The following is a 115,343-nucleotide window of genomic DNA, read 5'->3' on the forward strand; positions in this document are numbered from 1 at the left end:
TTCGAACTCGACGGGTTCAGACTCAGATGTGACGCACCTGAGCCCGCACCACCCGTCGACGCAGCGGCGCTGGGTCCGAAGGCGGTCGAACTCGTCGGACGCTTCGCCGACGGCTGGCACGCGGTCAACTACACCAGAGACGGTATCGAAGAACGACTTGAGGACTTAGCGCGTGGTGCGGACCTCGGCGGTCGCGACGTCGACGACCTTCGTGTTACCCTGTCAGTCGGGTGCTGTGCCCTCGAAGACGAAGAGCGTGCGAACGATCTCGTCGCCCAACATATCGCCTTCTACATTGGCGGGATGGGAACGTTTTATCGAGACAATCTCGCGCGACAAGGGTACGATGACCTCGCGAACGAGATCTACGACGCCTGGCAGGAAGACGAACGCGACCACGCGATCGACTTAGTCAAGTCCGAGCTTCGCGACCAGATGGGCGCCGCCGGCACGCCCGAAGACGCTCGAGAGGAACTGGAACAATTCGAGACCATCGACGACGTCGACGCCGTCTACATCTCGTTCCCACGCGGGGCGACGCCGGAGGAAATCCACGAAACGATGACCGCCCTCGCGCCGTAGATGCTCGGCGGTCGCCAACCGATCAATTTTTTTATATTAAACAGTGGTCTTTATATGGGTATTTCGACAATACTGTAACTGATAATGGCGCAATCAGTAGACGGTAATCCAAGCGTCTCTTTCGGTGTCGATCAGGAAACGGAACTCATCTTGCAGAGTATCGACGAGTTCATCGAGCAGGAAGTGAAACCGATCGCCGACGAACTCGGCGAGACGTTGACTAATCCGCGACTCGGTCACGAACCGAACGGCAGATTGACCGACGAAGTCGTCGAGGCCCAACAGGAGATCCGGCGCAAGAGTGCGGAGGCGGGATTCTACGCGATGAATATGCCCGAGGAAGCCGGCGGGCAAGACGTCTCGGCTATCACCTGGTACCGAGCGAACAAACACGTCGCGAAGTCCGACGTCCCGCTGGCGACGAACGTTCTTGCCGGCCCCGAAGGACCGAAGCCCCTGCTCGCACAGGCGGAGGGCGAACAGGTCGAGAAGTACCTCGAGCCGGCGGTTCGCGGGGAGAAGTCGACCGCGTTCGGACAGACTGAACCCGGCGTCGGATCGGACTCGCCGAACATGGAGACTCGCGCGGAGAAAGACGGCGACGAGTGGGTGCTCAACGGACAGAAGCAGTGGATCACGAACGCCCCCTACGCCGACTTCATTCAGGTGTTCGCGCGGACGACCTCACAGGAGGAAGCCGGCAGACACGGTGGCATTACCTGTTTCATCGTCGAACCCGACGAGTACGAAATCGGCTCGCTGAACAACGCCGTCGGCGCGGAAGGCGTACAGGCCGAAGTCCACTTCGACGACGTCCGACTCGGTGAAGACCGCGTACTCGGAAGCGTCGATACCGCGTTCTACGAAGCGATGTCGTTCCTGGGACTCGGTCGGGTCGAGATCGGGGCGACAGCGGTCGGTCACGCCGAGTGGCTCCTCGACAAGGCGACGGAGTACGCCAACAGTCGGGAAGCCTTCGGCCAAGCGATCGGTAAAAATCAGGCGGTCTCCCACAAAATCGCCCGTGGCCGTGCGAACGTGTTCGCGGCCGATACCGTCGGTCTCAAATGTGCGTGGCTGCTCGATCAGGGCGAGCAAGCGATCGCCGAATCGTCGATCCTGAAATGGTTCGCGACCAATACCGTCTGGGACATCGCCGATGACGTTGTTCAGATTCACGGGGCCAACGGACTGGCCGAGGAGAATCCTTACATGGATCACCTCCACCGCGCCCGTATCCAGCGGATCGTCGAGGGGACCGACGAAATTCAGCTCAACACGATCGCAAAACAGTACGGCGTCGAAACTTAATCAGGATTCCCAGCCGAGAATCTCTCCCTCTTCGCCCTCGAGGGGCTCTTTGAGCACTTTTCCGGTCGGGTTCCGCGGCAGCGACTCGAGGAAGACGAACTCCCTCGGTTTCTTGTAATCCGCAAGTCGGTCGCCGACATAGGTCTGTAGCTCTTCGGCCGAGGGGTCCTGTCCGTCAACCGGTACAATTGCCGCTTTGATGCGTTCGCCCCAGGTATCGTCGGGTACGCCGACGATCGCTACTTCGTCGACGGCCGGATGTTCGTGGAGCGTCTCCTCTATTTCGGCCGGGTAGACGTTCTCGCCGCCGGTGATTATCATATTGTCGGCGCGGCCGATGAATTCGACGAACCCGTCTTCGTCTTGGCGGACCAGATCGCCCGACACGAAAAATCCCTCGTCGTCGAAGACTTCCTCAGTTCGGTCGGGCATCCCGTAGTAGCCGTTGAACATCGTCGGCCCGCGGTAACAGACCTGTCCGATTTCCCCGGGTTCGACCTCTTCGCGGGTTTTAGGGTCGATAACCTTGAACAGAACGTTGATAACCGGTTTTCCGACGCTGTCCGGATGGTCAAGCGCTTGGCTCGGCTGGAGGAGCGTCGTCGTCGGCGACATCTCGGTCTGTCCGAACGCCTCCTGCAAGTCGGCGTCGAACGCTTCCGAGACCGTCTCTTTGAGTTCTCTTCCCGACGGTGCAGCGCCGATTCCGAACTCCTCGAACGCCGAAAGATCGTAGTCCTCAAAGTCGTCTACTGCCAACAGCGCTCGAGCCATCATCGGAACGAAGAAACCGGAGGTCACTGCCTCCTCCTCGATCACGTCCATGACTCGGTTCGGTTCGAACCCGTCCATCAGGACGGTCGTCGCACCCGCGTAGTAGTTGTTGACAAACATCCCGAACGCGGCGATGTGAAACAGCGGCGTCACGATCAGTCCGCGTCCGTCGACGTTGACGTCGCGTCCCTCGAAGGCTTTCTCGACGATCCCGTTGACTGTCATCTGGATGATGTTGTCGTGGGTGAGCAGACAACCCTTCGGATCGCCGGTCGTCCCCGAGGTGTACATCAGCATCGCCTCGTCGACTCGGGAAGAGACGATTTCGACGGGGGCCGTCGCAGACTGTTCGCGGAAGTCGACGTAGTCGTCGGCGTAGTCGGGTCGGCCTTTCCCGTAGAACAGCATCTCGTCAGGCGTAGCCGGTTCGTCGTGGATTTTGTCGACAATCTCCGCGGCGTGATCGTCGAACAGGAGCAGGTCCGCGTCGGAGTCCTCGAGGACGTATCGCACCTCATCGGCTTCGAACCGGTGGTTGACCGGCACCGGCAACGCGCCGATTCGCATCGCGCCGAGGTACATTTCGAGCGTCGGAATCGAGTTCGTCGTGTAGACGGCGACTTTGTCGCCTTGTTCGATGTCTCGATTCCGCAATCCGTTCGCGACCTGATTGATCCTTTCGTCGAAGGTGGCGTTCGTGACGGCGGTTCGTCCCCCGTCGACGGGGGTCATAACGATCGCTTCCTTTTCGGGGAACTTGTACGCGTTCCGCTCTGCAAGCCAGCTAAGAGTCAAACCTTGCATGGTAATCGCAAACACTCGTTCCGACATAGGTATTACGGTCGACACGATGCGTCCGACTTGACGACCGGTGGGGTTCTATAGGAATCAGTGAAAATCCATTGACGGACGGTCTAAGAACCCATCACCGGAGATAGGTTTATGTACCATCATGTGGTGAACCCACTCATGTCCAATGTTGACAAGCAACAATCAATAACACGGCGACAGCTGTTGAATACCGGTATAGTTGCGGGCGGTCTCGCGATAACCGGTTGCGTAGGTGGCAGTAGTGACTCAATCGCATATATCAGCCGTGGTGGTGCCACACACAATGCCGAACGCGAGGTAATGGCCGAATGGTCGGACGAATCCGGTGTCGACGTAACGCATCAGGAGGTCGCAGACGACACCGAGATGCTCGAGCTCATTTCGGCGAATCCCGAGGAGTTCGACTTCACGAACCCCGTCCCCGCGGCGTTCGCCCAGCACCGACTGTTGTACGACGAAGAACTGTTCACCGAAATCGACTACGGCGAGATTCCGAACTACGACAATATCAAGGATTCCTGGCAGGAGGCGCCGTTTCTCCAGGGCCACGACTACGGGACGTTTTACTACAACAACTCGCAGGGAATCGCCTACAACACCGAGCACGCGGAGCCAACGTCGTGGGAGGACGTCAAAGATCCGGACCACGAAGGCTCACTCACGCTCCACGACAACGCCATCGCGAGGTTCGCGAACACGTGTGCGCAACTCGATATCGATCCGGGTGAAGCGGCCAACGACGACGCGTTGCTTGACGAGGTGTACAACGAAATGGAGGAGTTACACCAGAACGTCTTCACGTACTGGGCGGCCGGTGACGAGTGGATGCGACTACTACGGGAAGAGCAAGCGCACGTCGTGGAAGGGTGGGGTGGCCGAACTGAAACGCTCGAGGAAGACGGCAATCCGGTAAGCTACGTCATTCCTGAGGAGGGGTGTCTCACCTACGCAACCGCATTCGCCGTCGTCGAGGAGAGCGACATGAAAGAGGAGGTGTACGATCTGCTCAACTTCCTCTACGAACGGGAGAACGCCGCCAGCCTGTCACTCGGACACAACTATCCAGTGCAACTCGAGGATCCGCCCGAAGAGATTACCAATCGGTACGATTACGTCGAAGATCCGGACGATGTCGTCTGGTTCGATTGGGAACAGATTCTTCCGATACAGGACGAACTCGAGCAACGGTTTAACCAAGTCAAGTCGCAGTAAGTCCATCCGTGCGCCCCTGTGTGGTGTGTACCTCGAAAGTTGTCGGCGCTCGTCTCGGACGAGAGCGCGAGTATTTCTGAGTGCCCACGGTGATTAAATAGTCAGAAGAGTCCATCGTATTATGAGTTTGTTTTATGGTATAGCCTGCTAAGGAACTAATATGCCTACGCTCGAGACAGATGTCCACGAACTGATTCGCGATTCGGTACAGGACCTCGCTGCCGACTTCGATTCGACGTATTGGCGCGAACACGTCGAGGAGAAACGCTTCCCCGAGGAGTACTGGGAGGCGCTCGCAGACAACGGATGGCTCGGTGTCGCCATCGACGAGGAGTACGGCGGCGAGGGAATGGGGATGCACGAGATGGCGATGGTCATCGAGGAGTTAGCACGCGGCGGCGGACAGGGCGGGATCATCTTCATCCTGACGCCGGTTTTCGGCGGGATCAGCATTCAACGCCACGGAACGGACGAACAGAAGGAAGCGTACCTGCCACAGATCGTCGACGGCAACCTCAAGTTCTGTATGGGGCTTACGGAACCGAACGCGGGAACGAACACGCTCTCGATAGAGACGACTGCCGAGCGAGACGGCGACGAGTTCGTTATAGATGGCGAGAAGACCTTCATTAGTAGCGTCGAAACCGCTGACGAAATGTTGTTGGTCGCTCGAACGTCACCGTTCGATCCGTCGAATCCCGTCCACGGCGGCACGCTCTTTCTCGTCTCCGAACCGGCCGAGCGCGACGCGATTTCGCTGTCGAAGCTCGACACGGCGGTACCGTGGTTCGAACACCAGTACCAGGTCACCATCGACGGACTCCGCGTCCACGAGGACGACATCCTGGGAACGGTCGATAACGGATTCAAACTCATGTTCGACACCCTCAATACCGAACGCATCGCCGGCGCAGCCAGCGCGCTCGGTGGCGGACTGCGCGCGATCGACCTAGCGGTCGACTACGCGAACGATCGCGACGTCTTCGGACAGCCCATCGGCTCCCATCAATCGATCCAGCATCCCCTCGCCGAGTCCTACGCCAAACTACTGGCCGCTCGAGAGATCACGTACAGTGCGGCCTCGAAGTGGGATTCCGGCGAGGACTGCAGTATGGAGACCAACGCCGCGAAGTTACTGACGAGCGAATTCAGTACCGAAGCGGCGTCTCGAGCGATCCAGACCCACGGTGGGAACGGGTTCACGAAAGAGTACGAAGTCTACCAGATCTGGCAGAATTCGCGTCTCACGCAGACGGTACCGGTCTCGAACGAAATGGCGAAAAACCACATCGCAGAGCATCACCTCGGACTCCCGCGATCATACTGAGTCGGTACCGGATCAGAGAGAAAGATATCTTCGCCACGTACCGAGTTGGCCGCTACCGTACACCACAGATAGCATTACTCGCCGGCGTCCTCGAGACAGGATTACGGCACGACACTCGAGTACGAGATCGGCGGTCGCAGTAACCAGTGTTTCAAATCGTGTCGAGCGAAAAACCTATACCGGATACAGTAATCTGGTAACACGTGCCATACAACGACGCATACGAGGCCGTAGCCGATCTGTACGACGAGGAAGCGGGCTGGGAAGAACACGCCCACGTCGGCGACAAAGAGTCGTTCAACGTGGCTACGGAAGCGCTCGGCCGCCACGGTAATTCGGACGAGACGGGTCTGCGAATCCGCGACTTCGGGAGCGGCGAGACGGAAACGTACACGTTCGCCGAACTCGACGCCGCCGCAAATCGGGTCGCCAACTATCTGAGCGAACACACCGACCGCGGCGCCCGTATCGGTGCGAAATTGCCCACGCAGTTCGAACTGTACGCCGTCGTCTTCGGAACGATCAAAGCCGGACGAATCTACCTTCCGCTAGCTCCCGTCTTCGGACCGGACGCGCTGAACTATCGACTCGAGGACTCACGAGCGTCGGTACTGTTTACGACCGAGAGCGGCTGTGAGATCGTCGACGCGGACCTGCCAGCCCTCGATCGGATCGTCACGGTCGACGGTGGGTCCGTCGACGGATCGACGATCGTCGACGACTACGACGCCGTTCGAGAACACGACGACGCCTTCGACGCCGTCGAGACGCATCCGAACGATCCGTTCACCCTCACGTACACCTCGGGGACGACGGGGTCGCCGAAGGGCGTACTGAGTCCGCACCGCGGCCCGGTCGAACTGCACGCGTACACCGAGTACGTAGTCGACTTGCGTCCCGACGACGTTTACCTGGTCGCCGCGTCGCCCTCGTGGTCCTACGGCCTCAACATGGGCACGATTATGTCGGGCGTCCGCGGGACAGCGATCGGCTGCTACCGCGGTCAGTTCGACCCCCTCACGTTCTTCGAAACCCTCGAAGAGTGGGATGTCGACAACGCGATGATTCCGCCGACGGCCCTTCGCCAGTCCCGAGCCGCCGGCATCGACTTGAGCGAGTACGATATCGATCTCCGGGTGCTGATTTCGGCGGGTGAAGCGCTCGATCAAGACACCGTCGACTGGTGCGAGGAGGGGCTCGGCGCACCGCCACAGGACTCCTACGGCCTCACGGAAGGTGGTATGGTCGTCTGCAACTACGCGTTCGACGACTGGGAGGTCAAACCCGGAAGCATGGGACGGACGATTCCCGGCACCGAGGTCGCACTGCTTGACGAAGACGGAAACGAAGTCGAGCAGGGCGAGGTCGGCGAGATCGCGATCAAACGCGACGACACCTCGACCGGAACCTACTGGGGCCGCCCGGAGAAGACCCTCGAGACGTTCACCGGCCTCTGGCTGCGGACCGGCGACCTCGCACGACAGGACGAGGACGGCTACTTCTGGTACGTGAGCCGCGCCGACAACGTCATCATTTCTTCGGGCTACCGAATCGGCCCCGAGGAAGTCGAGGAAACCTTGCTGAACCACCCTGCGGTCGAAGAAGCTGCAGTCGTCGGCAAGGACCACGACACGCGCGGCGAAATCGTGGCGGCGTACGTGACGCTCGTCGACGATTACGAACCGTCAGCCGACCTCGAGGACGAGCTCAGCGACTTCGCACGGGAGGAGCTCTCGAAACACGAATATCCACGCGAGATCGCGTTCATCGATGAGCTCCCGAAGACGGCGAGTGGAAAGATCAAGCGGGCCGAGCTCGGGGATTGACCGTCGCACGTACCGAAACTCGTTTGTCGCCTGTTCACAAGAGACAAGGTAGGGTCACAGATGCACATCGACCCTCACGAAGATTCTCACTCGGTGTACCGGACGTTGACCGGACTCGTCGTTCCCCGTCCGATCGGTTGGATTAGCACCCGCAGCGAAGCGGGTGTCGACAACCTCGCACCCTACAGTTTCTTCAACGTCGTCAGCGTCGATCCACCGATCCTCATGTTCTCCCCGGTCGACAGGCCGGACGGCCTCACGGATACCACGGTCAACGTCCGGGAGACCGAAGAGTTCGTTGTCAACCTCGTTACCCACGAGTTTGCGGAGGCGATGAACCAGACCAGCGCCGAACTGCCGCCGTCCGAAAGCGAGTTCGACCATGCAGACCTTGAGCGCGCACCCTCGAAACGCGTCGAACCGCCGCAAGTCGCGGGGGTGGCCGCCGCATTCGAGTGCGAACTGCACGACGTCCTCGACGTCGGCTCGAACTCGCTCGTACTGGGAGAAGTCGTTTGGGTCTCGGTGCGTGACGACATTACTACGAGCGGAAAGGTCGACACGGCGAAACTCGATATCATCGGACGCCTCTCCGGAGGGTCCTACGACAGAATCGACAATCGGTTCGAGATGGAGCGACCGGACTGATCCATGCTCGCGGTCCTGAGACCGGCTGGAAACGGATCGCTGAACTTCCTCCCACTCGTTTTCAGGAGGATGCAAAGAGTGAACTGTTCTCATACCAATGACTAGTGCATGTCCGACTCGGACGGAGTCGACGAGATAACGCATGGTACGGAACGCGTCAACGACGTTTCGATACATTACGTGACCGCTGGATCGGGGCCGCCGCTGGTCTTGCTCCACGGCTGGCCACAGACCTGGTACGAGTGGCGAGATGTTATCCCGTCGTTCGCTGCCGATTACACCGTTATCGCGCCTGATCTGCGGGGAATGGGCGATTCGGGGACGCCCCAGTCGGGGTACGACAAGGACACCGTCGCGACGGATATCCGGCAACTCGTTCACGCGCTCGGGTACGGCGACGAACGTATCGCGCTCGTCGGTCACGACTGGGGGATGCCGACGGCCTACGCCTACGCGGCCCAGTATCGAGAGGAGGTCGCCGCGCTCTGCGTCCTCGAGGCAGGACTCCCGGGCGTCCGCGAAGACGAAAAACGTCACTTCTGGCACACCCGGTTTCACGGCGTTCAGGACCTGCCGGAGCGACTCGTCGCCGGTCGGGAACGACTGTACCTCGAGTGGTTCTACAAGGAGGGCGCGTACGATCCCTCCGCGATCGATTCGGACGCCCGAGGCGAGTACGTTCGCTGTTACTCCCAGCCCGGCGGACTTCGCGGGGGCTTCGAGTACTACCGCGCATACGACGACGACGCCGAGAACAACGCGGCCCACGCCGAAACGCCCCTCGAGATACCGGTACTCGCACTCGGCGGTGCGGCGTCGTTCCGCAGCCTCCCGATCGAGGATATGAACGCGGTCGCCATCGACGTCGAGGGAGAGGTCTTCGAGAACGCCGGTCACTGGATCCCCGAGGAGCGCCCTGAGTACTTCGTCGAACGGGTCGGTTCGTTTCTCGAAACCGCGATGGAGTAAGTCTCGGTCCGAAAAAGGAGAGTTGTACCGACTACCGTTCCAGAATGTTCACGCAGGAGACCGCTCCGGTCGCGTTGCGGCCGATACCGATGTTGTGTTGCATCCCGACTTCTGCGTCGGGAACCTGTACGTCGCCGGCTTCGCCTCGTAGCTGTTCGAAGATTTCGGCGATCTGTGCGACGCCGGTGGCCCCGATCGGGTGCCCCTTCGAAAGGAGACCTCCGGAGGGGTTGACCGGCTTCTCACCGTCCAAGTGGGGGATGCCGTCGTCGATAAAGGCACCGCCCTCGCCCTGTTCACAGAAGCCGAGGTCCTCGTACGTGATCAGCTCGGTAATGGAGAAGCAGTCGTGGACCTCGGCGACGTCGATGTCGTCGGGACCGTAGCCCGATCGCTCATAGGCCATGCTCGAGGCCTGTCTCGAGGCCGGGAAGTTCGTCAGCGCCAGATCGTCGCCGCGCATGAACGAGTCGGTCGAGAGCCCGTAGCCGGCGACTCGAACCGGCGCGTCGGTGAACTCGCGGGCGCGCTCGTCGTTGGTCACGAGCACCGCACACGCGCCGTCGGTCACGGGACAGCAGTCGTAGAGGTTCAGCGGGTACGAGACCGTCGCCGAGTCCTTGACGTCGTCGACCGAACACTCGAACTGCTGGTGGGCGTGGGGATACTTCGTCCCGTTCTCGTGGTTCTTGACGGAGACCTCCGCGATCTGTTCGCGGGTAGTCTCGTACTGGTCCATGTGGCGCGTCGCTCGCATCCCGAAGAACGCGGGCATCGTCACACCGCGCCCGCGCCAGACGCGCTCGAGGGCGGCACTGCCGATGAGTCCCTCCGTCGAGTCGAGCATTTTCTCCGCGCCGATGACGAGCGCGACTTCGACATCGCCGGCCTTGACGGCCTGAACGGCGTTTCGGAAGGCGTCACTACCGGTGGCACAGGCGTTGACGATCTGGGTCGCCGGCTTCTCGAAGAGACCCGTGGCGTGTGCGACGGAAGCGCCCGAGGATCCCTCGTTCGCGATGTCGAGCGTCCCGTACCAGATCGCGTCGATGTCAGCGGTCGGGTTGATGCCGTGATCGACGCTCTCGACGAGATCGAGGTACGCCCCCTCGAGGAGGTCGTCGAACGACCACTCGTACTTCTCGCCGAAGTCGATGATGCCCGAGCCGACGACGTGTGCGTCGGTCATCGTTTCACCTCCCGGGGAACCGAGAACTTGAAGGAGTTGATCGGCCGCTCACCGTCGTCGAACAGTTCGCGGAACCGGGCGACGACCTCGGTCCCGACCGACAGCTCGTCGAGGTCCGTCTCGGTCAGCAGGCCGTAGACGCGAGCGGATTCGCCGGAGCCGTCTTCCTGTGGCAAGTCGACGATCGCTAGTGGCTGTGGCACCTCGATATCGTCGGGAAGGTACTCTTGGACGACGAAGGTCTTGATCTCGCCCCGCTCGGCGAGTTGCACCTCTTCGAACGTCGCCGGTGCGTCGCCACAGCGTTTGCACGTCCGCTTTTCGTCCGGAAACGACACGTAGCCACACGACTGGCACTCGAATGCCAGCAGGCGTTGATCTTGTTCTCTGGTTCGGTGATATCGTGGTCCACTCATGCGTTTGGCACCCCCTGGTAATCGTATCGCTCGCGGTACTCGAGGTGCTTGGTGTACGGAACGTACTCCTTGGCCTCGAGTTGCTCCGAGACGGTCAACCCGTCGGGGTCGTTCGCTCCGTCGGCAACCGAGACGACGAAAGCGTCGGCACCACCCTGGCCGTAGGCGACGGCACCGATCGTCGAGCCCGGGTCGACGGATTCGATCGCGTGCGCCAGATCGAGCAGCAGCGTCGCCGTTCCCGCGTAGCCGACCTCATTGAACGTCGACACGCGTTCGGCGTCGATCGGCTCGAGCGCCGTTCGGGCGAGCCGGAACCCGGGAGCGCTGGCGACGCCGTACTCGGGATCGGAGTCGGCCTCGGCTCGGTCGAAAGCCGTCGACACCGCCGGTGCGACGCCCTGACGCCGTTCGAACCGGGCGTCGCCAGCGGTAGCTGATTCGCCGTGTTCGCGGTGACGTTCGAGGAACCCCGTGGTCGCCTGGCCGATCGCGTCGATGGTCGCCATCGGATCGTCGCGTTCCGGTCGGAGAACGAGAGCGCCGGCACCGGCACCCATCGTCGACTCGTCATCGCCGCCGGATTCGACGGGCATGATGTCGACTGACGCGACGACGACAGGCTCGTCGGTCGCGCGAACGTACTCACAGGCCGTCGCCAGCGCGTCGGCCGCCGCACGGCCGCTGGCCTGGAAATCACCGGTTCGGACGTCGGTCGACATATCGGCTCTGTACGCGATTTGAGCCGCGATGCCGTGTTCGGCGAATTGGTCGCTAATACTCGCCGTAAATACCGCTGCAACGTCCGCAACAGACGTTTTCGATCGCTCAAGGGCTGTCGTCGTCGCCTCGCTCGCCATCGTTACGTGGTTTTCGTCGCGAGCGGGAACCGCACTCTCACCCTGTCCGCGGCCGCCGTGTTGGGCAGCGATGTCGCTGCGATCAATTCGATACAGCGGAACGTAGCCGCCAGCACCGTCAATTACAACCATCGGGTCGACACCTCCGTTGGTACATCATGATGGAATCAACGTGTGGTGTGACGACAACTGACATAATAAGTGTACGGGTCTCTGGAGAGACGGTTGCGTTAGCATCTCGAAGACGGGTCATCCGCATGGTGAGAACCCATACTGTGGCGTCGTAGACGAAACTGTTCGATTGATTACCTATAGGAAAGTGTCGATGGATTCGGAGAATTCGATGCCGGATTATTGTAGTGGGACCGTTTACTCGAGTCTGATGGCACGCTGATAATGAGTCGAGTTCACGTGTCACACTAAAATTCGGCCAACTATAATTAACACCCTTAGGGTGTTATTCAGATATTGGTCCACGTATTCGCTCCCTCGATAAAAAAGGGATGAATTGGCCATATTGTATAAGGTATACAAAGAAGCTCTAGTTGGTTGGTTTCAGTCACCTAACGATTGAGTTAGAGGTCCGAATTCGGCGAACTGGAGAGACACGCGAGGGGAAAGGTATTAGCATCTGACCGACGATGTGAAGGACACACATGAAAGACGCAGTTATCGTCGACGCAGTACGAACACCGTTCGGCAAACGAGACGGATCCTTCCGGGACACCCATCCACAGGATCTCGCTGCAGAACCCCTGACGGCGCTCCGCGAGCGCAACGGTTTCGAGCCCGAAACGATTGAAGACGTCATCTACGGCTGTGTTTCGCCGGTCGACGAGCAGGGACTCAACATCGCTCGACTTGCTCCGATGGTCGCCGGCTGGGGTGACGTGGTTCCGGGCGTCCAGCTCAACCGGATGTGCGGATCGGGCCAGCAGGCAACGAACTTCGCGGCAGCCAATATCATGGCCGATCAGCACGACGTTCTCATCGCGGGCGGAGTCGAACACATGACGCGGGTCCCGATGGGCTCCGACGGCGACGGCGTTACCGACACGTACTTCGAACACTTCGACGAACTCACGACCCAAGGTGAAGGAGCCGAACGAATCGCCGAGGAGTACGACCTCTCACGGGAGGCCGTCGACGAAATCGCCGTCGACTCCCAACGCCGCTGGGGCGAAGCCTGGGAGGAGGGCCGATACGACGACCAAGTCGTGCCCGTCGAGACCGAACTCGACGGCGAGGAGATCGTCGTCGACAAAGACGAGCATCCCCGACCCAACACCGATCTCGAGACGCTCTCGAACCTACCGCTCTCATTCCGCGAGGAGGGCGACGGCGTCCACCATCCAGGCAACGCCTCGGGGATCGTCGACGGTTCGAGCGCGCTGTTGCTTGCGAGCCAAGAGGCCGCCGAAGAACACGGCTGGGAGCCGATGGCTCGCGTTGTCCAGACGGAAGTCGTCGGCGTCGATCCCCTGACGATGCTGAAGGGACCGATTCCCGCGACCGAGCAAGTGCTCGAGAAAGCCGACATGGATATCGGCGACATCGATCTGTTCGAGGTCAACGAGGCGTTCGCCTCCGTCGTCGGGGCCTGGCTCGAGGAGACCGGTGCGTCGTGGGAGGATACAAACGTGAACGGAGGGGCGATCGCCCACGGGCACCCGCTGGGTGCGACCGGGGCGATGTTGCTGACCAAACTCGCTCACGAACTCGAGCGCACCGGCCAGGACACTGCGCTATCGACGATGTGTATCGGCTTCGGTCAGGGCGTCGCGACCATCCTCGAGCGCGTCTGAAACGCCGATAGCCGGTACGGACTCGATTTCGGTAACGAGATTCGACGCGGTCACCAGTGCCTTCGAGGGGACACAGCCGTAATTGAGACACGTTCCGCCGATGCCGTCTCGTTCGCCGAGCGTGACGTTTCGATCGCGTTGTGTAGCCGAATCGAACTGGTGCACCCGCCCGGCCTACCGCCGATTACGAAAACGTCGGTTGCTGCATGCACAGACCGTCGTCCGACTACCGAATCGTGATACCGTAGACCGTCCCCTGTCACGGTCAGTGTTCGACGCTGTTCTCCGTTTAGTTCGTTCCCCCTCCTGGTCTTTCGACTAATGCAGGTATCACCCGACGGTGATTTTCAATGACGGGGCGAGTCGACGAACAGGGGACCCCAATCTACTTAACCAAATTGTCCGTATCTTCGGTAGTCATGTGGTCGCAACCTCCGACTGAAAACGGTGATCAGCGTGTCAGATAACGATCGGTATCTGGACAGGCTCGTCGACGAAGGTGCGTTACGACGGTATCTCGAGGACGTGCTCGGCGAAGCCGAGTCCGTCTCGGTCCTCCGCCACGACGAAGGCCATTCGAACGAGACGTTGTTCGTCGAGTGGGACGACCGGGAGTTCGTGGTGCGTCGGCCACCCGCCGGAGAAACCGCAGACACGGCTCACGAGGTTCTCCGGGAGTATCGAACGATCGACGCCCTACAGGAGACGGCAGTACCGGTTCCGGAGACCGTTATCGCGTGCGAGGACGAGTCGATAATCGGCAGCGAGTTCTACGTCATGGTTCGAGAAGCGGGAGACGTCCTCAGAGACGCGGAACCCGAACGGTTCGCGACGCCCGAGTATCGGTCCCGGATCGGCGAGGAATTAGTCGATGCGCTCGCGAGCATCCACTCAGTTGACTATGAAGCGGTCGGACTGGGCGACTTCGGTCGACCGGCCGGATTCACCGAACGGCAGGTCGACCGATGGCGACAACAACTCGAGTGGGCGTTCGAGGTAACAGAAAACGAGCGCGAAGTACCCGAACTCGAGGCGATCGGTGACTGGCTTCAGGAACACGTTCCGTCGAGCCACGCCCACACGCTGGTTCACGGGGATTACAAACTCGACAATGTGCTGTTCGAACCGGGCGTCCCGCCGCAGCTGGGTGCCATTTTCGACTGGGAACTCTCTACGCTCGGCGACCCCCTCACCGATCTGGGGTGGATGCTACTCTTCTGGCATGATCCGTCGGACCCGGAACCCGCGATGCCGGAACTGATGGGGACGTTCATGGCTCGAGAAGGGTATCCCACTCGAGACGAACTCGTCGAGCGATACGAGCGACAGACCGGCGTCGAATTCGAAAATCGTCGCTTCTATCAGGTTCTCGCAGCGTACAAGATGGCCGGACTCGGCGAGATGTTCTTCCGGCGGTATCTCGAGGGGAACTCGGCAGATCCCTTGTATCCGAAGATGGAAGACGGCGTGCCGCTTCTCGCTGAACAGACGCTTGCACTCATCGAGGGCGAGAATCGCCTCTGATGGCCACCGAGGCAGGAAATATGGGGGAAAGTAGGGAGACGAACGCCATCGGTGAGCGGGTGTAAATCGCGTCGACATCCGGATCGAAATGTGACGATTAAAATAAATAAAATATGATCTATCGGCGTCATTCTCCGAGTGTCGCCTGACTAACCAGAACCCTTTACTTGGGACCGGGTGACACATACGGTAATGCTATCCCTCTCAGCGGAACAGGAGTTGGTCGTATCGTCACTCGAGGATCTCGCCGCGTCGGAGTTTGCCGACGCCGCGTTCTCGTGGAACGGGGACCTCCCGATAGAGAACATCGAACTGCTCGCCGACCGCGGTTTTCTCGGATTGAATATCGCAGAGGAGTACGGCGGCGGCGGGATGGGTGAATTCGAAGCGATGCTCAGCATCGAAGCGGTCGGACGGGTCTGCCCCGACACGGCCGAGTACCTCTACAACCAACAGATGGTCGCACCCCGAGCGATCGAAATGTTCGGCTCCGAAGCCGTCAAAGACCGATACCTCCCGGGCGTCACCGCTGGTGACGAAAGTATCGCGGTCGCGATTTCCGAGCCGCAAGCCGGATCGGATGTCGGGGCGATGACCACCCGCGTCGAAGCTGCGGACGGCGACCTCGTGTTGAACGGGGAAAAGGTATGGGTGAGCAACATTCCGCACGCATCGGCCGTCGTCGTCTGGGCGAAGTTCCCGGACGGACACGGTTCGGTGGTCGTTGACCTCGAGGACAACGAGGATCGGGTCGAGATCGAACAACACTACACGAACATGGCGGGCCACACGCAGACGCAGTTCCGCATGCACGACATCGTCGTCCCTGAGGAACACGTGCTGACTCGAGGGAAGGGAGGGTTCAAACAACAGCTCCAAGCATTAAACTGGGAGCGTCTCGGGAGCGCAACGCTCGCGAATACGATTGCGCGATGTGCACTCGACAGGGCGTTGGAGTACGGCCAGCAGCGCGAGCAGTTCGATCAGCCGATCGCGGACTTTCAGGGGATCGAGTGGAAGCTCGCGGATATGGTCAAAGAGCTCGAAGCGTCACGGTCGCTGACGTACCGAGCAGCGATGAACGCGGAAGAACAGGGTCGAATCCCGGACCGTTTGGACGCCTCGTTGGCGAAACTCTACTCCGGCGAGATGGTCGAGACAGTGGTCAGCGAGGCGCTGCAGATCCACGGTGCAAACGGCTACCAGCAGGGACACGCACTCGAGTACCTCTACAGACTCGCCCGCGGCCGTCGGCTCGCGGCGGGAACCGACGAGATTCAGAAGAACCAGATCGCGGCGGCGCTCAAACGTGACGGGCTTCCGTCGCTGACCTAAACCGAATCCCCTCTCATCGAGTCAGGAGGTGTACTCCCGGTCGTACTCGGGCTCCCGTCCGTCGCTGAACGCTCGAACCGCCTCGACGTGTTCCTCGTCATTGACACAGTTCCACTGGTACTCGATCGCGCGTTCGCAGTGTGTCTCGAAGTCCTGTTGTGGGTCGACAAGTTGTTTCGTCTGCTGGACCGCTGTGGCGGGAAGGTCGCGGACCGTTTCGGCGAACTCCCGCGCGGAAGCCAACGGGTTGCTCGAGACGCCCGCGGCGAGTCCGAGTTCCTCGGCGGCGTCGGGCGTGATGTCCTTTCCGGTCAGCAGGTACTCGCGGGCTTTCGCCTCCCCGATGAGTCGCGGCAGTAGCCACGCACCACCGTCGCCCGGAACGAGACCGATCCGAACGAACCCCTCTCGGAGGACGGCGTCTTCCCCGACGTATCGAATGTCGCAGGCGAGCGCAAAGTCACATCCGGCGCCGATCGCGGGCCCGTTGACGGCTGCGACGGTCGGCTTCCGCATACTCCGGAGCTGACGAACGACGTTCTGGACGCTCCACAGGTACGCGCCGTACTCCTCTTTCGACAGCGAACTCCAGTCCGGCATGCTCTCGACATCGGCTCCGGAACAGAAGCCGTCTCCGGCCCCGGTGAGGACGACAGCGTACGCCTCGTCGTCGTCTCGAGCCCGTCGCAGCGTCTCGTTCAACTCGAGGATCATCTCCCGGTGGAACGCGTTGTAGACCGCCGGCCTGTCGAGCGTGATCAGTGCGTATCCGTCTTCGCACTCGTATTCTACGTCGGACATGGTAGTGAGTTACTCACACACTACCTATCAGGCCGCCGTGGCTTCAGTCCATCGCTCCATCTTCCGGCCGTAGCGTGATCCTCGAGAGAATCAGCGATCGGGTCGATCCTCGCGGCCGGACAACCAGCGGCTAGAACCGTGCTAGAAGATCTGCAGTGTCGGAGACGTCGCGCAGCGTCGTGAGCGACTCGAGCGTCGGTTCGACCGCGTCGAAGCCACTGGCGTAGTCGCCGCACATTCGATACTTCTCTCGAAGTTCCTCGAGGGAGAGCGGTTCGGCGTTCGTTCCCGGGGGTCGCTCTTGTGTGCGTTCGTACTCCGTCCCGGACGCCGTCGAGAGGGTAACCGTCGCGGCGTTCGAATCGTACTCGAGACTCGAGTCGACACTGAAGGACGTGCATTCGCGGACGCGCTGGACGTCGGGGTCGTTGATCCGCTCGTCGTCGAACGCTGTCAATCCGACGTGACCGTCGACGAGCGCGCAAGCGACGACGTACTCCATCGAGAACTTGGCCTCGAGTCCCGTCGACGGATCCGCGTGGTGGAGTGCGTCCTCGGCGCCCTGAGACGCCGTGACGTGAACGTCATCGATGGTCTCGGGGTCGATATCGTGTTCCTTCGCGAGTTCGGCCGCACCGTAGATCGCAGCGTGCGTGTAGTAGCAGCAGGGATACTTCTTGACGTCGATGCCGTCGGACAGCAATGCCCACTCCGACCCGGGGGTCGGGAACCGCTCGAGGTCCGGGTCCTCGCTACTGTAGAGATCGAGAAACCCGCGGTCGCCGGTAATTGCAGCCGAATCGGCGGTGACGCCCTCGGCGGCGAGCAACGCTGCGGTCGTCCCCGACCGCGCGGCCTGGCCCACGTGAACCGGTTTCGTCATCGAACCGAAGTTGCGTTTGAGACCGGCTGGCATCGAAGCGGCGATATTCAACGCGTGGGCGACCTCTTCGGCCGAGAGTTCAAGGAGACGGGAGACGGCCGCTGCGGTGCCGAAGGTGCCGACCGTGGAGGTCGCGTGCCATCCGTCCTCATAGTGTGTCGGACTGATCGGTCGTGCGACGTAGTGCTGTGTCTCGAATCCGGCCGCGTAGGCGGTGATGAGTTCCGCCCCCGTGGCGTTTCGCCGTTCGCCGACGGCGAGGAGTGGGGCGACCATCGGCACGCTCGGATGGCCGTCCATCACCGACAGTGCGACGTCGTCGAAATCGAGGCAGTGTCCGGCTGTGGCGTTGACGAACACTGCATCGGACAGTGGCAGCGAGTCGTCGGTGCCGAGAACGGTCGTTTCACCGCTGTCGGATCCGACTGCTGAGATGATCCGTCGTGCGGTGTCAGTCGCGGAACCGGCGAGCGTGACGCCGACGGTATCGAGAACGGCGCGTTCGATCAGCGAAACGGCTTCGTCCGGAACCCCGTCGAACGACACCGACGCGACGAACGTTGCAAGGTCCGAACACGGATCAGTATCGGCTTCCGTCGTCATAGTTTCACAGGTGTGAGTGCCGTGCATATAGTTTCTCCTCTCGAGACGGCAGTCCGTTCGAATAGATTAATTAATACAGCTATCGGACTCAAGTAGCGATCCCGATCGGAGACGACTGGCAACGGGTACCTGTTCGGCCACCGGCAGCGTGTTCGTATGGCGGAATAGTATGCATATCAAGTCGTACCTACGACCGGTTTACTCCTCGAGCGGGACGAACACCGGGACGGCAGCGTCCGCCGACTCGAGCGGAACGAATCGGACCTCAACGCGGGTTCCGATGTCGACCGCACCGGGTTCGCAATCGAGGTTTGTCAGCAGTCGAGGACCCTCATCGAGTTCGACGTACGCGACGATCAGCGGCAGATCCTCCTCTGGCCAGCCACTCATCGTTCGGGTCACCGAATAGGAGTAGACGGTTCCGGTGCCGGCCGCCTCTCGCCAGTCGACATCGTCGCCGAAGCAATCGGGGCAGTACTCGCGAGGATAATGATAGACGAGGCCACAGTCGCCGCATTCTCGAACGAGTAACGTCTCGTCAGCGGCGGCCGACCAGTATCGCTCCGTTTCAGGGTTGATCTCGGGAGCGGGGCGTGGCTCCCAACTCATCGGTCTTCACCTCCCAGAACGACCGTCGCAGCGCCGTGACGGGTCCCGATACTGCCGCCGGTGCCGTGGGCGAGCGCGATATCGGCATTGACCTGCACTTCGTCGTTGGCGTCGCCGCGAAGCTGTCGAACCGCTTCGATAACCTTCGTCATCCCGCCGCGATTTGCCGGGTGATTCGAGCACAATCCACCGCCGTCCGTATTGAACGGCAACGCGCCGTTCGGAGCTTTGAGCGTCCCCCCTTCGACGAACGATCCGCCCTCGCCCTTCTCGCAGAACCCGAGGTCCTCGATCGCCTCGAGAACGGTGATCGTAAACGAATCGTAGATCGACGCGTAGTCGACGTCCGTCGGTTCCAGCCCCGCCTCGTCGAACGCTCGGCTACCGGATTCCTCGGCGGCGGTCCGCGTGAGATCGATTCGCCCGGCCCGGTGGTGGCCGACCGACTCGCCGTGACCGAGCACTTCGACGCACTCGCGCTCGAGTCGGGATCGGACGTCCTCGGAGACGACGAGCAGTGCACCGCCGCCGTCGGAGATGACACAGCAATCGAGCAGGTGTAACGGGTCGGCGACCACGCGCGAGGAGACGACATCCTCGACGGTCACGGGGTCCTGATACATCGCGTGTTCGTTGAACTGTGCGTGGTGTGACGCGGCAACCCGGATTTCAGCGAGTTGTTCGGCCGTCGTTCTGTATTCGTGCATGTGTCGCTGTGCGGCCATGCCGTACATGCCGATGTTCGTCGCGCCGTAAATACGCTCGAAACTGTCCTGTGCCGTACGAATCGCTCGAGCCCCGGATCCGGTCGCCTGTCCTCGCGACCGCGGTCTCCCGGCGAGCGTGATGAGCGCCACATCGCAGGTTCCATTTCGAATCGCGGCGACTGCGTGGCCGACGTGACTGATATACGAGGAACCCCCGAAGTCGGTCGTGTCGGCGTAGGACACGTCGAGGCCGAGATAATCGGCCATGATGAGCGGCGGCAGCCCGCTCTCGTACTCCGGCATCCCTGCCGTAAAGTACGCGTCGATCGCGTCCTTCTCGAGGCCGGCGTCCTCAAGTGCGCCGCGTGCCACCTCCGCATGTAATTGCATCGTCGATTTGTCCGGTGCCTCTCGCGTCGGGTGTTCGTACGCGCCAGCGACATAGACTGGTGACTGTGTTGCCATCGGTTGACGATTAGCACATACCTACCTAAGTTTTTACGTGCCGCCGCATCCGTACTGCGTCCGCACTGCACCACCCACCGTGGTATTCGAACATGCAGAACAGAAGAACGATGAAGGAATGCGCCTGTCAGGTGTCGCTACCGGGTACTGATCGAACAACTAGCGATAACCTATCGTCACACGCCCTCATACACCTATTGAGGTGGGTTTCAGTAATAGATTTTTGTTCGAGTAATTCGAACCCCATCAGTCTCTCTGCAGGGAAGTACAAACCTATCCTTTACTAAGATATGCTTGTAAGTGAATTCGGGGCAGTAGTCTACCTACGATCATCGATGGCCGTGCCCAGTGTGGCCACTGGATACGCTGGTGTCCGTCGAAGACGTAGAGAGAAAAGACCGAGTACAGTCGACAAATAGGATGATCTCGAGCAGCTACGAATACTGAATGTTGAGTTCGAGTTCGTTGGCTGTCCCCAGCAGAAGGTTCGGGAGCGTCTCCTCGAACAGGGTGCCCTGAAAACGATGGGTCGGTCCCGAGACGCTCAACGCGCCGAGCGGTTCGCCGTCGGCGTACTCGACGGGGACACCGATCGCTCGAAGTCCATTAGTGTTCTCTTGATCGTTGATACTATATCCCTGTTCGCGAATCTCTGCTACCTCTGCCCAGAGTTGATCGTCGCTGGTAATCGTTTCATCAGTCAGCGATCCGAGCCCACGGTGATCGATGATCTCTTCGATGCGTTCGTCCGATAGGCTCGCGAGGATCGCTTTCCCGGCTGCGGTCGCGTGAATCGGGATTCGCTTTCCGATTTCGGAGTCCGTTCTGACGGCTCGTTCGCCGACTTCCCTGAATACGTACACGCCTCTGCCGTACTCCTCGACGATAAACTGCGATCGTTCTTCGGTCTCTGCAGCGAGATCAGCGACTTTCTCTTGGGCCAGTTGATACGCGTCCGAACGGGTTCGCGTCTGTTCGCCAAGTTCGAGGAATCGCAGGCCGGTCCGATAGACACCGTCTTCCTTGGTAACGTACTCGAGGTCCTCGAGCGTTGATAGATGACGGTGGATGGTACTCTTCGCGAGGTCCAGTTCGTCGGCGATTTCGGAGAGGGTAGCGCCATCCCACTCCTTGAGCAACTCGATGAGCTCGAAGGCAGTTTCGGTCGTTTTGACGCGTCCACGGTCGTTATTTCCGCCCATACTCGTTCTTCTCGTTGGGACCTCATTAAGCGTTCCGGATATTCGAATAGCCTGGTCATGACGCATCTTTCGAGACGACGCTATACTCCCGGTATCGGGCCCAGCAACGGACACACGCGATACGAGTCAAAAACACACAGTGTAACGTTCCGCATATTCGTATGCCGATGCGGTGAGGCCGCTCTACGACGTGACGAGTCGAGTCGCGCCCAATCGTCGATCCGTCCATATGTTTTATGTACAATCTCGTCCGTGTGTCGGTATGGTTCATTCGTGGCGGGACAGCGTTCCGCTGTCAGACGAACAGACGCTCGTCCGGGATAGTATCCGGGATATCTGTGAGGAGTTCGATGCGGAGTACTGGCGTGAGAGAGATATCAACGAAGAGTACCCACAGGAGTTCGTCGACACGCTCAGCGAGTACGGCTGGATGGGGATTCTCATCCCAGAGGAGTACGGCGGAGCAGGCATGGGAACGCCAGAGGTTGCCGTCATGATGGAAGAGATCGCCGCGAACGGCGGCGGGTTCAGCGCTGCACAGGCGATTCACGGCGGCATCTACAACAGCACGCCCATCGTAAAGTACGCTGACGAAGAACTCAAAGAAGACCTGCTGCCCAAGGTCGCCGACGGCGATGTTGCCATTCAGTCCTTCGGACTCACGGAGCCAAACGCGGGATCCGATTCGACGTCGATCGAAACGAGTGCGGAACGAGACGGAGACGAATACGTCATCAACGGCCAGAAGATTTGGATCTCACGAGTCGACGCGACAGACTATCTCGTGTTAATGGCCCGAACGACCCCGCGCGACGAGGTCGAGAAACGAACCCAAGGTATCTCGATGTTCCTCGTCGACATCGAGGAAGCCTACGCCCAGGACGCCCTCGAGATTCAGCAGATCCCGAAGACCGCAAGCGGCTTCGTCCACTCCTACGAGATGTGGTTCTCTGACCTCCGACTGCCGGCGGACCGACTCATCGGCGACGAAGGGCGCGGCTTCTATCAAGTCTTGGACGGACTCAACGAGGAGCGACTGGCTATCGCGGCCGAATGCGTCGGTCTCGCGGAGGTCGCGCTCGAGCGCGGTGTCGAGTACGCGAACGAACGGGAGGTGTTCGGCTCCGCGATCGGCTCGAATCAGAGCGTTCAGCACCCGCTCGCGGAGGCCTACACCGAGACTCTGGCGGCGAAGCAACTCCTGTACGGTGCCGCCGAGACGATCGAGACTGCTAGCCAGAAGGAAACCGGCGCGATGGCAAACGCTGCGAAGTATCGGGCGGCCGAGGCCGCCTTCGCCGCCGCGGACGCCGCGGTCCAGACCCACGGCGGGTTCGGCGTCGCTCGCGAGTACGACGTCGAACGCTACTTCAGGGAAGCTCGACTCACGAGGATCGTCCCGATCACCCAGCAGCTGGTCCTCAACTATATCAGCGAGAACGTGCTGGGACTGCCCCGCTCGTACTGATCGACGGCTACTCCGGAACCCATACCCATGACAAACGACACTGCCGAAACCGACGAAACCGAGGCATCGACAGCGAAACGGCTCGTAGAGGGATGGCACGGTCGCTATTACGAGGACTTCGAGGTCGGCGACGTGTACAAACACCCCTTCGGCCGCACCGTCACCGAGACGGACAACGTCTGGATGACCAACGTGACGATGAACCTCAATCCGATGCACTTCAACGAGGCCTACGCCGCGGAGACGGAGTTCGGCGAGCGCCTCGTCGACGGCACCTTCGTCATCGCCCTGGCCGTCGGCATGAGCGTCATCGACGTCTCGGTCAACGCGACGGCGAACCTCGGCTACGACGACATCCGCCACCACAGTCCGGTCTTCCACGGAGACACCATCTTCGCCGAAAGCGAAGTGCTCTCGAAGCGCGAACTCGAGTCCCGCGACCATGTCGGTATCGTCGAGACCGAATTGCGGGCGTACAACCAACACGGCGACCTCGTGCTCAGTCTCGAGCGCACGCCGATGGTGCTGAAACGCGAACACGCCGACCCCTCCGCTGCGGAGCCGCCGGGCTGGCCTGAGGGGATCGGTACGCAACCCGACGAGACGACTGACGGCACCGGCTCTGACGACTAGCGGCCGCTGCTTTTCGGCGGGTACGGACGCGTTTGACGGCGAACCGGTGCCGCGAGCCATTGCTCGACGATATTGCGTGCCGAGAACCTGTGCGTCGACCGTCATTCGTCGTCCTCCACCTCGGTGTCGCCTCTGTACTTCGCGGGCATCGTCGCGGTCAGCAGACCGGTACCTTCGCTTGGAACTACTCAGGTTTCACGCGACGAGTTGACTGAAAACATTACTCGCGACTCGGAATCGAAGGGGACTGAAATGGTTCGTCGAGGTTCGAAAAACACGTTGAACTTCGGTGTTACCGAACGTCATCGCTCCCTCGATCAATAGAACGTTTCGTCGTTCTTCGCCTTCTCGACGAGCAGCTCGCACGGCAACGTTTCGGCGAGCTTGTTCGTGTCCTCGTGACGACTGGCGACCTCGGTCAGTTTCTCGAGGATGACATCGGCACCGACTTCGTCGGCTTTCTCGAGGGGGCCGACCGGCCAGTTGCCGCCGAGCCGTGCACCGGTGTCGACGTCTTCGACACTGGCGACGTCGTTCTGGACCATCTTGGCGGCTTCGTTGACGATCGGAGCCCAGACGAGCAGCGTATCGAATCCCTGTCCTTCGCCAACCGAAATCTGTGGCTCATCGCGCTCGTCGTAGTCGTAGTAGCCGGCGTCCGCCTTGCGCCCGTACCGACCCTTATCGTACAACTGGTGGAGAATGGGACACACTTCCGTATCGTAGGACATCGGTCGGTCGTCCTCGAGGTGATCCTGCTCTCCCTCGACACGAATCTGGATGCCGCCGGTGAAGTCGGCGAGTTCGAACGGTCCCATCGGGAATCCTTCCTTGTACTTCATCGCGGAGTCGATCTCTTCGATCGAGTGTTCGCCCCGATAGACCATCCAGGCCGGGCCCTCGCCATAGGGGCGCATCAGCCGGTTGACAATGAACGAAGGGATGTCCATCTTGCAGCGAATCGGCGTCTTGTCGAACGACTCGATAAGGGCCTCGGTGGTGTCGCCGACGCTCTCAGGTGCGTGTTCGGTCATGATAACTTCGACCAGATCCATCAGCATCGGCGGATTGAACCAGTGAGTCCCGACGACCTGTGACGGCCGATCGGTCACTTCGGCGAGTTGGGTGATATTGAGTCCCGACGTGTTCGTCGAGAGGATCGCGTCCTCCGGTGCGACGTCGTCGAGGTCCTGAAAGATGTCCTCCTTGACCGCCTGCTGTTCGACAGCCGCTTCGGTCACGAAGTCCGTGTTCCCGGCCGCTTCCTCGAAGTCGCTCGTGAACGTAAGTCGGTCCATCGCTTCGTCGATCTCCGTCTCCGTCGCGGCCCCGTTCTCGACTGACTTCTCGTACGACCACTCGATCTGCTCCTCGGCTTCCTCGAGTTGCGACTCGTCGATGTCGTTCACGTAGGTCTCGTACCCTGCCAATGCGGCGACGGCGGCGATCCCACGGCCCATCTGTCCGCCTCCGACGACAGTAATGGTATCGATAGTATCGATAGTGACTACCATACGTCAGTGATATCGAACCCGCATGAAAAACGTATCGCTCGATTCTCGTGACTACCGTCGACAGGAACACGGCGCGGTCGGTCGGAGCGGACGGAAGTTCGCTATCCGGTACAAATATGTGATACGGGGAGGAAGCATTCCTATGGTAGTTCGCATCAAGCAACGCATACGTACTGCGTTATCGAGGATAACTCGCGGTCACAGGGCAAGCAGCAGTCGAACCCGAGAATTCGTCCACGTATGCTCGCACTAGACGATATTACCGTCCTCAGCCTCGAGAGCGGCGTGAGTGCACCGCTGTGTACTCGCATGCTCGGCGACTTCGGCGCCGAAGTGATCAAGGTCGAACGGCCTAACGTCGGCGACGTCAACCGTCACTGGGACTCGGCCGTCTACGGCGATTCCTCCGCCCACGTCTGGGTCGACCGGAACAAACTGAGTATCGAGCTCGACTTGAAGTCCGACGAGGGATCGGAAATTTTCGCCGAGCTCGCCGCGGAAGCAGATATCGTCGTCCAGAACTACGCGCCGGGCGTCGTCGAACGGCTCGGCGTCGGCTACGAGACGGTTTCGGCGTACAACGACGACGTCATCTACCTGAACATCTCGGGTTACGGCCGTAGCGGTCCGTACAGCGACCGAAAGGCGTACGACCTCGTCATGCAAGGTGAAACCGGATCGATCCTGATGAACGGCTCGCCGGACGAGCCGGCAAAAATCCCGATCAGCATCTGTGATATCAACGCTGCAACCTACGGGACCATCGCGACGTTACTTTCGCTGTTCCACCGCGAACGTACCGGGAAGGGCGAAGAGATTGACGTGACGATGTTCGGCGGGATGCTCTCTTGGATGGGCTACTTCCCGCACAAGTACTGGCACAACGACGAACTCCCCGAGCGGGTCGGCATGCGCCACCACTTGATCACGCCCTACGGTCCGTACGAAACCGTCGACGAGCAGTATATTAACTTCGCCATCCTCAGCGAGGCCCACTGGAAGGCGTTCTGCGTCGACGTCATCGACCGACCCACCCTCCTCACCGACGAGCGGTTCGAGACGAACGAAGATCGGATCGCCCACCGGGAGACACTCGAGTCCGAGATCGAATCGATTCTGCGGAGCGAACCCCGCGATTACTGGGCGGACCGACTCGCCGAGTCGGGCATTCCGTGGGGCGACGTCAACGAACTCGACGAGGTGTTGGACCACCCCCAGACCGAGCACCTCGATCTCGTGAAGGAACTCGAGACCGAAGACGGTCCGATCCCGTACGTCGACAACCCCATCTCGTTCGGCGATCTCGAAACGACCGGCGAACCGATGCCGGACCTCGGCGAACACACCGAGGAGATTCTCGAGGCGATCGGCTACAGCGACGAGGATATCGACGAGCTCCGATCGAAAGATGTCGTATAGGTTCCGGCAGCGTTCTCGCGGTCGTCTGCCGATCAACACGAGGCCAGTTGCAGCTATCCGCGGATATAGCCGCCGTTGACGCTCACCACTTCAGCGGTAATCCAATCTGCGGCGTCGCTCGCCAGGAAAGCGACGGTGTTGGCGATATCCTCGGGCTGGCCGAGCCGGTCGAGTGCGTACGATTCAAGCACTTTGTCGCGGTACTCGTCGAGCCAATCTGCAGTGGCAGGGGTCTCGGTCGTCCCGGGTGAGACGACGTTCATCCGGATCCCGTGTTCGCCAACTTCCTTGGCGACGTTCATTGTGAACGCGACGTTGCCGGCTTTTGCGCCACCGTAGACGGCGAGAGACGGATCGTTTCCTTTGTAAGAGTCGCTGGCGTAATTGATGATACAGCCGCTCTCTTGGTCGATCATGTGTGAGAGCGCGGCGTGGGTACAGTTCATCGTTCCGAAGTAGGTGACTCCGACCGACCGCTCCCAGTCCTCGGGCGTCGACTCGAGAAACGACGACGTTCGCGTACTCAGTCCAGCATTGTTGACGAGGATATCGATCGAACCGAACTCGTCGACGGTGGTGTCAATCATTTCGACGGCGTCATCGTACGACGAGACATCCGTTTCGATCGCAATGGCTCGCGTCTCGTACTCGTCTTCGATAGCGTCCGCCGTTTCTTCGGCACCCTCAATGTCTACATCGGCAATGGTAATGTTCGCACCCATGGCAGCGAAGGTCTCACAGACTGCTTGGCCGATTCCGCTCGCACCACCAGTGACAGCGACACCCTCATCTGTAAAGTCGAACTTATCCGCAAGTGAATTTTTGGGCATGTTTGCTCTGTTCCGTCGCATCACACATAAGCGTACGGGCGCCTACCTGTTGGAATCGAAAGATTTCAGTCCGGATTAGCAACGGCGACCGACTGCATCCGCTGGACGTCGTATCATCTGATGAGTAGTTTCTCCAAGTCAGTTGGGCGTGAAGGAATGGAAGAATGGTACCGAACGGCATCGATGTAAAACAGCGGCGTCGATACCCGATATTGTTCGAGAGACAGGAGCTACATTTCGGAAGAGGGATCAAACGTACTGACCTGTTTTACAGACTTGAAAGATATATTTTTGTACCAATATAGAAAAATAACTGGAAAGTGGTGTAACGTCCACAGTGACCTTCTGCAGTAGCAATGTTTCAGCGGTTGCTGGATCGGTTCCTGGAATAGTATGGGAAATTATGATTATGGCATATTATTTCCTAAAATAGATTTTCAGCCGCGTTCCGAGTTCCATGTTCTTCGTATCGAAATCGGAGTCCGTGATCGTGAAGTGCAGTTTTGAGCCACGGTGCTGAATCGACGAAAAACACGGCGTCATCAATGTCGTGTTTCTGCCGAAGTTCAGTGAGAAACATCGAGATTAGTGCTATCTTTCCCGTTGAATAGAGCCTTATGTGAAGAAATTCGCTGGTTTCCGGATCGAGATCAGTGTACAGCCAGTAGCGCTGATTATCGAGTTGGATCCCCAGTTTCGTCGATCGCAATATGATCCGACCGGTCTCATCTACCGGCTATAGATCAACCTTTTATAATTATTATGAACTGTTGAGAAACTCGTTCGGTACAGAATATTTCCATTATAGAAACAATATCTGAAAGTGATAACATAGAGGCAGACGATTTCTGGCACGAACTACCAGCAAATCGCACCGCCATACCCTTCATTCTAATCTGAGGTACTGGGTCGTCGAACGATTCGACCGTTACGTACTCCGGACTACCGAATCCGGTGAACGCTGCAGTTCGCTCGGACGCCATCGGTATATAGGTCCCGTCCAGCGGAGACGGAACAGACGCAGCGGGCCGATGGGGTGCGGCGCGCCATCATCGCGGGACGCAGTCTCGACAGTTGCGGAAAGCGTTTTATCGCCGGGTGAGAGTCAGTACCACATGCCATCGACCGTCGACTATACCGTCGATTCGCATCGAGCGGCCGCGCTCGTCACACTCGACCGTCCCGACTCGCTGAATACGCTGAACGACCGCCTGATCGAGGACCTGTGCGACGCGATCGCTCGAGCGGAGGCCGACGACGAGGTGAGAGCGATCGTCCTTCGCGGCGCGGGTGACGAGGCGTTTTCGGCCGGCTACGACATCACCCCAGCGGAGGAAGATGGGGAGGAGGAAGACTCCGTTCCGTCGGTCGACGACCTCCTCGACGAGTTCGACGCCGCGACCGATCACGTCCACGCCGTCTGGGAGTGTGACACGCCGGTGATCGCCGCTGTCGACGGCTACTGTCTCGCCGGCGGGAGCGACCTGGCGATGGCGTGTGACCTCGTGATCGCGACCGAGGAGTCGGAGTTCGGCTATCCAGGGCTGCGGATGGCCGGCGTCCCGCCGACGCTCGTCTACCCGTTCGTGATGAACCTCCACGAGGCGAAGGAACTGCTCCTCTCGGGCAAGATCGTCGACGCGCAGCGAGCGTCGGAGTTAGGGATGGTCAATCGCGTCGTTCCGCGGGATCGACTCATGGCGACGGTCTTCGCGGAGGTCGAGGAGATCCGGAAGATGCCGGGCACCAACGTTCGCATCCTCAAACAGGTACTCAACGGTGCCGCGGAGATGCAGGGCGCAAAGCCGATGTTCAGGTTCAGCGAACTGTTCGACGCGCTCGGCCACCACACGGAGTACGGCAAGGAGTACTACCGCATCGCGGCGACCGAGGGGTTCGATGCGGCGCTCGAGTACATGAACGAACGAAACAAGGGAACGAGGCCACCCGAGTAACCGGAACAAGGCCGCCCGAGTGACCGGAGCGAGGGAACGAGGCCGAGCGAACGACCGGACGCGGGTGCTCGTATCGCACTGCCGACCGCACTCAGTCCTCGTCGCGGAGCTTGTACTTCTGGATCTTTCCGCTCGGGTTCTTGGGGAGGGCGTCGCGGAACTCGTACCGTCGCGGCCGCTTGAACTCGGCGAGGTCGTCGCTCGATCGGCAGAAGTCGTCGAGGTCGTCCGCGGTCAGGTCGCCGTCCGGAACGACGTGCGCAACGACGCGTTCGCCCCACTGGTCGTCTTCCTCGCCGATCACCGCGACTTCGGCGACGCCGTCGTGCTGGTAGAGGACGTTCTCGACTTCGGTCGGGTAGATGTTCTCGCCGCCGCTGATGATCATGTCGTCGATCCTGTCGACCAGGAAGAGGTAGCCGTCCTCGTTGAGATAGCCCGCGTCGCCCGTGAAGAACCAGCCGTCGCGGATCGCGTCCGCCGTCTTCTCCGGCAGGTTCCAGTACTCGTCCATCATCGGCGGCCCCTGCAGGATGATCTCGCCGGTCTCCCCGGTCTCGACGGTGTCCATCGGCGTGACGGGATCGTTCGGGTCCTCGTTCTCGGTGGGCTCGACGATCCGGACCTCGTGATTCGGCGCGGCCCGCCCGACGCTCTCGAGATGCTCCCGAACCTCGAAGGGGAGGATGAACGTCGCGCACGGCCCCATCTCCGTCATCCCGTAGGCCGTGGCGTAGTCCTCGGTGAACGTCTCGATACACTCCTCGAGCAGCGACGGCGGCATCGGGGCGGCACCGTAGACGCCGAGTTCGAGCGACGAGCCGTCGAACGACGCCATCTCGTTCGACTCCTCGAGCAGTTGCCCCCAGATCCGCGAAGCGACGAAGAGGTGGGTCGCGCGCTCCTCGTCGACGACTTCGAGGGCGCGTCGCGCGTCGAAGTCGTGGAGGATCACGGACTTCGCGCCGAGGTTGATCCGCGTGAGCAGTCCGCAGTTGAGTTCGGCGTTGTGGTACAGCGGCATCGCCGAGATTCCGACGTCCGTGAAGTTCAGCCCCATCTGCCCGGCGTAGAGCATGTTGTGGTACGTCGCGTCTCGATGGGAGTGGACGACCCCCTTCGGTCGGCCGGTGGTCCCGCTCGTGTACATGATCGCGTACTGGTCCGTCGAATCGACCGAGACCGGCGGCGTCGACGCGTCGGCGCGCTCGAGCAGGTCGTGGAACCCGGCGGCGTAGTCGGGCGTGCGTTCGACGTCGTCGTCGACGTACACGTACTCCTCGACCGTTCCGAACTCGTCACGGCCGCTCTCGACCGTTTCTCGCGTCGCTTCCTCGAAAACGAGGACTGTCGACTCGGAGTCGTCGAGGATGTAGCCGACCTCGCTGGGCGCGAGGCGGTAGTTTATCGGATTGAAAACCGCACCGGCCCGAAGGAGACCGAACAGTGCGATAGCGAACTCCGCGGAGTTGTGGAGCAACAGCGAGACGCGGTCGCCGCGTTCGACGCCGCGCTCTCGGAGCGCGTTCGCGAACCGATCCACTCGGTCATCGAATTCGGCGTAGGTCAGGCGGACGTCCTTTCGAGGGTAGACGATCGCCTCCCGATCGGGATACTTCCGCGTCGTCCGCGACAGCGTCTCCGGTAGCGTGGGAAGGTAACCCATACCCGTCCGTTTCCGTGATCAGCGTGTTAGCTCTTTCGTCCGCAACGCGCCGACCGCCACGGGGTTTTATAGGGGGAACCGACATCTATTCGGGCGGACATGCAGGAGTACGAAAACCTAGCGGTGACGCTCGACGACGACGTCCTCCGGATCGCGATCGACCGACCGGACGCACTCAATGCGGTGAACGCCCCGCTCCACACCGAACTCGCCGAGGTGTTCGACGACGCCTACGACGCCGACGCGAGGGTGGTCGTGCTCACCGGGAACGGCGACGCGTTCTCCGCCGGCGGCGACGTGAACTGGATGAAAGAGAGCGTCGAGGAGCCCGGGAAGTTCCTCGAGACGGCCCGTGAGGGCGAGGAGATCATCGAAAGCATCGTCAACCTCGAGAAGCCGGTGATCGCGAAGGTAAACGGCGACGCGACGGGACTGGGTGCGACGCTCGCGCTCTTCTGTGACATCGTCATGATGAGCGAGGACGCGCGGATCGGGGACCCGCACGTGAACGTCGCGCTCGTCGCCGGCGACGGCGGGGCGGTCATCTGGCCGCTCCTGACGAGTCTGAACAAGGCGAAGGAACTGCTGATGACCGGCGAGTTGCTCTCCGCAGAGGAGGCCGAGGACCTCGGACTCGTCAATCACGTCGTCCCCGCTGACGAACTGGACGACGCTACCGACGAGATGGTCGAGAAACTGGCGACGGGGCCCCAGACTGCGATCAGATACACGAAGAAGACCCTGAACAGCTGGCTCGAACTCGGAAACGACCTCGCGCTGACGAAAGGCATCGCGCTCGAGGCGGCGGCCCAACAGCATCCCGATCACGAGGAAGCCGTCGAGGCGTTTCTCGACGGGCGACGGCCCGAGTTCCCGAGCGGCCGCGACCGCGAGTGACGCCGATCCGACGGACGAGGAACAGAGACGAGACCGAACGGCGATAGACGACACCTGACCGACGATACCAGCCAATGACGACAGCACTGACAGCGGAACACGAGGCGATTCGCGACGCGGTTCGCGAATTCGCGGAGACGGAGATCGAACCGGTCGCCAGAGAGTACGACGAGCCCGGCGCGGTACAGTTCCCCCGAGAGGTCTTTCGGGACGCCGCCGATCTGGACTTTCTGGCACCGCACTATCCCGAGGAGTACGGCGGTGCGGGGATGGACTTTCTCTCATCGGTCATCGTCCACGAGGAGTTCAACCGCGCGGATCCCGGGATCGGGACCGCCGTCCTGACCGGCAAGTTCGGCACCGAAATGCTCCTCGAGTACGGCGACGACTGGCAGAAAGAGGAGTTCGTCCGGCCGGTCCTCGAGGGCGAGGCCGTCTGCGGCACCTCGATCAGCGAACCGGACGCGGGGAGCGACGTCGCCGGGATGCGGACGACCGCCGAGAGGGACGGCGACGAGTGGGTCCTCAACGGGAGCAAAACGTGGGCGAGCAACAGCCCAGTCGCGGAGTTCATGATCGTCATGGCGAAGACCACCCCCGATGCGGGCCACGGCGGGATCAGCGCCTTCATCGTCCCGACCGAGACGGACGGGTTCGAGATCGGCAACGATATCGAGAAGATGGGGCTTCGGGCGAGCCCGACCGCCGAGATCGACATCACGGACGCGCGGATTCCCGAGGACCACCTCGTCGGCGAGGAGGACCGCGGCTTCGCGCAGTTGATGGAGTTCTTCAACGAGAATCGGATCCTCGTGGCGGCGAACGCGCTCGGTGCCGCCGCCGGGGCGTTCCGCCACGCGTTCGAGTACGCCCACGAGCGCGAAGCCTTCGGGCAGCCGATCGGGGACTTTCAGGGCCTCCAGTGGAAGCTCGCGGATATGATAACCGGGATCGAAACCGCCCGCTCGACCACCTATCGGGCGGCGGCCGAACTGATGGCCGGCAACGATCCGCGGCGACTGGCCTCCATCGCCAAGTACTACACGAGCGAAATCTGCGAGGACGTCTGCTCCGAGGCCGTCCAGATTCACGGCGGCTACGGTTACACGCGGGAGTTCCCCGTTGAGAAGTTCTATCGGGACTCTCGAGTACAGAAGATCGTCGAGGGGACGAGCGAGATCCAGAAGAACATCATCTACGATAGTCTCTAACGGCCGCAGTACGTCCGCGAAGGACGGAATACCGGTCCACAGTGGCCCGGCCGCTCGCCACTGTGACCGAGCGCGTCGGAGCAGACGGGATCGATCCGCTACCGGCGAACCGAGCGATCGGAAGAGCGAGAAGTATCGACTGATCGATATAACCGATCGGTGGTGTCAGCGGCGTCATACCACGTCTACCGCGATTTCATAACTATTATTATAGAAAGAGATATAAGGGAACCTCCGGGATTTACTGGTGGTCGATACCAATGAGCAATGAGTCCAACGAGCAGACTCGCTACGGCAGTGGCATCTTCGATCGAACGGATCGCCGAACCGTCCTACGGACGATCGGAGCGGGGGCAGCGGCCACGTCGGTCGCGGGGTGTCTAGGCGGCGGTGGTAGCGGAGATACGATAAAGATCGGGCACATCATGGCCGTCGAAACGGACAACGGTCTCGGATCGGAGCGGTCGGCGCAGTTAGCCGTCGATCAGCTGAACGAGAACGGCGGCATCCTCGACCAAGACGTCGAACTCGTGACGGCCGACTCTGCCGGGCAGCCCTCCGAGGCGCACTCCGCAGTGACGGAGATGATCAGTCGGGAGAACATCCAGATGCTGGTCGGGACCATCGTGAGCGAAGTCGCGCTGTCACTGGTTGACTTGGCGTCCGAGAACGACTTGCCCTTCATGATCACCGGTGCGGCGTCGCCGCGTATCTTCGCCGAAAACCACGCACAGAACTACGATCAGTACAAGAGCATCTTCCGGCCCGGACCGGTCAACTCGATCAAACAGGCCGAATACCTCGCGGAGTACGGCCAGTTCCTTAGCGAGGAACACGGATGGGACACGATGGCCGTCGTCTCCGAGGACGCCGCTTGGACGCAGGACATCACGGACATTACCGCGGGACTCCTCGAGGATAACGGAATAGACGTTTCAGTCAACGAGCGGGTCGCGCTGGATACGAACGACTGGACGCCGATCCTGGATCAGGTCGAAAGCTCCGGCGCACAGGCTATGATCGGGGCGCTCTCACACATCCCGATCACCGGCATGACCGCGTCCTGGTCGCGAAACGAGTACCCGTTCTCCGTCGACGGCGTCATGATCGCCGCGCAGTCGCCGCAGTTCTGGTCCGACACCGACGGCACCGCGGAGTATCTGTCCACGGCGACGGCCGCCGCGGACGGGTTCGCGGACATCACGCCGAAGACGAGCGAGGTCATGGACGCCTACCAGGCCGAGTACGATTCGCGGCCGACGACACCGACGTTCGTCGGATTCATCACCCACGACGCGATCAATCTCTACGCGGAGGCCGTCGAGCGCGCGGGCACTGCGAATCACCAGGAGGACATCGACGCGATCGTCGAAGAGTTGCAAGCGACCGACTTCCAGGGATCGTTCGGACAGATTCAGTTCCAGGGCGAGGACGACGAGTACCCGAACGACGTCTATCCGGGCGAAAGCGCGGGCGACGAGTACGCGCCGTTTACCGTCACGCAGTGGCAAACGGCGGAAGAGGGCGACGGAATCGGCGGGACGGACGGTACGAAACGCTGCGTCTGGCCCGAGACCTACCAGAACGGTGACCATCAGCCGCCGTCCTGGATGTAATCACTGATAGCATGCTCTCAGAGATACTCACGATCGTGATCGTCGGGGCGATGATCAGCGCGATCTACGCCCTGATCGCGATCGGATTCACGATGATCTTCGGCGTCGGTGGGATACTCAATCTCACCCACGGCGCGTTGCTCATGCTCAGCGCCTACGCGTACCTCGTGGCCCAGCCGTACATCGGCCGACTCGGGGGCGTAATCACCGGTGTCCTCGTCGCCGCACTCGCGTCGTACGGCGTCTACATGGGCCTCGTCAGGTACATCGAAGAGCACGTCGTCATCACGTTTATGGCGACGATCATGGCCGCACTCGCTATCCAGGAGGCGATAACGATGGGATTCTCGCAGCAGGCGCGCGTTCTCGAGCCCATGGTCCCGGGCTCCATCGCGGTCGCCGGCACCCGGATGCAGTACGACCAGCTCCTGGCGTTCGTCGTCTCTTGGGTGCTGATCGGTCTGCTGTGGTACTACGTCACAAATACGAAGAACGGACGCGCGATCCTCGCGACGTCGATGAGCGAACGGGGTGCGATATTCACCGGCGTCGATCTCCCGCAAGTCCGGCGGCAGACGTGGCTCATCGCGGGCGCGTTCGCCGGCGTCGGCGGGCTCTTCATCGGACGCCTGCAACAGACCAGCCCCGAGATGTGGCTCGAGCCGCTGACGCTCGCGTTCATCATCGTCATCATCGGCGGCGTCGGTTCGATCAAGGGGTCGATCATCGCGGCGTACCTGATCGGCTACATCGAGACGCTCACGGTCGAACTCATCGGCGCCCCGTACCGCGTCGTGGTAGCGCTACTGATAATCATCGCAGTGATCATGTACCGGCCGGAAGGCCTCTACGGGAGGGAGTACCTTGAGTAACGAATACGACCGCTCCGGCGAGCCAGTATTGCAGCGGTTCACGAGGGAGTTCCTCGGCGAACCGAACCGATACCAGATCACGGCAGTCGGGGTCGCGCTCCTCGCGCTCTTCACCCTGCCGTTCTGGGCCGCCCAGTACCTGTACGTGTTCGCGTTAGCGAGCATCTGGGCCATCTTCGCCATGGGCTGGGACATCATCAGCGGCCACACCAACTATATCAGCTTCGGTCACTCCGCGCTGTCCGGCGGCGCCGCCTACATGACCGGGATCCTCGTCCACAACGTCAACCCCGATATGGCGATGTACATCACGTTCCCGCTGTCGATTCTGGCGGCGGTCGCCATCGGGCTCCTGTTCGCAGTGCCGACGCTGCGACTCGAGGGGCCGTACTTCTCGCTGATCACGCTCTTGGGCGTGCTGGTGCTGACCCAACTCGTCTACATTTACGGGGAGTACACCGGCGGCGAGCTGGGAATCACCGCGGTGTCGACGTTCACGTACGATCTCACGAGCCTGTACTACTACACGCTGATCCCGATGCTGCTCATCGGTGCCGTACTGGTCGTAGTCAGTCAATCGAACGTCGGGCGGATCCTGCGCGCGATCGGTGAAAACGAGGCCGCGATCGAGTCCTCGGGGATCGACACGACGAAGTTCAAACTGTGGTCGTTCCTGCTGAGTGCGATCACGATGGGGATCGGCGGTGCGATGCTCGCCCACTTCTACGGGAACGTCACCCCGTCGACGGTCCTCGTGATCGACCGCAGCCTCGAGATGGTCGCGATCGCAGTCATCGGCGGTATGGGAACGATTGCCGGCCCGATCGGCGGCGCGTTCGTCTTCATCTTCCTCCGCGACGAGGTGCTGACGGTGTTCGGATCGACCGGTCGGTGGCTCGCGCTGTGGCTCATCGTGCTGTTCTTCCTCGTGTTCCTCCGGGACGGGATCTTCCCGTTCATCTGGTCTCGAATCGGGTCCATCGGAGGTGGTCGCGATGAGTAGCGATACCGTGTTCCAGATCGACGACTTGCGAAAGGAGTTCGGCGGTCTCGTCGCCGTCGACGACCTCTCGTTCGACCTCCGGGACGACGAGATCCTGGGACTAATCGGTCCGAACGGGTCCGGGAAGAGTACCGTCTTCAACTGCATCATGGGAATCTACGACGTGACCGGCGGCTCCGTCCAGTTCAGGGGCACCGATATCACGGACATGGATACCCACGAGATCGTTAACCGCGGGATCGCACGCGTTTCCCAGGAGTCGAACCCGATTCCGTCCTCGACGGTCGGGGAAAACATCGAGCTGTTCACGTATCCGAACGATATCTTCTCGCTCACCGGCGGTGCGAGTCAAGCGGAAGTCCTCGACATCGCCCGGCGGTTCGACCTCGACGAAAAGTTGGATACGCTCCCCGGATCGCTCCCCCACGCTGACGTCCGGCGGCTGGAAATCGCGAAAGCGCTGGCGACCGAACCCGACATGCTCCTCCTCGACGAACCGTTCGCGGGGATGAATCAGGCGGAGATTCGCGAGCTGTCCGAACAGATTCGCGATATCCACGCGGAAGGGACACCGATCATCATCGTCGACCACAATATGAAAGGACTCATGCCGATCGTCGACCGCGTCGTCGTCATCAACAGCGGACAGAAGATCGCCGAGGGATCGCCCGAGGAGATAGCGAACGACGAGACGGTACAGAAAGCGTACCTCGCCGGTGCGGAGGTGGGCGACTGATGGCCGATCCCGTCCTCGAGATCGAGGGTCTGGACGTGACCTACGGCAAGACACAGGCGCTCGACGACGTCTCCTTACACGTCGAGGAAGGCGAAACGGTCGGCGTCATCGGGCCGAACGGCGCCGGGAAGACGACGCTGTTCGACACCCTCTCCGGAATCAAGGAGTACGAGGGCAGCATCAAGCTGTTCGGCGAAGAACTGTCCGACCTCTCCAAGCGCGAAATCGTCGACCGAGGGCTCGTCCACTGCAGCGAAGAGCACGACCTCTTCCCGTTTTTCTCCGTCCACGAGAACCTCCTGATGGGGGCCTATCCCCGAGACGATCAGGCGGCCGCTCAGGAGACGATCGACTGGGTCTACGAGCTGTTCCCGCGACTGGACGAGCGCCGCGATCAGGACGCGGAGACGCTGAGCGGCGGTGAACAGCAGATGCTTGCCATCGGTCGCGCGCTGGTCAGCGATCCGAAGCTCCTCATCTTGGACGAGCCGACGCTCGGACTCGCGCCGATCATCATCAACGACCTCGACGACACCTTCGAACAGCTCAAGCGGGAGGGCATCACGATCCTGATCGCCGAGCAGAACACTACCTTCGCGATGCGCCACGCCGAGCGGCTCTATCTGCTCGAGACCGGAGCGATCACGCTCGAGGGCCCCGCGTCGGAACTACAGGAGGACGAGTACGTCCGCGACGCCTACATCGGCGTCACGTGACGTCGCTGCGTCACCGTTTCCTGTCGCCGTAGTTCGGACGATAGGGTCGCCGTTCCCTGCCGTTGTAGTTCGACGAGTCGGGTCGCCATTTTCCGCCGCGAGTACCGGCAGACGGCATTCTACGGACACGTAGCTTTACCTTCGCGGACGTGGTATGGGTAGACAGGACAATGGATGCAGTATACCTGCACGGGCCCGGAGACCTCCGTGTCGACGACGTCGATCAGCACGCCGTCTCGGCGGACGCGGTCGCGGTCGATATCGAGTACACGGGGATCTGTGGCTCCGATCTGCACGAGTACGAGGTCGGACCCGTTCCGATCCGAGCCGAAGCGACTGACCACTCGATTCCGGAGTCGGACTGGGACGAGTACCTGCCGAAGCCGATGGGTCACGAGATCGCCGGCACCGTTTCGGACGTCGGTGAGGCCGTCGACGACGTTCGCGTCGGCGATCGAGTCACGCTGAACATGGTCACTGCCTGCCACGACTGCCGCTACTGTGCGGCCGGGAAGTACCACCTCTGTGAGCGAGGGGACGGCGGCGTCGTCGCCAGTCGCGGCTTCGCGGATCGAATCGTCGTCCCGTCCTCGATGGCCGTCCCCGTCCCGGACGAGGTGTCGCTTCGCCACGCCGCGCTCGCGGAACCCCTCGGCGTCTCGCTTCGGGGTGTTCGGCGATCGGACCTCGAGCCCACCGATCGCGTTGCGGTGTTCGGTGCCGGGCCGATCGGCCTCGGCGTCGTCGCAGGCGCTGCCGCGGCCGGTGCGCGCGAGATCTACGTCAGCGAACCGCGAGCGGCCCGTCGAGCGGCCGCGGAGGCACTCGGTGCCGACGTCGTCATCGATCCGACCGCCGTCGACGCCGTCGAGGAGATCCAGCGGGAGACCGACCGAGTCGACGTCTCCTTCGAGTGCGCCGGAACGGCCGCGACGCTGACGGACGCCCTCCGGAGTACCGCGTACGGCGAACGGGTCGTCGTGCTCAGCGTGTTCGAGGAGGAGGTTCCGATTCATCCGAACGATGTCATGCAGGCGGAACGGGAGCTCGTCGGGTCCTTCGGCTTCCAGGGCGGGCCGCTCGCCTCGCGGTCGGAATTCGCGACCGCGTTGGACCTAATCGACGACGGTCGCATCGATCCCGAGCCGATGATCACCGAGACGGTGTCGCTGAACGACGTCGAGTCGGCGTTCGAGGGACTTCGCGATCCCGAGAGCGATCAGATCAAGGTACTCGTCGAGCCCTGACGCGTCGAACGAGCCGTCCGGCCGCTCACCGATTCAGCGTGTGTACCGCCTGCCCGAGCGCGTTCTCGCAGGCCTCCATGACTGCCTCCGAGAGCGTCGGGTGCATGTGAACGGTGCCGGCGACGTCCTCGAGCGTCAGTCCCGTCTCGACCGCCACTCCGAGTTCGCCGATCAGTTCGGACGCCTCGGGACCGACGATCTGTGCACCGAGGAGTCGGCCGGTGTCTTCCCCGGCGACGACGCGGACGAACCCCTCCGTCTCCGCGAGCGTGAGCGCTCGGCCGCTCGCGTTGAACGGGAACTCGCCGACGACCGGTGAGTGGCCGGCGTCGCGCGCCTCGGCTTCGGTCAAGCCGACGGTAGCGATCTCCGGGTCGACGAATACCGCCGTCGGGATCGCAGCGTCACGAAGCGCGGCGTCACCGCCCGACGCGACTTCGGCGGTGACGAGCCCCTCCGCGACCGCTTTGTGTGCGAGCATCGGTTCGCCGGCGACATCGCCGACCGCGAAGACGTGATTGCGAGCCGTCCGAGTTCGATCGTCGGTCTCGAGGAATCCGCCGTCGGTCGGCTCCAGTCCGATCGCCTCGAGACCGAGCGTGTCGGAGACGGGTTCCCGACCGATCGCGACGAGTATCCGCTCCGCGGTCGTCTCGTGCTCGGTCCCGTCCGTCCCTTCCGTGTGGAGGGTAACCTCCCCGTCGTCTTCTCGCTCCCACTCGACCGCGACCTGTCCGAACTCGAAGTCGACGCCGACGGATTCGGCTCGCTTCTTGACCGGGCGGGTGAGGTCCGATTCGTACCCCGGGAGCACGTCGTCTTCCATCTCGACGACCGTGACGTCCGTCCCGAGCTTCGCGAACACCGTCGAGAGTTCCATGCCGATGTATCCCGCGCCGACGACGGCCAGCGACCGCGGCGCGGCCTCGAGCGCCAGCGCCTGCCGAGAGTTCAGAATCGGGTCGTCGTCGAAGGAAAACCCCGGAACGCTCATCGGGCGGCTCCCGGTCGCAATGACGGCGCTTTCGAACTCGAGCTCGTCGACAGTGCCGTCCGTCGCAGCGATTTCGACTGTGTGGTCGGCCGCGAACCGCGCCGTTCCCTCTCTCACGCTGACGCCGTTCGCCTTGCAGAGTTTTTCGACGCCGCCCGTGAGCCGGTCGACCACGTCGTCCTTCCAGTCGATCATCTCCCCGACGTCGACGAACGGCTCCGCGTAGATACCCATCTGAGACGCCGACTCGAGTTCGGTAACGAGATTCGACGCGGTCAACAGCGCCTTCGAGGGGATACAGCCGTGATTGAGACAGGTTCCGCCGACGCCGTCCCGGTCGACGAGCGTGACGTCGCAGTCGCGCTGTGCGGCACGAATCGCGGCGCTGTAACCGCCGGGTCCACCGCCGATCACGAGAATGTCAGTTGCTACCATGCGGAAGCAATCGTCCGGGTCGCTTATAGTGGTTTGGTGACCGGTTCTCGTCTCGAACGAAGTCGGGCGACGGCTGAGAAAGACGCCTCCGGCGCGACACCGTTTCGTCAAATAAACCCTCGTGAGTATCACTCGCGGTTTGTTTTGACACGCCATCTCACATCAGTGTACATAACACCCTTAGTGTGTTATCGTCTCGAGTCAGCTGCGGTCCACTGCGGTCTCAAACGGGAGCACTAACAGCGGCAGTCTGTCTGACACAGGCTCAAGGAGAGTCCCTCCGAACCGGTTCTCCAGTTCGAGTACTATCGTGCCGAATCTCACCGAAATTGCTGAGCGGGTCGGATACAGTGACAGTCCGACCCGACCGTCGGTTCGGAAGTCTCGTCCGTGCGGCCTCTCCTCACGTGTCCTTGTCGCGTTTCCAGTGGTGGTTGCACTGGTTGCAACTGTACTGAATGTGATGCGCTCGTTCTTCGAGCCACACGTCGTCTCCCTCGCAGTTCGGGCATTGGTCGTTCACTGCCATACCGGAGCTACATCGTCGACCGTCTTTATGCCTACGCAGGACAGCAGCCGTTGCGAGGTGGTCTCCCCGACGGCACAACGCTCGAGACGAGAGTTGCAGTATCGCTGTCGACTCGAGGGGAGAGGCCGTCCGTGAGGGTATGGGGCCGTGGCCCGATATGCGGGACGGCGACAACGTGTCCCGTCGGTCGCGGTTCGTTCACGCTCGGCCACTGCTATGCCTCTTCGCACGACGATCGATCCGGGAGAAACGGACTCCGCCGAAAACAGTCGTCTACTCCATTGAATGCGGTTCGGTCGGCTCCGATCTCGACGGGCGAAGAACGGAGGGAAAGCGGTGGATTTCGCAGTGTACCATCACAGGTACGTGGCTGGATCGGTTGAGAATCGGGTGTCGGGGTTGTCCGTGATGTTTCGTCTATCCCACCTCCGTGACACTTGTTACCACCAACCACTAAATAAACGTTGGTGTTGCGGAAGGACTGCCCCGGTTTTTCGACGATGTCCACAGGGAAAACACGTAATTACCGGACTCGCTGCGGTCATCGATTCGGAGAACCAGCCGTTGGCCGAGATTCCGAGAACTCGCGGACGTGAGAGTGAGAACGGCAGTGAGGAGACGGTCCGTGGTCTACGGCGAGCCGGCCTCCGGTTTCTCTCTCGAGGACGACCTCGAATTCCGGAACCCGGTCCGGCAGCTGCCGAGTCGACGATCGGGGCGACAGACACCGGCGGAACGCCGTTCGGTCGTTCGGAACGGAGTCACAGGAGAGACGGCAACGATTGTGGGGATCCCGTTGCCGTCTCGAAGCGTGGCAAACGACTGACCCTATTGGCTGTGCTGCAGCCGTGGTATAGTATGACAAACACCGCCTTGAATCCAGCGGCGTTTCGCAGTGCGTGACGTCGCCGAGCGGTCGGATCCCCCATTTCACGAATTTCGGGTGCGACTCCTCGCACGTCCGGACCATTTTTCGCGTCGGCGTAGACGCGGTATACACCGCTTCGTCGTCTCGAGTGATTTCGGATGGCCAGGTCGTGCGGATCGGTGATCGAGTCGACGGACGCGACACCGGGCCGATCGGGCAGCAGCGACCGTATACATTGGCCTGCGTGGGGTGAACCGCCTCGAGGTCACGCGGTTCGAGACGCCTTCGGCGCCTCGCCATCGAGCGAAACCGACGGTTCGCGGACGGGGCGATTCCGGAGGAATCGCTTACAGTCGGCGCAACGTTCCGACGACCTCACCGAGTCCGGTGGGACGTACGTCCCGCTTGTTTCGCTCCTCTCGTCACGAAAATGTTTGAGTTACAGAGCGTCCGAAACGAGAGAGGTCATAAACTGTATTTCGATATATCAATAGCTATAGCTCCCCCTCGAGGACGACTTCCGTCGCGAAGACTATATGCTCACGGTCGGCGTCCGTACTGTCGATTTCCGTGCCGGCGTATTCCTCGTTCCCGTACACCTGAGCGGCATCGGCGTGCCGATAGCGATCTCGAGGGCCACGAACGCCGCCTCCATCGGTAGCGATCGGGATCCGAGCAAATCTCGAACCCGACACCATGGGTTGTGCCACGATGGACGACGAATCTCGAGGGTGTGAAAGATATATTAAGCGAGATACGAATTGGACAGGTACGTGTCCGGTGCTTGCGGATCGTCTGCCGGCCCCGGGTTCTCGCTACCGAGCGTGGTTCACATGACATACAGGGCAGGTATTATCGGAACCGGCGGCATCGCGGGGATGGGAATCCTCGGAATGCACGACGAGGAGGTTATCGGGACGGAGAAAATCGAGGCCAGCCACGCCGGCGGGTACGACGCGACGGACGAGATCGAACTCGTCGCCGTCGCGGACGTCGACGAAGAGACCCTCGAGCAGTTCGGCGAGGCCTGGGGGATCCCGTCCGACCGACGGTACGTCGGCCACGAGGCGATGCTCGACGCGGAGGATCTCGACGTCGTCTCGATCTGTACCCCCTCGTATCTCCATCACGAACACACGATCGACGCCGCTCGGTCGGCCGCCGACCCCGACGCCATCTGGTGTGAGAAGCCAATCGCTTCACAGGTCAGCGCCGCCGAAGAGATGATCCGCGTCTGCGAGGAGACCGATACCGAGCTGATCGTCAATCACTCGTTCCGGTTTACGACCAAACTCCAGCGGCTTCGCGAGCTCGTCCGAGAGGAGAACATCCTCGGTGACGTCGTCTCGGTCAGCACGCAGTACCGCATGGAACTCATGCGTAACTCGACGCACGTGCTCGACACGTTGGTCTATCTGCTCGACGCGCGTGCAGAGCAGATCAGCGGCTACGTCACTGGTGAGAACGAAGCGGTCGAGTCGCTCGACGTGTCACAGGCGGTCGACGATGCCGGCGGCGGCGGACACATCGTTATGGACGACGGAACGTTCGTCACCGTTGACTGTACGATTCCCCGCGATATCTCGTCGATGACGCTCCAGTTCATCGGAACGGAGGGGAAATTGTACATGAACAACGACGACGGCGAATGGCGGTACTGGACGCTCGAGGACGGCGATCACGTCGAGACCGACCTCCCGGGAATCGACGGCTCTTGGACGTGGGACGACGACTACGAGCGCTCCTTCGCGAACGCTGCGCGCCACGTCGAAGACGTGCTGAACGGCGACGCAGAGAACATCTCGCCCGGTGTCGAGGCCGCGCGATCGCTCGAAATTATCGTCTCGTTCTACCTGTCGCATTACACCGGCGGGTCCATTGACGTCCCGCTCGCGGAGCCGCTGCGCGAGGTCACGATCACGTCCTGGTAGCGATTCCTTGCTCGCTCACATCTCGTTCGTACAGAGACATCAACACCACAGTTCAGACTGTTACGTCGAGGTTTCCGGTCGGTTAGGGAACCAGTACCGACGCGCTATCCAGAGACCGACGGCGAGGATGCCCGAGACGACCGCGGGCCATCGATCAGTACTGAGATAGAGGTCCAGGGAAGGTGGCCGATACGTACTAAACGGAAACGAGACGGCATACGCCCTCCCGGTGGCCGAGAGCAACGCGACGTCGAGGGCGTGATACAGACCGATAGCGCATACCTCCGTCTTCAGGCGGAGGTCAAGCGATAGGCATAGTGTGCCAATCCACGAGTCCCGCCATTACTGGATTTCCCACGCTTCATCGAAGGTGTTAATACACTAATAAATAATAGTGTGCAACACGGATGAAGACCACACGGCACGCGACCTACAACCTCAACTACCAGATAGTCTGGTTGCCGGAGTACCGCCAGTCGGTACTCGTCAACGAGGTCGCCGACCGTGTGCGAAACATCCTCTACGAAATCGCCGACGACAAGGGCGTAGAGATAATCGACCTGACCGTTCAACCCGACCACATCCACCTGTTCGTCAGTAGCCCACCGAAACACGCCCCCTCGCTTCTCGCCAACTGGGTCAAGGGGATTTCCTCGCGGAAATACAACCATCGCTACGCCGACAACGAGGGCGAGAAGGTTCGATGGGCGCGGGGCTACTACGCAGGAACGGCGGGACACGTCTCCAGTGAGACGGTGCAGGACTACATCCAGCGTCACGAGGAAGACGACCAATGACCGAACTTACGAAGACGCTAGAACTGAAACTGGTAGACCCGAACGCGCACAAACGGCGGAAACTCCGCGAGACGCAGGACGCCTACCAGCAGGCCCTTCAGGATGCGTTCGACGCTGGTTGTACCACCCAAACCGAAGCGAACGGCGTGGTGGTCACCTATGACCTGTCGGGGTACGCAAAAAACGCCCTCAAGAAGTACGTCCCGCAGTTGACGACGACGTACAACGCGGGCGACCTACACGACGATCACCCTGTTCGATTCACGAACGAGGGACTACGCCTCGACCACAAACCCGAGAACGCTATCGAGTGGTATGTCAAAATCCCACACCACGAGGACTACCATCTCTGGATGCCAGCACAGCCGAATCCCGAACAGCGGGACTGGTTGGAAGCGGTGAACGCTGGAGACGCGGAGATGGGTGAGAGTCGGCTGTTTCAGCGGGACGAGACGTGGTATCTGCACGTCACCGCGACCCGCGACGTGGAGGACTGTTCCGAGGCGTCCACCGATGAACGAACGCCTATCGGAGTGGACATCGGAGAAGCGTCACTCGTCACGGTGTGTCACCGCGACGGCCACGGTTCTCCGACCCGTCCCGAACTGTGGGCCGACGAGGGCAAAACCGTTCGTCGGCTACGCAAGACCTGCTTCACCGCTACGCGACGGCTTCAAAAACGCGGAAGCGACCGTATCGACGAGTCGTTCGGCGACGACCTGTGGAATCAGATAGACGACGTATTCCACCGTGTCACCAGCGAAGTCGTGGAATACGCTGAATCCGTCGAGAATCCCGTACTAGTTCTGGAAGACTTGACGTACATTCGGGAGTCGATGGACTACGGGGAATACATGAACCGCCGTCTTCACGGATGGGGGTTCGCCAAACTCCACGCGCAGATACGCTACAAGGCCGTCGAGAAGGGGATTCCCGTCGAGACGGTGAACCCGCGCAACACGTCGAAGGTGTGCCATGCGTGCGGTGACGTCGGGTATCGCTCGAAGCAGGCGACGTTCAAATGCACGAACGACGACTGCTGGATGAGCGGGTACCAAGCCGACGTAAACGGGGCGATAAACATCGCAGACCGCTACCTCAGTGGAGAGAGTCGTTCCAGAGAACACCCGAACGACGATGACTCGGCTGAGGATGGGGCGCGTTTGACCGCGCCACAAGACAGCCAAGCCAATGCTGAAACTCAGCAGTTGACGCTTGGAACGTATGCGTCTTGAAACCACAGGGCCGTTGCACTCGGCCTGAAATCCCGTGGTGGGATTCCCGCGTCTTCAGCCGCGGGAGGAGGTCAAGGGACACTGCGCCGAGAGCGAGGAGTGCGATCGCCTGCCGTCGATAGTCAGGCGCGACCGAGAGCGACCCGAAGAGGACGACGAGCAGGGTCCCGCCGAGAGTGTGTAACGGTGCCCACGAGAACGGAACACCGACCAGTCGCGCAACGAAGGCGTCCGGGATCAGCAGTCCGATCTTTCTGAGGTCCGGCGAGAGCGCACCGACCATGACGAGCGTTACCTGCGCCGGCCGAATCCGCTCGTCCCTGAACGAGAGGAGCGTCCCGATGCTGTAACCGACCAGTACGTGTGTGAGGAGGTCGGGCATCACCGATGACCGCCATCGTGGTGATGACCGGTATCCGGTCGCTTCCGGTGCTCCTCGCTCGAGCCGTCGACCGATTCGCCTCCCGGTGACGCGCTCCGAGCGGTCCCGCGGTGGCCGTCACCGGTCAGTGACTCGGTTCGGGGAACGAGCGCGAGCCGATCGCGATCGACGCGCCAGCCGCGAACGAGACGGGCGAGAACCCAGCAGCCGCCGATGAGCGAGACGATACCCATGTACAGGGAGCCCCACAGATCGTCGGTGACGGTCCGATCCGCGTCGAGGGTAGACTCGTCCTCGAGTGTACCGAAGGCGGTCACGCGGTCATCAGTCTCGAGGGAGGCTGTCGACTGCTGGAGGGTGTCGGCCGCGTTCGCCACGGTAAATCGACCGTCGCCACCGGTTCGTGTCGCGATCACGATGGGGTCGGTTTCGACGACCGTGCCGCTGAGAACGACGCGGTCGCCGATGTAGCCCTCGCGGTTCGCCGTCACGTCGTCTTCGGCCGGATACCCGCTCTCCAGCGGCTCGACGGCACGGCTCCCGTCCAGCACATGAGGCCGAGCAGGGCGACGCCGAGGATAGCCGCGCCGAAAAACCGGCCGGAGTGCCCGAATGAGTCGCAGAGAAACATCTATCTCGACTAAGAGACGCGTGAGACAATAGAGATTGGGCAGGTCGGAAGACGGACATCTATCGACACCATAGCGACCCGTGCGTCTCACCCTGTGACGAGCGACTGCAGGGGTACGGACACAGCGCGAGCGCGACGCTCGGCTATCCCGATCGATCCGCTATTCTTTTCTCTCCCTTGGACGTCCTCACGATCGATGCGTTACTTCGAGGACATCGAGATCGGCGCGACCGAGGAATTCGGCGAATATCACGTCACCAAGGAAGAAATAACCGAGTTCGCCGAGCAGTACGATCCGCAGCCGTTCCACACTGACGAGGCGGCGGCCGAAGAATCGGCGTTCGGCGAGCTCGTCGCGTCGGGGTGGCATACCGCCGCGATGTCGATGCGAATGCTCGTCGAGAACTACTTGGGGGAACAGGCGGGCATGGGCGGGCGCAGCGCGGACGAGCTGCGGTGGGAGCGGCCGGTCACGCCGGGCGATACGCTCTCTCTTCGCCTCGAGGTGACGGACAAGCACCGCTCCGAGAGCGACCCGCACCGAGGGTACGTGGATAACTACATCGAGGTTCTGAATCAGGACGACGATGTCGTGCTCTCGTATACCGTCACGGGGATGGTCGAGCGACGAAGTGCAAGCGAGTAGTCGGACGGTCGTCCGCTAATCGCCCGAAGACTGGATCGAAATCGAGCAGTTAGGACTCCGATTCGAAGCCCCAGGCCTCCAGCCGATCGACGACCTCGTCGACGTTGTGCATCGCCGCCTCGTAGGCCGCTTCCCGAACGTCGGTCTTCGAAACGTCGGTTCCGAGTTCGTCGCTGACTGCACCGACGAACTCGTCCTCCGCCTCGACCACGTAATCGCGGAGATAGAACTGGACCATTCCACGGTCCTGTTTGACGTTATCGCGCACATAGACCCAGGGAACGCCGTCGTCGCCAGCGCCGGCCTGTGGCGGGTCCTGAATCACTGCATCGTCCGCGTCGGACTCGCTGTCCTCGTCTCGATCGCTCCCGTCAGTGCCCTCCGCTCGAGCCGACGCCTCGTCCGGTACGGAGCCGTCCGGTTCGGAGTCGGACTCGTCATCGACGGGCGACGCCGCGGCGTCCTCGTCTCCCGAGTCCGCAAACGGATCGCTCCCGGATCCCTTCTTCATCGGTCGCTCACCTCCTCGATCTCCGCCGCCAGCCGATCGATCTTCTCGAGGGTTTCCATCTCGTGATCGCGTTGTCGGTCGCGGTACACCTCGACGTAGTGTCGCGGCGGACACTGTTGGTCCCAACAGCCTTCGAAGAGCGACGATCGCTCGCGGATCGCGACCGGTGCGGGATAGCCTCGATCGCGAATCTCCGTGAGGTATCGCTCCTGATCGGACGTTCGACCGACCCCGTTCGGAACGGCCGAGAGGACGCCGATTTCGGCCTCGAGTCGATCCTCGAGGCCGTCGACGAGTTCTTCCAAGCCGAGGACGCTTTGCATTCCCTTCCCCGTCGGCTCGACGGGAATTACCAGACTTCGCGTCGCCGAAACGGCGTTGTAGAGGTGGGGACCCGCAGTCGCCGGCGGATCCACGACGATCACGTCGTACTCGGCCGGAATACCGGATTCCAAGAGCACCCGTCGGAGCCGATCGTACGGATCGAAGTCGTCACCTTCGCCGAGATCGTCGGCCATCTGCTGTGCTCTGTTCAGAAGATCCTCGAGGTTCTCGAGCATGTTGTGGCTTGGGATGAGATCGAAGCCGTGCTCCGTTTCCCGGATGAGGTCCTCGAAGGATCCCTTCGGTCGATCGATCAGGTGGCGAACGATGTTGTCCGCCTGGCTGTCGTCTCGAGGCGCGTCGACGTCGAGGAGGTAGGTGAGCGAGCCGTTCTGTTGATCCATGTCGATCGCGAGCACGTCGAGTCCGTGATTGGCGTGAGCTTCGAGCAGCGCCGCACCGATCGTCGATTTCCCGACGCCGCCAGCCTCCGAGTAGGTCGTATATGTGAGCATACGAGTTGGTTAGTCTTTCCGAATATAATACTTTGGTATACGTACTCGAGAAGACAACTGGTTAGGCTAATCGGATAAGCCAATAGAATATCGGCTTAGGACCCAGTCTGCGACGGTCTCGTAAGGTTCGCCCGGCATCACCAATTGGATAGTCTAATCGGTTAGCCCAAATAGACTGCCGATTCAGTCTTGCGTTCCGGTGATCGCAGTAAACCGACTGGAGGGCGAGTGGCTCGAGGCACCGAAGGTGTCCCGTCATTGAGCGAAACCGACGGTTTCGCGGACAGGACGATTCCGGAGGTCGCTTGAGTCGGCACGAAATCGTTCGAAACGACGGAGCCGTTTCGTAATGTCGTAAATCTTCGATTTGTGAGCACGACGACGACCTCGCGGAGCCTGGCGGGACGTCCGTCCCGCTGACCTCGTGGAAACTTCGTTCCCGCGTCGCTTCGTTCCGTTCAGTCACGAAGATGTTCGATCTTCGATCGACCTTGAGGCACTCGGGCCCCCTCCGCCAACAGACATTCTGGATAGATGAGCTGAATAACCTAACCGATTAGCCTAATCATACTGGAGATCCAGTACCATTATACGGCCACAGTAGACGGACCGAAACGACCAATCGAATAGGCTAACCAGTTAGCCTAAATATACTGCTAGTTCAGTCCGCACCCCACGACGACCCCGGTAGACATACTGGAACAGCCAATCGTTCAGTCTAACTAAAGAGCCTATCCAAAGAGCCTAACTAGCATGCCGAGACAATAGGTCCTACTACAGCAGCCCAGACACCGATACCCGAGATATCGAACCGAATAGGGTCATCAACCACCCTAGCCGACTACAACGCAGAGTCGGCTGCAACTCGACCGGTCGAGATGGATAATCGATCATCCTAATCAAATAGCCTAGCTGATTAGATCAGCGATCGAGACTCGCTCGGGGGAGTACAGAGGTGACTACTGATTAGCCGAAGCAAATAGGTTATTCGGTTAGGCCAACCAGAAGGTCAAAATAGACGACCCAACGTGACGGGATACTCGTTCTACCCCGAAACTGAGTCGATTCAGATAATAGATCCAATCTAATGGAATAGGCTAACTCAATAGCATATTTATTTGACCTAATCAGACATATTACTGAGACACTCTCTGTTGAGCGAGACGGCTCACCGCAACGGATATACGACTGCCAAACCCCAAGTATAACGGAAGAGAATACCAGTATAGTCTAACCGAATAGGCTAACAGTATCCAGGAGACCGTGACCGGTTTCGGAGCAGCGATATCGGTCAGCCGACCGGGTCGAAGTCGATCGGCGGCCGGACGACGACGTCTCGTACCCGTTGGCCACCGGTCAGCGCGACCGGTCACTGCCGTCGGTCGTCTGACCCGAGTTCTCCACATCCGTGATAAACGATAGCGTTTTACTCACAGCGTCGGTAGCGATGACCATGTCGATATGCAGTAGCGGTACGGGCGGATTCGAGACATCTATTCGGAGCGTGATTGCGCGGCGGAAGTCACAACTGATCGCTCAGTCCGACCGCAACGATGTCCACGGAGACACCGAGACCGGACGAAAGCGTCGCCCGTCTGGAACCGACGAGGGAACCGAAACCGGGTCGAGTACCCAATGAGGGACTTCTCGAATCACTCGAGCACTCGACCCGCGGGACAGGACGTCGAAATCACCGGGATCGAATCGGCGGTCGTCGAGGGGAACTTCGAGTGGAACCTCGTGAAAGTCCACACCGACGCGGGCGTGACGGGGATCGGCGAGGCGTACCGCGGCGGCGGGATCCCGGAACTCGTCGAGTACACGAACCGATTTCTCGTCGGGGAGAACCCGCTGGATGTCGAACGACTGTTCCGGTATATCGTCCAGGAGATGTCGGGTCACGGGGGGACGACGGGGAAGGTCGTCACCGCCGCGTCGGGAATCGAAATCGCACTGTGGGACGCCGCCGGCAAGATTCTGGATCTACCGGTCTACCAGTTGCTCGGCTCCCGCTACCGCGACCGGGTCCGGATCTACTGTGATTGCCACGCCGGCGAAGCGTATTCGGTCGACGAAGGCGGGTTTACCGAGTACGCCGACGCCGAAGCGTACACGCCCGAGGCCTACGCTGCGGAGGCCGAACGCGTCGTCGACATGGGGTTCGACGCGATCAAGTTCGACCTCGACATGGAGGGAGACAACGACCCCGATCCGTACAACGGCCGGCTGACCAACGCCGCGTTAAATCGAAAAGTCGAGGTCGTCGACGCCGTCCGCGAGGCGGTCGGCGACGAGATCGATCTCGCCTTCGACTGCCACTGGGACTACACGGTCGAGAGCGCGGCCCGTCTCGCGAGCAAACTCGAGCCCTACGATCTCATGTGGCTCGAAGACGTCGTCCCGCCGGAGGAGACGGACGCGCAACGGGAAGTCGCCCGGCGGACCGAGACGCCGCTGGCCACGGGCGAAAACCGGTTCCGGATCCACGAACTGAGCGAACTGATCGACGAGTACGCGGTCGACGTGATCACGCCCGATCCGACGACCTGTGGCGGCCTCGCGGAGTCGAAGCGGATCGCTCAACGCGCCGAAGAGCGGTACGTTCCCTTCTCACCGCACAACGTCTGTAGCCCCGTCGGGACGATGGCCTGTGTCCACCTCTGTGCGGCCGTCCCCAACGCCGACGTGCTCGAATACCACGCCCTCGAGGTCGACTGGTGGGACGAGCTGCTCGAACGCGACGAGCCGCTGATCGAAGACGGCTACATCGACGTCCCGACCGAGCCGGGACTGGGCATCGAACTGGACGAAGCAGTCGTCGAGAATCGGTCGCTTCCCGGTACGGACGGGTTCGACTGACGACGCGATCGATACCCTCCGAACGGAACACGCTCGGATCGATGCGGACAGCGACTCTCGAGGAACGGCGGCACCGTACTCGAACATCGACCGATAGCAACTCGAGACCTCGATCTCACGGATCGCACAGTGGACAGTCGGAACCGCATCGATCGGTAGCTCGAGGCGATCGGCTTTCGGTCGGTTACTCCCGAAGACGGTCGCTGGGAGCGCCGACTCGAGTCGTCATTCGGAGGGATCGAAGGCTTCGACGCCCGCACTGGCGATCGCGACGTCTTCCGAAACGTCACCGCCGCTGGCACCGACCGCACCGACGACCTCACCGTCTCGCTCGATCGGAACGCCGCCACCGAACGTGACGACGCGATTGTCGTCCGTCGACTGGAGTCCGTATACGTCTCCGCCCGGTTCGGATCCTTCCTTCAGGTCCTCCGTCGGCTTCTTGACGGCAGCCGCAGTGTAGGCCTTGTCGCGTGCGATGCTCGCTGCGACGAGTTTCGCGCCGTCCATGCGACGGAACGCGAGGAGGTTCCCCTCGTTGTTCGTTACCGCGAGGTTCATCGGAACGCCGAGTTCGTTCGCTTTCGCTTCGGCAGCGTCGAGTAGTTCTTTCGATTCGTCTAACGAAACCGAATGCTGGGTCTGCATTTCGAGTAAAGAGTGTTCCGTCCAACTATAAATCAGCTTCGGATCGGTAGAGTTCGCGCGTTCGGACCGGAATAAATACCCGCGGGGTAGCGAACGCGTTAGTGACCTCGATCAGCGCAATCCTCGGGAAGTGGCTACCGATCTCACGAGCGGTTAGCGGACCAGCGAAATGCCCGTCTCGGCACCGAGTGACGTGATATCCGTCGACCCGCGCTGTATCACTCCGGCGGGGAGTCCCACGTTTCGCCGTTGTCCTGGGGGTCGTAGTCGATCGTCTCCCGGGCGTTTTCGATGCTGTACCAGCGGCGATCGTTATCGCTGACCCCGCTGTAGATGTCGAAGCCGGGATCGTCGGTCTGGAGACACCGGTCGATCATGTGTGCGAAGTCTCGGCGAGACTGCCACATGGCCTTCATCCGCGCGACCTGCTGTTCGTACTCGACGCTCCCGCGCTCGTAGTCGCCGGCCTCGACGCCGCTCTCGGCGTCACCGTAGGGGTGGTCGTACTCGGGCATCCGGACGCTACAGATCCGGATCGCGTGGGCTCGTTTCGGGTACTCGTAGTTCTCGACGTAGTATCGACAGAGGTCCTCGCCGAAGCTCTTCGAGACGCCGTAGTACGAGTCGGGTCGAACCGGATCCTCGTGGGAGAGTTGGAAGGGGGCCTCACTTCCGAGGTAGAGGTCGGGCGCGTTCTCGGACTCGTACATTCCCATCACGTGGTTCGTGGAGGCGAACACGACCGTCTCGAGTTCCTGGGTGCGGGCGGCCTCGAGAGCGTTCAGCGTCCCGATGATGTTGGGTTGATGAACGTCGTCCCACGTGCCGTCGGTGAAGGGGTAGCCGGCGAGGTGAATCATCGCGTCCTGGTCGGTGGCCGCGTTCTGAACGGCAGCCGCGTCCGCGACGTCGGCGACGACGGTATCGTAGGAGCCGTACTCCGCACCGTCGTCCGGATCCTCCAGATCGAGATAGGTGAAGTCGTAGTCGGGCTCGTCGTGAAGGTGATCGATAATGGCGGTACCACACCGTCCGTACGCACCGGTCAGTAGGACGTTCACACCTGTTCCGTCTGTCGTATGTGACTATAATTGTTCGGATGACGGACGGGGTTCGGAGCCGGGTTTCGACGCGGCGAATACGGGGTCCCCCACCGGACGATATCGGCGTCGGCGTCCGCGGCTCGGTGGGCCGCCGATCCGACGAACGGCAGTATCCGAGAGCGAGATCGACGGTCGTCTCGCCCTCCCATACCGAATCGGGAACGGGATGACGATACGTTTATCAGGTGGCTCTCCGATTTCGAATCATGGCGTCCGAGAAGCTACAGGACGGACTGCGGAGCGTCGCAGCCGGGCTGTTGACACCGTTCGACGACGACGGAGAGATCGACCACGAGAAACTCGCCGCAAACGCCGAGGCGCTCTCGAGCGACGGCCTCGGGACGTTCCTCGCGTGTGCGAACATCAGCGAGTATCACTCGCTGTCTCAGCAGGAACGTATCGATATCACCGAGACGAGCGTTTCGGCGCTGTCCGACGACGCGTGCGTACTCGCCGGCGTCGGAGGGAGCACGAAGTCCGCACGGGAGCTCATCGCCGCGTACGACCGAATCGGCGTCGACGCGATGATGATCATGCCGCCGGACCACACTTACGTTCACGAACAGGGGCTCCTCAAGTACTACGAGGCGCTCGCGGACGCGGCGGAGGCCGGAATCGTCCCGTACGTCCGCGGGTTCGAACCGTCCGTACCGTTCCTCGTATCGCTGACCGAGATCGAGGGCGTGGCCGGGATCAAGTACGCCATCCCAGACGCAGTGAAACTCGGCCAAGCGATCCCGGCCGGTGACGACGACGTCGTCTGGGTCGACGGAATGGCCGAACCGCACGCGCTGTCGTTCTGGATCCAGGGGGTCGAGGGGTTCACTGCCGGCGTGACGAACTTCGAACCGCGGCTCGGACTGGAACTGTTGACGGCACTGCGCGACGAAGACTGGGAGCGCGCTCGCGCACTGCAGAACGCGGCCGTCCCGTACCAGCAGTTCCGGAGCGAAACCGGCGAGGACAACACGCTCGCGGACGCGATTAGCGTCCCTGCGGTCAAATACGGACTCGAGCTCGCGGGCTACAACGGCGGTGCCGTCCGCGAACCGATCGTCGGTCTCTCGGAGGGCGACAAGCGACGGGCCGAAACGCTCTACGAGGAGCTCCAGTCCGATCTCGATCGGCTGCTCTGAAGCCCCACTACCGAGTATATCCTTTTTTCCGAAGTCGTGTCACCGACCCGCTCGCGTCTCGTACGTACGATCGGGAACGGGTTCGTCACGGGCAGTTTCGGTACGTCCGTTATGATCGGACGGATAGCCTGAACGGACGGAACTGGCGATAACCGCCGCTCGAAAGCCATCTCCGACACATTTCGGCGTGGAGCCGCGAGACACCGTCCGGGAGCACCGGAACCGTGTTCGGATAGAGGGGTTCGTCCGTCGTGGGAGTTACATTCATATGTTTGTAAACAGTAGCCGCTATTTCGGTAGCGGCTCGTTCGAGAAATCGAATTCTCCGATTTCAGGGGCAGCAGATGAGATTCTCGATTCGTCCGGTGCTGCCGGACCCATCGTGAGTGGTATTATCACGATAGCGGCTACCAAAGGAAGAGGGAACGCTGTCGCACAGCCGACAGTACCGATCATCGGGACGGCGCTCTAAGCCGTCGATAGCGGACGGCAGACGGCGCAACTACTTTGTATCCCGCTCGCCGTACGGTTCGTATGCATCAACTCGGTGACCGGTCTTCGTCACGGCCACGTTCGTCGGTGAAGATCGGCTATATCGGTGGCGGCAGCCACGGGTGGGCACACACGCTCATCAACGACCTGCTCCAGTGTGACGATCTCGCGGGGACGGTATCGCTCTACGACGTCAACTACGAAGCGGCCGAGAAGAACGCGAGGCTGGCGAACGGCCTCGCAGACCGGCCGGACGCCAACGGAGCGTGGACGTTCGAGGCGCGCCGGGACGTCGACGACGCGCTCGCGAACGCCGATTTCGTCATCTGCTCGATTCAGGACCCGGTCGAAGACACGTTCGTCCACGACATCGACGTCCCACAGGAGTACGGGATTTACCAGACCGTCGCGGACACGGTGGGTCCCGGCGGCGCCCTGCGCTCGCTGCGAGCGATCCCGCAGTACCGCGAGATCGCGGCGACGGTCCGCGAGCAGTGTCCCGACGCGTGGGTGATCAACTACACGAACCCGATGACGGTCTGTACGCGGGCGCTCTACGAGGAGTATCCCGATATCAACGCCATCGGGCTCTGTCACGAGGTGTTTGGAACCCAGCGGCTGCTGGCCGACATCGCCGAACGATATGTCGACGACGCCGACGACGTCACGGCCGACGAGATCGACGTGAACGTAAAGGGGATTAACCACTTCACGTGGGTCGACGAGGCGTACTGGCACGGCCACGACCTCTTCCAGTACCTCGATCGCGAACTCGAGGAGCGCAAACCGATTCCGGGGTTCGAACCCGGCGAACTGGACGACGAGTCCTACTGGACGAACCACCACCAGATCGCCTTCGATATCTACGATCGGTTCGGGCTGCTCGGCGCGGCGGGCGACCGTCACCTCGCCGAGTTCGTTCCCTGGTACCTCGACATCGACGAACCCGAGGAGATCCAGCGCTGGGGAATCCGGCTGACGCCCAGTTCCGCCCGCACCGGCGACAGCGAGGGGCCGGCGAAGATGGAGCGGTACCTGTCCGGCGACGAGGAGTTCGAGTTCACCGAGTCCGGCGAGGAGGTCGTCGATATCATGCGCGCGCTCTCGGGACTCGAGCCGATCAAGACCCACGTCAACCACCCGAATCGGGGGCAGACGCCCGACCTGCCGACGGGCGCCGTCGTCGAGACCAACGCCGTCATCACCGGCGGCGGCGTCGCGCCGATCACCGCCGGCGAACTCCCCCGCGAAGTGCGGTCGATGGTCCTGACGGCCGTGCACAACCAGGAGACGCTCGTCGAGGCAGGCTTCGCCGGCGATCTGGACCTCGCCTTCCAGGCGTTCCTCAACGAACCGCTGGTCACCGTCCAGCGCGACGCGGCCCGCGACCTGTTCGCCGACCTCGTCGATCTCGAGCGCGACTACCTCCAGGACTACGATCTCGAGAACGCCGACGTCCTCGAGGACTGACGACGGAACGGTCGCGGAGGGTCGAAGGCGGAGCCGAACGCCGCTTTGCGTTCGTCGCTCGAGCGGCGTTCACCGCTGCGATCGTCGGAGAGGGACTCGAGCGGACTCGAGAGAGTGGTACCCGTCGGACGGCCGTCAGTCGTGTTCGACCCACGCGCCGGCGTCGTCCCCGTAGTCACGCTCGTCGTCCCGTCCGGCGTTGAGGAGGCTGTCGAGGACGCCGGTAGAGAGTGCGGTATCCGGATCGAACGCCTCGGACGTGAGGTAGGACTCGAGACTGCGGCGGAACTGACGGACTGCGGGATCGTCCCCGGAGAGATCGAGCGTACAGACGGCGAGCGTTCCGTCGCCGACGGCGGTTTCGAAGTAGACGCCGAGTTTGTGGTTTCGGTAGATCGTGTCGATCATCTGTACAGTGGGTTCGAAGTCGGCGGGCGCGTCGTCGAGAACCATCGGCCGAGAGTGGCGTAGGAGCGGCCACCACTGCCAGTCGGCGTGGTCTTCGGTGGGAAAGGCGTCGAACAGCGGATGATCGGGGTTCGTCGTCATTCCGAGGGTCCCCGGCTTTCCGTTTTGCTTGAAGATTTCGTAGTTCCAAAAGTCCGGTTGGAACGAGCCCTTGAGACCGTATCGGAGTGCGCTCGGCTCCGGAAGGAGGAGGACCGTCTCACCGTTCTCCAGTCGCGTGCGGGTTCGCTCGTCGAAGCGTCGAGAAACGGTGATTTCACCACTTTCGGCGGCTATTTCGGGAGTCTCGGAATAGACCCAGATCGGGTAGGTCGTCCGCAGATCGACAGCGGAGCCGTCCTCGAGTTCCGCCCCCTCGATCGTGAGCGTCACCTCGACCCGTGCGGGCGCATCGACGGCATCGAGCGAGGCGTCGATCGTCCCGAGAGACGTCAGCTCCCCCTGCTCGAGGACGTCTCGCTCGAGGGTGCCGGAAGCGATTTCCGTGCCGTCGAGGTCGGCGATCGACCAGGTCGCGGTCGCGTCCGCGATCGGTCCGGGGCCGTAATTGGCGAGCAGCGACTCGGCTGTAAACGCGTCGTCGGTCGTGAAGGTGTACCGGTCGAACGACAGGAGCGGGACGCGTGCGCTACAGAAGCGACGCCACTCGTGGGGCTCGATCAGTCCCTTCGACTCCATGAAGGAGTCGAGGATTCCGACCATCGCGGTGCCCTGGCCGGGAAAGTCGTCGAGGCCGAGCAACTGAAAGCCGCCGAAGCCCGCCGTTCGGAACGCGGCCTCGATGTCTTCGCGGTAACAGGTGATCGCGAGCGCGCCGGACGCGGCCTGAAAGTCCGCGTCCGAGCCGTCCAGATAGTGATCGGCGAGCGAGCGCTCGAACCGCTCGAGGTTGCGAGCGCGGAGGACGCCGCGATACTTGCGCGTCTCGTCGTAGTCGGGGTGGATCTGGTACTGGCCGATCTCGTGACCGATGACGGGGAGATCGTAGGGTTCGAGTTCGTCCTCGTAGTCGACGGCCGTCGACGGCGGAGAATCGTTGACGTGTCCGGTCCCGCGGATGGGCGTGCGATCGACGTCCCAGTAACTGGCCGCGGCGTCTTCGGGAACGTTGGCGGTGATAAAGAAGTCGTCAGCGTCTCCCGGGTGCGGCGAGGTGGCCCCGTAGGCGTACAGCCGTCGGTCGTCGAGCGCTCGACAGTGGCGGACGAGTTCGGTCATTCGCTCCTCATCGCCTCGATTTTCGTTACCGAGGGTAAAGCAGACGAACGAGGGGTGGTTTCCGTAGGCGTCGAGAATTCGCTCGGCCTCCCGCTCGTAGTACTCGTAGTCGGCGACGTCGGCAAGCGAGGTGCCGTTGTTCCACTGCGAACACTCCGGTTGCAGGTATATCCCGACGCGGTCTGCCGCCTCGAAGGCCGCCTCCGGGGGACACCAGCTGTGGAACCGATAGTGGTTGATGCCGTACGCTTTGGCGGTCTCCATGTGATCGACCCATTCGGCGACCGTCGTCGGCGGGTACGCGGTGTCGGGGAAGACACAGCAGTCCGTCCGACCGCGCAGGAAGATCGTCGTCCCGTTGATCGAGAACTGCGTGCCGTCGGCTTCGAACTCGCGGAGGCCGAACGTGGTCTCGAACTCGTGGCCGGCGGCGTTCTCGTCCGCCGTCTCGAGCGAGAGGGTCAACTCGTAGACCGCAGGGGAGAACTCGTCCCAGGTGAGCGCGTCGGGTCCGAGATCGTACGTGAACTCGAAGGTCGTCCGACTCGGCGCCGATCCATCATCACCACCGACCGAGACGGAGCAGTCGGTGGTGTCCGCGACGTGGACCTCACCGGTGTTCACGCTTCGGGCAGCGACTGAGAGGGTCCCCCGAAAGTCGGCCTCCGTGGCGTTCTCGAGGATTATCTCGAGGTCGACCGCGTTATCGCTCGGGTCCGGGAACGGGTCGACGCTCTCGATCCGGACTCGCGGTGTCGCTTCCAACCGGAGGTCCCCGATGATGCCGTTCCAGTTGGTCTGCGTGTGTTCGGTGCTCGCGTGCGATCGGCTGACTCCCGATCGATCCATCGAGTCGTCGGCGTTATCGACTCGAACGGCGATTTCGTGCTCACCGGGACTGATCGCCTCGGTGAGGTCGTATACGTGCGGGGTGCTCAGGCACACTCGCGAGCCGACGCGCTCCCCGTCGACCCAAACCTCGGTCGGTCTGGTCCGCTCGAGCGTCAGCGTCACGCGTTTGTCCGCCCAGGACTCGGGGACGGAGACGGTGCGCTGGTACCACGCTGGCCCCTCGTACCGATGCGTCCGTTGGAGGTGGTCCCGCGGTCGATCGTCGACGGTCGTCCCGTAGCCGTATTCGTCGGTCGATCCGGGAAGGAAAATCGTCCCGTCGATGGTGTCGGCAGGCGGATCCACGACGTGTCGGTCGCGGTCGGGATCGAGCCGAAGGTCCCACGGTCCCGATACTGAGAGCGATTGCACGAGCATTCCTTTCTCCGGAGGACACATAGTATTGTTCACCGGTTCCGACAGTCCTCACTCGCTCGATCGAACGGAAACACGTCCTCTCCTGAAAGGGCGTTGTTCACGATTCGAGCCGATCGAGGGGGGCTACCAGCGCTGGACCGTCGAGTCGATCCGAGAACCGTACGCGTCGCTCGTATCGCACGAGCGTGAGTACGGACACGACCGCGACTCGAGCCACCAAATAGTTGATATGGGAGCGAGATAACGTGTCCGCTATGCACTACGACGGCATTCAGTTTCACAACGTCGGCGACGTGCGATCGATCGAGGGTCGAGACGGAGAGTTGCTGCAACGGGTGCCCGAGGCGGTCAGAACCGAACTCAACGACGGCGCGCAGTCGCGGATGCGCCACCCCGCGGGGGTCGAACTCCGGTTCGTCCCCGACGGCCCCGTACGAGTGACGCTCTCGACGGTTCCTGGCGGAAGTTCCGAGGAAGGGACCGTCCGGGTCTTCTGGGGGCCGATTCAGGGCTCGACCGAGGTCGTTATCGGCGACGAGCCGACGACGATCGAAGTCTCGACCCCGGAGAAGCTGACCGACCTCGAGCCGTCGGCCCGAGAGGACCTCGCGTTCGATCCGCGAGTCTGTCGGATCCAGTTGCCGGGAGAACACCGCGGCGGGCCGATGGCCTATCACGGCCTCGAGGGCGACGTCCGTCCGCCACGCGAGGACGAACTGCCCGACCGGCGCTACCTCGCCTACGGCACCTCGATCACCGAAGGCGAAGCGCCGCTGGGCGAGCACCTGACCTACGTCAGCCAGACGGCCCGTCGGCTCGACGCCGACCCGATCAACCTCGGTTCCTGTGGCACCGCCTACTGCGACGCCGCGATGGCCGACCACATCGCTGAGCGAGACGACTGGGACGTCGCGACGCTGTCGATCTCGGTGAACATGGTCGGGACCTTCTCCCCCGAGGAGTTCCGGGACCGCGCCGAACGGCTGATCGACCGGGTCGCGAGCGCTCACCCGGACGAACCGGTCGTCGCCATCACTATCTTCCGCAACTCCCGGGACGTCTGCCGGAGCGCCGATCCGGAGGGACTGTGCGAACGGTTTCGCGAGGAACTCCGCGAAGTCGTCGCCGAGACGCCCCACGAGAACGTCTCACTCCTCGAGGGGCCCGAACTACTGCCGACCATCGGTGGGCTCACCACCGATCTGGTCCACCCCGGCGACGACGCCATGATTACGATGGGCGAGAATCTCGCCGCTGAACTCGAGGCGCTGCTCGAGGACCGAGACCGGACCCAGCGGTAGTGGCCCCGGGTTCGATTCCGGCGGCCGCTGGGGTCGATACTGACGGTCCGACGGCGACTCGTTCGAACCGAATCCGACCGAAGTACACCGGCGAGGCGTCGTCTCGAGCCGGGTCCGTCCCGTCTACAGGCGGAACAGGCCGAGTGCCTCGGGGCTTGACCCCGAGGCTGTTCACTGCGTCGTCTCCACTGTGCGTCATTCGAGAGCGAACCGATAGGTCCCGGATTCGACGTCGATCTCGAGCCGTTCGCCGTCCCGAACGGCCGAGACGCCGTCGGGAAGCGCCGCCGGTTTCTCGCTGTTCCCGCCGTCCCCGTCGTCCCGGATCGGGTCGCCATCGACGGTCGCGACGGCGTCTCGATCGCCCGTCGGGAGCGCGACCGTCGCCGACGCGTTCCACGGGATCGTCGCCTCGAGTCGGAACGTCTCACTGGCGTCGTCCGTCCGAGTCCCCGCACGTTCGCCACCCCGCGTCCACGAGAGTTCGACGGTACCCCGTTCGGTCGGCACCCGCCCCGACGCCGACTCGAGCCCCGCTTCTGGCGGGCGAATCTCGACGTGCTCGCCCGCGACGCCGTCGGGGCGAACGCCCAGGAGCGTCCGGAGAATGTACACCAGCACCGTCGCGCCCATGGCGTGGGACTCGCTTCGATTCCGCCGGTGATCGTCCGGGAGGGACGGATCGCGACAGTGCCAGGTCTCCCAGATGAACGTGCCGCCCCGCTCGAGGATGTTCGCCCAGCCATCGTCCTCGGCGTTCGTCACCAGATCGACGATCGCGTCGGGACGGTCCGCGGTCTCGAGGGCCTCGAGCAGCCACGGGACCATCATCGGCCCCATCGACATCCCCTGCTCGGCCACGCGCTCGGCGACGGCGTCGGCGTGCGCGTCGGGGACGAGGTCGAACGCCAACGGGAGGGCGTTGGCGTGCTGAGAGGCAGACTCGCTCGCGTCCCTCGCGTCGCAGCCGTCGACGTAGCGATCCCCCCGCCGAAGGTGTTCGTCGATCGCCGTCTCGAGCGCGCGCTGGGCGTCGCGGTAGTGCGCTCGCTCGTGGTCGGGCCGGTCGAGCGCGGCCGCGATGTCGGCCGCCCGCGCGAGCGCGCTCGCACAGAGGACGTTGACCGTCGTCCTGACGGGCCAGTCCCGGTCGTAACCGTAGCGCATCTCGGGGGGCCAGTCGACGATCCCCTCCTCGTAGGGACCGCCCTCGCCGCCCGAGAGGTTCGTGATGAGTCCAGTATCGCTATCGACGTGGCGCTCGACGTACGCCGCGATTGCCGTGATGACAGGATAGGCGCACTCGAGCGTCGCCCGGTCGCCGGTCGTGCGGTAGTACCGCCAGACCCACTCGGGAAAGGAGACCGTGAAATCGGGGATATCACGCTTGCCGTCGCTGTTCGGGTAGACGGCGTTCAACCGGCCCTCGCCCGCCCAGTACCGGTAGTGTGAACGGAGGAACTCCGCGATCGCCTGTCGACTCAGGGCTCGTTCCCCGAATGCCCACGTCGTCGTCCGCGAGACGTTGAAGCCGTCCATCAGGAACTGGCCCTTCTCGCGGGTCGGCGTGTCGACGAACTGCCCCTGACAGCCGTACAGCGCCGAGTGGCGCGCGAGGTCGAAGACCGCGTCGACCGTCCCGTCGTCGGACTCGAACGCCGCCGCCCGCTCGTCGGGGACGGCGTTGCGCGTCGCCAGTAGCCGCACCTGTTCGGGCTCGAGTTCCTCGCCCGGATCGTCGACCTGCAGGTAGCGGACGCCGAGGTAGTTGAACGGCCGGAACCGTCCCTCGCCGTCGGGCTGGACGTACTCGTAGCGCATGTCGGTCCATTGGGTCCCCTCGGTGGCCGAAACCGTCCCGTCGTCCTCGAGCAGATAGCCCGCCCTGAGTTCGACTCGGTGCCCGTCGGTTCCGTCCGCGAAACGAACCTCGGGAAGCCCGGCGTAGACGCGCCCGAAGTCGACCACGTACGTCCCGTCCTCGAGTCGGTCCATCGAGACGGGTTCGATCGGCGATCGAACGACTTCGGAGCGCTGGGCGACGAGCCGTTCCCACGGCTCCGTCGGGTGGGTGCCGACGACGGCCGCGGGGTCCCACGCCACTGCGTCGAATCCCGGCTCGGCCCAGCCGAGCGGGGCCCGACGACCGTCGATGCGTTCGACCGGCTCCGCGATCTCGTCGTTTCGCAGCGGTGCGTCCGCCCGCCACTCGGCCTCGCGGACGCGCCACGACCCGTCAGTGACGACGGTGCGTTCGGTCCCGTCGGCGAACGTCACCTCGAGCTGGCAGACGAAGCCGGGTTCGGCGGCGGGTCGTCCCTGGCCGGCGCCGTTCCAGTTGCACAGCGCGCCGATCGCGTTCTCGCCCGTCGCGAGGTCGTCCGTGAGGTCGACGGTCTCGTAGTACTGGTAGTCCGGATAGGAAAACGACCCGTCGCAGTCGACGACGCGACCGTTGACCGAGAGTTCGTACTGGTGACTGGCGGAGACGTACGCGCGGGCGCGTTCGATCTCTCCCTCGAGGGAGAAATCGCGGCGCAGGTAGGTGAATCGACCACGCTCGAACGCACCCTCCTCCGGGCGGCGGATCCAGGACGCCGCCCAGTCATCGGGATCGAGGAGCCCCGTCTCCCATCGGGCCGGGTCGCTCCACGCGCTCGGCTCGTCGGACTCGTCCCACACTCGAACCGCCCAGTAGTATTCGCACCCGGACTCGAGAGCGGGGCCATCGTACGTTACTGCCGGCCGGGCCGACGCCCGCTTTCCGGTGTCCCAACGGTCGGCCTCGCCTGGCGAGAGCCGGTCCGGCGTCGACGCGACGAGCACTCTGAACGCGGTTTGCCGGGCTCCGCGGCGGTCGGCGTCGACCCGCCAGCGCAGGTCGGGCATCGGTTCGTCGATTCCGATCGGGTTCGAGGCGAACTCGGTTCGCAGATCTACCGGCTGGTTCCGTAGCATCGTCGATTTCGTCTGTCATCCCTCTCGGAGACCGTAAAAGAATACCGGCGCGGCCGCGCCGACCGTCGGTGTCCGGTATCGGTCAGTCGACTCTCGGTAGGCGTTTTCATCGCGACATACGGAATCGGGGAGACACGAGTCAACGGTGGCCGACTCGCCGCCGAGTTCGACCCGAGCGATCCCGGAGTCGGCCACCGTCGAAATCGATCGTACAGATATTTCGGATGCCTCGAGACAATCATATTTCCGTTTACAAAGTTTTTATATGATACGATGTGGACGGAGAAAGTGTGGTATGAGAGACAATGACTAATTCGAACATGAGTGACACACGACTTCGACGGTGCCGACGCGAGATTCTGAGCGGGATCGCAGCCGGAACGACGGCGGTCACAATGAGCGGCGCAGCGACCGCCGCGGGTCGGAACGGCCGATCCGGCGTCGGGAACGAAACCGGAACGGAAAAGAGCGGGTCGACGCGTCAGATGGAATCGCTCGACCGGGGACTCGTGGCCGTTCCGGTAGAAAACGGGGTACTCGTCCGATGGCGACTGCTCGGGACGGATCCCGCCGATCTGGGATTCCACGTGTTCCGCGACGGCGAACGGGTGAACGACAAACCGATCACCGACAGCACGAATTACCTCGACCCCGAGGGAACGACGGACTCGACGTACGCGGTTCGAGCAGTCGGAAACGGTCGAGCCAGCGGCAGGAAAGGCGACGGCCGGAAACCCGGTATGTCGGAGCCCGTCGAGGTGTGGGACGAGCAGTACAAGGAGATTCCGCTGAACAAGCCCGATCCGGTCGACGGCGAGAACGGGGAGACGGTCACGTACCACGCCAACGACGCGAGCGTGGCCGACCTCACCGGCGACGGCACGCTCGACATCGTACAGAAGTGGACGCCATCGAACGCGAAGGACAACGCCCAAGACGGTCACACGAGCGACGTCCTGCTCGACGGGTACACGATGGAGGGCGAGCACCTCTGGCGAATCAATCTCGGGCAGAATATCCGGGCCGGCGCGCACTACACGCCGTTCGTCGTCTACGACTTCGACGGCGACGGGAAGGCGGAACTGGCCGTACGGACGTCCGACGGTGCCACGGACGGCACCGGAACGGTCATCGGCGACCCGGACGCCGACTACGCAAACGAAACGGGACGGATCCTCGAGGGGCCGGAGTACCTCACCGTCTTCGACGGCGAGACGGGCGAGGAACTCGCGACGAAGGACTTCAAGCCTGCGCGCGGCGACATCTGCGACTGGGGCGACTGCTATGGGAACCGCGGCGACCGGTTCCTCGCCGGCGTCGCCTACCTCGACGGCGAGCGACCGAGCATCGTCATGACGCGGGGCTACTACGCGAAGTCGATGCTGGCCGCGTTCGACTTCCGTGACGGCGACCTCGAGACCCGGTGGCTCTTCGACAGCGACGACGGCAACGAGGAGTACGAGGCCCAGGGTAACCACCAGCTTGCCACCGCCGACGTCGACGGCGACGGCAAGGACGAGATCGTCTACGGCGCGTGCGTCATCGACCACGACGGCACCGGACTGTACTCGACCGGCTGGAACCACGGCGACGCCTTACACGTCGGCGACTTCGATCCCGGTCGGGACGGACTCGAGGTCTTCCAGCCCCACGAGTGGGGTCCGTACGGAATGACGTTCCGCGACGCCGAGACGGGCGAGTTACTGTGGGGCGAGGAAGGGGAAGGCGACATCGGTAGAGGGATGATCGCGGACATCGATCCCGACTACGACGGCGCGGAAGCGTGGGCGGGGATCCCGCTATCCGACGACGGGCTCGGCACGTGGACCGCAAGCGGCGAGCGGGTCAGCGAGGACACCGTCGACTCGATGAACTTCGGAATCTGGTGGACCGGCGATCTGCACCGGGAACTGCTGGACCACGATTTCCTCGGCTGGGATGCGGGGTACGGCGTCGGCTGGATCAAGAAGTGGAACCCCGAGACCCAGGAGCTGGACCTGTTGCAGTCCTTCGAGGGAACGCGTTCGAACAACTCGTCGAAGGGGACGCCGTGTCTCTCGGGAGATATCCTCGGCGATTGGCGCGAAGAAGTGATCTGGCGGACCGAAGACAGCGAGGCGCTGCGTCTGTACGCGACGCCGCACGAGACCGACCACCGGCTGTACACGCTGTTGCACGATCCGCAATACCGGACCGCGATCGCGTGGCAGAACGTCGGCTACAACCAGCCGCCGTGGCCGAGTTACTTCCTCGGACACGGGATGGACGAACCGCCGAAACCCGACATCGAACTCGTCTCTCCAGAGAACGACTGACGAGTATCGTAGCCACTGAAAGTCAGTGCACAGCTGATCGCACGATGACGTTGCGATCGGTATGTGAATCGTTTCAGTGGCTACGATAGGCGCAGACTCGTCACCGATTCGATGCAGGCCGCTGGGAGATATCGCACCCGATCGCGGTGTCTCCGTGATCGGACGTACTGGTACAGTTCGAGACCGTGATCGCCGACGTGGACGCGACGAGTATCGAGGCTTTCTCTCGATACGTAATCGGGCATGAATGTATTTCTACTCACAATAAATACTTACGAGAGGAAATAGTCAATCACTTTGTGGTACGAGATACCGAACCACGAGGAAGTAGCAACGCGAGTACACACGAAGCCGGCCCGACGTTCGATCGACGGACGATCCTCGGTCTGTTGGGCGCTGGCGGCCTCGCCGCGGCATACGGAAGCGGTACGGCGCGGGCCGACGGTGGTCAGCCTGCCGAGCAAAAGGGCAGTTCGGGACCGACACGCAAGTGGAATCAGGATATCGATGCACAGGGACACGACCTCTCGAATCTGGGTTCGATCGAGGTCGACCACGTCTACACGGCGGCGCGGAACGCGGACGTGATCGTCTGGAAGGATGATGACGGCGTCTTTCACGCCGACGGGACGGACGGTCACGTCGCGAGCGGCGAGGACGTGATCGAGGTCACCCAGGCGGCGGTCGACAGCCTGACCGACGGTCGCGACTGGAAGGAGACGGTCGCGGTGGTCTCGCCGAGTACCGTCGGTCCGGTCGAGGGAAGCGGCGACGTGCCGACCTACGAGAACTCGGACGACATCACGGGGATCGAACTGCCCAGCTACACCGTGCTGGATATGCCCGCGACGATGCGCGTCGAAGACGAGGGCGATCAGGCGCTCGTCGTTCCGGTCGAGGCCTACGATGCCGAGCACATCGAAATTCCGAACTTACGGGTGGTCGGCAACCCCCGGTTCGGGCTGTTCCTCCGGAGCGTTCAGAACCTCCGGCTCGGCAACGTCAGCGTCGAGATGACCGGCGACAGTCCCCGCGGCGGCATCGGCGTCCGCATCGACGGCTTCGCCCACGGCCGCGGCGAGGACACCGTTCGCTGTACGGATATTCAGGTAGATTCGGTGTACATCGAAAATTCGGGCGGCCACGCCTTCGAAACGTACGCGGTCGACCGAATCCAGGTCGGCCAGGTTATCGCGAACGGGGTCGAATCGGGGTGTGGCGTCCTGCTCAACGAAACCACCGATGCGACGGTCGGTTCCGTCATCGGGCGGGAGATCGACCCCGGCGGCGGCTACGCCGGCTTCCGCGTCGCAAACGGCACGCACGATGTCACCTGCGATCAGGTAATCGTCCGCGGCGGTGCCCGCGGTATTTTCGGCGTTTCGGGGTCCCACAACATCACTATCGGCGAGGTGAACATCGCCGAGATGCTCGGCGGAATCTTCATCGAGGACAACCAGAACTTCACCATCGAGGGCGGCGTCGTCAAGAACTGTGACTGGGAGGCCGTGCGCATCCACTCGCGGTCTGACTTCCAGCACGATCCAACGACCGGCGTCACGATCACGAACCTCCGTACCTACGACGATCGACCGGAAGAAGAGCGCGAGCAGAGCTACGGCATCTACGTCTCCGGTGGCCAGACGTCCAACGTCCGCATCATCGATTGTGACGTGCGGGGCGGTGGGACAGAACAGAACATCCGTGTCGACGCTGACGACACCGTTCTCCAGAACAACCACGGCGGCGGCCTCGCGAAGGGCACCGTCACGCTCGAGTCCGGGGCCGACCCCGCCGCGACCGTCGAGGGCGTCAGTCCGTTCGGCTACCAGCAGCCGTCGCTCCGGTCCGACCCCGTTGAGGCGTCGGGCGCGACGTTCGCCTACGATCAGTACTTCCTCTGGAACGCCGACAGCGAGGCGTGGGATCTCCACTTCGAGTGGAAGCACGATCCCGGCCAAAACGTGGACATCCAGTACATCGTGGACAATCCGCGAGCGAACCTCGGTACCCACGAGTCGATGGACGACGGGGGAGAGCTAACGGAACTCGAGGGGGGGACCTACCGACTCACCGCGGCGCTCAACGGCGACGAGATCGTGATGAGCGTCGACGGCGACCTCGCCGACGGCGCGAACGTCTACAACGACACCTGGGGCGAGGCGAACGGCCAGGTCTGGGAGGTCACAGAACTCGAGGACGGCGTCTTCCGCATTAGCCCGGCCGACGCCGACGGGCTCGCGCTCGAGGCGTCCGACGGCGGGACCGACACCGGCACGAACCTCGAACTGGGCGCGTGGGAGGACGCCGACTACCAGAAGTTCGAGGCGAACCCGGTCGCGCCGGATAACTACACCCTCGAGCCGACCCACGCCGACGACCTCGCGGTCGACGTCTGGGAGGTCGACCCCGATCCGGGTGCCGACCTGCGCCACTGGAACGTGAGCAACGGGGAGAACCAGCTCTGGGCGTTCCAGGATCCCAACGACGGATAGCCGCGCTGATCTAGCCCGTCATAGAATCGTTCTCCTGTTTTCGTGTCGGTCGGGCAGTACCGTACAGCCGTTTCGACCGTATCGTGATCGTCCAGCCGGACTCGGTATCGACGGCGACGACGCCCGCTTCGGGGCGACCAGAGTCGATGCGTTCTCCGTCGACGAAGACGTCGTACTTCGCTCCGTTGCTACCGGTTCACACCTGGAAACGGTCTCCGGCCTCGGACTCGATTGTTGCCGCGTCGAGCGTCCCGGCACTCCACGTCGGATCGACCTCGTTCGTGGCGGCCGACCACTTTCGGACGAGACAGCTGTTACCTCTCTGTCCCGTCGAACGTCGGTAAACCGTCGAGATTGTCGGGTATATCGACGATATAGACGTCGCTGCCGGAGCCACCCCGAGAGCTATCGAAGACGACGCGATCGCCGTTCGGACTCAGCCGCGAGTGAGGGTGGACGTCGTCGTCGCCGCTCCAGCCGTGGGCGGCCAGCTTTCGCGGTGAGCGGTACTCGTCGGCGTCGTCGTCCCACTCCCAGAGCAGGTCGACGGGCGCGCCGCGGTAGGTTCCGTCCCCGACGACCAGCTCTCGCGAATTGCTGTGAAAGTGCGTGTAGATATCCGGTGCCGGCCACTCGTTCCGTTTCGTCCCGTCGTATCTAACGTGGCCGAAGAACGGGTCCGGGTCGTCGCGGCCGCCCCGCCAGCCGTGGTAGCCGATCGTCTCGCCGTCGGCGAGCCAGTACTCGTGGCCGACGGCCTCGTCCGCGTCCGTCGGTCGGACCGCCCACGTCTCGTTCGTCTCGAGGTTCAGCGCCCAGATCCGATCGACCGCCTCCCACGGCCCCTCCTCGCAGTACGTGACGAGTTCGGGCCGAGTCGGCGACGCGTTGACGTGGTTGAGCCATCGGTCGTCCTCGACGTGGATCGTCGGATCGCCGCCCGAAAGCGGAACTGAGAGCACCTTGGAGTGCGGTCCAGCGTTCATCCGATCGGCGATCCACTGCTCGCGGTCGTTCGATCGCCCGTCGATATCGAGCCGTTCGGAAATCGCCGTGACGACCCGCGTGCCGTCGGCCGTCCCGGCAGCGACGCTCCCGTCGTACCCGTCCGGTATCTTATATAGGGTCTGTATCTCGAGTCCCTCGAGGTCGAGCGCGACGAGCCGGTCGTCACACCAGAATAGCGCCGTCGGTTCGGTCGCGATGCGGGTGACGCCGCTGATCGCCGCCGGGAGGTCGGTCAACTGCCGTATCTCGCCCGACTCGAGCGCGACCGAGTAGAGTTGCCGCGTTCCGTCGCGGTCCGAGCGAACGAGCAGCCGATCGTCCGCGTCGTCCCACCCCGGTTCGGTGAAGTACAGATGTCGACTGTCGGCGTCTGGATCGCTCGTCAACCGCGTAACGCGCGCGCCCGTCTCCGGGTCCTCGTATCGTTCGCGCTCGGGCGGTAGCGTTCGGCCCGCATTCGGCCCCTGTCGTAACTCGTCTCCCATTCGATCCGTGAGACGGCCCCGCAGGACAAAAAGATACCCGATGGCGCGATCGGCACCGGCCGGCATACCGTCACTCCGCGCGATTCGTGGTCGCGATCTCGCCCGCCCGGCACTCGAGGAGTCGGTCGCCGTCGGCCGTCTCGATCGCGACGCGGTCGTCGTCGGCAGTCACGAGTTCCGGCGTCCGGTCGAAATCGACCGGCCCCTCGGCCGTCGCTCGGACGGCAGTGGCCAGCCAGTGTTCACCGGCGTCGTACTGCTTTCGGAGCGTCGGGACGACCGTACGCGGGTGCATGAGGTTCGTGTTCGGTTCCTCGGGGACGATCTCCGGGTTTCGGTCGGCACGCAGATCGGTGACGACGCTCGTCCCGTTCGGATACGCGGCGCGGGCGGTCGCTCCCTCGGTCCCGTGGGTGAACTGCGTCGGATCGTCGTCGCCCGTCCGATCGAGCGCGAATCCGCCCTCCTCGCTGTGAAGCGGTCGCGACGTCTCGAGGCGGTGGACCCGGACGTGCCAGGGGAGCGCCGGCGCCAGCCAGGTTTCGACGCGGACGTCGTCCCACGGGGACCACAGCGATTTGAGGGTCGTCTCGTCGACTTCGGTCGCGGCGACCGACTCGGAGGCGGGGGTCTTGTACCGGTCGCCGTCCGGGCTGAGCGCGAGCGTGCTGTCGTGTCCCGCCTCCCCGAGGCCCACGTTCTGCCCGGCCATGGAGAACCCGAAGGTCGCGGAGTAGGCGAACTTCCCGTACTTCTCCGGCCCGTAGATGCTGTTCTGGGCGAGCGAGAGCGCGAACAGGTGGTCGTCGTCCCGACAGATGACTTTCCGAGGCTCGGACTGGACGACCGTCTCGGGTCGGTCGGGAAGCGGTTCCTCGTCGGCCTGCCAGAACGGATGCGTCGGCTCGAGCGCGAGCGGCAGGAACGCCTTCGTCGCCCAGTACGGCGAGTTCGGCGAGTTGTACACCTCAGACGTCTTCAGCGTCGGATATCGGTAGCCGACCGACAGCAGGCCCCCGTCCGTGAAGATCGGCTGGTTCAGCCACCAGCGGACGTTCCGCGCCCAGAGCCCTCTGAGGACACCCCACGGGAGCGGGTTCAGGTCGGCGAACGCGAGCGCGCCCCAGAACCCGGCCTGCGCGAAGCGGTAGGTGAGGCTTCGACCGTAGGGGAGCGCGCGTCCCTCGTCGTCGAACCAGTGGACGTGCTCGGTCGCGAACTCGGCGGCCCGCTCGCGAAACCGGCTGGCCCGCTCCGGATCCTCGTCGCCGCAGACGGCTGCGTAGACGAGTCCGTAGAAGTGCATCGCCCACGGCAGGTAGTAGTCGATCGGACTTCCATCCCCCACCGGGCCGTCGGTGTACCAGCCCCCGCCCTGATAGAACGACTCGAGTCGATCCAGCGACGACTGCGTGCCCTCCCAGTCGTGGTCGGCCCCGACCGATCGGAGCCCCATGTTGACCATGACCCGGAAGAACAGCCAGTTACAGTCGTGGAGGTCGGCGTCGTTGATCTGGTTCAGCCAGCGGACGAGTCGCTCCCGCTCCGGTTCGGAGAGCGGGTCCCAGATTCGGTCGGGAGTCAACGCGAGTCCGAGCCCGATCGCGGCCATCTCGACGTGTTTCTGGGAGTAGTCGTCCGCCTCGCCCCAGTACTCGTCGTGGCTCGGGTCCGTGCCGTTGACGAGGCCGCGTCGAACGAGATCCCACTGCTCGGACGTCCCGTGGACGCTCAGCGGAACGAGCCCCCACAGCGGTCGCGCGAACCCCTCGAGTTCGGCGGCGACGGCGGGGAAGTGAGCGCCGGTCGCCATCGGTCGCACTCGCGCACCACTGGGGCTGGCGTGATCGTACAACGGGTCGACGAGGTCCTCGACGGCTCGTTCGAAATCGGCTCGCGTCCGGAGCGAATTCTCCGCGACTGGGTTCATGGCTGAGTTATACTGACACGGGTCTAAAACGATTGCCCTACTGGATCCGTTTTGCTTCGAACCCGTGTCACGCTCGAGGCGACGGACTCGGCCCGTCCCGACCGAGGATTGATGATGGTTCGTCGAACACTAGCGGTCGATGACTCGAGACTGGGCCGATCCGGAGACGGTCGGTCGAAATCGGATCGATCCGCACGCGTATCTCCTCCCGTACGCGGCGACGAGGAACGCGACCGTCGGGAACCGGGGGGCGTCGCCCTGGATCTCGGTGCTGAACGGGGAGTGGCGATTTCAGTTGTCGGAGACGCCGGCTGCCGCTCCGGAATCGTTTCACGAGCCGACCGCGGACGTGAGCGACTGGGACCGGATCGAGGTACCCCAGCACTGGCAGACGGCCGGCTACGGCGCGCCCCACTATACGAACGTGGTCTATCCGTTCCCCCTCGATCCACCGCACGTCCCCACCGAGAACCCGACGGCCTCGTATCGTCGCACCGTCCACGTCCCCGACGACTGGGACGACCGGCAGCTCCGACTCCGATTCGGCGGCGTCGACTCCGCGTTCCACCTCTGGGTCAATGGGGAAGAAGTCGGGTACAGCGAGGGCAGCCGACTCCCGTCGGAGTTCGACGTGACCGACTACCTCTCTCCCGGTGAGAACACGCTTGCCGTCCGTGTCTACAAGTGGTCGACCGGGAGCTACCTCGAGGACCAGGACATGTGGTGGCTCAGTGGGATCTTTCGCGACGTCACCCTCTACGCGAAGCCGATGGTGCAGGTCGCCGACGTCGACGTTCGGACCGAACTCGACGAGCGGTACGAGGACGCCGTCCTGCGGGCGTCCGTCGAGGTACGCAACGTCGGCGACGACGGCGGGCAGACCCAAATCGAGCCGACGCTGCGCGACGCGGACGGAGCGCCGGTCTCGACGACCCTCGAGGCGCAGTCCGTCGCGCTCGAGGCCGGCGAGGCGACGACCCTCGAGTTCGAGACGACCGTCGAGGAGCCCCGCACGTGGACCGCGGAGATGCCCGACTGCTACGATTTCGTCCTCGGCGTCTCTCAAGTCGAGGGCGACGACGAGACGGTCCTCGCGCAGACGGTCGGCTTCCGCGAAATCGAGATCGTCGACGGGCAGTTGCTGGTCAACGGCGAGCCGGTGACGATCCGCGGCGTCAACCGCCACGATTTCCATCCCGACCGCGGCCGCGCCGTCCCGCTCGAGACGATGCGGGAGGACGTCGAGATGATGAAACGGCACAACATAAACGCGGTTCGGACGGCTCACTACCCGAACGATCCGCGGTTTTACGAGCTCTGTAACGAGTACGGGCTCTACGTGCTCGACGAGACCGACCTTGAGTGCCACGGGATGGTCCACGCGGAGACGACCGAGCACGTAAGCGACGACCCCGACTGGGAAGCCGCGTACGTCGACCGGATGGTTCGGATGGTCGAACGCGACAAGAACCACCCCAGCGTCATCGTCTGGTCGCTGGGCAACGAGTCGGACCTCGGAACCCACCACAAACGGATGGCAGCGGCGACGCGCGAGCGCGATCCGATGCGGCCGATCCACTACGAACCCGACACCGACCAGACGGTCTCCGACATCATCGGGCCGATGTATCCGCCGTTCGAGCAACTCGAGGAGTGGGCCGAGACCGACCTCGAGCATCCGGTCGTGCTCTGCGAGTACGCCCACGCGATGGGGAACGGGCCGGGGAACCTCCGTGAGTTCTGGGACCTCTTTGACGAGCACGAGGGCCTGCAGGGCGGTTTCGTCTGGGACTGGATCGACCAGGGACTCCGGCGAACGGCCGACGACGGGACGGAGTGGTTCGCCTACGGCGGCGACTTCGGCGACGAGCCGAACGACGCGAACTTCAACATCAACGGGCTCGTCTTCCCCGATCGGGAGCCCTCACCCGGACTCACCGAGTACAAAAAGGTCATCGAGCCGGTCGTCCTGCGCGAGGCCGATCTCGAGCGGGGAGAGCTCACCGTCGAGAACCGGTACGATTTCCGGTCGCTCGAGCACCTCCGTGCCTCCTGGCGCGTGCTGTCCGACGGCCGTGTCGTCCGGAGCGGGCGGCTGCCGTTGCCCGCTGTCGAGGCCGGCGACGCCGCGACGGTCACGGTTCCCGTCGACGCGGACGGACTCGATATAGATGGGTTCGACGCGGACGCCGAGCGCGTCCTCAGCGTCGACGTCTCGCTCGCTCGCGAGACGGCGTGGGCGCCGGAGGGGCACACGGTTGCGACCGGCGAGTTCGAACTTCCGGAAAATGGATCCGGGGCCGGCTCCGCTTCGCGGCCGACGACCGGCGTCACCGCGCCGCTGACGTGTGACGCGGCCGGGGAGGAGATCCGCGTTTCGAACGGGCAGTTCGAACTGGTCTTCGATCGCACGTTCGGCGTCATCGACTCGTTCACGTACCGGAATCGGTCGCTACTGGAGAGCGGTCCCTCGGTCGGGATCTGGCGCGCGCCGACGGACAACGACGGGGGACTCCCGCTCTCGCGAACGCTGCTATCGCAATTTACCGAACGCTACGAGAACGAGGAACTCGTTCAGGCCGGGGATCTCGCGACCGTCGGATTCGAGCAGCTCTGGCGGGAGCACGGGCTCGATCGACTGCAGTTCCGCACCGACGACATCACGTATGCGCAGGGCGAGCGAGACACCGATCCCGTCACGATCACCGTCGAGGGTCGACTCGCGCCGCCGATATACGACCACGGGTTCGCAGTGGAGCAGACCTACGCGATCGGGAACACCGGCGCGATAACCGTCGACACCGCCCTCGAGCCCGACGGAGACCTGTCGCTGCTGCCCTCGCTCCCTCGAGTCGGGCTCGACCTCACGCTCGCGGACGACCTCGAGCAGGTCACGTGGTACGGGCGGGGACCGGGCGAGTCGTACGTCGACAGCAAGGAGGCCGCTCTCCTCGGCCGTTACAGCCGTTCGGTCGCCGATCTACAGACGCCTTACGTCGCTCCACAGGAGAGCGGGAACCGAACGGACACCCGCTGGGTGACGTTCACCGACCAGCGCGGGGTCGGTCTCTTCGTCACCGGCGAGACGTCCTTCGATTTCAGCGCACACCCCTTCAGTACCGCCGATCTCGACGAGGCCGAGCACACCCACGAACTCCCGGATCGGGACGGCGTCTGGGTCTCGCTCGACGACGACCACTGTGGGCTCGGGACCGGAAGTTGCGGGCCGTCGACGCTCGAGGAGTACCGACTCGAGCCAGAGCCGACCGCGTTCCGTATGGAGCTACACCCGTTCGCTGCGGACGAACTCGTGGCGACCGATCAGTACTGACGCCCCGCGGTTCGGCCTGCCGATTTCGGTGCGACGAACGACAGTGTGGATCGCCGACAGCCTGACGGGAACGGTGGCTTTATGCTCCGATGCGACGCACTGTGCGCCACCATGGCACGCACACCGGACGCACTGGTAGCAGCGACCGCGGATCACGGCCTTCCGGAGCGCTACACCGAACGGTCGGGAGTCGACCGAGCGGCGTTAGACGAGGCGCTATCGGTCGCTATCGACCGGGTCGATGACACGCTCGACGAGTTCTACGATCGGTTCCCGTCCCCGTCGAGTCGAGATCTGGTGTACGACGCGACGGACAACATGGACGGCTGGACCGCGTCCTTCTGGACGGGGCTGTGTTGGCTCGCGTACGAAGTCACGGGAAAGCGCCGGTTTCGGGACGCCGCCGAGACCCAACTCGAGACGTTCGAGCGCCGACTGAACGAGGGGAACGTCGACACACACGACCTCGGCTTTCTCTACACGCTGTCTGCGGTCGCCGGCCACCGTCTCTCCGGAAACGAACGGTACCGATCGATGGCGCTCTCGGCCGCGGATCTCCTCGCCGATCGGTTCCTGGAAGCGCCTGGACTCATTCAGGCGTGGGGCGACCACGAGGCCACCGAGGAATCCTGGGAACGGGGCCGAATGATCGTCGACACCATGATGAATCTCCCGCTGTTGTTCTGGGCGAGCGAGGAAACGGGCGACCCGCGGTACGCCGCGATCGCGGAGACGCACGCTCGGACGACCGCCCAACACATCGTTCGGCCCGACGGGTCGACCTACCACACGTTCAAGTGCGACGTCGAGAACGGGACGCCGATCGGCGGCGACACGGCCCAAGGGTACGACGCGGACTCCTGTTGGTCGCGGGGACAGGCGTGGGCGATCTACGGCTACGCGATCGCCGGGGACTACGCCGACGAGGGCGCGTACGCACGGCTCTCGGCGACGCTCGCTAACTACTACCTCTCGCACCTCGAGGACGACAGCGTCCCGCGGTGGGACTTCGACGCGCCGGCCGAGCAAGATCACCGGGATACCTCGGCCGCTGCGATCGCGGCCTGCGGCCTCGACGAACTCGCCCGGCAACTGCCGCTCGCGGACGACCGCGTTCGCGGCTACCGGAACGCCGCCCGCACGACGCTCGGGAGCCTCGCGGAAAACTACTCGACGGTGGGAACCGACTCGAACGGGTTGCTCACGGACGGGGCGTACGACGTGGCGAACGGGGACTACGACGAGTGTTGCATCTGGGGCGATTACTTCTACGTCGAGGGGCTCGTCCGGGCGACCGAACACTGGTCCCGATACTGGTGAGAGTAGCTCACTGCGGACGACACGGACAGTACACTTATTTGGGTGACTCATCAAAGCGGTGGCATGGATCATGCACTCGTCGTTATCGACGACACTGAGACGCATCGAGCGCTCCTCGCGGAAGCCGGACAGTTAGCCCGCGACACCGACGCGAAATTGACCGTACTCGCGTGGATAACGCCGGATCAGGCCGACGAGACGGCCGATAGCCTGGAAGTGATCGAACAGGTCGAGGGGACGTCGTACGGCGAACCCGACTCGAACTCCGCGGCGCGGCAGTTCGCACAGCAGTTCGCGGACGACGTCTTCGAATCGGACGACGATTCGATCGAGTTCACGGCCGATGGAATCGTCATCGAGGACGGCGACCGCGCCGACGAGATCATCGCCGCCGCGGAGCGCCTCGACTGCGATCACATCTTTCTCGTCGGTCGACAGCGGTCGCCGACCGGAAAGGCGATCTTCGGCGACGTCGCTCAGCGGATCCTGCTCAACTTCGACGGCACCGTGACGCTCAAAATGGACTGAATCAGGCGACGTCGAACCCGTCGGCGTCCGCTCCCGTCAACGCCAGTTCAACACTGTCGCCATCGCCTCGTCGGAATCGCCGATCGGCGAGAACTCGCAGCCGACGTAGCCGTCGTAGCCCGTCTCATCGATCGCCGCGAAGATCGTCTCGTAGTCGAGTTCACCGGTACCGGGATCGTGTCGCCCGGGAACGGCGGCCACGTGAAAGTGGCCGATACGGTCGATGTTCTCGGTGATATTTCGAATAACGTCGCCCTCGGTGATCTGCTGGTGATAGACGTCGTACAGCAGCCTGACGTTCGGCGAGTCGACCGCGTCGATGATCTCGTAGCCCTCCGCGGACGTCTCGAGGTAGTAATCGGGATGATCGACCGCCGCGTTCAGCGGTTCCAGAACGATCGTCACGCCCGCCGCTTCGGCGTCCGGCGCAACCCGCGAAAGGACGTCGACGATGGCGTCGTGCTGGGTCGGCCGATCCAAACCCTCCTGGTCCGGACCGGTCGTCGCGATGAGCGAGGGAATGCCGAGATCGGCTGCCGTTTCAATCGACTCGCGGATCGTCTCAACGGCGTCGTCGGCCGCATCGGGATCGGTAAGCGTCCCACCCGCGACGCAGCCGATGATCGGGATCCCCGCGTCCGCCGCGGCGCTCTCGATCCGGTCGAGGTCCTTTCCGCGCCAGTCCCAGAACTCGACCGCATCAGCCCCGACCTCGGCGGCCCGCGAGATCCGCTCGTGAAACGGCTCGTCGTCGTATACCATCTCCACGCAGACGGAGATCTTCGGCATTCACTCGTCCTCCGTCGTCGGGACGGGCGACAGGTCGCCGGACTCGACCATCGCCTCGAGCGGGTTGTCGTCGATGGTCAGCGGGAGATCGACCTGGCCGCGTCGGCGAGCGGACTCCCACGTGGCGAAGATGAGTTCGGTCGCGTTCAGTGCGTTCGCCGCGCCGAGTTCCGGCTCCTCGTCCGCCTCGAGGCAGCGAACGTTGTCGGCGATCGCGCGGTCGATGAATTCCCAACTGTGCAGGCCGTCGTCGGTCTCGACGGCCGCCCACTCCTCGTCGCCGGCACGGCGGATCCGCAACGTCGGCAGTTCCTCGTCGTCCTCGCCGGACGGACCGAGTTCGATCGTACCGCGGGTGCCGATCAGTCGGTGGTGACACTCGACGGCGCTCGTCGGGCCGCCGTCGTCGGCGCTGTCGCTCGTTCCGAGGCCGCTGACGCCGTTCTCGTACTCCCAGAGCACGACGGCCTGGTTCTCGTTGTGCGCACCGAAGTGGACGTTCTCCTCGCTGTACTCGATCTGGCCGAGCGCCCAGTCGGCGGGAACCTCGTCGTTGAAGTAGTTACAGAGGTCGAAGGAGTGCGATCCGTAATCGAAGATGCCGATCGGTGCGGCGAACTCGATCCGCTCGAGGTCGCCGATTTCGCCGTCGTCGAGCAACGCCTTCGCCGTTCTGACCGCGTCGCTGAACCGCCGCTGGTGGTTGAACGTCAACTGAACGTCGTGCCGACTCGCCTCCTGGGTCATCATGCGCGCCCCGCCGTAACTGTCGGCCATCGGCTTCTCGCAGTGGATCGCCTCCACGACGCCCGATCGGATACAGTCGATCGCGATCGTATCGTGGATCGCGGGTGGCACGCACAGCGAGACGATATCGGGTTCGACCGCCTCGAGCAGTTCGTCGTACTCCTCGAAGACGTTCTCGTCGGCGATATCGAACTCGTCGGCGAACGCAGCGGCGTTCTCGGGGACGATGTCCGCACACCCGACGAGATCGCATTCGGGGTGGTTCTCGTAGGCAGTCGCGTGGTGATACGCCATCGCGTAGCCGTCTCCGTCGGGATTGTCCGGGTCCGCGCCGGTACCGATCACGGCAACTCGGTGAGGCATACGGTTCGGTTCCGGAGAGTGAAACATAATAGTTAGCACTGTGAAACCGCGTCGGATCGGTACCGTCGAGACGTGCTTCGCGAACGGCCGGCCGTGGTCTTTTTCTCTGCTCGGGACGAGTAGCCGAACCGATGGGTATGATAACTGACGGGCCGCCAGACGGCGGCGTCCCGATCGTGTACGAGGACGCGGTCGCCGATATTTACGTCGCCGAGGGCGATCACGAGGTCGCGAGGATCGCGGCGACCGACCTCGGCGACGACGTCGAGCGCGTCACCGGACGCCGTCCCGCGGTCACCGGGTCGCTCGACGACCTCGCTTCGTCCGCCGTGATCGTCGGGACGGTCGGTCGCTCCGAGGGCGTCGAGCGGTGTCTCCGGGCGAGCGACGTCGACGTCGCGACGCTGACGGACGAACGGGAGAGTTTCGTCATCGAGACGGTCGAAGAGCCGCTTCCCGGCCTCGAGTCGTGCGTGCTGATCGCCGGGAGCGATCGCCGCGGGACGGCCTACGGCGCGTACGAACTGTCTGAGCGGATCGGCGTCTCGCCGTGGTACTGGTGGGCCGACGTGCCACCCGAGAAGCGCGACGCGGTCGTCGTCGAGTCGGGGACGTACGAGTTCGGTCCTCCCTCGGTGACTCATCGGGGGATCTTCCTCAACGACGAGGATTTCGGGTTGCGGCCGTGGGCGTCGGAGACGTTCGCCCCGGCGGAGGCCGACGATCGGCCCGGGATCGGGCCGACGACGTACGAGCGGATTTTCGAACTGCTGTTGCGTCTCAAGGCGAACACCGTCTGGCCGGCGATGCATCCCGGGACGAAGGCGTTCTACCGGTATCCGGAGAATTCGGCCGTCGCCGACGACTACGCGATCATCGTGGGAACGTCGCACTGCGAACCGATGCACAGAAACAACGTCGACGAGTGGAACGACGCCGACGGTGAGTGGAACTACGCGACCAACCGCGAGCGGATACTGGCGTACTGGCGGTCGCGCGTCGAAGCCGTGGCGGACTCCGAGAACGTCTTTACGCTTGGAATGCGCGGCATCCACGACGCCGGCATGCCAGGCGGGGAGACGCGAGCGGAGACGGCCGAGTTGCTCCAGCGGGTGATCGACGATCAGCGGCGACTGCTGGACGAGGCCCACGACCGGCCCGTCGAGGAGATCCCGCAAGTGTTCTGCCCGTACAAGGAGGTCCTCGACGTGTATCGCGAGGGAATCGACGTCCCCGAGGACGTCTGTCTACTGTGGCCGGACGACAACCACGGCTACGTCCGGGAACTGCCGACCGACACCGAGCAGCAGCGTGAGGGCGGGTCGGGGCTGTACTATCACCTCTCCTACTGGGGCCGTCCGCACGATTATCTCTGGCTGTCGAGCGTCCCGTTGGGCCTCGTTCGATCCGAACTGACGAAAGCGTACGACGCCGGCGCTCGCGACTACTGGGTCGTGAACGTCGGCGATATCAAACCGACCGAGACGGAGTTGGAGTTCGCTCTCGATCTCGCGTGGGACGTCGAGGCGACCCGCTCCGTCTCGAGCGCTGAGTGGCTGCGCGACTGGGCCGCCCGCGAGTTCGGCGAGACCCACGCCGACGATATCGCCGAGCTTCTCGCCGAGTACTACCGGCTGGCGCTCGCCCGAAAGCCCGAACACATGGGGTGGTCGTCGGTGTATCCGGACACGCCACCGGACGAGCCCGCGTTCAGTTTCGTCCGCGAGGGCGACGAAGCGCGCCGCCGAGTCGACGCGTTCGAACGCCTCGTCGAACGAGCGGAGGCGGTCAGCGAGGCCCTTCCGCCGGAGCGACGACCGAGCTTCTATCAGTTGGTGCTGTATCAGGTGCGCTGTGCCGCAGCGATGGCGGAGAAGTACCTCCACGCGGCCCGAAGCCGGCTGTACGCCGGACAGGGCCGCACGAGTGCCAATCGCTACGCCGACCTGGCCGAGCGCGCTCACCGGCGGATCGAAGGCGAGACGCGATACTACAACGAGATCCTCGCTGACGGCAAGTGGGAGGGGATGCTCTCACACCGGCCTCGAGACCTGCCAGTGTTCGACGCACCCGCGACGGCGAATCTCACGCCGCGGGAGGGCGCTGCGCTCGGCGTCGCCGCGGAGGGCCGTCGGACGCCGATCCGCGGGGACGAGCGCACGCTGCCGGCGTTGCCGACGTTCGATCCGGGAGTCGACCCGGACCGCTTCGTCGACGTGTTCACTCGCGGCGACGACCCCGTCGAGTGGTCCGCGACGCCGAGCGACGAGTGGATCGACGTCGACGCCACCGAGGGAGTCGTCGAGGACGAACGCCGATTGTGGGTCGGGGTCGATTGGGACGCCGTCCCGGATCAGGGGGCGACCGGCGACGTGACGATCGAGGGGGCGGGCGTCGAAAAGACCGTTCGCGTCGACGCGGCGGCGCCGCGAGGCGACCCCTGCAGTGATTTCGTCGAGACGAACGGCGCCGTCGCCATCGAGGCGGAGCGGTACAGCAGCGCCCGCGACGGCGATCCGGGCGTCTGGACCCGGTGTGACGTCCCGGGGCGCGTTTCGGGAACGACCGTCGCCGTAGAGCCGTCGATCTTCTCGAGCCACGATCCGGGGAGCGACGACGCCCCGCTGTTGGAGTACGACATCGAGCTGTCCGCGACCGGCTCCGTCGACGTCGAGGTCCAGTGCATTCCGACACAGGCGCTCAACGAGCGGCGGGATCTGCGGTACGAAGTAGCCATCGACGGCGGCGAGAGCGCGGTCGTCTCGATCGATCCCGACGGCGGCGAGCACGACCCCCAATGGCAAGCGAACGTCCTCCGCGGAGCCGCGATCGGGACGACGACACACGAGATCGAGACGGCGAGGACGCACACCCTCCAACTACACGCGTTGGATCCCGGTCTCATCGTGGACCGGATCGTCGTCTACACCGACGGCGAGCGGAAGACGTACCTCGGCCCGCGAGAATCGGCCATCGAACGGTGATCGGCACCCCTACCGGAGGCGCGTTCGGAAGCGATCACAGTCGATCGAAGCGGAACTGCTGATTGAGAGTCCCGTCGAAGGACCGCTGCGTTATCCTCGTTCCGGGAGCCCGCCCCCATTCGGCGACGGTGGCGGCCCGACCGCTGTGCACCGCTTCGATGCGGTACCGGCCGCCGAGGAGCGGGGTGATCTCCCACCGCTGATGGGGCGCACCGACGTCTTCACCGACGGACAGTACCGCGCCCTCCTCGCTCGAGGCGTCGGCGACCTCGAGAACGCGTCCGTCGTCGGCCGCGATCCGATAGGTGCCGTCGGCGAGCCGGTCGACGGTCCACCGCTGCTCCGTGGCGGCCGACCACTCGTCCTGGACCACGTCCGATCCGTCGACTGCCAGCGAGAGATCGGTGTGTCGAGCCCTGATGCGATAGGTCCCGGTAGTGACGGGAGACGCGTCCGCCTCGGTGAGCGGCCCAGCGGTGCCTCGCGTCCGGTCGACGATGTAGTGCAACTCGAGGTCGTCGTCGGGGACGGTCTCCCACTCGACGACGAGGTCCCAGGCGTCGCCGGTCCACTCGAAGCGATGGGTCCAGGCGACCGGACCGGTCGGGGCGGCCGCGAACTCGGCGCGCAGCGACAGTGATCCTGCATATTCGTCCGAGACGTCCGCGACGCGCGCGGCCGGGATAGATCCGGACTCGAGGGTGACGGTCCCGGAGTCGACGCCGTCGCCCACGTTATCGCGGACAATCGTATCCGGCGAATCAGCCTCGATGAGCCCCTTGGCACCGCCGTTCCGGACGTCGTTGTCGACGAAGCGGCCGTTCGTGCCCTCGGAGACGATCGCGTAGGTTTGATCGCACGCCGTCGGCGGCCGGTCGTCGGTGATTCGGACGTCGCTGACCGAGACGCCGTCGCCGGTAGAGAGGATCGCTTCCTTCGTGACGTTCTTGATGAGGCCGCCCTGCAGCGTCACGTTCTCGACGTCGTCGATCTTGACTCCTCTGTCTTTGGCACCGATAACGGTGGCCCGTCCGATGGTGACATCGTTCGAATCGGTCGTGATGTGAATTCCGCGGGGCGCGTCTCGACTGACGATCTGGCCGACGGTGACGTTTCTGCAGCCGTTTGCACACCGAAACGTCGCGTATAGCGACGGGGAAGACGGATTGTCACCGACGACGCTATCGACCGTGGCGTCGGTCGTCCCGTTGAGCAGGACGGAGGATCCGCCGTGGCCGGTCGCGAGGACTCGACCGATCTGGACGCGACGCGTGTCGTACGTTTCGACGGCGTGATGTCGCGCGTTCTCGACGTAGGCGGACCGCAGCTGAATGTCTTCGGCGTCTGCCTCGCGCGCCCGTCCCGAGAGGCGAATTCCCTCGTTGATCTGCCCGACGTGAACGGGATCGGCCAACTGCTCGTCCCGCGTTCGGTCCGGATCGTGTGACGGCGGAAAGCTGTCGGGCGGATCGAAGTCGGGATGGTCCTCGTACGGATCCAGCGCGTCGAGGTCCCGGAACCGGACGCGAACGTCCCCGAGCGTGACCCGGTCGCAGTTCTGGAGGACGAGACCGAACCGAGGGTTCCCCGCTATCGAGAGGCGCGGTATCTCGATGTCCGTTTCGCCGAGCGCGCGGAAGGGAATGACCAGCGATTCGCCCTCGTCTTCGACGGTGATCTGTGCCGGGACATCGACAACGGTGTGACTCGGCAGCACGACCTGCGTGAGCTCGTCGACGGGGCCCACCGTTCCGGCCGATGCGACGAGAACGCGTTCTTTCGTCGTACGGTCGTCGCTCAGACCGTCGACGGCCGCCTGAATGACGTCGAGCATGGCGGTTCCGCTGGCGATACGCTCGTCGGTCCCGTCCGCGTGGAAGACGCCGTCGTCGTCTTTCCACACGACGACGTCGGCCTCGCGCGCAGACGTGTGAACGTGATCGACGTCTACTCCGCCGAGATTCGCCAGATCGACCCCGCCAGCGTCGATATTCGTCTCCCACTCGGCACCCGAAAACCGGCCGTTCGACTCGTCGCGTTCGTTCCGCGTTGCTCTATCGTTCATGCGTAACTGTGGTATTCGTTCACTCTATGTGAATCCCTGAGATGTTCGGTTCGAAGACCATCTCCGCGTCTCGAGCGCGCGTCGGAGTCAGTCTCGCGCCGAGTCGACGGCATCGACCATTCGGCGTGCGTTCTCGGAGATCGTCGCGTAGTCCCCGGCAGCGACGGCCTCGTCGTCGACGATCGAACTGCCGGCACCGACTGCGACGGCTCCCGCCTCGAGATACGCCGTGACGTTCGACGGGCCGACACCGCCGGTCGGCACGAGCGGGATCTGTGAGAGCGGACCGCCTATCGCGGCGACGTGTTCGGGCCCGCCGGTCTTCGCCGGGAATATCTTCACGAACTCCGCACCGGCTTCGGCGGCTCGAAGCGCTTCGGTCGGCGTGAACGCACCCGATGCGACGGGCGTTCCGTAGCGGTTGCCCATTTCGATGACAGCAGGGTTGACGGTCGGCGTGACCAGGAACTCCGCACCGGCGAGTTGGACGGCCCGTGCGGTTTCGGCGTCTAAGACGGTTCCCGCGCCGACGAGCACGTCGTCGAAGCGGTCGGAAAGCGTATCGATCGTTTCGGTGACGTTGGGTGTGTCGGCCGTGACTTCGAGTGCCGTTACGCCCCCGTCGACGATTGCGGAGGCTACGTCGACCGCGGACTCCGTATCGACGCCTCGGAGTATCGCAATGACACCGCTATCGACGATCCGATCCATCCGTTGCGTAGGCATACGAACAGCCGACACACCGGGCCTACTAAATTGGACCGGTGCCGGTCAGCGTTCCCGGTGTACCGAACTATAGTAGCCACTGAACGTCATGCACAACTGATCGCACGACAGCGTTGCGATCAGTATGTCAATCGTTTCGGTGGCTACTATATCTGTTACTACTCGAGTCCCCGTCGACTGACCGCTTCGACCTCGGGTTCGGAGATTCCCGCCAGACCGCCCCTGATGGTTCACTTCAGCGCTGCCGCCGCTCCCGCTCTAGTGCGTCGGTCGCGGATTCGTCGCGGCCGTACCGCGAGAGGAACGCACCGACGAACGCGTCGTCGGAGCCTCCGCTCTCACTCTCTCGAACTGGCGAAGCGGCGATTCGTCTCGAGGTGGCCAGAGATCGACGCCGCGAGAACCCGCCGCTGTCGTCGCGGCGTGAAATCGGGAACTCGACTCTCGGCCCGGTTTTTCGTACAGATTGTGGCGAATGTCATTCGTCGCGGTCCTGCGAACTGGTCCCAGTTCCCTCGCCGTATTTTCTCTGCTTATAGAGATTGTTTCGTGAATCCGAACGATACGCTATTATAGAGAATTACGTTCGTAATTTCGAAACAGAGTTATTACATTCATACGGTTGTAATCTTTCCGTGTCCGGTACGAGTACGTATTCAGGCAGAAGGAAATAATTCGTCGGATATAGCGGTCAACAGTCTCGAATAGAGCGTTTCGAGATTTCCAACGAGGGAACTCGAGTTCCAAATAGAGATAGATGTAAAAGAGAATATTGTTCCAGAACTGAGAACACTACATAATCCCCGACGGCTCGGAGACGCCACCGACGAAGTACGTCTCCGACCCTCTAGAGTCGTTCGAGTGTCAGCAGTGCGGGTGCGAGAACCACGCGGATTACGACGCTGCGAAGAATAGTGGGTTGCAGTCTCGCCGGCAGGCAAAACACAGGTGATGGAGGCGCACCCGTAGATGTGTGCTTGAATCGCGGGACGCTGAACGTGAGCGGGGAGTACGTACCCCTGCCTCGATCGGGACATAGAACGGGGTCTACGCGAAAGCCTCGGGGTCGTTCGGAAGGTTCTGGATCTTCCGTGATCAAGGGAATCCGTCGGATTCGCGGACCTCGCCGGAGCGAAGCTCCCGCTTAGTGACGAGACGGCGAAGGCGTCTCGAACCACGTGACCTCGAGGCTGTTCACGAACCGTACTGATACCAGACGCGATACGCGACGTATCCGACGACCGTGGTGGCGAAGAGCGAAAGGCCCCACAGCCCGAGCACGCCTGCCATCGGGCCGTCGAAGAAGAGCATACCGGTGAGTATCAGCGCGATCGCGATCCCGATCGATATCCACAACACCGGACTACCGGGAAGGGACACCGATCGACGTCGTCTGGTGTTCGACTCGCTGGACGTTTCCATACTGGTATTGTCGGTCATATCGGACATATCTATTTCGTCGGAACGGCCTCTCACGGGGAGTCAACTGGCGGCTCATCCGTTATCTCGGGGCTGTTCCAGTACTCGTGGGTCTCGTCCGCCCGGAAGCACCGAGCGTAGTTCTCTTCGTTGCCGTTCGCGTGGATCCGTCCCGGATGCTGGCGTTTGCACACTTCTCGAGCGTTCGGACAGCGCGGGTGGAAGTGACAGCCGGAGGGGAGATCCGTCGGATCAGGGACGTCGATTTTCCGCAAGGGGAACTCCTCGTCGTCTTCGTCCTCGTAGAGGTTCGCCGTCGCCCACTGCAGCGCTTTCGTGTAAGGGTGTTGTGGGTTTTCGACGATTTCCTCGACTGTTCCGATCTCGACGATCTCGCCGAGGTACATCACGGCGATCCGTCCGCCGGACTTTTCCGCGATGTACCGCGCGTTCGAGAGATCGTGCGAGATGAACAGGTACGAGGTCTGGAACAGGTCCTGCAGCTCGAGCATGAGATCCATCATCTCGACGCGCAGGGAGACGTCGAGCGCGCTGATCGCCTCATCGGCCAAGATCAGATCGGGATCCAACAACAGCGCCCGAACGAGGACCGCACGCTGTGTCTCTCCGCCGCTCAACTGGTGTGGGTACCGGTTGAGGTAATCGCCGGGCGGTGACATTCCGACGCGTTCGAACAGCGTGTGGATGCGCTCTTCTCGCTCGTCGCGGCCGAGGTCGGGGTACCACTTCTTCAACGGTAGCATCAGCGAGGTGAGGATCCGCTGATTCGGATTGAGCGCGCTCCCCGGATCCTGATGAATGATCTGGAGCGAGTGGCGGATCTCGTCGAACGAGATCGACGCGTCGCGGGGACTGTTTCGCGCTTCCCAGACGTCCTGTCCGCGATACCTGACCGTCCCGCTGGTCGGCTTCTGAGCGCCGATCGCCGTCTTCCCGAGCGTCGATTTGCCGCAGCCGCTCTCGCCGATCAGCGTGAGCGTCTCTTCTTCGCCGAGCTCGAGGGAGACGTCGTTGACCGCGCGGACCGTCTCCGAATCGCCGAAGAGATCGAGCAGCCCGCCGTCGTTGGTGAACTCGACGGAGACGCCGTCCATCGAAATTATCGGTTCGGACGGCGCCATCAGTTCTCACCTCCGTCGGTCGCGGCGCTTCGACCGGACGTCGGGGGGGAGTCGGGCGCGGCGCTGATCGGTACCGCGTCCGCGGCCTCCTCGTGGTAGAAACACGCCGACTCGTGGGAGTCGCTCACCGTCATCATCGGCGGGTCGTCGGATCGACAGCGGTCATCGGCCATCGGACACCGGGGGTGGTACGAACAGCCCGGAATGTGGTCGACGGGATCCGGTTTGCTCCCTTCGATGATGTTCATCTCATCGACCGGCACGTTCAGATCCGGCGTCGTGTCGAGGAGCGCGCGCGTGTACGGGTGCGACGCGTCGTAGAGTAGATCGTCGGTCGTCCCGATCTCGACGATGTTGAACGCGTACATCACGGCGATGCGGTCGGCGAGCTTGGTCAACAGCGGGAGGTCGTGCGTGATGAACACGAGCGTCAGATCGTACTCCTCCTGAAGTTCGCGCAGGAGCGTGACGATCGAGCGCTGCATCAGCAGGTCAAGCGCGGCCGTCGGCTCGTCGAGAACGAGGACGTCCGGCTCGAGCACCAGTGAGAGTGCGATGAGTGCGCGCTGTTTCATGCCGCCCGAGAGCTCGTGTGCGTAGGAATCGAGGATCCGATCCGGATCGAGGTAGACGCTCTCCAAGAGTTCACGCGCGCGATCCATGCCGGCGGGAATGTCGCGGTCGTGATCCTGCAGGGTCTCCCTGAAGTGCGTTCGAATCTTCGTGACGGGGTTGAACGAACTCATCGCCCCCTGGAAGACCATGGCGACTTCCTCCCAGCGGAACCGATTCAGTTCGGACTCGGAGAGCTCCAGCACGGAGACCGGGTCGCCGTCCTCCGGGTGGTACGTGACCTCGCCGGTCGAGACGCCGGGTTCGACGACGGCGTTGAGAAACGACGAGGCGAGCATGGACTTGCCGCTCCCGCTTTCGCCGATGATGCCGAGCGTCTCGTTGCGAGCGACGTCGAGATCGGCGTCCCGGACGACGCGCGACTGTCCACGATTCATCTGGAACGTGACGTTGAGGTCGCGGACCTCCACGATCGTATCTGTGTTACTCATTCGTTGTCTTGTCGGAGTGAATTGCGGACAGTAGTATAGTACTACCGTTACATATTCTAATTGATGGTTTCATGGTTCGGGACCTCCGTCGTCGTCGATCGTCGACGAGTGACGCGCCCTGAGTCGGACGTTGAACACGCTGTCCATCCCCTGGGAGAACAACACGAGCCCGAACGACATCAGGAAGATGGTCAGTAACGGGAACGCGAGGAAGTGGTACATGCTCGGCCGACTCAGTGCGCCACCCTCGTAGGCGACGTTCATCATGACGCCCCAGTTGAACGTCGTGAACGGGAGGATCCCGAGGAAGTACAGCCCGACGGACTCGAAGATGATGCGTCGGGACGCCAGCGCCGAGTTCACCGTGATGTAGGGCATCAGCTGGGCGAGGACGTCCCGGCGGAGGATCGTCCCCGTCGAGATGCCCATGATCTGCGACGCCTCCACGTACGACTCCTCACGGATACTGAGCACTTGCGAACGCACGGTCCTCGCCAGCCCGGGCCAGTTGTCGAGCCCGAGCAGGACGCCGATGACGTACGGACTCTCGGGCCGGAAGATCGCGATCAGAACGATGACCAGCGGGAGTCCGGGGATCGTGATGATGATGTCGGTGATCGACATCAGTATCGTGTCGATCTTCGACCCCCGGAGGAACCCCGAAACGATGCCGACCAGCGCCGCGAACCCGATGCTCACGACCGCCCCGGCGAACACCATTCGGAACATATCCGGCGTCGCGTGGATTAGTTGCGCCCCGATCGGCTGCCCGAAGGTGTCCGTCCCGAGAATGTAGTTGAGGTTCTGGAACGGCGGTGCGAGAACGGGCGCGTCGCCGCTCGTCGGTCTGTCGACGAGCCAGACGCCGACGGTTCCCATCAGGAAGAATATCGTGATGATCGCCGTCCCGACGATGGCTCGCCAGTCGGTCATCGCCACCCGGGCGGGAGCAACGACATACAGGTCGAACTGTCGCTTGAGCCGCTGCGACCGCGGCGTCGGTTCTCGATCGATATCCGCGTCGAAGAGCGTCTCGAGGTCGTCGTCGGGTCGTTCGTTACTCATTGGTACCTCCGGACGAGATTCGTGGATCGATGAAGCCGTACGTCAGATCAGCGATCAGGATCGCGACGATCGTCACGAGCGTAAAGACGATGAGCGATCCCATGAGGACGGGGTAGTTGCGCACCTGAATGGCGTCGTACACCAGCAGTCCCACGCCCGGGTAAGAGAAGATCTCCTCGACGATGACGGAGCTGCTGAGCACGCCGGCGATACCGATCATGAACTGCGTGTACATCGGCAAGATGGCGTTTCGGCCCACGTACTGGGTCGCGATACGGGAGTTTCGCAGTCCGCGAAGTTCCGCGACGCGAAGGTAGTCCTCCCCGAGGACGCGGACGGAGTTGCCCCGCATCGTCAGCGCCGTCCCGAGTCCGAGGACGCTCATCGACAGTATCGGGAGCGCGGCGTGGAGCGCGATACTCTGCATGAACGCCAGGTTGAATCCCGCTTCGATACCGAGTCCGACCCGTCCGCCCGTCGGGAAGACCTTGTATCGAATGCTGAAAAAGAAGATAAAGAGGATCCCCGCAACGTAGTACGGCGTGGAGTTGAGGCCGATGACGACGACGGACGACACCGAGTCGAATCGGGATTTCTCCTTGAACGCCATCACCGCCCCGAGCACGATGCTCACGGAGTAGCCGATGACCATCGCGTAGACGCTGATGAGCATCGACCACGGGAGTCGTTCGGCGAGTAGCTCCGTCACGGCGGCGTCCTCGTAGAGTGACTCGCCGAGATCGCCCTCGAGGAAGACGCTGCTCATGTACTGGACGTACTGCACGTAAATCGGTGCGTCACTCTCTAGGTTCGTATAGTTCGCGATTAGCTGTTCGATCTGCTCCGGATTAATCGTATTCGACGACCCCATCTGCTGGGCGAGGATCTGGTTTCGAAGCGCCTGGGCAGGGCCACCTGGCATCATCTGATACAGAACGAACGTCAGCGTCACTGTCGCGAAAAACGTCAGCAGCGCCTGTCCAACTCGTTTGGCGAAATAATTCGCTTCCATGACTATATCCTGTTGTGTAAGGGGGTTGTGATCGGGAGACGCTCAGTTCGTCGAAATACGCCCTCTCATCAACGCGTACGGGCCCGGATTCGGACGGTCCATCCGGAACTCGTCCTCGCTCGGGAAGTCGAAGTTCTCCACGTCACCGGCGAAGCCGCGGTTCTCCTGCAAGTGAATGATCGCGGGCAGGTCGAAGTTGACCCACTGAACGAGCGTTCGCGTGATCTCGATCGTTTCCTCCTCGGAGGACGCCGCCTCGAGGTCGACCATGAGCTGTGCCGGATTGATCTCGACGCCGTTGTTCCCGATCTCCCTTGCGCCGACTTCCTCGGGGATCTCGAGCGAGAACGGTACGCCGGTCGGGCCGGTGTCGCTATCGCTGTTGACGTCGCCGGCGAGGAGGCCGTAGAAGTTGTTCGAGAAGTACGCCATGGGATGCCAGTACGGGAGGGCGACGTGCCACATCCAGGCGATGTCGAACTCCCACTCCTGGACCCGCGAGTAGTAATCCTGCCCGACGGCCTCCATCTCCGCGTTCAGCCCGAACTCGTTGAGGTGGTCGGTGAAGACTTTCGTCGGCTGGGACTGCGAAACGGCGGACTGCGTGATGACAGTGAAGTCAGTCGTGTTGCCGTCGGGACTGACCCATTCACCGTCTTCCCTCGAGTAGCCGGCGTCTTCCATATGGGCGATCGCCGCCTCCTCGTCGGCCTCGACGGGGTAGTTGATGAGCTGGTCGACGAAGTCCTCGCCGAGGTACTGATCTTCGATGGTCTCCCGGATCCCCGTCTGGACCTCCGTCGCGCTCGCGAGCATTCCCGTCTGCGTCGCGGCGTCGATGATCGAGGGGATATCGATCGCGGAGATAATTGCCCGGCGAACCGATCGGTTCGCGAGGTGCTCGTTGTTCCAGTTCAACATGTACTTCTGACAGTTGTAGTGACTCAGTTCGTAGATGTTCTCGATGTTGTCCGGGTATTCCGGCCGCTGACTCTCGGTGATGTACTGAGTCATGTCGAGCTCGTTGCTCTTCTCGAGTTGCTCGACCTGCGTCCCCGATTCGACGTTCGGAAGGACCCGAATCTGCTCAATATCCGTCTCGTCCGCCCACGGATGGTCCTCCCATTTGGTCGCCAGCGTCTCGGAGGAGTTGAAGTCCTCGATGCGGAACAGCGAGCTTCCGTATCCCTCCTCAACGAACTCCTCGGTGTCGATCGTCATCTGGAGGAGATCCTCGGTGACCGCCTGACGGCCGCTTTCTCCGCCCGCATCCTCGTAGCGCTCGTAGTACTCTCGGAAGACCGATTTCGGGGCGGTCGTCCCGCCGCCCGCGTTCGATCTCGCGATGACCGGCGAAACCTCGTCCTTGTATATTCGCTTGACGGTGTAGTCGTCGACCAGTTCGTGACCTTCGAACGGCGAGGCCTCTGGGTTCTGGTAGCGCCAGATCTCGGCCGAGATCAAGTAGTCTTCGGCGGTGATGTCGTTTCCGTTCCAGTAACTCCACTGGTCCGAGAACTCGATCGTGACCTCGTTGCCGTCGACACTGACATTCTCGAAGAAATCCGTGGACACCGTTCCGTCGGAATGCGTCACGAGCGTTTCCTGGAGCCAGTAGATACTGTACGTCTGAGCGTAGTTCGACGCGTTCCACGGATTGAACTGGACTTCCGTCGGCGGGCGACCGCCTTCGAACGCCGTGACGAACTCCGTATTGTTGTCGCTGCCACCGACACACCCAGCGAGCGTCGCGGCAAGCGTCCCAGCGCTGGCCCCGACAAAGTTACGTCTGCTTAAATGACTGTGGTCATTGATCATCTTTCCCACGAGGTATCGGTTAGCATGCATACTTATGTAACTTTTGGTAAGATACCATGGGTGTTATAACACACAGTAGGAGACCAGTTGCCAAGCCATTCCGACGGGTCGAGCGGACGGGCGACCGACAGTACGTCGTGCCAATTTCACCGCACGAGTTCATCCCAGCGTACGCCGTCTCGTCGCAGGACGCGCCCAAGATGACCGCCGACGATCAGTCGCTTCGGCGCCCACAAACGACCATCATCCCGAACGAGAGCGATCCGATCACGAGGAACGTGACGATCTGTAGCACCGTGATAACGTACGTGCTGGTTCCCCTCTCGATGGCCGTTAGCGCCGCCCCGAGTACGAGTAACGACAGCGCCGAAACCATAAACAGGAGGCGGAAGTGGTGTCGGAACCGACAGAGCACGTCGACAAACGTCTCTTCTGGCATCTCGTTCGTAGTTCTCGCTCATCCATCACAAAGGTTACTGTGGGACCCCCGTGGGGGCTATCGCCCGTGCGGCCGGGACGTGAGACGTCTCGACGGTATCGCGTTGCGAATGGCAGCATCGAAGTCAGAGTCAGTCGGCCCGCTCGGAGGATCGGCGATGATGGATCGGAGACGGCCGGACCACTATCGACGGTCCGCTGGAAGACCGGTATCAACGGTGCCGCTTGAAGACCAGTACCGACGGACCGCCGCTAGAAAAACGGTATCCGACGCCACAGACGACATCCGGATTTCCGCGGCCGCGGCCGAATGGAACGCTGACGAGACGAGTCCCCCCGAAACTGGTACATGATAACATTTACAAAGACTGACGTGAACACTAATCCATGTCAATAGGGGTATGTTACTTCCCGGAGCACTGGCCGCGCGAACAGTGGGAGACGGACGTTCGGCAGATGGCCGACGCAGGTATCGAGTACGTACGCGTGGCCGAGTTCTCGTGGCGCGTGCTCGAGCCGGCACGCGGCGAGTTCGACTTCGAGTGGCTCGACGAGATCGTCGCCCTGATCGGCGAGAACGGGATGCAGGCCGTTCTGTGTACGCCGACGGCGGCACCGCCGCGGTGGCTCGTCGAGGAACGGCCCGAGATCCGCCAGCGGGACCGCGACGGGACCGTCAGGGACGTCGGGAGCCGACGCCACTACTGTTTCAACTCCGCGGCCTATCGCGAGGAGACCGAGCGCATCGTCCGGGCGATGGCGGGCCGCTATGCCGACGATCCGCGCGTCGTCGGCTGGCAGACCGACAACGAGTACGGCTGTCACGGCACGACGCGCTGTTACTGCGACGACTGCGCCGCCGCGTTCCGGGACTGGGTCCGCGAGGAGTACGGGACCGTCGACGCGCTCAACGAGGCGTGGGGGACGACCTTCTGGAGTCAGCAGTACGACGACCTCGAGCAGGTCGACGTCCCGCGTCCGACGCCCGCGCAGGATCACCCGTCGATGATGCTCGATTTCGCCCGGTTCTCGAGCGACAGCGTCGTCGAGTACAACCGGCTGCAGGCGGACCTGCTTCGCGAGGCGAACGATGAGTGGTTCGTCACGCACAACTTCATGAACCTATTCGAGTCGGTGGACACCTACGACTTCGACGGCGACCTCGATCTGATTTCGTGGGACTCGTACCCGACGGGTCACGTCCAGCAGGCCGGCGGCGAGACGACGACCGACGAACTGCGCGCGGGGAACCCAGATCTGCTCTCGTTCAACCACGACCTCTACCGGAGCGTGCTCGACCGACCGTTCTGGGTGATGGAACAGCAGCCGGGCGACGTCAACTGGCCGCCCCACTCCACGCAGCCCGCGGAGGGGGCGATGCGCCTGTGGGCACACCACGCGACCGCCCACGGCGCCGACGCCGTCGTCTACTTCCGCTGGCGGCGCTGCCTCGAGGGCCAGGAGCAGTACCACGCCGGCCTCCGCAAGCAGGACGGGTCGCCGGATCGGGGGTATCGCGACGCGACGCGGGCCGCCGAGGAGCTGTTCGACGTCGACGACGTCGACGCGCCCGTCGCTCTCCTTCACGACTACGAGAACGCGTGGGCGCTCGGCGAACAGTCCCACGCGCCCGATTTCGACTACTGGCAGCTGTTGCAGTCGTTCTACGCGGCGCTCCGAGCGCGCGGCGTGCAGGTCGACATCGTGCATCCCGAGAGCGATCTCGACTCGTACGACGCGGTCGTCGCGCCGACGCTCCACCTGGTGACCGAATCGCTGGCCGATCAGTTGACCGCGTACGTCGAGTCCGGCGGCGAACTGCTGCTCGGCCCGCGGACGGGCGTCAAAGACGAGTCCAATAAACTCCGACCCGAACCCCAGCCCGGTCCGCTGTCTGATCTCGTCGGCGCGAGAATCGATCAGCACGAGACGCTTCCGGCGCAGTTCGATCCGGCCGTCGTCCGACCCGACGAAACGGACACTGATTACGCGTTCCGGACGTGGGCCGAGTGGCTCGACGCTGATGCGGCCGAACCGGTGCTCGAGTACGCGGGCGACGATATCGAAGCCGGCCGAACGGCGGCCGTTCGAAACGCGGTCGGTGACGGCCGCGTCGTCTACTGCGGCGTCTGGCCCGAGGCCGAGCTCGCGACCGAACTCGTCGGATCCCTCCTCGACCGCGCCGGCGTCCGCCGTGCGGAGCCGCTCCCCGAGGGCGTTCGCGTCGCCTGCCGTGACGGCCACACGTGGGTGATGAACTTCAGAAGCGAGCCGGTCGCGGTGACGGTCGAGGAGGAGACGTCGTGGCGGCTGGGCGGCTCGGAGATCGATCCGTTCGACGTCGCGATCGCCGAGACCGACGTTGTCGATGGCCTTTCAGCCCGGATTCTGACGTAACGGTGAGACGATAGTCGGACCGAGAGACGGTCGACCCGATCGATGCCATCCGCGCGGAAGCGACCTCGAGAAACGGATCGCCGGACCGAATCGATTTCGATTTTTCCGCCTCCGATCGCAACGGACGCCGTCTGTCCGGTGATGTCGGACAATATCTCGATTCGAATCGCAATTCTCCTCGAAGGGCGTCCCAACGCGGCCTCGACGGAGAGCCAGCGACACCGACGACCCAGCGGAGGTCGACTCGACGGCATCGGCCGACGTGGGGCCCTGAAGTGCTCCGAAACGACTAAACGAAAGTCGCTCGGAGTGAGAACACAGATGACCGAAATCGTCGACTACGAACTGTTCGCGGTGCCGCCCCGATGGCTGTTCCTCCGTCTCGAGACGGACGACGGAACGGTCGGCTGGGGCGAGCCGATCGTGGAGGGGCGTGCGAAGACCGTTCGAACCGCGGTGGAGGAGCTCATGGACAACTACCTGCTGGGGGAGGATCCGACCCGGATCGAGGATCACTGGCAGACGATGTACCGCGGCGGCTTCTATCGAGGCGGCCCCGTGTTGATGAGCGCGATCGCAGGCATCGATCAGGCCCTGTGGGATATCAAGGGCAAGCGACTGGGCGTCCCGGTCCACGAACTCCTCGGCGGGCCGGTCCGGGATCGGATCCGAGTCTATCAGTGGATCGGCGGTGACCGCCCCGCCGACGTGGCCGAACAGGCCCGAAAGCAGGTCGAGGCGGGCTTTACGGCGCTCAAGATGAACGCGACGGAAGAGGTCGAGCGCGTCGACGATCCCGCGACGATCGAGGCCGCCGTCACTCGGCTCCGCGAGGTCCGCGAGGCGGTCGGCGACGACGTCGACATCGGCGTCGACTTCCACGGTCGCGTGTCGAAACCGATGGCGAAGCGGCTCGTCAAAGAGCTGGAACCGCACGAACCGATGTTCGTCGAGGAGCCGGTCCTGCCGGAACACAACGATGCGCTGCCGGCGATCGCGTCCCACACCACGACTCCGATCGCCACGGGCGAACGGATGTTCTCCCGGTGGGACTTCAAGGAGGTCTTCGAGAGCGGGGCGGTCGACGTGATCCAGCCGGACCTCAGCCACGCCGGCGGAATCACCGAGGTCGCGAAGATCGCCTCGATGGCCGAAGCGTACGACGTGGCGATGGCTCCCCACTGCCCCCTCGGACCGCTTGCGCTCGCGTCCTGTCTCCAGGTCGACGCCTGCTCGCACAACGCGCTCATTCAGGAACAGAGCCTCAACATCCACTACAACGAGACCAGCGACGTACTCGAGTACCTGGCCGATCCGTCCGTGTTCGACTACGAGGACGGCTACGTCGAGATCCCGGACGAGCCGGGCCTCGGCGTCGAGATCGACGAGGATCACGTCCGAAGCCAGGCCGAACTCGAGCACGACTGGCACAACCCCGTCTGGCGACACGACGACGGCAGCGTCGCCGAGTGGTAACCTGACTCTCGGAGCGACTCCGCTGTAAGTCGACCACCACTCAGACTCCGACGCCGGTTCGAGGGGAACACGTCACTACCCGTACTGATTTAGCCGTTCTGCAAGAAGAACGAGTATGAGTCGAAGTACCAGTGCTACCGTCCGCGTCGGCGTTCGAACGCGGTCTCTCTCGGACCGGAGATTGCGATACATGCGTCAGCTCGGTGCGACCGATATCTTCGTCGATCACGCCGATACGGAGGAGGAACCCGACGAATTCAACGATCGCGATGTAAGCGATACGATCGCAGTCGATCCGAACCAGATCCCGTCAGTCTCGGAACTCACGGCCGCTTGAGATCGTGCTGCCGGTCGCAGAGAAGGCCGGCGTCGACCTCGCACTCCACCCGGTCGACCCTCCGAGTCTCGAGTCGCTCGGGGGCATTCCGCGTCTGTTCCGGAGCGTCGAGAACTTCGAGAAGGCCATGGAGCTCGTTCCGAGCGACAATCACGGGTTGAAGCTCTGTCTCGGCTGTTTCTCACAGATGGGCGAGGACGTGACCGAGGTCATCCGCCGCTTCGGCGAGCGTGACCAGATCGGTTTCGTTCACTTCCGTGACGTCGTCGGAACGGTACCGAAGTTTCACGAGACGTTCGTCGATACGGGGAACTTCGACACCGCAGAGGCAGTCAGAACGCTCCACGACGTCGGGTACGAGGGGACGGTCATTCCCAACCACGTGCCGAAGATGGAAGGTGACGACGATTGGCGGCATCGATCGCGAGGGTTCACCGTCGGCTACCTTCGCGGCGTCATCGATACGGTGCGGTCGGAATCGACGCGGACGACGCGAGTGACGGAGACCGAATAGGCCGGTCCTCCGATACTGCCGGTTCGAAGCGACCGTCGCTTCTTCCTCGAAGCGGTCGAAACCCGATCCCTTCCGCAGAAGAAGATCGGAGTCCCGTCCTCGTCACCGTCGAGCGCCCGCTGGGAGAGCAGCGACGATCGGCGCGGCGAGGTCGTCTCTGTGACGCAGAACGGTTCTCACCCGGATGGTGAGCGGCGTGACCGGTTACGACCCGTCGGCGAACTGCGACGCGGCGAGGAGGAAGAATCCCTGCCCGTACGACGTCGACGTCAGCGGTGCGCCCGGGCCGCCCGGCGGACCGGCGACCCGGCGGACAGCGCCCTCGTCGTCGACGAGACCGATCGCGACTTCCATCGCGTCTCGCGCCGCCCGCTCGTATTTCTCGTCCTCGACGATACCCAGTTCGAGGGCGCGCTTGAACGCGTAGGTGTACATGAGCGTGCCCGAACTCTCGAGGGGCGTGTGGGGGTCGTCGACGATGTTGTACCACATCCCGCTGTCGTCCTGACGTTCGACGACCGCCGAGGAAACGTCGCGGAAGATTTCGATCAGTTCGTCGCGGTCGGGATGGTCGTCGGGAAGGTACTCCAGGACGTCCACGATTGCCGCCTGAATCCAGCCGTTCCCGCGGGCCCAGAAGGTGCTCTGCGGGTAGCTGTTGGGCTGTTCGTGCCAGATGTGACGGAACAGTCCCGTGTGTAGGTCCTGAAGGTGTTTCGCGTGGACGATGATTTGCTTGGCAGCTTCGTCGAACGCCTCGGGCTCGTCGGCGGCCGCTCCGTACCGCGCGAAGAACGGACACATCATATAGACCGAGTCGATCCAGAGGCCCTTCACGCCGGACAGCTCCGGAACGTGGTGGGGGATACCGCCGTCCTCGGTCCGTTCGACCGACTGGAGATTGTCGTACTCGCCGCGGGCGGCCTCGAGGTACCGCTCCTCACCGGTTCGGCGATAGAAGTCGAGGACGCCGTGGCCGATCGAGGTCGTGTTGTTCGTGTTCATCGCCTTCCGCTCATCGATCTCCCAGTGGGCGTCGTACTCCTTGCCGTGCTGAAAGACCTCAATCGGGTAGCTCGGGCCGTAGGAGAGTTGCCCGTTGCTGTCCTGGGTCTCGACCGCACGGTCGACGAGCGCCCGTGCGGCCTCGGTGCAGTCGTCGCGGTCGGCGGCGAGCAGGCCGTTTATCGCGACGCCTTTCTGCCAGACCTCGTTTTCCATGTCCTTGTCGATAGTATACGCTGCGACAGCCGCGATCGTCTCTTCGAGGGACGGTATCATAGTGACGATAGCTAAATCTCCGCGGGATCGCTGATAAATCTTCCTGACGGGACGGACGCGGCTGTCCTTGCAGCTCCAGACTGACGGTGGTACGGCCGACCGCGCGTCCGTCCCGATCGGATCGGTCTCGAATGTCCGACGCCACCGGAAAGGGCCGAACGGGGACTCGAACGAGTGATAGTCGAATTCCCGAACGGATCCCGAACACTCTCCGACAAACGGTTGTACGGATCCGTCCGGCAAAGCCGGAAATATAGCTAGGGCTTCTGAACAGACGTCGCTTCCGATTACAACCATACGTTCGTAAATGTCGCACGGGATTCCGAGACGAAGGGCCGGCAATCCGAGCAGGAACGGAGCGAGAACGCTCGAGAGCCGAATAGAATAGCTTTCCGGCGATACCGGATGGAGTGTGCGGGGGATTGGCACGAATGGGGTCGCCGAGAGGGACGACCGATCGGACAGCGTGGCGCTACTGGCCCTCGGCGACGATCAAAAGGAGTCGAATACTCGGGCGGCGATCGACCGCGTCGCGGTACGCCCGTTAGATCATTCGGTAGACTTCGTCCATCCACTGATCGGAGTCGTCCTCGACGACGATTCCGTCCATCTCCTCGGCCCACCGAGCCTGCGCATCGCTCGTGTCCATTACCTCTTGGATCGCTTCCGGATCGTCGAGCTCTAAGAACCCAAAGACGTGGCCATCCGACTCGAACACGCTATAGGTCTCGAGGCCGGCATCGGACTCGAGATAGGCCTCCTCGAGCCACTCGGGAACGTTCTCGTGTGCGTCGCGGTACGCCTCGCGCTGTCCGTCGGCGATCTCCAGATGGAACGCAATCCGTGCCATACGAGAGACGAATCGAACGGCAGTCCTATAGCTATTCCCCTGTGTCCGCCCGGTGGTCACTCGAGTCGGTTCCGGTCGACGGCCGTGCCGTCGCGACTCTCCGATCGACGTCTCTCGGCCCGGACGGAGAACAGTAAAGCGAAGCGGGAGCCGAAAAACGCGACGATGATCGGTGGCAACGAACGCGCTATCGGAACTGCGGCATCACTTCATCGGCAAACAGTTCCATCCCGTCGGTGTCGGGGAAGTCGATAAACCAGCCCTGGAACTTCGTCACGCCGGCGTCGATCCGGCGCTCGATCGCCTCGGCGCACTCCTCGGGCGTGCCCATGACGAAGTAGTCGCGGGCGTCGGCCTCCGTCTCAATGTCGGCCTGGTCGATGTACTCCTCCTCGAACTGGATCGGGAGCATCAGGTCGAGCAGGCGCTCGAGTTTCTCCTCGTCGCGCGTACAGATGACGTGGCCGTCCCACGAGTACTCAATCTCGTCGGAGTCGCGGCCGACCGTCTCGCAGTGGTCCTCAATAACGCCGATCTTGTGCTCCAAGGTCTCCGGCGTCCCGTTGAACACATCCGTGTTCCAGATGTCGGCGTGTTTCGCGACGAGTTTCAGCGTCACCTCTTCGCCCTGTCCGCCGACGAGGATCGGCGGATGCGGGTCCTGGACCGGGCCGGGCTCGCAGTAGGCGCCGTCGATCTCGTAGCGCTCGCCCGAGAACGAGGCGGCCTCGCCGGGATCGGTGGCCCACAGCTCCTTCATCAGGCGGATGCTCTCGTCTAACCGCATCAGCCGCTCGAAGCCATCGCGGTACTCCCAGCCGTAGGCCTCGTACTCGGGTTCGTGCCAGCCGGCGCCGAGTCCGAGCTCGAGGCGGCCGTCGGAGATGACGTCCAGCGTTGCGGCCATCTTCGCGACGAGCGCGGGGTTGCGGTAGTCGTTACAGAGGACGAGCGAGCCGAGGTTGATGTCGTCGGTGAGGCCGGCCAGTGCGGACAGCAGCGTCCAGCACTCGTACTCGGCGTGATCGCGCCCGAGCATGAGGTGGTCCGGCGCCCACGCGGCGTCGAAGCCCAGTTCCTCAGCTTTCAGGACGCCCTCCTTCGTGGTCTCCCAGTCGAGTCGTTCGTAACACGGCGTGTCGCGGTGGACGGGATCCGTTCCCGACTCCGGCGCGCCCGCGAACACCGGCACGTTGTACTCGAAGGTGACGTCGGCCATGGATTACTTCACGCTGTAGTGCTCGAGAGCCTCGGGATTGGTCTCCGAACTCAGCCCGACGGTGTCGGGCAGCGGGATGGTCCCGTTCTCGGCGTTCGGCGGGTTGGCGTAGATGGCGTCGGCGTAGGTCGACTCCTGTTCGCCCTGGCGCTCCTGATACCACTCGGGGATCGGGAAGTACTCCGCCATCGGCGCGTTGGTCGACGCGGCGATGAAGTGCAGGGTCGGGTTCGTGCCGGAGTGGGGGATCACCGGCACGTCGCGGGCGCTGGCCATCGAGTCGATCTTCAGCAACTCCGTCAGCCCGCCACAGCGGTGGACGTCGGGCTGGAGGATGTCGACGGCCTCGCGCTCGAGCAGTTCCTTGTGCCCCCAGCGGGTGAACTCGTGTTCTCCGCCGGAGATCGGCACGTTCGAGGCCTCGCGGACCTCGGCGTAGCCGTCGATGTCGTCGGGGATGACCGGCTCCTCGACCCACTCCATGTCGTAGCGCTCGAGGCGCTTGAGCATCTTCTTGGCGTACCGAACGTTCCAGCCCATGTAGGCGTCGCCGGCGATCGCGAGTTCGTCGCCGACGGCGTCCCGGACCGTCTCGACGATCTTCTCGTTCTCTTTCATCCCCTCGCGACCCGCTTCCGGTCCGTACCGGAACCGGAGTTTCATCGCATCGAACCCCTGTTCCGCGTAGTTCTGGGCCTCTCGAGCGAGTTTCTCGTGGTCGACGGGATGGAGGTTGCTCGCGTAGCAGGGAATCTCGTCCGTGACCGGTCCACCGAGGAGTTCGTACACCGGCTTCTCGGCTTCCTTGCCGGCGATGTCCCAGAGCGCGAGGTCGACGGCGCTGATGGCCTCGATGGCCGCACCCTTCCGACCAAACGGGATCGTCGCTCGGTACATCATGTCCCACAGTCGTTCGCGTTGGTGGGGGTCCTCGCCGATGACGAGCTTCGAGAGCGTCTCGTTGACGATCGTCTCGATCGAGCCCGTCGCCCAGTTGCCGACGCCGACGCCGGTGATGCCCGCGTCCGTTTCGACTTCCACGACGACGTCGCCGACCGGCCCCATCCACTTCCGACGGGCCTCCGGATTGTCGCCGTCGGCGTTGTTGTACTCGTCGAACTTGCTCATGACGGTGACGAGCGGGAACTCGACGAACTCTCCCCAGGAATCGGTACTTACCTTCGTGACGTTGATATTCGTTATCTCCATGTGTCTAAAGTCACTTCCAACGGACTCAGTCCGACGTGTGTTCAACAGCCACATAAGTGTTTATAGTACCCGCACGCCCGAACCACGAGACGACCGCTTCGGACCGTCTCTCTCCGAGTTCCGTTCGTTCGCCACTCGAGACGAGACGCGGAAACCGTCGGCCGCCGTTGACGCGAGTTCCGACCACCGGCGAGACCATCACTGCTCTCGCTCGAACGGGCCGACCGCGGTATCGATATCGAACGGGGATGACAACGAGCGGTCCCAGTGGTGAGTAGCCGTCCGACCGACGATATCTCACACCTAAAGTTATATGTAGGTGAGTCCCCCACATATTGATAGCTCGACCAGAGCGAGGTAACCCTACATGAAGGCCATAGTACATACCGGACCGAAATCCATCGAGATCCGCGAACGTGAGCGGGCAGTTCCCGACGACGACGAAGTATTAGTTCGCGTTCACTCGGCGGGCCTGTGCGGAAGCGATGCGCACGCATACAAGTACGAGGACGGCTACGAGTGGATCCCGATTCCGCGAATTATGGGCCACGAGTACTCCGGCGAGGTCGTCGAAGTCGGCGACGACGTCACCGACTTCGCGGTCGGCGACCACGTCGTCGAGGAGCCGATCCACGACTGCGGCTCGTGTTTCCAGTGTAAGAACGGGCAGCCGAACGTCTGCCAGAACTTCGAGATCACGGGCATGCACAACGACGGTGCCTACACCGAGTACACGACGGTGCACCCGAAAGATCTGCACCTGATTCCGGACGACGTCCCGCTCGGACACGCGAGCATCACCGAACCGCTCAGCATCGCGACGCGCGCAGTGTTCGATCAGTCCCACGTGACGCCGGGCGACACCGTCCTCGTGGAGGGTCCCGGCCCGATCGGCGTGCTCGTCGCGGCCGTCGCGGACTCGATGGGTGCCAACGTCTTCGTCTCGGGACTGGGCAAGGACACCGAGTATCGACTGCCGCTGGTCGAACGGCTCGGGATCGAGACGATCGATATCGAGACGAACGACCTCTCGGACGTCGTCGACGAGCGAACCGACGGCGTCGGCTTCGACGCGGTGTTCGATACGACCGGCCACTCGAGCGGCGTCGAGATGGCCATCGACCACGTCCGGAAGGGCGGACAGGTTATCGTCGTCGGTCTCCCCGGCTCCCCCAGCGAAGTGTTCATGACGCCGGTCGTTCGCGGCGAGGTCGACGTGAACACGTCCTACGGCTCGACCTGGCAGAACTTCGAGCAGGCCATTCGACTCCTCTCGGCCGGTGCGATCGACGCCGACGCGATCATCGACCGCTCGTTCAGCGTCGACGACCCGACCGCCGCGTTCGAGGCGTTCCTCGAGTCGGAGACCTGTAAGCCGGTCTTCTCGTTTTCAGATCAATAAGAAGCGCCGGATCGGTTCGCGGAAAGGTGCTCGACCACCGAGAACGGTTTTTCGTCGGGAGGACAGTTGTGAAACGTTCGCTAGTCGCACGCTCGAGGTCGTCGCTGGTGCTCGGCGTGGGACCGCTCGGCAGGTCGGCTGCCTCCGAGCGAGCGTCAGAGATCGATCGGGTGCGTTCGGACCGTCGGACGGATGCTGCGATCACCGATTCCAGGATAAGACCAGTAGAGTACTAGTCAATAAATAATATATAGTCGTCTCTGTAACAGAGTGATTGCCACGCACGGTGGCAAATACCTATGACAGGAGACGAGACTCCGTCCGACGGAGAGGAATCGAACGTGACGATGGCCCGGCGCGGGGCGCTCGGGCTGCTCGGTACCGCTGGGCTCGGGACCGTACTCGCCGGCACCGCATCGGCACAGGGGAAGGGCAACCAGCCATGGCACGAGTGGGACGCTGACGTCAACGCCAACGGCCACAGTCTCACCGAGCTGGGCGCACTCGCGACGGTCGCAAACGACGCGCCGATCGCGGACTTCGCGGGGGAGAACCTAAATGTGGACGATGACGGCGTCCTCAACGCCGAGGGATCGCCCGAATCGATCCACGTGGTCACCGAGTATCCCGGCGACACGCTCGACCAGAAACTGGAGAACGTCCTCGACGCGCTCCCGGAGGGCGACGACATCCCGAACAAGCAGCCGGGCCACAAGATCGTGATCCCCGCGCCCGATCCGGACGATCCGGCAGCGGCCGACGGCCTGCCGGCCTGGCGGTTCGAGTCCCCGGTCGAGATCGACGACAACACCGGCAAACTGGTGTTCGAGATGGGATGGACCCTGATCTACGCCACGGAGTCGATCGAGAGCTTCTTCGTCATCGGACCGGACGAGAAGACCGAGAACATCAACCTCTACGGCGGGATGTTCTACGCTAAAGGGAACGTAGAGCGGTCGTTCATCGATATTCAGGGGGTCGGCCACATGCACATCTCCCGGCTGTACCTCCAGAACCTGGCGGAGCGAAACAGCGTACCGGCTGGGATCCGACTTGCGGACTACCACGGCTCGAGCGAACTGACGATCAAAGACACTGAAGTGACTGGCTGTCGCGACGGCTTCCTCGCCGAGTACGGGAGCGACGACGTCCCGTACGGTCCGTCGTTCGACCTCGATATCTCCAACTGGCGCGCGGGCGGCGGCGAGCACAGTATCCGGATCGACGGCGGCGCGTCGATCACGCTGGACTCGATCCAGGTCGGCGGCCACCCGCTCCAGTCGGTGAGCGAGGACATCATCAGACTAGAGAACTCCGTCAACGAGACTCGGAGCGTGTCGATCTCGAACGTCCACGAGCGCCACAACGCGATGGACTACAACAGCGGCGTCAAGGTCGTCGACGTGACCGACGGCGAGGGGCCCCGCCACAACGGGATCATCGTCGAGAACGTCGACCTGTTCCACGCCGAGTACAGCACCGATATCGAATACGCGTCGTACTTCGATCAGCAGAACCTGCGTCCCGCGCCGAAAGTGAACGACGACGCGGCCGGGTCCACGCGCTGGTTCGACGATGGCGTCCAGAAACACGAGACCTACAGTTCCCACGAGTTCCACGCCGGCGGGTCGCCCACGCTCGCCGTCGGCGAGGACGACGTCAGAATCGACGGCGCCGGCAACGGGGCCGTCCTCACGACGCCTGACGGCCAGAGTCGGTATCGCGTCCGGGTCGACAACGACGGGAACCTGATCACCGAAGAAATCGAGGACGGTGACGATCGGACGGGAATCATCGAGAGCTTCGAGGACGGCGACCTCGCCGAGTACGAGGGCGAGACGGACGCCTACGCGATCGACGACTCGGCGCCGGTCGGCCACGGCGACGCCAGCCTCAAGAACACCTCCGGCGGCACCGCCGTCATCGTCTCGACGAGCGGGCTAGCACAGTACCCGCGGGCCGGGGACGCGTTCGCCGCGCAGGCGGCCCGGACCGAGACGAACGCCAATCTCGGCATCGCCTTCGGGGCACAGGACACGGACAACTTCTACTTCGCTCGGATCTATCCCGAGAGCAACGGCGACCGTCTCCAACTGTACAAGCGCGTCGACGGGGAGTACACCGAACTCGCCAAGGCGAACGTTTCAGTCGAACGAGACACGCTGTACGACTTCGTCGTCGACTGGGGCGAGTTCGGCGAGATAGACGTCGAGGTCCGAGACCCGTCCGGCGACGCGATCGGGTCGGTCACCGCCACGGACGAGACGTTCACCGAGGGCGGTATCGGCGTCCGCAGCACCGGCGCCCTCGACAACGTTCGATTCCGCTGAGACCGACGCGTCCGCTCGGCGACGGATCGGTCACGGGTGAGTGTGTGAGAACGAATCGAATCGAACGGAACCCATAGCAACCCCCATTTCCGCGCGTCGCGGGCGCAATCTCTCGGTCGATCTGACGACTCACTCCCGTGGCCGACCGGGCGCTTCCTCGATTTCGTCTCGCGTTCAACACAACGTTTAGTATCGCCCGATGCGACGCTTTCCGCACACGATGGTGCTGGATACCCACACGCACGCGTGGACGCGACCGACTCGAGCGCAGCCCTGGATCAACGGACCGCTCGTCGACACCGTCGACGAGTTCGACGTCGACACCGTCTACACCGCCGAGAAGCTCCTCGCAGATATGGACGACGTCGGCGTCGACGAGGCGGTCGTCGTCGGCTACCCGATCTGCGAGTGGACCGACAACCGATACACGATCCACTGCGTCGAGGAGCACGACGCGCTCTCGGGAATCGTGATGCTCGATCAGTTCGCCGACGACGCGGCCGACAGGCTGCGCGACGGGATGGCCGTCGACGGGATTCTCGGGTTCCGTCTCGGTGCGATCTGCCCGTACGATCGCATGTGGGAGACGTTCGATCCCAGCGTAGACTGGCTGCGTGAGGCGATCGACGAGACCGCGTTCTGGGAGGCCGCCCGCGAGACCGACGCGCTGGTCCAGCTCCTGGCCCACGTCGACCAGCTCGACCAGGTGATCGAGCTCGTCGAGACCTACCCCGATCTCACTTACGCGCTCGATCACTTCTGTCACGCCGGCCCCGACGTCCCGCCCGAAGACGCGCTCGGCGCGCTCGAGCCCCTCGCCGGCGATGAGTACGACGTCGCCGTGAAGATCTCCGAAGTCGTCCACCGCTCCGAGGAGGGCTTCCCCTACCGGGATATGCACGACCACGTCCGCTGGCTGCTCGAGACGTTCGGCCGCGAGCGCGTCGTCTGGGGGTCGGACTTTCCGAACGTCAGCGACGAGGCGACCTACGAGGAGAGTCTGCGGTGGCTCGAGCACGTCGACTGTCTCTCGAAGAACGACCGCGAGTGGATTACCGGGCGGTCGTTCGAGGATCTGGCCGGCATCTGAGGAGCGACTCACCCCGCGTTCAGTTCTCTCGTCGGCGTTCGAACGCGTAGGTTCCGGCACCGATTTCGGCGACGAACTCTCCGTCCTCGAGTCGAACGGAACTGACGCCGTTCGGAAGCGCATCGGCCGGTTCTCCCTCCCAGAGCCGCTCGCCGCCCTCGTCGACGACCGCGTCCTCGTCGGCGGGGAGTCGAACCGTCGCCGTCGTGTTCCAGGGTACCTCCGCCTCGAGAACGAGCCCATCGTCGGTTCGCTCCCAGTGCGAGGCGAGCGTTCCGTTGACGGTCTCGATTTCGCCGGCGGCCCACTCGAGATCGTCGACGATCGCGGGAGCGATTTCGACCGAGCCGCGGCCGTGCATCGAGTCGTCGAACCGGAGCCCGGCCAGCGCGGTGTAGAACCACTCGGAGACGAAGTTGAGCGGGGAGTGATTGAAGGAGTTCATCCCGTCACCGATGTGATCGTCGGCGTCCCAGCGCTCCCACATCGTGGTCGCGCCCTGGCGGGACATGTACACCCAGCCGGGGCGTTCGGGCTGACTGACGACCTCGTAGGCGACCTCTTCGTGGCCGAAATCGACGAGCGCGTGGACGAGCGGCCGGGTCCCCAGGAAGCCGGTCCGGAGTTTGCCGCCGTCCGCCCGCACCGTCTCGGCGAGATTGGCGGCGACGGCCTCGGCGTGTTCGTCGGGCACGAGGCCGACGAACAGCGGGACCGCGTACGAGGACTGCGTTCCCGGCCCGTACCGACCGGCGTCGACGTCGAAGAATGCCTCGTTGAACGTCGCTGCGATCGACTCGGCGCGGGCGGCGTAGCGCTCGGCGTCGTCCGTGCGGTCGAGAACGGCGGCGATCTTCGCGAACAGGTTCGTCGTGTGGTAGTGGAAGGCGGTATTGTACAGATCGAACGGGAGCCCGCGACGGCCGTCCGCGTTCTCGAAGGTCAACCAGTCGCCGTAGTTGCCGTACTCGCCGGACACCAGTCCGTCGTCGGACTCGGAATGCCAGTACTCCAGGTATTGACGCATCCCTTCGTAGTGGCGCTCGAGGACGCCGACGTCGCCGTAGTGACGGTAGAGGTGCCAGGGGATCGTCACCTGCGTGATCCCCCAAGTCCGATCCTCGGGGATCGTTCCGTAGCCGTAGGGGACGGTGTCGGCGATGTAGCCGTGCTCGGAGCGAACGTCCGCGTGGTCGTCCATCCACTTGCGATAGAACCGGTCGGCGTCGAAGTTGTAGCACAGCGCCCGCGCGGCGATGTGGTTGTCGCCGGTCCAGGCGAAGCGCTCGTCGCGCTGCGGGCAGTCGGTGAGCACGCCGTGGGCGTTCCCGCGCAGGCCCCACTCGGCGTTCCGCTGAACCCGTGAGAGCTCCTCGTTCGAGCAGTCGAACGCGCCGATCGGATCGAGGTCGGTGTGGACCACCTTCGCGGTGACGCGTTCGGGCTCGAGGTCGCCAGGATACCCCGTCACCTGCACGTACCGGAACCCGTGGTAGGTGAAGCGCGGCTCGTAGGTCTCGACGGGCGCACCGTTCGCGACGTAGGTGTCGGTCGCGTCGGCCGACCGAAGGTCCGCAAGCGCGAGGCTCCCGTCCTCGAGCAGCGTTTCGGCGTGGCGGAGTTCGATCTCGTCGCCCGCCGACGCGCCCTCGACGGTCAACTCGACCCAGCCGACGAGATTCCGCCCGAAGTCGAGGATCGTCCCCTCGTCGTGCTCGAGGACCGCCTCGGGCTCGACCGTCTCGGTGACTCGGATTGGCGGCGTCTGCTGGGGGACGAGGTCACCGCCCGGCCCGTCGACGACCGTCGCGGGCTCCCAGCCGGCGTCGTCGAAGCCGAGATCGGCCCACCCCTCGTACTCCTCGCGTGCGTCGTATCTCTCGCCGTCGTAGAGGTCGTTCTCGAGTACGGGACTCGAGGCCGCCCGCCAGGAGCCGTCCGTCGAGACGGTGCGCGTGGTGCCGTCTCCGTACTCGATCTCGAGTTGGAGGAGCCCCCGCGGGGCGCCGAAGCCGGTCCAGTTCTGGACGTTCTTTCCGAACCAGCCGCGGCCGAGCCAGAGTCCGACGGCGTTCGCGCCGGCCTCGAGGTGGTCGGTGACGTCGTAGGTGCTGTAGACCGCCCGCTCGTCGTACTGGGTCCAGTCCGGGTTCAACGCGTCGTCGCCGACCCGCTCGCCGTTTACGTAGAACTCGCCGTAGCCGAGCCCGCAGACGTGTGCGCTGGCGCGGGCCACGTCGGTCTCGAGATCGACTTCGGTCCGCAACAGCGGCGATCCGGGGGCGGTACGAGACTCCTCGTGGCCGTCCACTAACTTCTCTCGTCCCCAGGTAGCGGTCTCGACGCTCGAGGACGCCGCGACCGGCTGCTCCGCCGCGATGTCCGCGCCGGTCTCGTCCCGGACGACGAGTGCGGCCAGCGCGAACACCTGCCAGGCGCGGCGCTCCTCGCGGATGTGCTCGGGATCGAACTTCGGGTGGCTGGACGGCGGCGAGGCGGGATCGAACTCGTAGGGATCGGACGCGACGACGCGGACGTACCGCGCCTCGCCGTCCGCATCGACGGTCACACCGTCGGGAGCGGGGTTTTCCGCATCGGTCCGCTCGAGGACGGTTCGCGCGTCTTCGAACGCGTGATCGTCGGCGACTTCGATCCGGTAGTCCGACGGAAACCCGAATCCGGCAGGGCCGTTCGTGACGGCGTCCGACTCCGCCTCGTGGCTGTAGCGTTCCGATACCGCCGTTCCGTCGGGCGTCGTCGGTCCGTCGAACGGATCGGCCGGGTGGAGTTCGATCCGTTCGAATCGGCGAACGTCGCCCAGATCGACCTGTACCCACTCCGCGACGTCCGCATCGGCGGGGTGCCAGTGGCTCCGGTAGCCGTTCGAATCGCCGCCGTCGGGACGGTAGCCGATCCACTCGCCCTCCCACTCGGACTCGCCCGCGAGCGTCGTCGAGAACCGGGCCGGTTCGGCCCACTCCGAGGGCTCGTCGGTTTCGTCCCAAACGCGGACGGTCCAGTAGTAGTCGGTCGCCGACTCGAGCGGGACGCCGTCGTAGGGGACGCACGTCGAATCCGGAACGGCCACCTTCCCGGAATCCCAGCAGTCGCCGCGTCCGTCCTCGAGCGCCGCCTCGGATCGGGCGACGAGGATCCGATAGGCGGTCTGGCGCGCGCCGCGATCGGGAGACGCGACTCGCCACGAGAAATCGGGCGTCTCCGGTGCGACGGTACTGGGTGCGGGCTCGTAATCGACCCGGAGGGTGACGGGTCTGGTGGGATGGCGGTCCCTCACGTATGTTGTCACATACCGGGATTGGAGCAACCGACGCTTATAGATTCGGGTGCGGCGGGTCGTGGCTCGAGACGCGAGTGCGACCCGAACCGCGAAAATCGAAGGAGAACTCTAACGTGGCCGAAATCGATGCCGTTACTCGCCGACGACGTGGTTCTCGAGCGTGCCGATGCCCTCGACCTCGGCTTCGACCGTGTCGCCCGGTGAGAGCAGTTCCGGCGGATCGCGGAAGATGCCGACGCCGCCCGGCGTGCCGGTCGAAATGACGGTGCCCGGCTGCAGGGTCATTCTGTGACTGAGGTACTCGATGGCGTCGCCGACGTCAAAGATGAACTCCGCGGTCGAGGACTCCTGTTTCACCTCGCCGTTGACCCGAAGTTCGACGTCGGCGTCGTTGGCGTCGATCGCTTCGGGTGCGGTCAGGGCCGGCCCCATCGGTGCGAACGTGTCGTAGCTCTTACCCCGGAAGAACTGGCCGTCCTCGAACTGGGCGTCGCGCGCGCTGACGTCGTTGACGACCGTGTAGCCCGCGACGTACTCCTCGGCCTCGTCGGCCGAGACGTCGCAGGCGGTCCGACCGATGACGACGCCGAGTTCGACCTCGTAGTCGACCTGCTCGACGTCCTCGGGATGGACGATCGGCGCGTCGGGATCGGTGACGCTCGAGGGCGATTTCGCGAAGAGCATCGGCTTGTCCGGGATCTCCTCGTCCTGCTCTTCGGCGTGATCGAAGTAGTTCAGCCCGATACAGATGATCTGCTCGACCGACGGGATCGGGGCCAGCCGGTCCTCGGGCTCGTCGATTTCCGGGAGTTCCCCCGTCTCGACGGCGCGGCGGACGCGGCGACGGTAGCCCGGCGTCGCGAGGTCCTCGATCGTCGGTTCTCCGAAACGGTCCAGCGCGTACGACTGGTCGTCGACGGTAACGCCCCAGCGGACGCCACCGCTGGTCGCGAATCGAACGAATTGCATCACCTCAGAATTCCTGTCCTGGATCTTGAATCTTTCTCTCGGGTCGCGGGGACGGACCGCACCCGCCCGATCACTCGGACTCGTCCGGTGCGACGAGCGAGATCGGGTGGCGCGGCCGACGGGCGAGGAGCCCGTCCAGTTGCTCGAGACACGACGTCCCGCTCGCGACGACCGTTCGATCGGCGGCGTCTGGCGACTCGAACTGCTCTCTGAGTCGGTCGCCGACGTCCATACTCAGTTCGTAGTACTCGCTCTTGTAGCCGAAGCTCCCCGCCATGCCACAGCACTCGACGTCGGAGGTGAGGACGTCGTACCCCAATCGGTCGAGGACGTCCGTCGTGTAGGCCTCGAGTTCGAGCGTTCGTTGCTGGCAGTGGGAGTGGTACGCGATGTCGGCTCCGACGCCGCCCGCGTCGACGCCACGCAACGGGGCCGGATCGGCCCCGTTCTCGAGGAGGCCGTAAACGTACTCGAAGACCTCGTAGCTGCGCTCGGCGAGGGCCTCGTAGCGGTCCGCGTCGAGGAGTCGCTCGTACTCGCCGCGGAACATGGCGAGGTCGCTGGGTTCGATCACGACGACGTCGTAGCCCGCCTCGAGGTGGGACTCGAGGTCGGCGGCGACGTCGCGAGCGTGGTCTTCAGCGGTGGCGATCATCCCTTGGGAGAGCGGCGCGCGACCGGATGAGGCGACGTCGGGGACTTCGACCGCGACGCCCAGCGCCTCGAGCGTTCGGACGGCCGCCTTCCCGCGGTCGGTCCGGATGTAGTTCGTGTAGAGGTCGGGGTAGACGACGGCGTGGTAGTCGGCGTCGACAGGCCGGGGCTCGTCCCGGTTCCGGAACCACTCGACGAACGTCTCGCGCTCGAATTCGGGCAGGTCACGGCGGCGGTCGACGCCGATGACCCGTTCCATGAGCGCTCGCGAGGGCAGCGTGTCCGCGACCCAGTTCGATACGGGTGCGGTCGCGGATCCGAGTTTCGCGAGCGTCGAGAAGTTACCGAAGAAGCGCTTTTGCAGGTCGAGGCCTGCGGGCTCCTCGTCCGGAGTGAGTCCCTCGACCAGGAAGTCGAGCTCTCCGCCTTCGGCCCCGCGATTGCGCCGATCCCGGACGACCGTGTTGATCCACGGGATGTCGATCTTCACCGGACACTGGTTGACACACCGCGAGCAGCCGGTACAGAGGTCGTTGAACTCGTCGGCCGACTCCTGACCGTGGACGCCGGCCTCCCAGCCGGTCGCGATCCCGCCCGAATAGGTCTCGCCGCCGAAGACGTGGCCGCCGACGGACTGGAAGTTCGCACACGAGTTCGCACAGGCGGAACACCGGATACAGTAGAGGGTCTCCCGGAGCTGGTCGTCGTCGCGCATATCCATCCGGCCGTTGTCCAGCAAGACGAGATGGAAGTCCCGCTCGGCCGGATCGTCGGCGATCGGCTCGTCGTCATCGAAATCGACCGGCGGCGTCGAGACCGGCGGCGAGAAGAGAGAGACGTAGGAGGTGATGTCCTGTCCCGTCCCCGAGCGCGCGATCAGTTCGACGAACGGCTGGAGGTCCTCGAACGTCGGGATTACCTTCTCGACGCCCGCCACCGCGACGTGCGTGTCGGGCACGGCGACGGTCTTGCGGGCGTTGCCCTCGCTGGTTACCAGCGCCATCGTCCCCGTGTCCGCCGTCACGAAGTTCGCGCCGGTCACGCCGATGTCCGCGTCCTCGATCCGCTCGCCGAGGTACTCCCGCGCGAACGCGGTCAGCTCCTCGGCCGTCTCGAGTTCCTCCTCGGGTTCGAAGTACTCGTTGAACAGGGCGGCGATCTCCTCGCGCGACTGGTGGATCGCCGGCGCGACGAGGTGACTGGGCGCTTCGTCGGCCACCTGCAGAACGAACTCGCCCAGATCGGTCTCCCAGACCTCGCAGTCCTCGGCCTCTAGGTGCTCGTTGAGGTCGATCTCCTCGGTCGTCATCGATTTCGACTTGACGACGGTCTCGGCCGCCCGCTCGCGGGCGAGTTCGCGGACGTACCGGTTCGCGTCGGCGGCATCGTCGGCAACGTAGACAGTCCCGCCGTTCGCCTCGACCGCCTCGCGCACCTGCTCGATCAGCTCGGGAAGGCGTTCGATCGCGTCTTCCTTGATAGCCCGCGCTCGGTCCTTGTACGCGTCGTAGTCCTCGAGTCGGGCGACGGACTCGTATCGCCCCTCGTTGAATCCGCGGGCGTTGCGCTCGACGCTGTCGCCCTCCGTTTCCATGACGTGCCGGATCCGATCGGCTTTCCGGGATCGCTCGCTCGCCATTATTCCTCCACGATGACCGCGTGCGTCTCTCGCGGGCCGTGCACGCCGTAGACGAGTTCGCCCATGTCGGCGGTCGCGCTCGGACCGGTCGCGATGACGGCGTCTCCGTTGCCGTTTCGGAACCGGTCGCCCAAGCGCTCGAACGCCGACGCCATATCGGGGACGAGATCCCGCTCCCGAACGACGATCACGTGCCGGTCGGGAAAGAGACCGGCGAGTTCGGCACCCGCCGGCGTCGACTCGAGGACGACCGAGCCGTAGTCGGCGACGCCGAGCGCGGCGGGGGTCACACCGCAGGCAGCCTCGCGGAGCTGGTCGGGCGTCGGATCGAGGACGATGTCCGTTCCCTCGAGCGTGATCTCCTCGAAGGGGAGCGAGGCGCCGATCGCGGGCTCGTCGACGACGTCGGCGAGCGCGTCCTGAAACGCGGCCGGTGAGGTCCGAGTAACGGCGGTCCGGACGTTTCCGAGGTTCGTTTCGAACGTTTCTAGCTGTGTCTCCATTGCGTGAGCGTGACTAACTGATGCCACGGATTTGGATCTTGTCATTGGCCACCACGTCGGCGCGGGGACGCGAGCGCGAAACTGAGCGGTCGACCCGTCGACTCGCCGGCGGCGGCACTGGCAGCGACGAGAGCGGTAGACCTCAACACCGCGCCGAGGGGGAGGACGCTGTCTCGACGCCGGAATCAGAGCGGCGGGACGTTGCCCGCGGTCCGGTAGCCGCAGTCGCCGTCGATCGGCGTCTCGGCGGCAGTGCAATCGTTGTTCGCGAACAGGCGGTCGTCGTCGCAGTCCCTCGCAGAGAGGAAGGTCCGGGTCCCCGGACTCGCCCGGCAGTTCCTGATCGTACTCGTCGTCGTTCCCCGGAGCGAGATCGCTGCGGCCGTCGTGACCGACCCCGTCTCTGCCGTCCCCGCGGTTGACGCCGTCGCTTCCGGCCGTGCCTGCCGTCCCGCGAACCCGTCGATCGCGAGCCTCTCGACGTCGACACAGCGGATCCCGTGGGCGAAGTAGTCCGGAAGCTCGTCGCCCCACTTGAGAGCCACGTCGGACAGCGCGAGATCGGTGACGCGCTCGCAGTGGAGCCCGGAGATATCGGACTCGTAAATCGGGGCCGTTACCGCGGTCGGTTGGAGATCGACGTTCCCGCCGACGCGGTCCGCATAGCGGCCGCCCTCGATCGACAGCGAGACTGCATCGAGGCGGATCTCCTCGAGCGTCGCGTCCGCGTGTCCGTAGAGGAGCGCACC

84 protein-coding genes and 4 pseudogenes (2 of these 88 running past the window's edge) are annotated in these 115,343 nt (G+C 63.1%); 43 read left to right on the forward strand and 45 right to left on the reverse strand.

The window, feature by feature from the left end:
• Window positions 1-582, forward strand: the 3' portion of a protein-coding gene (locus tag LDH66_RS19330) for a TIGR04024 family LLM class F420-dependent oxidoreductase (protein WP_226482722.1). The gene continues 417 nt to the left of window position 1, outside the view; only the last 582 of its 999 coding nucleotides appear in the window; its start codon lies off the left edge, out of view; it ends in the stop codon at window positions 580-582.
• 84 nt (window positions 583-666) lie between these two features.
• On the forward strand, window positions 667-1,893 hold the full coding sequence (locus tag LDH66_RS19335; RefSeq protein ID WP_226482723.1) for an acyl-CoA dehydrogenase family protein: 1,227 nt from the start codon (window positions 667-669) through the stop codon (window positions 1,891-1,893).
• Here the strand turns inward: LDH66_RS19335 and LDH66_RS19340 are convergent, their stop codons facing one another.
• A complete protein-coding gene (locus LDH66_RS19340; RefSeq protein ID WP_226482724.1) occupies window positions 1,894-3,471 on the reverse strand; it encodes a class I adenylate-forming enzyme family protein in 1,578 nt (525 codons plus the stop codon). It lies immediately after the preceding gene.
• A 327-nt stretch (window positions 3,472-3,798) separates the two neighbouring features.
• On the opposite strand from LDH66_RS19340, the gene LDH66_RS19345 reads away from it, so the two are divergent.
• The 5 genes from LDH66_RS19345 to LDH66_RS19365 all read left to right on the forward strand — a co-directional run bounded on the left by LDH66_RS19345 (window position 3,799) and on the right by LDH66_RS19365 (window position 9,480).
• Complete coding sequence (locus LDH66_RS19345; protein WP_226482725.1) at window positions 3,799-4,710, forward strand: ABC transporter substrate-binding protein; 912 nt, start codon at window positions 3,799-3,801, stop codon at window positions 4,708-4,710.
• Between the two features lie 160 nt (window positions 4,711-4,870).
• Entirely contained in the window at window positions 4,871-6,037 is a 1,167-nt protein-coding gene (locus LDH66_RS19350; RefSeq protein ID WP_226482726.1) for an acyl-CoA dehydrogenase family protein, read from the forward strand.
• A 203-nt stretch (window positions 6,038-6,240) separates the two neighbouring features.
• The gene (locus LDH66_RS19355; protein ID WP_226482727.1) at window positions 6,241-7,863 is read left to right on the forward strand and encodes an acetate--CoA ligase; all 1,623 of its coding nucleotides are present in this window, start codon (window positions 6,241-6,243) and stop codon (window positions 7,861-7,863) included.
• Between the two features lie 60 nt (window positions 7,864-7,923).
• A complete protein-coding gene (locus tag LDH66_RS19360; protein WP_264182545.1) occupies window positions 7,924-8,511 on the forward strand; it encodes a flavin reductase family protein in 588 nt (195 codons plus the stop codon).
• 108 nt (window positions 8,512-8,619) lie between these two features.
• Complete coding sequence (locus LDH66_RS19365; protein WP_226482729.1) at window positions 8,620-9,480, forward strand: alpha/beta fold hydrolase; 861 nt, start codon at window positions 8,620-8,622, stop codon at window positions 9,478-9,480.
• Window positions 9,481-9,511: 31 nt separating this feature from the next.
• On the opposite strand, the gene LDH66_RS19370 is transcribed toward LDH66_RS19365, so the two are convergent.
• Genes LDH66_RS19370 through LDH66_RS19380 form a run of 3 tightly spaced genes read right to left on the reverse strand, consistent with a single transcriptional unit; the run spans window position 9,512 to window position 12,077 of the window.
• On the reverse strand, window positions 9,512-10,669 hold the full coding sequence (locus LDH66_RS19370) for a thiolase family protein (protein ID WP_226482730.1): 1,158 nt from the start codon (window positions 10,667-10,669) through the stop codon (window positions 9,512-9,514).
• Window positions 10,666-11,085, reverse strand: coding sequence for a Zn-ribbon domain-containing OB-fold protein (locus LDH66_RS19375; RefSeq protein ID WP_226482731.1), 420 nt, complete (start codon window positions 11,083-11,085; stop codon window positions 10,666-10,668). The genes LDH66_RS19370 and LDH66_RS19375 overlap by 4 nt, the downstream gene beginning before the upstream one ends.
• A complete protein-coding gene (locus LDH66_RS19380) occupies window positions 11,082-12,077 on the reverse strand; it encodes a hypothetical protein (RefSeq protein ID WP_226482732.1) in 996 nt (331 codons plus the stop codon). Before LDH66_RS19380 ends, LDH66_RS19375 begins: the two co-directional genes overlap by 4 nt.
• Before the next feature lie 524 nt (window positions 12,078-12,601).
• On the opposite strand from LDH66_RS19380, the gene LDH66_RS19385 reads away from it, so the two are divergent.
• The 3 genes from LDH66_RS19385 to LDH66_RS19395 all read left to right on the forward strand — a co-directional run bounded on the left by LDH66_RS19385 (window position 12,602) and on the right by LDH66_RS19395 (window position 16,609).
• Window positions 12,602-13,750 (forward strand): thiolase family protein, encoded by a 1,149-nt coding sequence (locus tag LDH66_RS19385; RefSeq protein WP_226482733.1) that lies wholly within the window; start codon window positions 12,602-12,604, stop codon window positions 13,748-13,750.
• A 447-nt stretch (window positions 13,751-14,197) separates the two neighbouring features.
• Entirely contained in the window at window positions 14,198-15,274 is a 1,077-nt protein-coding gene (locus tag LDH66_RS19390) for a phosphotransferase family protein (RefSeq protein WP_425492971.1), read from the forward strand.
• Between the two features lie 192 nt (window positions 15,275-15,466).
• Window positions 15,467-16,609 carry an acyl-CoA dehydrogenase family protein gene (locus tag LDH66_RS19395; RefSeq protein WP_226482735.1) on the forward strand — a complete coding sequence of 381 codons (1,143 nt, stop codon included), beginning with the start codon at window positions 15,467-15,469 and terminating at the stop codon, window positions 16,607-16,609.
• Between the two features lie 21 nt (window positions 16,610-16,630).
• Here LDH66_RS19395 and LDH66_RS19400 read toward each other — a convergent pair whose 3' ends face one another.
• The 5 genes from LDH66_RS19400 to LDH66_RS19420 form a co-directional block, all read right to left on the reverse strand.
• Window positions 16,631-17,410, reverse strand: coding sequence for an enoyl-CoA hydratase/isomerase family protein (locus tag LDH66_RS19400; protein WP_226482736.1), 780 nt, complete (start codon window positions 17,408-17,410; stop codon window positions 16,631-16,633).
• 130 nt (window positions 17,411-17,540) lie between these two features.
• The gene (locus LDH66_RS19405) at window positions 17,541-18,896 is read right to left on the reverse strand and encodes an MmgE/PrpD family protein (RefSeq protein WP_226482737.1); all 1,356 of its coding nucleotides are present in this window, start codon (window positions 18,894-18,896) and stop codon (window positions 17,541-17,543) included.
• A gap of 198 nt (window positions 18,897-19,094) precedes the next feature.
• Window positions 19,095-19,505 (reverse strand): Zn-ribbon domain-containing OB-fold protein, encoded by a 411-nt coding sequence (locus tag LDH66_RS19410; protein ID WP_226482738.1) that lies wholly within the window; start codon window positions 19,503-19,505, stop codon window positions 19,095-19,097.
• Window positions 19,502-20,677 carry a thiolase domain-containing protein gene (locus LDH66_RS19415; RefSeq protein ID WP_226482739.1) on the reverse strand — a complete coding sequence of 392 codons (1,176 nt, stop codon included), beginning with the start codon at window positions 20,675-20,677 and terminating at the stop codon, window positions 19,502-19,504. The genes LDH66_RS19410 and LDH66_RS19415 overlap by 4 nt, the downstream gene beginning before the upstream one ends.
• 434 nt (window positions 20,678-21,111) lie before the next feature.
• Entirely contained in the window at window positions 21,112-21,879 is a 768-nt protein-coding gene (locus LDH66_RS19420; RefSeq protein ID WP_226482740.1) for an IclR family transcriptional regulator, read from the reverse strand.
• Window positions 21,880-22,141: 262 nt separating this feature from the next.
• Between LDH66_RS19420 and LDH66_RS19425 the strand changes: the two genes are divergently transcribed.
• Window positions 22,142-23,347: an acyl-CoA dehydrogenase family protein gene (locus LDH66_RS19425; protein WP_226482741.1), complete on the forward strand. Its 1,206-nt coding sequence runs from the start codon at window positions 22,142-22,144 to the stop codon at window positions 23,345-23,347.
• A gap of 27 nt (window positions 23,348-23,374) precedes the next feature.
• Window positions 23,375-23,980 carry a MaoC family dehydratase gene (locus tag LDH66_RS19430; RefSeq protein WP_226482742.1) on the forward strand — a complete coding sequence of 202 codons (606 nt, stop codon included), beginning with the start codon at window positions 23,375-23,377 and terminating at the stop codon, window positions 23,978-23,980.
• Between the two features lie 317 nt (window positions 23,981-24,297).
• Here the strand turns inward: LDH66_RS19430 and LDH66_RS19435 are convergent, their stop codons facing one another.
• The gene (locus tag LDH66_RS19435) at window positions 24,298-25,494 is read right to left on the reverse strand and encodes a 3-hydroxyacyl-CoA dehydrogenase (RefSeq protein WP_226482743.1); all 1,197 of its coding nucleotides are present in this window, start codon (window positions 25,492-25,494) and stop codon (window positions 24,298-24,300) included.
• A gap of 240 nt (window positions 25,495-25,734) precedes the next feature.
• Here LDH66_RS19435 and LDH66_RS19440 point away from each other — a divergent pair, with 240 nt between their 5' ends.
• Window positions 25,735-26,913, forward strand: coding sequence for a CaiB/BaiF CoA transferase family protein (locus LDH66_RS19440; protein ID WP_226482744.1), 1,179 nt, complete (start codon window positions 25,735-25,737; stop codon window positions 26,911-26,913).
• Between the two features lie 53 nt (window positions 26,914-26,966).
• Here LDH66_RS19440 and LDH66_RS19445 read toward each other — a convergent pair whose 3' ends face one another.
• Together LDH66_RS19445 and LDH66_RS23315 are read right to left on the reverse strand one after the other, a co-directional pair.
• Window positions 26,967-27,743, reverse strand: coding sequence for an SDR family NAD(P)-dependent oxidoreductase (locus tag LDH66_RS19445; RefSeq protein WP_226482745.1), 777 nt, complete (start codon window positions 27,741-27,743; stop codon window positions 26,967-26,969).
• 427 nt (window positions 27,744-28,170) lie between these two features.
• Window positions 28,171-28,456, reverse strand: a pseudogene (locus LDH66_RS23315) (transposase domain-containing protein); the annotation flags it as partial.
• 402 nt (window positions 28,457-28,858) lie between these two features.
• Between LDH66_RS23315 and LDH66_RS19450 the strand changes: the two are divergent.
• The gene (locus LDH66_RS19450; protein ID WP_226482746.1) at window positions 28,859-29,698 is read left to right on the forward strand and encodes an enoyl-CoA hydratase/isomerase family protein; all 840 of its coding nucleotides are present in this window, start codon (window positions 28,859-28,861) and stop codon (window positions 29,696-29,698) included.
• Window positions 29,699-29,789: 91 nt separating this feature from the next.
• On the opposite strand, the gene LDH66_RS19455 is transcribed toward LDH66_RS19450, so the two are convergent.
• Window positions 29,790-31,364, reverse strand: coding sequence for a long-chain-fatty-acid--CoA ligase (locus tag LDH66_RS19455; RefSeq protein WP_226482747.1), 1,575 nt, complete (start codon window positions 31,362-31,364; stop codon window positions 29,790-29,792).
• A 99-nt stretch (window positions 31,365-31,463) separates the two neighbouring features.
• Here LDH66_RS19455 and LDH66_RS19460 point away from each other — a divergent pair, with 99 nt between their 5' ends.
• The 8 genes from LDH66_RS19460 to LDH66_RS19495 all read left to right on the forward strand — a co-directional run bounded on the left by LDH66_RS19460 (window position 31,464) and on the right by LDH66_RS19495 (window position 39,662).
• Window positions 31,464-32,261 carry an enoyl-CoA hydratase/isomerase family protein gene (locus LDH66_RS19460; RefSeq protein ID WP_226482748.1) on the forward strand — a complete coding sequence of 266 codons (798 nt, stop codon included), beginning with the start codon at window positions 31,464-31,466 and terminating at the stop codon, window positions 32,259-32,261.
• 74 nt (window positions 32,262-32,335) lie between these two features.
• Entirely contained in the window at window positions 32,336-33,472 is a 1,137-nt protein-coding gene (locus LDH66_RS19465; RefSeq protein WP_226482749.1) for an acyl-CoA dehydrogenase family protein, read from the forward strand.
• A gap of 260 nt (window positions 33,473-33,732) precedes the next feature.
• Window positions 33,733-35,088, forward strand: coding sequence for an ABC transporter substrate-binding protein (locus tag LDH66_RS19470; RefSeq protein ID WP_226482750.1), 1,356 nt, complete (start codon window positions 33,733-33,735; stop codon window positions 35,086-35,088).
• 11 nt (window positions 35,089-35,099) lie between these two features.
• Window positions 35,100-35,960: a branched-chain amino acid ABC transporter permease gene (locus LDH66_RS19475; protein ID WP_226482751.1), complete on the forward strand. Its 861-nt coding sequence runs from the start codon at window positions 35,100-35,102 to the stop codon at window positions 35,958-35,960.
• The gene (locus tag LDH66_RS19480) at window positions 35,953-36,963 is read left to right on the forward strand and encodes a branched-chain amino acid ABC transporter permease (protein WP_226482752.1); all 1,011 of its coding nucleotides are present in this window, start codon (window positions 35,953-35,955) and stop codon (window positions 36,961-36,963) included. Before LDH66_RS19475 ends, LDH66_RS19480 begins: the two co-directional genes overlap by 8 nt.
• The gene (locus LDH66_RS19485) at window positions 36,956-37,699 is read left to right on the forward strand and encodes an ABC transporter ATP-binding protein (RefSeq protein ID WP_226482753.1); all 744 of its coding nucleotides are present in this window, start codon (window positions 36,956-36,958) and stop codon (window positions 37,697-37,699) included. The genes LDH66_RS19480 and LDH66_RS19485 overlap by 8 nt, the downstream gene beginning before the upstream one ends.
• Window positions 37,699-38,415, forward strand: coding sequence for an ABC transporter ATP-binding protein (locus tag LDH66_RS19490; RefSeq protein ID WP_226482754.1), 717 nt, complete (start codon window positions 37,699-37,701; stop codon window positions 38,413-38,415). Before LDH66_RS19485 ends, LDH66_RS19490 begins: the two co-directional genes overlap by 1 nt.
• 170 nt (window positions 38,416-38,585) lie before the next feature.
• On the forward strand, window positions 38,586-39,662 hold the full coding sequence (locus LDH66_RS19495; protein WP_226482755.1) for a zinc-binding dehydrogenase: 1,077 nt from the start codon (window positions 38,586-38,588) through the stop codon (window positions 39,660-39,662).
• Window positions 39,663-39,687: 25 nt separating this feature from the next.
• Here LDH66_RS19495 and lpdA read toward each other — a convergent pair whose 3' ends face one another.
• Together lpdA and LDH66_RS23015 are read right to left on the reverse strand one after the other, a co-directional pair.
• On the reverse strand, window positions 39,688-41,091 hold the full coding sequence (gene lpdA / locus LDH66_RS19500) for a dihydrolipoyl dehydrogenase (protein ID WP_226482756.1): 1,404 nt from the start codon (window positions 41,089-41,091) through the stop codon (window positions 39,688-39,690).
• Between the two features lie 403 nt (window positions 41,092-41,494).
• A complete protein-coding gene (locus LDH66_RS23015) occupies window positions 41,495-41,620 on the reverse strand; it encodes a hypothetical protein (RefSeq protein ID WP_264182547.1) in 126 nt (41 codons plus the stop codon).
• Between the two features lie 1,701 nt (window positions 41,621-43,321).
• Here LDH66_RS23015 and LDH66_RS19505 point away from each other — a divergent pair.
• The 3 genes from LDH66_RS19505 (at window position 43,322) to LDH66_RS19515 (ending at window position 46,451) form a co-directional block, all read left to right on the forward strand.
• Window positions 43,322-44,419 carry a Gfo/Idh/MocA family protein gene (locus LDH66_RS19505; protein WP_226482757.1) on the forward strand — a complete coding sequence of 366 codons (1,098 nt, stop codon included), beginning with the start codon at window positions 43,322-43,324 and terminating at the stop codon, window positions 44,417-44,419.
• Between the two features lie 407 nt (window positions 44,420-44,826).
• A complete protein-coding gene (gene tnpA, locus LDH66_RS19510; RefSeq protein ID WP_226482758.1) occupies window positions 44,827-45,216 on the forward strand; it encodes an IS200/IS605 family transposase in 390 nt (129 codons plus the stop codon).
• A complete protein-coding gene (locus LDH66_RS19515; RefSeq protein WP_226482759.1) occupies window positions 45,213-46,451 on the forward strand; it encodes an RNA-guided endonuclease InsQ/TnpB family protein in 1,239 nt (412 codons plus the stop codon). Before tnpA ends, LDH66_RS19515 begins: the two co-directional genes overlap by 4 nt.
• A gap of 64 nt (window positions 46,452-46,515) precedes the next feature.
• Here the strand turns inward: LDH66_RS19515 and LDH66_RS19520 are convergent.
• Together LDH66_RS19520 and LDH66_RS19525 are read right to left on the reverse strand one after the other, a co-directional pair.
• Window positions 46,516-46,833, reverse strand: a pseudogene (locus LDH66_RS19520) (metal-dependent hydrolase); the annotation flags it as partial.
• Window positions 46,833-47,384 carry an OB-like fold-containing membrane protein gene (locus LDH66_RS19525; protein ID WP_226482760.1) on the reverse strand — a complete coding sequence of 184 codons (552 nt, stop codon included), beginning with the start codon at window positions 47,382-47,384 and terminating at the stop codon, window positions 46,833-46,835. The gene LDH66_RS19525 and the pseudogene LDH66_RS19520, both read right to left, overlap by 1 nt.
• A gap of 276 nt (window positions 47,385-47,660) precedes the next feature.
• Between LDH66_RS19525 and LDH66_RS19530 the strand changes: the two genes are divergently transcribed.
• On the forward strand, window positions 47,661-48,110 hold the full coding sequence (locus LDH66_RS19530) for a MaoC family dehydratase (protein WP_226482761.1): 450 nt from the start codon (window positions 47,661-47,663) through the stop codon (window positions 48,108-48,110).
• A 49-nt stretch (window positions 48,111-48,159) separates the two neighbouring features.
• On the opposite strand, the gene LDH66_RS19535 is transcribed toward LDH66_RS19530, so the two are convergent.
• Both LDH66_RS19535 and LDH66_RS19540 read right to left on the reverse strand, forming a co-directional pair.
• Entirely contained in the window at window positions 48,160-48,621 is a 462-nt protein-coding gene (locus LDH66_RS19535; protein ID WP_226482762.1) for a DUF7970 domain-containing protein, read from the reverse strand.
• Entirely contained in the window at window positions 48,618-49,460 is an 843-nt protein-coding gene (locus LDH66_RS19540; RefSeq protein ID WP_226482763.1) for a ParA family protein, read from the reverse strand. The genes LDH66_RS19535 and LDH66_RS19540 overlap by 4 nt, the downstream gene beginning before the upstream one ends.
• 1,635 nt (window positions 49,461-51,095) lie before the next feature.
• On the opposite strand from LDH66_RS19540, the gene LDH66_RS19545 reads away from it, so the two are divergent.
• On the forward strand, window positions 51,096-52,319 hold the full coding sequence (locus LDH66_RS19545) for a mandelate racemase/muconate lactonizing enzyme family protein (protein ID WP_226482764.1): 1,224 nt from the start codon (window positions 51,096-51,098) through the stop codon (window positions 52,317-52,319).
• A gap of 225 nt (window positions 52,320-52,544) precedes the next feature.
• Here LDH66_RS19545 and LDH66_RS19550 read toward each other — a convergent pair whose 3' ends face one another.
• Together LDH66_RS19550 and LDH66_RS19555 are read right to left on the reverse strand one after the other, a co-directional pair.
• Entirely contained in the window at window positions 52,545-52,967 is a 423-nt protein-coding gene (locus tag LDH66_RS19550) for a GlcG/HbpS family heme-binding protein (protein WP_226482765.1), read from the reverse strand.
• Window positions 52,968-53,185: 218 nt separating this feature from the next.
• The gene (locus LDH66_RS19555; RefSeq protein WP_226482766.1) at window positions 53,186-54,028 is read right to left on the reverse strand and encodes an NAD-dependent epimerase/dehydratase family protein; all 843 of its coding nucleotides are present in this window, start codon (window positions 54,026-54,028) and stop codon (window positions 53,186-53,188) included.
• A gap of 248 nt (window positions 54,029-54,276) precedes the next feature.
• Here LDH66_RS19555 and LDH66_RS19560 point away from each other — a divergent pair, with 248 nt between their 5' ends.
• Together LDH66_RS19560 and LDH66_RS19565 are read left to right on the forward strand one after the other, a co-directional pair.
• Window positions 54,277-55,206, forward strand: coding sequence for a dihydrodipicolinate synthase family protein (locus LDH66_RS19560; RefSeq protein WP_226482767.1), 930 nt, complete (start codon window positions 54,277-54,279; stop codon window positions 55,204-55,206).
• Between the two features lie 534 nt (window positions 55,207-55,740).
• Window positions 55,741-57,168, forward strand: coding sequence for a family 4 glycosyl hydrolase (locus tag LDH66_RS19565; RefSeq protein WP_226482768.1), 1,428 nt, complete (start codon window positions 55,741-55,743; stop codon window positions 57,166-57,168).
• Between the two features lie 135 nt (window positions 57,169-57,303).
• Here the strand turns inward: LDH66_RS19565 and LDH66_RS19570 are convergent, their stop codons facing one another.
• Window positions 57,304-60,123 (reverse strand): sugar-binding domain-containing protein, encoded by a 2,820-nt coding sequence (locus LDH66_RS19570; protein ID WP_226482769.1) that lies wholly within the window; start codon window positions 60,121-60,123, stop codon window positions 57,304-57,306.
• Window positions 60,124-60,377: 254 nt separating this feature from the next.
• Here LDH66_RS19570 and LDH66_RS19575 point away from each other — a divergent pair, with 254 nt between their 5' ends.
• Window positions 60,378-61,424 carry an SGNH/GDSL hydrolase family protein gene (locus LDH66_RS19575; protein WP_226482770.1) on the forward strand — a complete coding sequence of 349 codons (1,047 nt, stop codon included), beginning with the start codon at window positions 60,378-60,380 and terminating at the stop codon, window positions 61,422-61,424.
• Between the two features lie 195 nt (window positions 61,425-61,619).
• On the opposite strand, the gene LDH66_RS19580 is transcribed toward LDH66_RS19575, so the two are convergent.
• The gene (locus LDH66_RS19580) at window positions 61,620-64,382 is read right to left on the reverse strand and encodes a family 78 glycoside hydrolase catalytic domain (protein WP_226482771.1); all 2,763 of its coding nucleotides are present in this window, start codon (window positions 64,380-64,382) and stop codon (window positions 61,620-61,622) included.
• 485 nt (window positions 64,383-64,867) lie between these two features.
• On the opposite strand from LDH66_RS19580, the gene LDH66_RS19585 reads away from it, so the two are divergent.
• Both LDH66_RS19585 and LDH66_RS23140 read left to right on the forward strand, forming a co-directional pair.
• Window positions 64,868-66,697 carry a rhamnogalacturonan lyase gene (locus tag LDH66_RS19585; RefSeq protein ID WP_226482857.1) on the forward strand — a complete coding sequence of 610 codons (1,830 nt, stop codon included), beginning with the start codon at window positions 64,868-64,870 and terminating at the stop codon, window positions 66,695-66,697.
• Between the two features lie 299 nt (window positions 66,698-66,996).
• Window positions 66,997-69,192 carry an RICIN domain-containing protein gene (locus LDH66_RS23140; RefSeq protein WP_226482772.1) on the forward strand — a complete coding sequence of 732 codons (2,196 nt, stop codon included), beginning with the start codon at window positions 66,997-66,999 and terminating at the stop codon, window positions 69,190-69,192.
• Window positions 69,193-69,506: 314 nt separating this feature from the next.
• On the opposite strand, the gene LDH66_RS19595 is transcribed toward LDH66_RS23140, so the two are convergent.
• Window positions 69,507-70,685 (reverse strand): oligogalacturonate lyase family protein, encoded by a 1,179-nt coding sequence (locus tag LDH66_RS19595; RefSeq protein ID WP_226482773.1) that lies wholly within the window; start codon window positions 70,683-70,685, stop codon window positions 69,507-69,509.
• 70 nt (window positions 70,686-70,755) lie between these two features.
• Window positions 70,756-72,615 carry a DUF2264 domain-containing protein gene (locus LDH66_RS19600; RefSeq protein ID WP_226482774.1) on the reverse strand — a complete coding sequence of 620 codons (1,860 nt, stop codon included), beginning with the start codon at window positions 72,613-72,615 and terminating at the stop codon, window positions 70,756-70,758.
• Between the two features lie 139 nt (window positions 72,616-72,754).
• Between LDH66_RS19600 and LDH66_RS19605 the strand changes: the two genes are divergently transcribed.
• From LDH66_RS19605 to LDH66_RS19615, 3 genes are all read left to right on the forward strand, one after another.
• Window positions 72,755-75,946 carry a glycoside hydrolase family 2 TIM barrel-domain containing protein gene (locus LDH66_RS19605; protein WP_226482775.1) on the forward strand — a complete coding sequence of 1,064 codons (3,192 nt, stop codon included), beginning with the start codon at window positions 72,755-72,757 and terminating at the stop codon, window positions 75,944-75,946.
• Between the two features lie 111 nt (window positions 75,947-76,057).
• On the forward strand, window positions 76,058-77,266 hold the full coding sequence (locus LDH66_RS19610; RefSeq protein WP_226482776.1) for a glycoside hydrolase family 88 protein: 1,209 nt from the start codon (window positions 76,058-76,060) through the stop codon (window positions 77,264-77,266).
• Between the two features lie 63 nt (window positions 77,267-77,329).
• On the forward strand, window positions 77,330-77,794 hold the full coding sequence (locus LDH66_RS19615) for a universal stress protein (RefSeq protein ID WP_226482777.1): 465 nt from the start codon (window positions 77,330-77,332) through the stop codon (window positions 77,792-77,794).
• Between the two features lie 36 nt (window positions 77,795-77,830).
• Here LDH66_RS19615 and LDH66_RS19620 read toward each other — a convergent pair whose 3' ends face one another.
• Together LDH66_RS19620 and LDH66_RS19625 are read right to left on the reverse strand one after the other, a co-directional pair.
• Window positions 77,831-78,583, reverse strand: a complete 753-nt coding sequence (locus tag LDH66_RS19620; RefSeq protein ID WP_226482778.1) for a hydroxypyruvate isomerase family protein — start codon at window positions 78,581-78,583, stop codon at window positions 77,831-77,833.
• Window positions 78,584-79,693 (reverse strand): Gfo/Idh/MocA family protein, encoded by a 1,110-nt coding sequence (locus LDH66_RS19625; protein WP_226482779.1) that lies wholly within the window; start codon window positions 79,691-79,693, stop codon window positions 78,584-78,586.
• 131 nt (window positions 79,694-79,824) lie between these two features.
• Between LDH66_RS19625 and LDH66_RS19630 the strand changes: the two genes are divergently transcribed.
• Window positions 79,825-82,677, forward strand: coding sequence for a glycosyl hydrolase 115 family protein (locus LDH66_RS19630; protein WP_226482780.1), 2,853 nt, complete (start codon window positions 79,825-79,827; stop codon window positions 82,675-82,677).
• Between the two features lie 34 nt (window positions 82,678-82,711).
• On the opposite strand, the gene LDH66_RS19635 is transcribed toward LDH66_RS19630, so the two are convergent.
• Both LDH66_RS19635 and LDH66_RS19640 read right to left on the reverse strand, forming a co-directional pair.
• The gene (locus tag LDH66_RS19635) at window positions 82,712-84,742 is read right to left on the reverse strand and encodes an RICIN domain-containing protein (RefSeq protein ID WP_226482781.1); all 2,031 of its coding nucleotides are present in this window, start codon (window positions 84,740-84,742) and stop codon (window positions 82,712-82,714) included.
• Between the two features lie 87 nt (window positions 84,743-84,829).
• On the reverse strand, window positions 84,830-85,468 hold the full coding sequence (locus LDH66_RS19640) for a bifunctional 4-hydroxy-2-oxoglutarate aldolase/2-dehydro-3-deoxy-phosphogluconate aldolase (protein WP_226482782.1): 639 nt from the start codon (window positions 85,466-85,468) through the stop codon (window positions 84,830-84,832).
• Window positions 85,469-86,318: 850 nt separating this feature from the next.
• On the opposite strand from LDH66_RS19640, the pseudogene LDH66_RS23320 reads away from it, so the two are divergent.
• Window positions 86,319-86,487 (forward strand): annotated as a pseudogene (locus LDH66_RS23320) (RNA-guided endonuclease InsQ/TnpB family protein); the annotation flags it as partial.
• 175 nt (window positions 86,488-86,662) lie between these two features.
• On the opposite strand, the gene LDH66_RS19650 reads toward LDH66_RS23320, so the two are convergent.
• The 7 genes from LDH66_RS19650 to LDH66_RS19680 all read right to left on the reverse strand — a co-directional run bounded on the left by LDH66_RS19650 (window position 86,663) and on the right by LDH66_RS19680 (window position 93,427).
• Window positions 86,663-86,890 (reverse strand): hypothetical protein, encoded by a 228-nt coding sequence (locus LDH66_RS19650; protein ID WP_226482783.1) that lies wholly within the window; start codon window positions 86,888-86,890, stop codon window positions 86,663-86,665.
• A 50-nt stretch (window positions 86,891-86,940) separates the two neighbouring features.
• Window positions 86,941-88,029: an ABC transporter ATP-binding protein gene (locus LDH66_RS19655; RefSeq protein WP_226482784.1), complete on the reverse strand. Its 1,089-nt coding sequence runs from the start codon at window positions 88,027-88,029 to the stop codon at window positions 86,941-86,943.
• Window positions 88,029-89,093, reverse strand: coding sequence for an ABC transporter ATP-binding protein (locus LDH66_RS19660; RefSeq protein WP_226482785.1), 1,065 nt, complete (start codon window positions 89,091-89,093; stop codon window positions 88,029-88,031). Before LDH66_RS19660 ends, LDH66_RS19655 begins: the two co-directional genes overlap by 1 nt.
• 69 nt (window positions 89,094-89,162) lie before the next feature.
• Entirely contained in the window at window positions 89,163-90,158 is a 996-nt protein-coding gene (locus LDH66_RS19665) for an ABC transporter permease (protein ID WP_226482786.1), read from the reverse strand.
• A complete protein-coding gene (locus LDH66_RS19670) occupies window positions 90,151-91,170 on the reverse strand; it encodes an ABC transporter permease (RefSeq protein ID WP_226482787.1) in 1,020 nt (339 codons plus the stop codon). Before LDH66_RS19670 ends, LDH66_RS19665 begins: the two co-directional genes overlap by 8 nt.
• A gap of 42 nt (window positions 91,171-91,212) precedes the next feature.
• Window positions 91,213-93,018 carry an ABC transporter substrate-binding protein gene (locus LDH66_RS19675; protein WP_226482788.1) on the reverse strand — a complete coding sequence of 602 codons (1,806 nt, stop codon included), beginning with the start codon at window positions 93,016-93,018 and terminating at the stop codon, window positions 91,213-91,215.
• Window positions 93,019-93,202: 184 nt separating this feature from the next.
• Window positions 93,203-93,427: a hypothetical protein gene (locus LDH66_RS19680; RefSeq protein ID WP_226482789.1), complete on the reverse strand. Its 225-nt coding sequence runs from the start codon at window positions 93,425-93,427 to the stop codon at window positions 93,203-93,205.
• Window positions 93,428-93,813: 386 nt separating this feature from the next.
• Here LDH66_RS19680 and LDH66_RS19685 point away from each other — a divergent pair, with 386 nt between their 5' ends.
• From LDH66_RS19685 to LDH66_RS19695, 3 genes and pseudogenes are all read left to right on the forward strand, one after another.
• Window positions 93,814-95,823: a beta-galactosidase gene (locus LDH66_RS19685; protein WP_226482790.1), complete on the forward strand. Its 2,010-nt coding sequence runs from the start codon at window positions 93,814-93,816 to the stop codon at window positions 95,821-95,823.
• A gap of 321 nt (window positions 95,824-96,144) precedes the next feature.
• Window positions 96,145-97,299, forward strand: a complete 1,155-nt coding sequence (dgoD, locus tag LDH66_RS19690) for a galactonate dehydratase (RefSeq protein WP_226482791.1) — start codon at window positions 96,145-96,147, stop codon at window positions 97,297-97,299.
• A gap of 115 nt (window positions 97,300-97,414) precedes the next feature.
• A pseudogene (locus tag LDH66_RS19695) lies at window positions 97,415-98,150 on the forward strand (mannonate dehydratase).
• Between the two features lie 204 nt (window positions 98,151-98,354).
• Here the strand turns inward: LDH66_RS19695 and LDH66_RS19700 are convergent.
• From LDH66_RS19700 to LDH66_RS19715, 4 genes are all read right to left on the reverse strand, one after another.
• Window positions 98,355-99,428, reverse strand: a complete 1,074-nt coding sequence (locus LDH66_RS19700; RefSeq protein WP_425492976.1) for a glycoside hydrolase family 88/105 protein — start codon at window positions 99,426-99,428, stop codon at window positions 98,355-98,357.
• A gap of 547 nt (window positions 99,429-99,975) precedes the next feature.
• Window positions 99,976-100,281, reverse strand: coding sequence for an L-rhamnose mutarotase (locus LDH66_RS19705; protein WP_226482793.1), 306 nt, complete (start codon window positions 100,279-100,281; stop codon window positions 99,976-99,978).
• Between the two features lie 187 nt (window positions 100,282-100,468).
• Window positions 100,469-101,500 carry an LLM class flavin-dependent oxidoreductase gene (locus LDH66_RS19710; protein ID WP_226482794.1) on the reverse strand — a complete coding sequence of 344 codons (1,032 nt, stop codon included), beginning with the start codon at window positions 101,498-101,500 and terminating at the stop codon, window positions 100,469-100,471.
• 3 nt (window positions 101,501-101,503) lie between these two features.
• The gene (locus LDH66_RS19715) at window positions 101,504-102,709 is read right to left on the reverse strand and encodes an enolase C-terminal domain-like protein (protein WP_226482795.1); all 1,206 of its coding nucleotides are present in this window, start codon (window positions 102,707-102,709) and stop codon (window positions 101,504-101,506) included.
• Window positions 102,710-103,076: 367 nt separating this feature from the next.
• Between LDH66_RS19715 and LDH66_RS19720 the strand changes: the two genes are divergently transcribed.
• The 3 genes from LDH66_RS19720 (at window position 103,077) to LDH66_RS19730 (ending at window position 107,531) form a co-directional block, all read left to right on the forward strand.
• Window positions 103,077-104,111 carry a zinc-dependent alcohol dehydrogenase gene (locus LDH66_RS19720; RefSeq protein ID WP_226482796.1) on the forward strand — a complete coding sequence of 345 codons (1,035 nt, stop codon included), beginning with the start codon at window positions 103,077-103,079 and terminating at the stop codon, window positions 104,109-104,111.
• A 299-nt stretch (window positions 104,112-104,410) separates the two neighbouring features.
• Window positions 104,411-106,441 (forward strand): hypothetical protein, encoded by a 2,031-nt coding sequence (locus LDH66_RS19725; protein ID WP_226482797.1) that lies wholly within the window; start codon window positions 104,411-104,413, stop codon window positions 106,439-106,441.
• A gap of 223 nt (window positions 106,442-106,664) precedes the next feature.
• The gene (locus LDH66_RS19730) at window positions 106,665-107,531 is read left to right on the forward strand and encodes an amidohydrolase family protein (protein ID WP_226482858.1); all 867 of its coding nucleotides are present in this window, start codon (window positions 106,665-106,667) and stop codon (window positions 107,529-107,531) included.
• Between the two features lie 19 nt (window positions 107,532-107,550).
• Here the strand turns inward: LDH66_RS19730 and LDH66_RS19735 are convergent, their stop codons facing one another.
• The 5 genes from LDH66_RS19735 to LDH66_RS19755 all read right to left on the reverse strand — a co-directional run.
• Window positions 107,551-110,838, reverse strand: a complete 3,288-nt coding sequence (locus LDH66_RS19735) for a family 78 glycoside hydrolase catalytic domain (RefSeq protein ID WP_226482798.1) — start codon at window positions 110,836-110,838, stop codon at window positions 107,551-107,553.
• A 123-nt stretch (window positions 110,839-110,961) separates the two neighbouring features.
• A complete protein-coding gene (locus tag LDH66_RS19740; protein WP_226482799.1) occupies window positions 110,962-111,798 on the reverse strand; it encodes a fumarylacetoacetate hydrolase family protein in 837 nt (278 codons plus the stop codon).
• Window positions 111,799-111,868: 70 nt separating this feature from the next.
• The gene (locus tag LDH66_RS19745) at window positions 111,869-114,091 is read right to left on the reverse strand and encodes an LUD domain-containing protein (RefSeq protein ID WP_226482800.1); all 2,223 of its coding nucleotides are present in this window, start codon (window positions 114,089-114,091) and stop codon (window positions 111,869-111,871) included.
• On the reverse strand, window positions 114,091-114,594 hold the full coding sequence (locus LDH66_RS19750) for a LutC/YkgG family protein (protein WP_226482801.1): 504 nt from the start codon (window positions 114,592-114,594) through the stop codon (window positions 114,091-114,093). Before LDH66_RS19750 ends, LDH66_RS19745 begins: the two co-directional genes overlap by 1 nt.
• 185 nt (window positions 114,595-114,779) lie before the next feature.
• On the reverse strand, window positions 114,780-115,343 hold the final stretch of the coding sequence (locus LDH66_RS19755) for a glycoside hydrolase family 28 protein (RefSeq protein WP_226482802.1). The gene runs 1,119 nt beyond the window's last position; 564 of the gene's 1,683 nt are visible here — the last part of the coding sequence; its start codon lies off the right edge, out of view; it ends in the stop codon at window positions 114,780-114,782.

Source organism: Natrinema amylolyticum (assembly GCF_020515625.1).
Classification (GTDB): Archaea; Halobacteriota; Halobacteria; order Halobacteriales; family Natrialbaceae; genus Natrinema; species Natrinema amylolyticum.

What these genes read in the sequence shown, in the direction of transcription:
- LDH66_RS19335 (WP_226482723.1), top strand. Translation starts at nt 667, where the DNA reads ATGGCGCAATCAGTAGACGGTAATCCAAGCGTCTCTTTCGGTGTCGAT.
- LDH66_RS19340 (WP_226482724.1), bottom strand. Translation starts at nt 3,471, where the DNA reads ATGCAAGGTTTGACTCTTAGCTGGCTTGCAGAGCGGAACGCGTACAAG.
- LDH66_RS19345 (WP_226482725.1), top strand. Translation starts at nt 3,799, where the DNA reads ATGGCCGAATGGTCGGACGAATCCGGTGTCGACGTAACGCATCAGGAG.
- LDH66_RS19350 (WP_226482726.1), top strand. Translation starts at nt 4,871, where the DNA reads ATGCCTACGCTCGAGACAGATGTCCACGAACTGATTCGCGATTCGGTA.
- LDH66_RS19360 (WP_264182545.1), top strand. Translation starts at nt 7,924, where the DNA reads ATGCACATCGACCCTCACGAAGATTCTCACTCGGTGTACCGGACGTTG.
- LDH66_RS19365 (WP_226482729.1), top strand. Translation starts at nt 8,620, where the DNA reads ATGTCCGACTCGGACGGAGTCGACGAGATAACGCATGGTACGGAACGC.
- LDH66_RS19370 (WP_226482730.1), bottom strand. Translation starts at nt 10,669, where the DNA reads ATGACCGACGCACACGTCGTCGGCTCGGGCATCATCGACTTCGGCGAG.
- LDH66_RS19375 (WP_226482731.1), bottom strand. Translation starts at nt 11,085, where the DNA reads ATGAGTGGACCACGATATCACCGAACCAGAGAACAAGATCAACGCCTG.
- LDH66_RS19380 (WP_226482732.1), bottom strand. Translation starts at nt 12,077, where the DNA reads ATGGTTGTAATTGACGGTGCTGGCGGCTACGTTCCGCTGTATCGAATT.
- LDH66_RS19385 (WP_226482733.1), top strand. Translation starts at nt 12,602, where the DNA reads ATGAAAGACGCAGTTATCGTCGACGCAGTACGAACACCGTTCGGCAAA.
- LDH66_RS19395 (WP_226482735.1), top strand. Translation starts at nt 15,467, where the DNA reads ATGCTATCCCTCTCAGCGGAACAGGAGTTGGTCGTATCGTCACTCGAG.
- LDH66_RS19400 (WP_226482736.1), bottom strand. Translation starts at nt 17,410, where the DNA reads ATGTCCGACGTAGAATACGAGTGCGAAGACGGATACGCACTGATCACG.
- LDH66_RS19405 (WP_226482737.1), bottom strand. Translation starts at nt 18,896, where the DNA reads ATGACGACGGAAGCCGATACTGATCCGTGTTCGGACCTTGCAACGTTC.
- LDH66_RS19410 (WP_226482738.1), bottom strand. Translation starts at nt 19,505, where the DNA reads ATGAGTTGGGAGCCACGCCCCGCTCCCGAGATCAACCCTGAAACGGAG.
- LDH66_RS19415 (WP_226482739.1), bottom strand. Translation starts at nt 20,677, where the DNA reads ATGGCAACACAGTCACCAGTCTATGTCGCTGGCGCGTACGAACACCCG.
- LDH66_RS19420 (WP_226482740.1), bottom strand. Translation starts at nt 21,879, where the DNA reads ATGGGCGGAAATAACGACCGTGGACGCGTCAAAACGACCGAAACTGCC.
- LDH66_RS19425 (WP_226482741.1), top strand. Translation starts at nt 22,142, where the DNA reads ATGGTTCATTCGTGGCGGGACAGCGTTCCGCTGTCAGACGAACAGACG.
- LDH66_RS19430 (WP_226482742.1), top strand. Translation starts at nt 23,375, where the DNA reads ATGACAAACGACACTGCCGAAACCGACGAAACCGAGGCATCGACAGCG.
- LDH66_RS19435 (WP_226482743.1), bottom strand. Translation starts at nt 25,494, where the DNA reads ATGGTAGTCACTATCGATACTATCGATACCATTACTGTCGTCGGAGGC.
- LDH66_RS19440 (WP_226482744.1), top strand. Translation starts at nt 25,735, where the DNA reads ATGCTCGCACTAGACGATATTACCGTCCTCAGCCTCGAGAGCGGCGTG.
- LDH66_RS19445 (WP_226482745.1), bottom strand. Translation starts at nt 27,743, where the DNA reads ATGCCCAAAAATTCACTTGCGGATAAGTTCGACTTTACAGATGAGGGT.
- LDH66_RS19450 (WP_226482746.1), top strand. Translation starts at nt 28,859, where the DNA reads ATGCCATCGACCGTCGACTATACCGTCGATTCGCATCGAGCGGCCGCG.
- LDH66_RS19455 (WP_226482747.1), bottom strand. Translation starts at nt 31,364, where the DNA reads ATGGGTTACCTTCCCACGCTACCGGAGACGCTGTCGCGGACGACGCGG.
- LDH66_RS19460 (WP_226482748.1), top strand. Translation starts at nt 31,464, where the DNA reads ATGCAGGAGTACGAAAACCTAGCGGTGACGCTCGACGACGACGTCCTC.
- LDH66_RS19465 (WP_226482749.1), top strand. Translation starts at nt 32,336, where the DNA reads ATGACGACAGCACTGACAGCGGAACACGAGGCGATTCGCGACGCGGTT.
- LDH66_RS19470 (WP_226482750.1), top strand. Translation starts at nt 33,733, where the DNA reads ATGAGCAATGAGTCCAACGAGCAGACTCGCTACGGCAGTGGCATCTTC.
- LDH66_RS19475 (WP_226482751.1), top strand. Translation starts at nt 35,100, where the DNA reads ATGCTCTCAGAGATACTCACGATCGTGATCGTCGGGGCGATGATCAGC.
- LDH66_RS19485 (WP_226482753.1), top strand. Translation starts at nt 36,956, where the DNA reads ATGAGTAGCGATACCGTGTTCCAGATCGACGACTTGCGAAAGGAGTTC.
- LDH66_RS19490 (WP_226482754.1), top strand. Translation starts at nt 37,699, where the DNA reads ATGGCCGATCCCGTCCTCGAGATCGAGGGTCTGGACGTGACCTACGGC.
- LDH66_RS19495 (WP_226482755.1), top strand. Translation starts at nt 38,586, where the DNA reads ATGGATGCAGTATACCTGCACGGGCCCGGAGACCTCCGTGTCGACGAC.
- lpdA (WP_226482756.1), bottom strand. Translation starts at nt 41,091, where the DNA reads ATGGTAGCAACTGACATTCTCGTGATCGGCGGTGGACCCGGCGGTTAC.
- LDH66_RS23015 (WP_264182547.1), bottom strand. Translation starts at nt 41,620, where the DNA reads ATGGCAGTGAACGACCAATGCCCGAACTGCGAGGGAGACGACGTGTGG.
- LDH66_RS19505 (WP_226482757.1), top strand. Translation starts at nt 43,322, where the DNA reads ATGACATACAGGGCAGGTATTATCGGAACCGGCGGCATCGCGGGGATG.
- tnpA (WP_226482758.1), top strand. Translation starts at nt 44,827, where the DNA reads ATGAAGACCACACGGCACGCGACCTACAACCTCAACTACCAGATAGTC.
- LDH66_RS19515 (WP_226482759.1), top strand. Translation starts at nt 45,213, where the DNA reads ATGACCGAACTTACGAAGACGCTAGAACTGAAACTGGTAGACCCGAAC.
- LDH66_RS19530 (WP_226482761.1), top strand. Translation starts at nt 47,661, where the DNA reads ATGCGTTACTTCGAGGACATCGAGATCGGCGCGACCGAGGAATTCGGC.
- LDH66_RS19535 (WP_226482762.1), bottom strand. Translation starts at nt 48,621, where the DNA reads ATGAAGAAGGGATCCGGGAGCGATCCGTTTGCGGACTCGGGAGACGAG.
- LDH66_RS19540 (WP_226482763.1), bottom strand. Translation starts at nt 49,460, where the DNA reads ATGCTCACATATACGACCTACTCGGAGGCTGGCGGCGTCGGGAAATCG.
- LDH66_RS19545 (WP_226482764.1), top strand. Translation starts at nt 51,096, where the DNA reads ATGAGGGACTTCTCGAATCACTCGAGCACTCGACCCGCGGGACAGGAC.
- LDH66_RS19550 (WP_226482765.1), bottom strand. Translation starts at nt 52,967, where the DNA reads ATGCAGACCCAGCATTCGGTTTCGTTAGACGAATCGAAAGAACTACTC.
- LDH66_RS19560 (WP_226482767.1), top strand. Translation starts at nt 54,277, where the DNA reads ATGGCGTCCGAGAAGCTACAGGACGGACTGCGGAGCGTCGCAGCCGGG.
- LDH66_RS19565 (WP_226482768.1), top strand. Translation starts at nt 55,741, where the DNA reads ATGCATCAACTCGGTGACCGGTCTTCGTCACGGCCACGTTCGTCGGTG.
- LDH66_RS19570 (WP_226482769.1), bottom strand. Translation starts at nt 60,123, where the DNA reads ATGCTCGTGCAATCGCTCTCAGTATCGGGACCGTGGGACCTTCGGCTC.
- LDH66_RS19575 (WP_226482770.1), top strand. Translation starts at nt 60,378, where the DNA reads ATGCACTACGACGGCATTCAGTTTCACAACGTCGGCGACGTGCGATCG.
- LDH66_RS19580 (WP_226482771.1), bottom strand. Translation starts at nt 64,382, where the DNA reads ATGCTACGGAACCAGCCGGTAGATCTGCGAACCGAGTTCGCCTCGAAC.
- LDH66_RS19585 (WP_226482857.1), top strand. Translation starts at nt 64,868, where the DNA reads ATGGAATCGCTCGACCGGGGACTCGTGGCCGTTCCGGTAGAAAACGGG.
- LDH66_RS19595 (WP_226482773.1), bottom strand. Translation starts at nt 70,685, where the DNA reads ATGGGAGACGAGTTACGACAGGGGCCGAATGCGGGCCGAACGCTACCG.
- LDH66_RS19600 (WP_226482774.1), bottom strand. Translation starts at nt 72,615, where the DNA reads ATGAACCCAGTCGCGGAGAATTCGCTCCGGACGCGAGCCGATTTCGAA.
- LDH66_RS19605 (WP_226482775.1), top strand. Translation starts at nt 72,755, where the DNA reads ATGACTCGAGACTGGGCCGATCCGGAGACGGTCGGTCGAAATCGGATC.
- LDH66_RS19610 (WP_226482776.1), top strand. Translation starts at nt 76,058, where the DNA reads ATGGCACGCACACCGGACGCACTGGTAGCAGCGACCGCGGATCACGGC.
- LDH66_RS19615 (WP_226482777.1), top strand. Translation starts at nt 77,330, where the DNA reads ATGGATCATGCACTCGTCGTTATCGACGACACTGAGACGCATCGAGCG.
- LDH66_RS19620 (WP_226482778.1), bottom strand. Translation starts at nt 78,583, where the DNA reads ATGCCGAAGATCTCCGTCTGCGTGGAGATGGTATACGACGACGAGCCG.
- LDH66_RS19625 (WP_226482779.1), bottom strand. Translation starts at nt 79,693, where the DNA reads ATGCCTCACCGAGTTGCCGTGATCGGTACCGGCGCGGACCCGGACAAT.
- LDH66_RS19630 (WP_226482780.1), top strand. Translation starts at nt 79,825, where the DNA reads ATGGGTATGATAACTGACGGGCCGCCAGACGGCGGCGTCCCGATCGTG.
- LDH66_RS19635 (WP_226482781.1), bottom strand. Translation starts at nt 84,742, where the DNA reads ATGAACGATAGAGCAACGCGGAACGAACGCGACGAGTCGAACGGCCGG.
- LDH66_RS19640 (WP_226482782.1), bottom strand. Translation starts at nt 85,468, where the DNA reads ATGCCTACGCAACGGATGGATCGGATCGTCGATAGCGGTGTCATTGCG.
- LDH66_RS19650 (WP_226482783.1), bottom strand. Translation starts at nt 86,890, where the DNA reads ATGGAAACGTCCAGCGAGTCGAACACCAGACGACGTCGATCGGTGTCC.
- LDH66_RS19655 (WP_226482784.1), bottom strand. Translation starts at nt 88,029, where the DNA reads ATGGCGCCGTCCGAACCGATAATTTCGATGGACGGCGTCTCCGTCGAG.
- LDH66_RS19660 (WP_226482785.1), bottom strand. Translation starts at nt 89,093, where the DNA reads ATGAGTAACACAGATACGATCGTGGAGGTCCGCGACCTCAACGTCACG.
- LDH66_RS19665 (WP_226482786.1), bottom strand. Translation starts at nt 90,158, where the DNA reads ATGAGTAACGAACGACCCGACGACGACCTCGAGACGCTCTTCGACGCG.
- LDH66_RS19670 (WP_226482787.1), bottom strand. Translation starts at nt 91,170, where the DNA reads ATGGAAGCGAATTATTTCGCCAAACGAGTTGGACAGGCGCTGCTGACG.
- LDH66_RS19675 (WP_226482788.1), bottom strand. Translation starts at nt 93,018, where the DNA reads ATGCATGCTAACCGATACCTCGTGGGAAAGATGATCAATGACCACAGT.
- LDH66_RS19680 (WP_226482789.1), bottom strand. Translation starts at nt 93,427, where the DNA reads ATGCCAGAAGAGACGTTTGTCGACGTGCTCTGTCGGTTCCGACACCAC.
- LDH66_RS19685 (WP_226482790.1), top strand. Translation starts at nt 93,814, where the DNA reads ATGTCAATAGGGGTATGTTACTTCCCGGAGCACTGGCCGCGCGAACAG.
- dgoD (WP_226482791.1), top strand. Translation starts at nt 96,145, where the DNA reads ATGACCGAAATCGTCGACTACGAACTGTTCGCGGTGCCGCCCCGATGG.
- LDH66_RS19705 (WP_226482793.1), bottom strand. Translation starts at nt 100,281, where the DNA reads ATGGCACGGATTGCGTTCCATCTGGAGATCGCCGACGGACAGCGCGAG.
- LDH66_RS19710 (WP_226482794.1), bottom strand. Translation starts at nt 101,500, where the DNA reads ATGGCCGACGTCACCTTCGAGTACAACGTGCCGGTGTTCGCGGGCGCG.
- LDH66_RS19715 (WP_226482795.1), bottom strand. Translation starts at nt 102,709, where the DNA reads ATGGAGATAACGAATATCAACGTCACGAAGGTAAGTACCGATTCCTGG.
- LDH66_RS19720 (WP_226482796.1), top strand. Translation starts at nt 103,077, where the DNA reads ATGAAGGCCATAGTACATACCGGACCGAAATCCATCGAGATCCGCGAA.
- LDH66_RS19725 (WP_226482797.1), top strand. Translation starts at nt 104,411, where the DNA reads ATGACAGGAGACGAGACTCCGTCCGACGGAGAGGAATCGAACGTGACG.
- LDH66_RS19740 (WP_226482799.1), bottom strand. Translation starts at nt 111,798, where the DNA reads ATGCAATTCGTTCGATTCGCGACCAGCGGTGGCGTCCGCTGGGGCGTT.
- LDH66_RS19745 (WP_226482800.1), bottom strand. Translation starts at nt 114,091, where the DNA reads ATGGCGAGCGAGCGATCCCGGAAAGCCGATCGGATCCGGCACGTCATG.
- LDH66_RS19750 (WP_226482801.1), bottom strand. Translation starts at nt 114,594, where the DNA reads ATGGAGACACAGCTAGAAACGTTCGAAACGAACCTCGGAAACGTCCGG.